Raw genomic sequence first — 115,343 nt, 5'->3', positions numbered from 1 at the left:
TCATGATGCGGGCCTGATTGTCCGCGCTCAAGTATTCGTCCATCGCTTGTTTGGCCGCTTCCAGATTTTTGGACTTGGCGTTCACGACCATGCCTTCGTCGGCGCTCGTGGGAAGAACCGTCTTCTCGCCCGGCGCGTTCAGAGGCAGCGCGAAAAATCCGATCTGGGCATCCGGGTTCGCGCTTTGGACCGCGCTGAGCTGCCAGGTGCCCGTCACCATCATCGCCGCTTTGCCGGTCGCGAGCAGCTGGCTGGCGACATTGACGTCCGTGCCGAGGAAGTTGTCGGTGAAGTAGCCTTTGTCGGCCCATTCGAGCTGGACGTTCAGCACCTTCTCGACGTCGGCCTTGATGTCCGCATACTTCAGCTCGCCGGTGGCGAGCTTCTCCTTGGCCGTCGGATCCTTCGTGTTGATATATTGGCCGAACGCGATGAACGGAATGATCTGCGTCGTCCACGCGTCCTTGAAGCCTGCGGCCATCGGAGCGATGCCGGCCGCCTTCAGCTTGTCGCAAGCGGCGACGAACTCGTCGATGTTCGTCGGGATCGCGATTCCGTTATCCGAGAAAATCTTTTTGTTGTACAGCACGCCCAGCGCATTGGTTGAGACCGGAACATAGTACAGCTTTCCTTCCTTGTTGTTTTTGCGGCTCTCGATGACGGAAGGAATGAAGTCCTGCACGGAAGGCAGATCGGACAAGTCCGCGAGCTGGTCCGGCTGCGCCGTCATCTTCTCGACGAAATTCAGATTTTTGTCGATGCCGTGCGTCATGAACAGGTCCGGCAGATCGTCCGAGGCAAACTTCGTCTTCAGCATCGTCGCATAAGGTTCGGACGGCACGTTCTGCATGTCGATCGTAATTTTGAACTTGTCTTTCAAATCCTTGATCCAGGCGTCCGTCGACGCCGTGCGGTCCGAATACGTCCACGTCAAGTATTTGAGCGTCGCCGGCGAGCCCGAGGACGAAGCGGCCGGCGTGCCGGCGGAAGCGTCGGCGGATGTGCTCGCTTGTGAGCCGCTATCGCTGTTGCCGCCGTTCGAACCGCACGCCGCAAGCAGCGATGCCGTCAGCGCCATTGCCAGCGCCGCCCCTGATGCGGACGCTTTCTTTCTTCCTTTCATGTTGATCCCCTCCCAGTTTGTTGGCTGCTGTTTCATTATAGAGAACGGCCGGGACACGCACACTCCAATCGTTTTACCGTTTTCCCTCTACTTTTTTGACATTCGATCCGGGCTCGTTATACAAAAATAGCCGATCACCGCGGAGAACGATGATCGGCCGGGAGTCAGCGGAAGTGCCGGTTGCGGTACTCCGACGGCGTGCAACCGTAGAAATCCTTGAATTTCTTGAGAAAATAGTTGGCGTTCTCATACCCGACGAGCGAGGCGATGTCGCTTACTTTGAGCTGCTCGTTACGCAAGAGCTCCACCGTGGCATCCAGCCGAACGCGGCTCAAGTAGTCGTTGAACGTCTGTCCCGTCTCGCTCTTGAACAGCCGGGACAAGTAAGCCGGATTCAGATGGAACCGCTCCGAGACGGCGTGCAGGGAGATCTCTTCCGCATAATGCCGCTGCAGGTATTGCACGATGTCTTCAATCGCTTTCCTGGCTCCCACCTTCCGGGAAGCGGACATATAGTCGGAGACGCGTTCGATCGTGCGAACGAGCCGTTGCCGCATCCGTTCGAACGAACGGTATTCCGCTCCATCCGCGTCGTACGCCGCCTCTCCCGTCACCTGCTCCAGCGCGACGCCGTGCTTTTTGAGCATTTTGCGAATGCCGACCTTCAGTTCGTCCATCGTCTCGCGAATGCTGCCGGGATGAATCGTCTCGCTGCCCGTCCACTCGCGGAACAGCTCGTCGATCATGTCCAGCGCCTGCTCCTTGTAGCCGTTCTCCAAACAGTGGAGCAGCATCTTCTCTTTGTCGACCGGATATCGATAATATTCGTTGCGCCCGCTCACTTCATCCGAATGCACGATCGGACCGCGATGAACGATGCCCGCGTTGCGGACCGCTTCATTCGCTTCCGCGTAAGATCCGGACGCTCCCCGCAACGAGGCGAATTCCCGGCCGACGCCGGCATAAAGGCGAAAGCCGGTCAGCTCCGTCAGCCTGGCGAGCATTCCCTCCAGCTTGCCGAAGAAGCCGTCGAATTCGGATTCGTCTTCCTCCGCCGGAATCGCGCGCAGCCAGACGAACTCGTTCTGCCGGCCGAAGCGCCGGAAGAAGACGCCCCGCCCGAACGGCTGAAGCAGTTCCTCCAGCACGTTCAACAGCGCGAAGCTGGCAAGCCCCTCGTCCCCGCCGTATTTCCGGGTCGCGACATCAGCAAAGTTGGCCGCCTCGAACGCAAGCGCCTGTCGTCTTCCTTCCGGTTCCTCAGCGAAGCCGCCTTTGCGAAGCGCCTGACGCCGAGCTTCTTCGCCGAGCCCGGGCTCCGTCACCAAACGCGTCAAAGCCCGCTCCTTGGTCAGCGGACCGCTCTCGTTGATCCGGATCTTCATCTCGACGAGCTCGTTCTTCCGGTTGTCCTCCTCGTTCAAGCGCTCCGCCGCTCTTCTCAGCGTCGCAGCGAGCTGCTCCTCGTCGATCGGCTTCAGGATATAGTCGAACACGCCATACACGATCGCTTTCTTCGCGTATTCGAATTCGGAGTAGCCGCTCAGCACGATCGGAACGATGCCGGGGAACTCCTGATGCACCTGTTCAAGCAGCGCCATGCCGTCCATGACCGGCATCCGGATGTCGGTCAGCAGAATGTCGGGCGGGCTCTGCCGAATCCCTTCGAGCGCCGCCCGGCCGTTTCGCGCCTCGCCCGCAACCTCCATGCCGAGGGCGGCCCAGTCGATCTGCTCTCTGATGCTGATGCGCGTCCATTCCTCGTCGTCGACGATCCATACTTTCCTCACGCCGTCTCGCCTCCTTCCTGAGCCGGAATCCGAATGACGACGCGCGTCCACTCGTTTTTGGCGCTATCGATCGCCAGGCCGTATTCCGGTCCGTAAATCATTTGGATCCGATGGTGAATGTTGCGCAGGCCGACGGAGTGCCCGCTTCCGGCGCTTCTCCCGTCTGCCGGCGGCCTGTCGGGGCCCGCTTCGGAGGACACGATCGACGCCATGAGGCTCTTCGTCTCTTCCGGCGTCATGCCGACTCCGTTGTCGTAAACCTCGAACCGAAGATGGCCGTCGTCCAGCCTGCCCGAAATTCGCACCCTTCCCCCCTGCTCTTTGCCTTCGAGCCCGTACGTCACCGAGTTTTCCACGATCGGCTGAAGGATGAGCTTCACGATGGTGTATCGGTACGCCTCTTCGTCGATGTCCAGATCGTAGTCGAAAAAACCGCGAAAACGAAGCTTTTGGATGTCCATGTAGCAGATGACGTTCTCGATCTCGTCGCGAATCGGCACCGTGCTCGTCTGCATGTTAATGCTGTACCGCAGCATCTTCGCCAGGCTTTTGGACACGGTGCCGATATCGGGCACTTTGTGCACCGCCGCCATGCCGCTGACAATCTGCAGCGTGTTAAAGATGAAATGCGGGTTGATCTGCGACTGGAGATATTTGAACTCCGCGTTTTTGCGGGCGAGCTGCTCTTCGTAATTTTCCACGATCAGTTTTCGGATGGTATCGACCATGACATTGAAGCTGAATACGAGCTGCCCGAGCTCGTCCTGAGACCTCTGTTCCAGCTGCACGTCGAAATTGCCCTGCTTGACCTGCACGATCCCTTTCTTCAGATGCTGAATCGGACGGAAGATCTTCTTGGAGAACAAGAAGGAGATGAATACGGTCAGTGCGAGCCCGGCCAGGCCCAGCAGGAGATAGACGGACAGCAGCCGGTTGCCCGCCTGATTGATCTCCGTATACGGCGTGAGCGTCGCCGATTTCCATCCGGTTACCGTCAACGTGCTGTAGGAGAGCAGGTACCGCTTCCCGGCGATGACCGCGCTGAACGACCCGTTCGGGGACCCGGACATTCGGCTAATCAGGGAAGGAGGCAGTTCGTCCAGTTCCGAATCGCTCGAATAAATCGTCCGGCCCGATTCGTTCAACAGCACGACGCCGGTTGTCTCGCCGAGCTTCGCCTTCTTGACGATATTCGTCAGCGCGTCCATCGACAGATCGATCAGGATGACGCCGTCATTCTCGTTCCCGTTCGACGAGAACCCTTTGAGCACGCGGGAAAACGAGATCACCTTCTTGTCGTAGCTCAGCTGGAACGGCAGGTGCGGAGCGGAAATGACGGTACGGCCGGCCGCAGCCTCCGTGCTGCGGTACCAATCTTCCCCGGTCGGATCGTACGGCCACTTCGCCCTTCCGTAAACCGAATACGAAAACTGCTTGTCCGGCGCGACGTAGATGTAAACGCTGTTAAAATCGCTCCTCAGATTGAGCAGCCGTTGAAAGAAGCTCTGCATCGCCAGATTGGCCGCGTATTGCTCGGGCAAGCTTCGGAACGGTTCCGGCGACAGCACCTCGCGCAAGCTGGTCTCCGAGTTGTTGTTCTCCGCGTCCGAATACATCGACATGATGATTCGATCGACCTGGTCCAGATTGTCCTCGAATCCCTGGTTGATGTTGTCGACCAGCCGGGCCGCTCCGGCGGCCGCCTGCTTCTCGAAGATGCCTCGGGTGTAGAGGTAGGATGCGGCGCTGGACAAAAGCAGGACGGAGAGCACGATCAGAATCGTTCCGTAAAAAAATTTGTAAAACAGGCTCATCTGGGAGAAGGAACGCCTCCACCAGCCCGACAATCGATATCCGTTCGCTGACGCCATCATACCCCTCCCGCGCCGCGGCCTCAACAAAAGCCGAAGAAATATTCTTATTTTAGCAGATGGCGGCAGCTTTAGGCAGACCGCCCCCCGAAAACGCGAAAAACCCGATCCGCAATGGATCGGGCGATGGACTTTCGCGCAGGAAGCTCTTGTCGAAGGCGCCGGGCGGGAATCCCGTCCGGCGCCTCCGCTTCTATCAGTACCCGTACGCCTTCCAAGACTCGACGTTCGTTCCTATCGGATCGGGGCTTCTCTTGTTCTTCTTCCGTTCGGACGGATCTTCGTCTCGAACCGTCTCGATCCGCTCCCTTTGCTTAACCGGCCGTAATGCTGGCTCCTTGAATCTCCTCGTTAAAGCTCTTCTCCATGATGCCGAGCGCCTTCTGCGGATCCAGTTCTCCCCGCAGCACGGACTGCACCGCCTGCTCCATGATGTCGTCCAGCTTCGGCGAGACGTAAGGCACGTCGGGGTCGGCCATGATCTTGCCCTTGGTCAACGAATCGAGCAGCGTCTGATACATCGGGAACTGCTGCTGAAGCTCGGGCCTCATGTAGTTGGACGTGCGGGTCGGGTCCATCTTGTCTTGAATCTTCAGCACTTCCATGTCTTTGGAAGTGACGTATTCGATGAACTTATAGGTCAAGTCCGCGTTTTTGGTGGAGGAGGTCATGGCGATCGACCAGCCGCCCATCGTCGGCGCTCCTCCCGGCGTTACCGCGTAGCCGACTTTCCCCTTCACCTTGGAGCCGTCCGCTTCGACCGTCTGCATCAGTCCCGGCCACTGCTCCATCATGGCCGCCTCGCCGTTCGCGAACAGCGTATTGGCCTCGTCCCAGCCGAGCGTCAGCAGTTCTTTGGGCGCATACTGCGTCAGCTGCTTCGCGAACTGGAGCGCCTTGAGCCCCGCTTCGTTATTGAACGCCGGCTTGAAATCTTTGTCCACGTCTTTGCCGCCGAACGCGGCGAGCCGGTTCGTCCAGATCCACCGGCTGGACGTGTTGTCCGCCATCGTGCTGTAGCCGTAGGTGACAGGCGAATCCGGGTTGAGGCTCTTGGTGAAGAATGCGGCCGCCTCGGCCATCTCGTCCGGCGTTTCCGGCACTTTCAGATCGTGGCCCGTCTTCGCTTTGAAGCTCGCCTGAAGCTTGGGATCCTCGAACAGATCTTTCCGGTAGAAGAAAATTTGCGCGTCGGGCTTGTACGGAAGCGCGACCAGCTTGGATTTGTAATTGCCGTAGATGTCGAGCAAGCTCGGGATGAAGTCGTCCAGGTCCAGATTCGGGCTGACGAGGTCCTTGTTGTCGATGTACGGCTTCAGGTCTTGAACCAGCCCGCCTTCCGCGTATCCGTGGATCAGCGCGACCGGCATGACGACGGAGTCGAAGGAATGGTTCGTCTGCAGATCCAGCTGGATCTTCTCCATGTAGGATTCCGCCGGGAAGCTCTGCACCTCGACCGTCGCGCCCGAAACCTTCTCGAAATAAGGAGCGGCGTCCTTGAGCGCTTTCTCCGTATCTCCGGCCATCGTGGCGACGACGATTTTCTGGCCCTTGTACTGCCCTTTCAGCGTGCCGCCGGCGTCCATATCCTGCAGCTTGATGCCGTATACCGTCGGCCCGTCCACTTGGACCGCGCTTCCCGTGCCCGAAGGAGATGCCGACGCGGAGCCCGAGGCTCCGGCCGAAGCCGCATTATCGTTGTTGTTCCCGCCCGAACATCCCGACAGTACGAGAACGGCGGCAAAGCCCATGCCCAGCACGGCGCGCGTTTTCTTTTGATTGGCGTTCAACATGGTTTCGTTATACCCCCTAATGGAATCCTAAACTTTTCTTGCCGCTGCCACAACCGCCTCCGCCAAGGTGCGTCCCGGCCGTCACCCCCTCTCCTTCCCGGCTTCATCCTTTCACCGCTCCGGCCGTAAAGCCGTCGACGATATATTTCTGGGTCGTCAGAGACAGCGCGATCGCCGGAAGCATCGCGAGCGTTCCCGCCGCGGCCAGCGTGCCGAGGGGCGTGTCCTTCTGCGTCTGGACCAGGCTGCTGATGGCCAGCGGCAGCAGCTTTTTGTCGTCCGAGAAGGTCAATATGAGGGAAAGCGAAAACTCGTTCCACGCTCCCATAAAGACGAGAATGGAGGTGACGACGATGCCCGGGACGACGAGCGGCAGCGCGATCCGCAGGAAGGTGCCATACTCCGAGCAGCCGTCGATGCGGGCCGATTCGAAGATCTCCGCCGGCATCTCGTTGTAGAAGCCGATGAACAGGTAGATCGCCAGCGGGATGGCGGCGGTGACGTAGACGATGACCAGCCCGGTCAGCGAGTCGAGCAGGCCGGCTTTTTGGAACATCAAGTAATAAGGAATGATCAGCAGCAGGCCCGGAATCATCCGCACGACGATCGTCGTATAGATCCACAGGTTGCGCCCGCTAAAGCGGAACCGCGAGAAGCCGTAGCCGCCGAGCGCGGTGACGAGCACCGTGACGGCGGTCGTGGCCGAAGCGACCAGGAGGCTGTTCAGGAACACCCGGCCGATGTGGTTCTGGGAGAACACCTCCGCATAGTTCGACCACGTAAAGCGGTGAGGGAACCATTCCGGCGGCAGCTTGATGATCGACCCCTTCGGTTTGATCGAAGTCGTAAGCGTCCAATAGATCGGGAACAAAAAGTAGAGGGCGAAAAGCCCGAGCAAGATGGAGACGACCGTTTTTTCCGTATTCTTTTTCATCGCGATGAACCTCCGTTAGCTCCGGTCCGGCTTGCGCTGCAGGAAGACGAAGGCAAGCAGGGAGAAGACGACGATAAACAGGAAATAAAGAATGGAACCCGCCGAGCCCGCGCCGATATCCGCATAGCGGAACGCCGTTTTGTACGTGACGGTGGCGAGCGTCTCGGTCGACTCTCCCGGCGCCCCGTTCGTCAGGGCGACGACGCTGTCGAACACGCGAAGCGCGTCCATGATTCGAATGGAGACGACGAGCGCCAGAAAATGGCGGATCTGCGGCAGCGTCACTTTGAAAAAACTGCCGAATCGCCCGGCTCCGTCGATGGCCGCCGCCTCGGTCAATTCCTTCGGCACCGTCTTGAGAGCGGCCAGCAGGATCAGCATGCAGAACGGCGCCGACTGCCAGATGTCGACCAGAATGATCGACAGCTTCGCCGGCAGCGGCTCCCCGCTCCAACTGACCCGGCCTGCACCGAGCGAGGAGAGAACGTAATTGATCGGGCCGTAGATGACCTGGAACAGCAGCGACCAGATCTTCGCGGAGACGATCGGCGCAAGCATGAGCGGCATGATGAACAAGCTCTTGAACACCGCCGTCCGGTTGCCGAACGCCGTGCTGCTCAGCGTCAAGGCCATGATCATCCCGAGCGTCACTTCGACCGCGACCGCGATGACGGAGAAGACGAACGTCCACTCCGTCGCTCTCAGGAAACTCGCGTTGTGCAGCATGTAACGGTAATTGTCGAGGCCGGCAAAATGGATGCTCGCGGCCGGAAGCGTCAGCTTGTACTTCAGCAAGCTCAAGTAAATGGAATAAAAAAACGGGAACACCATCAGCGTTACGATAAAGAGCAACGTCGGAGCGGTGAAGACGATCGGCGCCCATCGGTCCAACCGGCCGCCTCGAACGCTCGGGTCTGCGCGCTTCATGCGGATCTTCCTTTCTGCCTTGCCATCCGGTTCGTTCATGTCCCCATCTTAGCATCGGGCCGCCGCCGCCATAATCCGACGCCGTTGCCGAATCGGGTGGAACTTTTTGCGCGCGGCGCAAAGAAGAACCCCTTCTCCCGGAACCGGCGGTTCGCGGAAGAAGGGGCTGGAGCAAGTCGGGAATTCGTCGGTTGGCAGGCGTCCGGCCGACGGCCTTCGAGAGGAGAGAGTGAGCGCTAACGAATCCCAGAGGGTAGGCGCAACGAAACCAAGAGAGCTTATTGGCCTGTAATGGGAAGGTTTGAAATTGTAACGAAACTCAGAGATGCTATTCCTTGAATTCAGGTGTCTTTTGCCTGCCAATGGGGCAAATAGCGTCTTTACGTTTCGTTAGACTCGCCGAAGCACCGATATCGGGGCGTTAAGATTTGTACGTTTCGTTAGCACGTGAGCCCGGAGCACACCCCGCCGTGCCGCAAAGTCAGCCGGGGGACCAATCCGAGACGGGTCCGGCCTAACGTCGACATTCGATGCGCTCCTAAGCTTGGCTGCGGTATTCCGACGGCGTGAGACCTACGTGCTTCTTGAACACTTTGAAAAAGTATTTCGTCTCCTTGTATCCGACCAGGAAGGCGATATCCTGAACGGGCATGGCGCTGCCGCGCAAATAATCCTTCGCCTTCTCCATCTTCAGTTCGGTCAGGAACACGTGGAAATTCGTCCCGAACTCGCTTTTGAACAGGCGGCAGATCTGGTAGATATTCATGCCGAACTTGGAAGAGAGCATGCCCAGCGTGATTTCCTCGGACGTGAAATGTCGGGCCACGTACTCCTTCAAATCGCGGATCAGCGCCCGCGGATCCGAATAGATCGGATTGCCCCGGCTCAGCAGCTTGGCCAGCTCCTCGAAAAGCCACCCGCGGATCTGCGGCAAATCGTCGAGCGTCCTTACCCGGAACCGTTCGAACAGGTAGGGAACGTCCCGCTCCAGCGCTGGGGAGCCTGTGCGAGCCGCATGGTCCGCGAGATCGAGCATTCTCGCGGCGAAGGCGTACACTTGCCCCCGGGTCGCTTCTTCCGCTTCCGGAGAACGCAGCGCCGCGTCGAGCAGGGCGGCGGCTTTCTTCGCGTCCCTCTGCCTGCAAGCGGATTGGAACAGCTCCTCGAACTCGGCGGTCGCCAGCCGAGGCTCCGGTCCGCGTTCCGCCGCTTCCGCAGGGACGATGAGCAGGCTGCCGGACCGGAACGTCGTCCGCTCCGCCGCCTCGCACGCTTCGGCATACGAGCGGTGGATGCCGTCCCATCCTTCGTGCGAACGGCCCAGCCCCAGGCTGATTCGGAATTTGCCGAAACGCTTGAAATTCTCCAGCAGCCCGGCGCACTCCGCTTGGAATTCCCCGAGATCCTGCCCGCTGCCGGTCCCCGCGCTCCCCTGCAACAGCGTAATCTGCTTTTTCAAGCCGAGCTGGCGGAAGACGACCGTATCCGCGCCGACGGATTCCTCGCAGATGTTGACGGCGGTGAACAGCAGCGCCTCCTCGTCTCCCGCGTAGACGCCTTCGGCCAATTCTCCGTAGTTGTCGATACGCAGAACCGCGGCGGCATACCGGTCGTACGCGATTTCCTGCAAGTACGGATCCGGCATCGATTCGCGCAGCGGGGACAGATCCCCTTCCGTCAGCCGGCTAAGCAGAACATGATGAAGGACGCTTTCGCTTTTGCGCAGACGGGACGACGCCTCGATCTCGCGCCTCCGGGAGGTCTGAAGTTCGTCGAGCCTGGCCACCGCATTTTCCACGACCCGGATCAGCTCCTCCTCTTCCACCGGCTTCAGAAGATAGTCGAACAGACCGAGCTGCAGCGATTGACGGAAGTATTCGTAGTCCTTGTAGCCGCTGACGATGACGATCTTCGCGTCCGGGAGCAGCTTGACGGCTTGCTCTGCGAAGGCCAGCCCGTCCATCCCCGGCATCCGGACGTCGGCGAAGATCAGGTGCGGGCGAAGCAGCCGCGCGAGCGCCAGCCCGTCCGCCCCGTCCTTCGCCTCGCCGACGATCTCCAGCCCGAAGCTCTCCCATTCGATCGTTCGCTTGAACCCTTCCCGGATAATCTGTTCGTCCTCCACGATCAGAACGCGATACACGGCTCTCATCCTCCTTCGCTAAAGGTCTCGTTGCGGTTCTCGACCGGCAGCGTCAATTCAATCGCCGTTCCTTTGCCCTCCGCGCTCTCTAGCCGGAACGAAGCCTCTTCCCGATAAGCCAGCCATAGCCTCTCCTTTACATTTAACAGCCCGATGCCGCCCGAACCCGCCGATGATGAACGAGGCGCTTCCCCCGAGCTTTCCAGCTGCCATTGAAGCTCCATCAGCCGGTCGGTGGGAATGCCCACGCCGTCGTCCGCCACCGTCAGCCGAAGCTTGCCGTCTTCCAGGGAAGCGGTCACGCTCACTTGTCCGGGCTCCGTCTTCGGCTCGATTCCGTGCTGAACCGCGTTTTCCACGAGCGGCTGGAGAATCAGCTTCAACACTTTGCGCTCCAAGAGCGGCTCCGGCACGTCGATCCGGAATGTCATCCGGTCCCCGTACCGCACTTGAATGATGCGCAAATAATGCTCCACGCTGCGAATTTCGTACCGGAGCGGAACGATGTCCTCCTCTCCGGTGATGCTGTAGCGGAAAATGTGGGAGAGCGAAGCGGTCATCCGGCTGATGTCGCGAACGCCGTGAATTTTCGCCAGGCTGGAGATCGTCTCCAGCGTGTTGTACAGGAAATGGGGATTGATCTGCGCCTTCAGCGCCTTGATCTGCATCTCCTGTTGAACGACCTTCTCCCGGTACAGCTCGTTGATGACGTCGTTCAAGCGATCCACCATCCGGTCGTATGATGAGGTCAGCCGCTGAATCTCGTCCTTGCCCGTCGGTTCGAGATTCGTCAGTTGAAAATCGCCTTTCTCCAGGCTGCGCATCGAACGCATCAGCCGGTAAATGCCGCTGAAGATGCTGTTGAACACCAAGGCGGCGATATACGCCGACAGCAGCAGGAAGAAAGCGGCCGTGACGATCGTAAAGGTCAAAATTCTCCAGGTACTGTGCATCAAATAGGGATAAGGAACTTGGTTGACAACGGTCCAGCCGGTGCTTTTCATGCGGGTGAACGACATCAAATATTTCCGCCCGTCGTCGGACCGGTAATCGAAATGGGCGTTGTCGGCCGATTGCTTGGACAAGGCGACGGTCAGCTTCGGATCGGGAAGCGGCTCGCCCCATTGTCCTTCCTCTTCGCTGTAGATCACCACCCCGTTCTCGTCGAGAATGAACACCTTCCCTTGCTCCGACGCTCCGAGCGTGGACAGGATCGGGTGGAACGCGGCCGGCTTGACGGCAAGCGCGGCGATGCCGAAGTTCGTGCCCCGCCAACGGTCCTTGATCGGAACGGACAGCGTCAGCACCTTCTCTCCGGTCTGGAAGAAGCCCGCGACTTCGTTCAGATGGGGCGGCAGCCAGGTGAATCCCCCGTCCGCGCGGTTCAGCGTCTCCCGGTAAAGCCGCGTGCCGGCGTATGCCGGCGGCACCATCCGGTTGCCGACGAACATGCTGTATTGATTGTCGAGCAGCGCAACGGAGATGCCGGTCACCGCGAGATTGTTCATCATTTTCACGTTCAGCATCCGCTTGAGCTCGTCGTCCAGCCGGTATTGGCCCAGCTTGTCCAGCTCGGCCGCTCCCTTCAGGTCCGTCTGCACGACATCCTCGTTGACGACGGTCTGCAGCAGCGTCTCGTAATCGGAGACGACCGCGTCCGCGTTGATCTCGACCTGATGAATGATCTGCATCGAGAACGTTTCGATTTTCTGGGTCGCATCCCGGTAAGAATAGTAAAAAGACACCGTCGCCACGATGGCGAGCGGTGCGACGGAGATGATCAGGAACGTGAGGAACAGCCTTCGCTTGACCGTGAAGCGCCTCAGAATCCGGATTTGAGCTTGAAAAAAAGAGCGGATCAAAGCGCGAAGCATCGGCATTCCTCCCCGTTCGATCGGCAGGTTGAACATTGCTCATGCTGTCCGGCGAGACGGCGCGCGGTTCCGGCTTAGGCGAACGCCGCCCGGCGTTACAGATGCTCCACGAGCTCTCCCTCGTTGATGCGGCGGATGACGTCCAGCGGAATTTTCGGCTTGCGGTCCCATGTGAGCAAACCGCAAATTTCCGTCTCGGTGTCCGTCAGCTGCGTGTAGCAGTAGCCTTGAACGAGGCCGGAGACGACCATCGGATGGATGACGTCGACGACTTGCTTCAGGAACTGCTCCTCGTCTTCCGCGCAAGGCCTGACGACCGGCGACTCCTCGTGCCGCCGCAGGTTGGCGCCGCCGAACTCGGTCACCATGATCGGCTCGCCGTTATAGCGGTACCCCGGCGCATAAACGAATTTGCGGCCCGGCATGTCGTTCAGAATGCGTTCGAGATCGGCGTACCGTTCGAGCAGCGTGCCGCGATCTCTTGTGTAATCGTGTACGGTGCACAGATCGGACAGGCAGTGCTCCCAGCCGTCGTTGGACAGCACGAGCCGGGTCGAATCGACCGATTTGGTAAAATGGTACAGCGCCATCGCGTGGTTCCGCTGCTTCGGATCGATCAGCATGTCCGGCACGCCCCAGCTCTCGTTCAGCGGAACCCAGGCGACGATGCACGGGTGGTTGTAATCGCGTCGGATGATCTCTCCCCACTCCTTGGTCATCCGATAGGCATAGTCCTCGGAATACGCGTAGGCGTTGGCGGCTTCGCCCCACACGAGGACGCCCAGCTTATCGCACCAATACAAGTATCTCGGATCCGCGACCATCTGATGCTTGCGCATTCCGTTGAAGCCCATTTGCTTGCACAGCTCCACGTCGAGGCGGATCGCTTCGTCCGAAGGCGCGGTCAGGATACCGTCGTGGTAATAACCTTGATCGAGCACCAGCTTCATCGGATAAGGCTTGTTGTTCAAGCAGACTTTGCCGTTCTCTATAGAGATTTTACGCATTCCGAAGTAGCTTGTCACGCGGTCCGTCACCGTACCGTCCGCCGAAAGGACGAATTCGACGTCGTACAGGTTCGGCTTCTCCGGCGACCACCAGCGCCCGAAGCCGTGATCGTTGAAATCCTTCAGGTTCACGCGCCGCGTCTCCAGAGCGCCGGCCTCGATCCGTTCGCGGGCGATCGTCTTGCCGGCAAAGGAGATTTCGACGGCCAGCTCGGCGCGGGCTTCCTTGGCGAGTCCCTCGATGCGCGTCTCGATCTCGATCTCGTTCGTATCGAGGTGAGGCGTGAAGCGAACCCGGGAGAGGTGGACGGGAGCGGCGAACTCGAGCCATACCGTCTGCCAGATGCCGGTCATGTTGCGGAACCACATGACCTCGCCCTTTTCCTTCCAATACTGCTTGCCGCGGGGCAGCGCCAGGTCCTCGAAGTAATCTTGGGCGCGAACGACGATCGTATGCTCGTCCGTTCCTTCTTCGAGCGCATCGGTCACGTCCGCGGAGAAGGAGGCGTTGCCGCCCTCGTGGCTGCAAACCAGCCGTCCGTCGACCCATACTTCGGCGTCGTAATCGACCGCGCCGAAATGAAGAATCGCCCGCTTGCCCGCCGCTTCGCGGGGAAGCCGCACCGTCCGGCGGTACCAGACGACGTCATGGAATTCCGTCTCCCCGATGCCGCTCAGCGGGCTCTGGTAGCAGAACGGCACCTCGATCGTACGGTCGAACTCTCCGTTCTCGTACCACTTTTCGGCCAATCCCGCATTTTTATCGTCCATTCTAAATTCCCATGTTCCGTTTAAACTCATCCAAGCGTCCCTGACGAACTGAGGGCGCGGATATTCCGGTCTGCACGTCATGATCGTTCCCCTTTCCAGCGCATCATGCGAATGGAACTCATTGTACCACCCGCTCTCCCCGCGCTGAATCCGATTCGTTTGACCGGTTGGGTGTCATTTTTTGCGCAGGCCGAAGACCACGTGAGAGTATTACTTGATAACAATTACTTGATATCAAGTATTTATCTATTTATAATCAGTTACAAGGAAACAGGAGGGGGATTTATGGCCAAAAAACGCAAAGTGTCGAATCCGCTCGCCCTGGCCGCGCTGACCTATCTGCTGGCCAGGCCGATGCATCCCTATGAGCTGGGGCGGCTGCTTACCGAGCACGGGAAAGACCGCAACATCAAGTACAACCAAGGGTCCCTTTACATGGTGATGGAGCAGCTGCGCAAGTCGGGGTTCGTCGCCGAACAGGAAACGATTCGGGATACGCAGCGTCCGGAACGCACCATCTATGGGATAACCGAACTGGGGAGAACGGAATTATACGACTGGATGCGCGAGATCGTAACCGAACCGCGCAAGGAATTCCCGCACTTCGGCGTCGCCTTGTCGCTCATGATCATCCTCACGCCGGTCGAGTTGACGGAACTTCTGGGAAAGCGGCTGGAAGCATTGACCCGACAAGCCGAGGAGAGCCAGAACCTGATTCGCCAATCGACAGAGGACGGCGTGCAGTGGGTATTTCTGGCCGAAGAAGAGTACAGCCTCGCGTTGTTGAAAGCCGAGATCGGCTTCATCGCGAGACTCGTCGAATCGCTTCAAGATCCCGCCTATGACCGGGTACGGCAAGAGATCTGGGAGAAACAGTCTACTGAAGAGGGGTAATTAGAATGCCTCAACCGAATAAAAACACGTCGAGTGCCGTCTCCGGCTTTTCCCGCCGGGCCGCGCGGTTGTCGTTCGCGGTTACTCTCGCATTTGTCGCGATCCTTCTGGCGCTTCATGCGCTGGAGCCGGAATTCGCCCCTTCCTGGAGAATGATTAGCGAATATGAGCTTGGCGACTTCGGCTGGCTGATGCAGCTTGCGTTTTTTTGCTTGGGGCTCGGATGCCTGAGCTTGATAGCGGCAATGGAGCCGAGCCTTCGATCGATCGGCGGGTATATCGGGCTTTTCTTCCTGTTGATCGCCGCGGCGGGACTCGTGATGGCCGGCACGTTTCAGACGGATCCGATAACGGTCAGCCGCGATCAATGGTCGGCGCATGGCGAACTTCATGGCTGGGGATCCTTGATGGTGATTCCCGTTGCCCCGATCGCTTCTTCATTGATCACTTGGTCGTTTGGCCGCCGCGCGCAATTCGGCGCACAGGCTCGACGACTGCTTTGGACGGCAACGGCGGTCATTTGGCTTAGTCTGATCGCTTTTATCGCGGGAGGCGGAACCCAATTCGAAGGAACCCGAGGCCCGGGCGATTGGACGGGCTGGGCGAACCGGGTTTTTATCGTGGGGTTCAGTCTTTGGATGATGATCGTTGCTTGGAATCTGATGAAAGCTTATAAGGCAAAGTCCGGCCATTTCAATCTTCAAGCTTAAAAGTTTCAGCTATAAAAAAATCCCGTCTTGCCGGGAGGCGAGACGGGAAGGTGGGAGAATGAGGTCAGACGACGCCGATAAACGCCAGATCGAAGTTCGTGCCGGTGCAATCGGGACGGTTGCCGTGCACGACCTCCAGTTCGAATTCATGCCGGCCCGGCGGCAGGCCGTCGGCAATCGTCTCCAGCCTCAGCCAGCCGCTCGCGCCGCACCAGTCCGGCCGTTCGCGGTTGGACGTTGTCCATTCGCCGCCGTCGATGCGGTAGCGGAACTCGGCCGAGCTTTTGCCGAAGTCGAACGCCAGCGCCAGCACCGTTCCTTCGAAAGAGAACGCCAGCTTGGCTCCGACCGCGAACGTCGACAAGGCGCGGTCGATCCAGTGCAGCGTCACCCAGCGGCGGACCGTCCAAGGTCCCTCGGCGCGCACGTCCTCGAACGGCACGAAGCGGACGTTCTGCCAGTTGCCGGCATAGAGCGCTGAGGGAAGCGCGGCGGATGAAGCCTCAGCCGAAGCACCTTGCACTTCGATTCCAGACAAAGCTTCCTGCAGTAAAGCGATGACGCTCTCCCCGTAGCTCAGGCTGCCCCGCTGCGTCGGATGGAGGCCGTCCGGCAGCCATTCCTCCCAACGCAGCCGGCCGAGCTTCACCTCTTCGAGCGCGTGCTTGCCCATCCAGACCGAGCCGATACCGTAATGCTCCGCCAGCGCCTCAAACTCCGCGATGCTGTCCGGCAGGCGGCCGTCCATCATCGGCTCGTACATGTCCTGGCAATACGTATACGCCAGCACCACATCCCGCTTGCCGTCCGCCAGAAGCTGGCGCAGCAAGCCTTCTCTCGTCTTGTTCCGCCGTTCCGTCGGCTCGCCGTTATCGTTGACGGCGAACTCCACGAACACGAGATCGCAGCCCGTATCGATCAGATCCCGCTTCGCCCGGAACGCGGCCAGGTCGCTGCCCGTCGCCCCGATCCCCGCATTCTCTACGGCGATGCGGACGTCCGGATACGTCTCCGCCAGCCAGCGCGCGACCGGCTCCGGCCAATTGTGGCCCGGACGCCCGTCCGTGATCGAGCCTCCGATAAAACCGACGGTGAGCGAGCCTTCCTTCAATTTGGCCGCGGTGTTTCTCAAAGGTCCGCGAACTCTCACGATTTCCGATAGATTCAACATGTGTGGTAAGCCTCCGCTTTGGCAGTCCGTTTAACGGACAGATGCCGTATTCTTCCTTTCTCATCTTCCCGAATAGACTTCTGCCTGTCAATCGGGGAATCGTTTTTTCGCTTCCCCCGCCGAGGACGGATAATGCTGCCGCTCAATTCGTCCAGTAATTCACGTTAAAATCGCCATCCACATGAACTGAACAGATTCAACATGAAGGATATGACTTCATACAATGATCTCAAACCGGACGGCGCAAAGTCGACGATCGTATATCAAAAAGTCGGCCATTATAAACACTTACTGGGGGTGGAATCCAGCTATGATGAGAAAGAGAGTATTTAGTGACGGATCAGATAGTTCAGATTGCGATGATAAAAGAGATGGAAGCAATAAAATATTTTGCATTGGTTGCAATAAAACGGGAACGTCTTCCTTGAAAAAAACATTCGAAGATTTGGGCTACACCACCGGCGATCAACGTCGTGCCGAGCAGTTAATGAAAGATTATTTGTCTGGCAATTATCAAGCCATCATTCATTATTGCCAGTCAGCCGAAGTATTTCAGGATTTCCCATTTAGCATGCCTGGTACATTCAAACACCTTGATATGGCGTATCCAAATAGTAAATTTATTCTAAGTTTACGTGATGATCCTAAACAGTGGTATCGTTCACTCACAAAATTCCATAGCGCAGTATTTAATAATGGGAAAATAATGACCAAAGAGGATTTATTGAACAGTAATTATATATACAAGGGATGGTTATGGGAATACAATCGTTGTTTGTATGATATCCCCGAAAATGATCCTTATAACAAAAAAGCTTTAATCCGTCACTATCAAAAGTATAATCAAGAAATCATAGAATACTTTAAAGACCGGCCGAATGATTTACTAATTATTAATCTGTCCCAATTCGGTTCATTTCAAAAATTTTGCTCTTTTCTTGGTATAGAGAATCCCCCCTATAATGATTTTCCATGGTTAAATAAAACGGTCGACATTATCGAAAGAATGAAAGGCAACACTTAGTCGTGCTCAAAAGGTAAGGATGAATAATTTCTCCCGGGGTATGGGGAGAAGCCGAAGATCACTTCAAACGCTTTTAGTCGCCGCTGATTCGTTTTGGAGTGACAGCAGCGACTCGTTCATAGCGGACAGATGCATGCCGAGATACTCGAATTCGCCGTTCGTGTCGTTGGCCCGCCCGTTGTGTCGATCTATAACCGCTCGCCCCCACGATGCCGGCGAGACAGCGGAACCCGGCTTAATAGAACGCCCGGCGAGACGTCAACGGGAAAAGCTCCTTTCAGTCAGCCTCTCAGTGTCCTACTCCTCATCCAAACGGGAAAAGCTCCCCTTATTCCGCTCATTTCGCCCGTTTCGGGGATCTGTCGGCGGATATAGGGAGCTTTTCCGGTATATGGACCAAAAAAACGTTATCGCGTGAGCATATGTGGAGAATTTCCTGTTCAGGCGATGCGTCCTCCGGCCGCTAAAGTACCAAGAGTCCTTGATCGGGAGAGACGAACAAGCCGTCCGTGCCCATCGACTCCGTTTGGACGAGGCCAAGCGGCCGATCTCCTTCCGTCTTGTTGTCAGAAATGACAACCTCGCTGCAGGCCGTCAGAACGAACCTCGTCTTGGCTGCTTCCGAATCTTCCCCGGCATCCCGCACGGCCATCCGATTATGGCGAAAGATGAGCGTGCGGACGCTTCGGGCATGAAGCACGGCATTGTCCCGCATGAGGAAGCGATTGTTCTCGATGACGATGTTTTGATGGACGGGCGCGGTCGGGTCCGCCACCGCATTCTCCGGAACGACGGCGATCGCCGGGTGACCGAGCCAACCGCATTCGATCATTTCGTTGCCGCGGACGGCGAGGTCCCTGACCGGACCGGATTCGTACCAGCTCCGCGCGTCGTCGGCCACGAGAACGGCGCTCATGGGCATTCTTTCGAACCGGTTGTTCTCGATAACCGCCTTGCGGCGCGTTGTAACCAATACTCCCCTTGTCGGGATTCGCGCGAAAGTGTTGCCGACGATCGACACCTCGGGCGTCCATGTGACGTTGTCGACCGCATCCCCGGCCTTGACGCCGTCCGGCAGCGCCTCTTCAAGCGTAAGCCGGATTTCGCGCGGGCCGAGCCGTTCCGCCGTCTTGACAGCCCCGGCGCCATAGGCGACCAACGAGTCGCGGTCGACGAATTCGATCGCATCCCCCGGGAAAAAAGCTTCGAACCCGTAGCTCTGCGGATGCATGAACCGCACCGTCATCCGATTCGGCGGGGCGACGCCGACGATCCGCAGATGGGTGCCGTGCACGTTGACGCCGTCGTCGTGCAGCCCTTCGAACCGGCAGCCTTCGATGCGGATGCGCCCCCGGCAGCCGGACAGGTGGATGCCGTCGGCGAAGCCGGCGACGGTCCGCCCGGTCTCGGGCCGGGGCGCGATCGTCACGTCTTCGAAGCTCAGCTCCTCGCTGAACTGGCCCACGATGCCCAAACCATGCATGAAGTGCATGCCGACGCGCCGCCAGCGGATATTTCGGCTTCGATGGAGGAACGCGCCGACCTGGTCGCGAATGCCGTCGCGGGCTTGCAGCACATGGCCGGGGGCTACGTCCGGAGCGGGGCCGGCGAAACGCAGCCGCAGCCGCCCGACCCCCTGTTCCTCGACCCGGCTCGCCTGCACGACCCCATTGTCGATCCGCCAGGTCGTCCCCCGCTCAGGATCGTACTGCTGCATCGGACCGTCGCGGAAACGCCAGCCGTCGCCGAGCCAGACCAGCTTGCCGTCCTCGATGACATATCCGGCGTCGGGGTGCACGGCAAGGTCGAGCCAATTCTCGCCCCTTCCCGCTACGGTCATCTCCACGACCGTGGGCCGCTCATAGTCCATATGAACATCGCGGATTTCGATGTCCTCGCAGTCTTCCATCGCGAACATCGTCATTTTGCCGTGGAACACGAACAAGGAACCGTCACCGGCCAGGGTGAAGCCGCTCATCCGTTGCAGCCAAAGCGCGACCGTCTTGATCGTATCCGGGCACTCCTCTTCGCTGGCCGTATTGGAGATATACAGGGGAACACGCACCGCATCGCCGGGATAAAAGTCGTAGCGGCCGCGCGGGCACTGCAGCACGACCGGTCCGTCCACATCGGCCGCCGCCGACAGAGCACGCCTCATCGCAGGCAAAGCGTCCTCGCCCGAATCGGGCCTTGCGCCGAAGTCGGTCAGAAGGATGACAGTCGGTTCCGGATTGAATTCTCGCATCATCGCCAACCTTTCTCGTTTTTATTCCCGCTCGATAGAAACGCCCGCCGGCCCGGCAACATCGTCGGGGCACGGCGGGCCATAAGTCAAGCTAATTCTTTCTTTTCCAGAATCACCGGAACGCGGGGCTCCAGCCGAATCCGAACCGATTCGGCGCCGGCCGGGTATTCCCGCAGCCGCTTCTTGCCGTCGCCGGACATCCGATAAGCGGCGAATTCACAGGCTTGCCACTCTTCGGGAAGCGCCCATTCGCGGTCGCTTCCTTGACGGCTGTACAGATAGACCCGATCCCCGAGCGGAATGAAGCGATCCTCGTTGTCGGCGATCGTCAGCCGTCCCCAACGGACGTCGAGCCGCTCCGTCGCCTTCCCGATGTTCACCGTCGCCCCGTCCGCGTAACGGATATAGACGCGCTCCTCGTCTTCCCGCCACTCGACCATTTCTCTGGATAGATAGAACTGATAGAGCAAGGAGCCCAGATAGAGGATGTCGACGATCTGCTCCCACTTGGATTCGAAGTCGTTCGCCAGGAACTGTTCCCCAAGCAGCCGGGTCGGTTCTCCCCGGTAAAGAATGTCGGAATCGAAGGACGCCCCTTTTCCCCAGACGACCGCGTTCAGATCGACGCTGCCGCCTCCGACGATTTTCCCGTGGTACATCAAGGAAGGCGAATAATGCCAGTAAGCGCTGAACAGGCCGGCGTCCTCGATCGGCATGCCGTTCTGCCCTTCCGTCGACACGTCGATGCCTCGCTCGCGGAAGTACGCCAGGATCGGCTTCATCCCGCAGACCAGCTCCTCCAACGGACCGATATAGCCGCCGTCCGGCTCCCAGCTGGCGTTCGTATTGCGCAGCGCGTCCACCTGAACGGTGCGCGATACGGGCACAGCTTGCAGGAACTCGTCGATTCGCCGGAACACCTGGCCGCTCTCGACATCCTTGGTATGGTTGAGGTGATAGGCCCGCTGCTTGGGGGTATCGAGCCAAAGCCGCGGCGAGCCGTCGGGATCGCGGCTCAGCAGCGCCGGATCCCAGTCGGGCGAGTCGACGTACGCATCGTCCAGATTGATATGATAGCTGACGATGCAGTTGTATTCGTCCCGCGCGCGGCGGACGAGCTCCTCCAGCTCCTCCCGCGCGCGCTCCGGCTGCTCGGCGAGCTTCGGATTGATGCGGTTCAGCGAAGGGTAACCCGTATCGTGACCGTCGAACTGCCAGCCGATCAGATAGGCGATCTGGGGAACGCCTCCCGTGACGTTATGGATTTGACGGATGATTTCGAGCGTCTCCTTGAAGGTGGTCAGCACGCCCCGCTCCTTCTCCGCGTTGAACACCTGGTACCAGACCGCTTCCTTGTACAACGGATCGGCATCCGGGAACTGCCGGTTCATCCACAGGTGGTAATCGCACTCGTCCGCCGCCCCGTCGCCGTTGAGGTCTTCCAGGAACACCGTTCTCAGCCGCAGCGGCTCCATCGTCCGGTTGCGAACCCGGTATTGGTACGTTCCCGGCGAGATGGCGAATCCGCCCGACCGGCCGCGGTAGCGCCGATCCTCGGTCAACCGGCTGAGCAGCGGAAGCACCGGGTAATTCGTCTGCACGAAGCAGCACAGCTTCCCGTCGAACGCGCAGGCGTGCATGGTCGGGACGTCCGCCAGGTCCGGAACGGCGTCGCCGATCTTGTCGACGACCCGTTTGCGGTCGTACAAGCCTCTTCCGCCGCCCGGGATCAGCTTCCAGCTTTTCTGCCGAATCTCCGTCCGTTCAAAGCGGAATTCCGGATTCTCGCACGAGAGCAGCGGCTGATCGATCCAATCCAACCGGTTCAAGGGGGCGGAACGGTCGTCGATTACCGTGACCGTCAGTTCGACCGCTGCCCGCTCCAGCCGGTAATCCATGGCGATTTGCAGCCCCGTGCGCCTCAGACTCAGCCCGTAATTCGCAGCCGTCCGGTCGGGGGACATCGCAAATTCGATGTCCCACTCGCTCCAATCCGTCGTTGTCCCGTCTACGGCCAGCCTGCCGTCCGGTCCGGAACCCTGCATCTTCGTATCCGTCGGTGTGTGCGTATAATCTTGAACGCCCGGCCATTCGCGCAAGCGAACGGCCAGCGATTCATTTTCCAGCATGTACATGCGTTCTCCTCCAACCCTCAGCGCCGCTTACGGATTGCCGAGCTTCTGCTTCAATTCCGCGTACTGCCGCGTATATTCCGCCTCCAGCTTGGCGACTCCGAGCTGATCGGCCATCTTCTCGAAGCTGTTGAACGTCGACTCGAAGTTGGCGTCGGAGCTTGCGAACACCAGCTTGGTCACGTAATCTTCCTTCAACGATTTGAGCTTCGCGTCGATCACGCCGAGGTCGCTCGCGCTGTCGATCTTGAAGTTGAACTCGGGGAAGAACTTCATCTTGGGCGCCATCAGCTTGTCGTAAGCGGCCCGCTTCTCGTCCGACGGATTCCACTGCACCGTGTTGGCGATGGCCCAGTTGTCGATCAGCATGATGTGCTCTCCGAAATCGACCTGGTTCCACGTTCCGTTCCAATCCTTGTTTAGCGCGTCGCCGAAATTTTTCGTATACGTCGGCTTGCCTTCCGGGAAGTAGTCGTTCGGCACCGACGAGTCGTAGTAGAAGTGCGGGCCGTCGGCCAAGCTTTGGAAGTCGTCCGCGCTCTTCCCTTGAACGCCGAGAAAGAAGTCGGTCTGGCCTTCCTTGGAAGCCGCGTATTCGAGCAGCTTCATCGTGCGCTCCGGATTTTTGTTGCTCTTCGGAATGACGAGCGCCATCCAGCCGGTCGGAACCGTCGGATACATGTACGATTCGAACGGCTGCAGCATCTCGAACTTCGTATTCGGATTGTCTCTCGGCGGCGCGGCGTCCTCCGCCGTCGAGTTGTACGCCCAGACGATCGAATCGCCGGCCGCGACCTTCTGGGCCGTCACGTCGTTCGTGTTGACGAACGATTCCTTCGTCAGCAGTCCCTTGCCGGCCATCTCGTAGCCGAATTTGAGCATTTCCTTCCACTTCGGATCGTGGATGGTGTTCTTGACTTCGTTCCCGTCCAAGTAATAGGGTTCGATGCCGAACTGGGGAGCGAACCAGCTCAAATCTCCCGTATGCTGGCTTTTGTCTCCCAGGTAAGGAATTTTGTCGGGATGGTTTTTGGCCATTTGTTCAAGCGCGTCCAAGAACTTCTCGGGCGTGGAGGTGTCCGGCCGGCCGATCTCGTCGTAATAATCCTTGCGGACGACGAGCTGCGGCAGCCATACCGGTGCGAGCCCGGCATACTTCTTCGCCTCGTCCAAATATTTCTCCGTCTGGTAGCCGGAGATCAGCTTGTACGTCTTGCCGTCCTTCTCCTTGAAGTTCGTCAGCAGCTCCGGCCCGTATTGCTCGTTTAGAATGCTGCGGAGGTCGGGCGCGTACTTGTCGATCAATTCATCCATGGAGTACAAGTAATTGCCGTCGATCAATTGCTGAAGCATCTTGTTGTTCGCGTCGACCACCATCACGTCCGGCAGGCTGTTGCTCGCGATCATCAGCGCGATGTCCTTGCCGTCGCTGTCGTCCTGAACCGGCTTTTTGACGGTAAAGGAGACGCCCGTCTTCTGCTCGATCCGCTTGGCGCCCGGTCCCGTCCAGTCGCTATACCAAGCTCTGTCCGAATAAAGGCTCAGCGTCACCGGCGAGTTGTCGCCGCCCGCCGTCTCCGCCGGCGACGATGCCGCCGCCGATCCGGCCGGCTGCGACGCGCTGCCGGCGCTGCCTGCCGCATCGTTCCCCTTGCCCGAGCACCCCGCGAGCAAGGCTGCCCCTGCGCAGACCGTCAACAAGACGGACAAGCTCTTCGTCTTTTTCCCCATTGCTTCGTTTCCTCCCCTTTATCCCTTTCAAAGTATATATCAAAAGGCCCGCGAGCCTCCGATACCGTTCCCGGGCGCTACGCCTTGATCGCGCCGACCATCATGCCCTGCACGAAATATCTCTGAATGAACGGGTAGACGATCGTGATCGGCAGAATCGTGACGATCAAGGTGGCGTATTTGATCGCCTGGAGCGTGGACAGCGGGTCCATCCGCATGCCCGGGGACATATTCTTCATGTTGTCCATAATCGAGTTGTCCGAGAGCATCCGCACGATGATCGTCGGCATCGTCCACAGATTCTGGTTCGATACGTAATAGGCCGAGGAGAACCAGTCGTTCCAGTGGTTGACGGCCACGAACAGGGCGACGGTCGCCAGCACCGGCTTGGAGAGGGGCAGGATGATCCGGGCGAAAATATAGAAATCTCCCGCGCCGTCCACCTTGGCCGACTCCTCCAGCTCGGCCGGCATCTGCCGGAAGAAAGCCATGAACAGCAAGGCGTTGTAAATGCTGAACAGCGCCGGGATAATGTACACCCAGAACGTATTGAGCAGCTGCAGCTTCTGATAGAGCAAGTAATTCGGAATGAGGCCGCCGCTGAAATACATCGTGATCAGGCCGATGATCGAGTAAGCTTTGCGGAATCGCAGACGCTCCTTCGACAGCGCGTATGCCGCGGTTGCGGTGAACAGCACGCCGGCGGCCGTACCGAGCAAAGTGCGGGCAACGGTGACGAGAAACGAATGAAGCAGCTGATCGCTCTTGAACACGTAGCCGAAGTTTTCCAAAGTGAACTTTCGCGGGTACCAGTACAGTCCGCCGCCCGCCGCGTCGATCGGATCGTTGAGCGAGTAGATGAGCAGATAGTAAATCGGATAAAAGGTGGCCAGCAGCGCCAGGACGGACACGATCATCACAATCGCGTTTACGGCCTTGTCCTCCGCCGTCAGCCTGATGCGAGCGTGCATCAAACAATCCCTCCGTTCGGCTTGAATTAAAATAGGCGGTTGCCGGACGCCTTGCCGGAGAACCAGTTCGCGATCAGAACCAGCAGAACGGCCATGACCGATTGGAAAAAGCTGACCGCGGTCGCATAGGAATAGCGGGTAAGCTCCAGCCCCATCTGCAGGGAGTAGTATTCGATCACGTACGACGTCTCCTTGTTGAAGGAGTTGCCGAGCAGCACCGACTGGTCCAGGTTGCCGCTGAACAGTGTCCCGATGTTCAGAATGAACAGAATCGAGAACAGCGGGATCAGATTCGGCAGCGTAATGTGGACGATTCGTTTGATTCGTCCCGCCCCGTCCATCTTGGCCGCTTCGTACAGGTCCGGATTAATGCCGGAGATCGCCGCCAGGTAGATGATCGCCCCCCAGCCGACTCCCTTCCAGATGCCGATCACGACGGACAACGGCCGGAACAGCCCCGGCTCCGTCCAGAATTCGATCGGATGCTTGACCAGGTGCAGCAGAAGCAGCGACTGATTCACCATTCCCTTCGGATCCAGCAGGAAAATCCACATCGAGGCGACCATCGCGAACGAGATGAAATTCGGCAGGTAGCTGCTCGTCTGCACCAGCTTCTTGAACCGCAGGAACGGAATTTCGTTGATAATCAGCGCGAACAGCAGCGGCGCCGGAAAGACGATCAGCATGTTCAGCAGGCTGAGAATAACCGTATTTTTCATCGCCATATAGAAGCTTGGATCCGCGAACATCTCCGAGAAATTCGCCAAACCGATGAACCGGCTGTGGAAAAAACCGGCCGACAGATTGAACTCTTGAAAGGCGATCACGTTCCCGGCGATCGGAACATAGGCGAAAATCAGCAGAAACAGCATGCATGGCAAAATCATCAGTTGAAGCGCCATTTGCGACTTGAACGTTTGCATCGTCCCTTCCCTCCCCGCAAACCAGCATAGCATCCGGTCCGCCGGCCCAGATACGAGACAAGTCTAAGGTTTACTGTTACGAATCTAATCCTTTGCCTTCTTGCGCGCGCAGCGAAAAAACGGCCTCCGCGGCGGAGACCGTTTTTCCGTAAAAGCTTGAAGAAGATTCGGCGTCTATTCCTCCGTCGCCGTCCATTCCGCCGAAAGGACCGGATGGCGCAGCACGATCGTCGTTCCTCTGCCTCGCTCACTGATCGCTTCAAGCCCGTAAGGCTCGCCGAAGTAATGCCGCAGCCGCTCATGGACATTGAGCAGCCCGAGCCCGCCCTCCCGTTCGCGCCGGTACGCCGCATCCGGGTCCAGCAGGCGCTCCCGGATGTCTTCGGGGATGCCGGGCCCGTTGTCGGTAATGCGGAAGACGATCTTCCCCTCCTCGAGGCCGCCTTGAACGAGAATTATGCCTTCGTCTCCTTTGACCGCGATCCCGTGCCGGATCGCGTTCTCGACCAGCGGCTGCAGAATGAGGCGCATAAGCGGCAGGTCCAGCATCTCCTCCTCCACCCGGAACGTGACCGGGATCGGCGCATCCTGACGCGCCTTCTCGATGCTCAGATAAGACTTCAGCAGCTCCAGCTCCCGGCGGACCGTCGTCATCTCCTTGCCCCGGTTCAGCGTCAGCCGGAACAGCGCGGCCAGCGAGCTGGCGATCTCCCCGATGTCTCCGGCGCCGCGCGCTTCCGCTTTCCAGCGAATCGTCTCCAGCGTGTTGTACAGGAAGTGAGGGTTGATCTGGTAGTTCAGCACTTCGAATTCGAGCTGCTTCTTGCGCTTCTCGGATTCCTTGGTCTCCTTCAGCAGCCGCTGAATCTCCCCGATCATGTTGTACATGCCCCGGTACAGCCAGCCGATCTCGTCGCGCCTGGACGCGAAGCGCGATTCGGTGACGGCCGCTTCGCTGAAGCTGTGGCGGACGAGAGCCCTCATCTCCCGGACGAGGGAGGAGATCGGGTTCGTGTACTTCACCGTTAGATAGACGGCCAGGGATATCGACAGCAAAAAGTAGAACAGCAGAAACGTATAGTTCAGCCGGCTCAAGACGGAGACGGGATTGTCCAGATCGCTGACCGGCGTAAGGCTGACGAGCTTCAGCTCGCCTTCGAGCAGGGACGTGACGTTGAGCAGCGATTTTTGTCCGCCATAGATCAAAGTCGTCGAACTCGCGGGATGCTCGAGCGCCCGGAGGAGTCCTCCTTCCAGCACCGAATCGTCGTACTTGCCGCTGGCCGAATAGACGAGCCGGTTGTCCTTGGTAAGCAGGAGAAGGTTCTGATGGGGAAACTGTTTGACCGGGTAGATGAAGTCGGCGAGGACGGAGGGCCGGATGTCCATGACCACCACGCCGAGCGGTTCGAACGTTTTGAGGCTGTGCAGTCTCTTGACGCTGCTCAGCGTCGGTTCCAGGATGACGCCCGGCAGCTCCGCAGGCTCGAACACCTTCCAGTACGACCGTCCGGTGGATACGATGTCCCGGTACCACGCCTGGGCGCCCACGTTCGTCATGCCGTACACGGACCCCAAGTACGTCGGCATGACGGTCGGATCGAGCGGAAGCACGCGGATTTTGAACAATTGGTTGGAGTAGTTGACGCCGTCGATATAGGAGAGCAGCTCGTCCGTGAAGGCGACGTCGTCCGTCTGCAGCTGTTTGGCGCGGCTCATGAGCCGCTGCATGTCTTCGCCGGCCATCAGCTTGTCCTGCTCGTTCTGAACGTAGTGGAAGTAGTAGTTCAGATTTTTCCCGGTCAGGACGACGGCGTCCAGGTTCGTCTGGCGGATCGTCTTCTCCGATTTGGACAGCGCGATATAACCGACCATCAGGAACGGAACGACGATCAGCACGAATAGAACGAACATGACCCAGAAGCGCATGGACCGCAAATTCCAGCGGAACCTCTCACTCATCCGTCCGAATCCCCTTCTGATTGCGGTACTCCTTCGGCGTCATTCCCGCATGCTTCCGGAACAGCCTGGAGAAATAGACCGTGTCCCGGTACCCGACCCTTCCTCCGATCTGGTAGATTTTGAGACCGACGTCCTGCAACAGCTCTTTGGCCTTCTCCATGCGCAGCCGGGTGATGTAATCGAGCACGGTCGAATCGTGGTGTTTCTTGAACAAAGTGCTGAGCCACTCCGGCGTCACGTAGGCGTGATCGGCAATCGCCTGGACGGTGAGCGGCTCCGTATAATGGTCCTGAATGTACCTCTCCGCCGCCTGCAGCACCTGATTCCGCGGCATCTCCCGCCATTCTTCGCCCACTTGGAGCAGCTGAGTTTCCACGAAGCTCTGCAGCGCCTCCACCGTGTCGAAGGCCTGAATCTTTTCCCAGAGCCGCAGCGGATCCCTTCTCCAATGGTCCTGCTTCCAGCCCGCTTTATGGGCCGCTTCGAAAATTTCAAGCAGCCACTCGAAAGCATGGCGATGCAGCTCCCCTCGCTTCGTTACGTTCCATTCCCGCACGAGCAGGGGAAATTGCGCCGCCGCCTCCGAGATGTCGCCCGGGCTTCCGTGCCGCAGCAAATCGACCAGCGCGGGAGCGCCCGACCGCAGATCGACTTCCCGGAACGTTTCCCCCGCTTCCCCTTCCTCGCCGTCCTCCGCGGAACCGTACAGGCGGATTCGCTCCAGCTTCTCCAGCGCCTCCTTATAGAGCGCGCCCGGCGACGCATCCGCTCCGCCCGCGACGAAGGCGATGCCGACATCGACTTTGACGTATTTGCTCATTCTCGCCTGTATCGATGATTCCCATTCGATCAGCTGCGCGCGGACGCCTTCCTTGTTTTCCGCGGGCTCCCCGAAGATGACGATCCACTTGTCGTGCCGGGAAGAGCGGAACCTCACGTACGGCCCGGCTTTTCCGACATATTCGTACAACGAATATTCCACCACGTTGCCGATGGCGAAAAAGACGAGGTCCCGATCGGCCGCGCTCTCTCCGGAGGCGGATGCCCGGAGATTGTTCGCTTCGAGAACCATGATGACGAGCGTATCTGACGCCAGCCAGGTCAAGCCGTACGAAGCCAGCTCCGTCCTCAAGCCCGGCAGCGCCCCGGCGTTCTCCGGCTCTTCGACCAGCCGCTGCAGCAGTTCCTCCTTCAGCTTCGGCATGGCGCTCTCCATGATGCGCAGGCTCTCGAGCTGCCGGCTCTCTTTCTCCAGCTGGACCAGCGCTCTGCCCGCCACCCGCGCCAGTTCGGCCATGTCGACCGGCTTGAGCAAATAATCCACGACGCCGTATTTCATGGCCGTTCGTGCGTATTGGAAATCGTCGTAACCGCTCAGAATGATCACTTTGCCTTGAAAATCAACCGTCTCGTACAGCTCCCGAATGAACTCGAGGCCCGACATCTTCTTCATGCGAATGTCGGTCAGCACGAGGCGAATCCCCGGTTCTTCGCGGACTCGCTCCAACGCGGACAAGCCGTCGTCCGCTTCCAGTACGCGGCCGGCTCCGAGTTCCTTCCAGACCGAATGCCGCGCGAGTCCGTTGCGGATACTCGGCTCGTCTTCGACGATCAGGATCGTATGCAAGGGCCATGCCCTCCTCTCGCAAGTCCGATTGGCCGTTACGGCCGTTCCTTATTGTTCTCCATGCGCAGGCGGAAGTCAAACGTTCCGAAGCGCGCGCCTGCGCTGTCTCCCCAGCATAGCACCGCGGGAAATCGGGACCTATGGGACAATTCTAAGGTTTGCTGGTACAAAAGCGAAGCAGGAGCGCCGAAAAACGTCCGCCATCATCGTGATCTTGAACGCCGCCGCGCTGCCTGAGCGCAATGTCTACCCGGATGCCGCCGGTTTTATGATATATTCATTATGATTTACGAACTAGTCGACCGACCTAAATAATGATATATTTAATATATGTATATTTTACCTTTATCAAAAAGGAGACTGCTCATGAACGATGTCCTGCGTCCTCCCGCCGTCCCCCTCGTCGCCGTCGATCCTTATTTCAGCGTTTGGTCGATGGCCGATCGGCTGACCGACGATTTCACCCGTCATTGGACGGGCAGACGGCATGCGATGACCGGTCTGATCCGGATCGACGGCAACGTCCGACGTTTCGCGGGCCGAGTCGAACCCGACGCCGAGCTTTATTATACCGAGCCGTCTCCGATGCGCCAGCTCGATGTCCGGGTCTCTCCGCTCACGACCCGCTACGAGTTCGAGGCGGACGGCGTCGCGCTGACCGTTCGCTTCACGACGCCGCTCCTGCCGGACGACCTGGACCTGCTCTCCCGCCCCGCTTCCTACGTCGCGTTCGATGTCCGGTCCGTCGACGGGCGGTCCCACGACGTGCAGCTTTACTTCGACGCAACGGGCGAATGGTGCGTCGATAGCGCGGATCAGCGCGTCGTCTGGGGCGAACGAAGAGAGAGCGGCTTGCGCCTGCTCCATATGGAGCACGAGCATCAACAGCCGCTCACCCGCTCCGGCGACGATCTGCGGATCGAATGGGGCCGTTTCTATCTGGCCGTTCCGGAAACCGCCGGCGCCGAGACGTTCATCGGCCCGGCTTCGATGCGCAAAAGCTTCGCGCGCGGAGAGGAGCCGGCCATCCGCGACGGCTTCGCCATGCCCCGCGCGGCTCGCGATGGCAGTCCGGTCCTGGCCGCTACCTTCGATCTGGGCGCGATCGGTTCTTCCCCGGCGTCCCGGCTGCTCGTTCTCGCCTACGACGACGTGCTGGCGATCGAATATTTCGGCGATCCCCGGCCCGCTTACTGGAAGCGCGAGGGCTTGTCCGCGGAAGCGATGATCGCCGCCGCGTTCGCGGAATACGAGTCTCTGCGCGAGCGCTGCGACGCGTTCGACCGGCAGCTGCTGGCGGACGCCGGGCGAGCCGGCGGCCCGCGCTACGCGGACCTGCTGGCGCTGACGTATCGCCAGGCGATCGCCGCGCACAAGCTGGTGACCGATTCCGGCGGGAACCTGCTGTTCATGTCCAAGGAATGCTACAGCAACGGCTGCATCGCCACCGTAGACGTCAGCTACCCGTCCATTCCGCTGTTCTTGCTTTATAACCCCGAGCTGGTGCGCGCCATGATGAGGCCGGTGTTCCGGTTCGCCGCCGGCGACGGCTGGGTGTTCGAATTCGCCCCGCACGACGTCGGCCAGTACCCGCTCGCGAACGGGCAGGTGTACGCGCACAATCTGGACGGCCAAATGCCCGTCGAGGAGTGCGGCAACATGCTGATCATGACCGCGGCGGCAACGCTGGCCGACGGGCAGATCGCGTTCGCGCTGGAGCAATGGGACGTTCTCGGAACGTGGGCCGACTACTTGGCCGAGCACGGCCTCGATCCCGAGAACCAGTTGTGCACCGACGACTTCGCCGGCCACCTCGCGCGCAACGCGAATTTGTCGGTCAAAGCGGTCATGGGCGTCGCCGCCTATTCCCTGCTATGCGGGCTTGCGGGCCATGAAGAGGAAGGCGCCCGCTACATGGCGAAGGCGCGCGAGATGGCGTCCGCCTGGGAGAAGCTGGCGGAGGACGAGGGGCATGCGAAGCTGGCCTTCGGCCAAGACGGCACCTGGAGCTTGAAATACAATCTGATCTGGGACGTCTTGTTCGGTACCGAACTGTTCAGCCCGAGCGTGCGGGAAAAGGAAGTCGGCTGGTATTCGCGGATGAGCCAGCGCTACGGCACGCCGCTCGACAGCCGGGAGAACTACACGAAGTCCGACTGGCTCGTCTGGGCCGCCGCGCTCGCGGACGACGATGCCGATTTCCGCGCCCTTGTCGAGCCGCTCTGGACGTACGCCGACGAGACGCCGGACCGCGTGCCGTATTCGGATTGGCACCGCACCGACAACGCGCGGCAGATGAACTTCCAGCACCGCAGCGTCGTCGGCGGCCTGTTCATTAAGTTGCTGAAGGACCGGCGGCTGCTCGTTTCCGGTTGATCCGGAGATTCCCGTTGTCTGCTGACGGCAGAGTTCGAGGGCAGTTTCCTCCATTCGCCGCCTATCCTCTACATTCCGAGTCAAAACTGCAAATCTGCAGTTTTTTCACCCGTCTACGTCTACACTCGGAGCCGAAACTGCAAATCTGCAGTTTTTGAGGTCGGAGCCGGTTTAACGGAGCCAAATGAGAGAAATGCCTGCACATTTGCAGGCATTTCTGCGTGAAGCCGCACAATCGGCTGAAAAGCCTGCACAGTTGCAGGTTTTCCGTTTGATTTAAAACGGTCCACGCAGACTAATTGGAAAAGGGTGAACGCTCTGCCCGATGCGCTGATGCCGCGACAGTACGCCCTGTCCGATGCGGAGAGGACGTTCATCAGGCAAGCCCGTTCGCTGCTGCACGGTCGATTGGCATCCTGTAAGCTTGCGGTACGGGGCTGAAGCTCCCCCGACGGTTACTCGGCCAGCTCATGCATATCCGAATGGGCGCTGTCGGAGAGCAGTTTCGCCCTCTTGACCATATGCCGCTCGATCAAGTTTGCGATTCGCGCCAATGCCATGCAGAGCGCCACCGCGAAGATGACGAGCGCGTAGAACCCCGCCCCGATGCCAATGCCAACGCCTCCGACGAACAAGATCATCGCGGCCGACGTCAGCCCTTTCACTTGCAAGCCGTCCTTCAGGATCACACCGGCTCCGAGGAAACCGAGCCCGGACACGATCTGTGCGGCCAGCCGCATCGGATCCATCATCGTATGCTCGAACAGGGAACTGAACCGTCCGGCGCTGTAAATGGACACCAGCGTAATGAGCGCGCTCGCGACGCAAACGTACATGTACGTTTTCAACCCGGCGGGTTTGCTCTTGGATTGGCGATCCCAACCGATAATGAATCCTAGAAAGGCGCTTAAACTTACTCGGACATAGATTTCGTAATGCTGGGAAAAATGCTCCGCCATCGTTTTAGAACCTCCTTCACCTTCTGCAGCTTTACGTCACGCCGTAAAAAAATCCTTCATTCCGTTCGGCCGGGCGGCCGCCTTGGCGCAGCCGCCCGCCCGCATAAACGAATGAAGGAAGTGCTCCGAACTTTAATTCTCGTCGGTAAGGACAAGCAGCGAGGAAAAGACGTCTCGCGGTACTCCCGGCGTATCGACTCCGTCCACTTTATTGATCGGCGTATTCCGAATCTCGTATTCGCCCGTGCCTTCGTTCAGCGTCACCGCCGTGGAAGAGCCGCCCCCATCCATGTTGAGCGCTTGATAGGCGCCGAGCTCTTTCATATAGAGCCCCAGTTCCTCGATATAAAAACCGGTGGAGCCGTTGGCGCCGCGCCCGTCGACGACGACGAAGAACACGTTGCCGTCGCTGCGGATGCCGACAGCGGTCCGCGGATGCCGGTCGGCATGGCGGTAATACGTCTGCTCGTCGTAATTCGGATCCGACGGATCGGAGATGACCAACCCGTTGAAGTCTTGCGCGACGCCGTTTTTCACCATCCAATACTGTCCGCCGGAAGCTTCGTACAGATCGTCCTTGTTGTTTTCCCAGTCGGCCGCGTAATTGCCGATCATCGCCGTCCCGTCGTCCTTGATGCCGAAAAATCCGTGGAACGGGTAATCCTTGCCGTCGGCTCCGGGAACGCGGACTCCGTTGATGATCGAGGATCCGTCTTTGATCATATACCCCTCCGGCCCTTGCTCCGTATAAAACTCGCCATTAACGCCCGCAACGACCTTCTCCCCCGGGATAACGGTCGTAGCCGCCTGCACGGCGACGTTCCCCTTAATGACGTCATGGCCTTCGGCATCGACCGTGCGGATGTAATCGCCGTTCGCGTCCGTCGGCGGAATTTGGTTGTCCTTCACTCCGACGATAATATGGTTTTGCGGCAGACTGATGTCGACATCGATGATATTGGCCTTCTGGACAAAACCGTTCGCATCGACGAAATCCATTTGTCTATGATCGACGCCGGTCGAGAGCAACTCCGTCTCGTCCCGCAGCACCCGGAAAATGATCGGATTATGCTCCGGTTCGGGAACGGCGCCGAAATATTGCAGCACCGGACGTTCCGTTGCGGCATCCATCTCCCATACCTGTTCGAAATTCCAGCCAAGCGTCGTTTCGTACGTGGACTGAAGGGCGAGCGCCGCATCGGTGACGGACAGCCCTTTGTTGTTGGTGGCGGTGCCGCCGGTCACAACCGCCCCCTGAACAAGCGCGTTCGACGAGGCGATATTGTTCAGGAACGTCGGCGTGCCGTTCACCCTTCCCGTGATTCGGGAAATCGTGCCGCCGCTTTCATTGTCGATAGTGCCGGCCAGCAGCGCGTTGTTCTTGATGACGGCGCCCGTATAGGCGTAAGCCGAGATGCCGCCCGTATTGTTCACTTCGGAGTAGACGTTCGGCTTCGCATAGGACGATTCCAGCGTCGAGCCGCTTTCCGATACCGCCACCAGCGATCCGCTCTCCACTTTCGCTTTGACGATGATGTCGGTGTAGCTGTTTTTGACGATGCCGAAATTATCGGCGGCGATACCGCCGCTACGATAGCCGCCGGTGACGACGCCGGTGACGAAGCTTTCCCGAATCGTGCCGTGATTTTCGGCAGCGATGCCGGCCGCCCAATGATCGGAAGCGCCGCTGTCGCCGACGACGGCCGCATCGACGAGCCCGAGCCTTTTGACAATGCCGTTATTGACCGCGATGAACGCCGCTTTCGGATGAGTCGAATCGGCCGTGACGGTCAATCCGTTAATCGTGTGCCCGTCTCCATCCAGCGTACCGCTGAAGGAGGCAATCGGCGTAAACTTGCCGGTCAGCTCGATATCGTCGGCCAGCTTGTAATCCCCGGCCGGATTGCTCCGGATCAGGTTCAGATCGGCCGCCGTCGCGATTTCGGTCGGCGCGCTCTCCTCCGCGCGCAGAATCGGCCGTCCCAAGGCGGCGCTCATTTCCCATACGGAGTAAAAATCCCAGCCCAGCGTCGTTTCATAGGTCGTTTCCGAACGAAGCGACGCGTCGGTAACGGACAAACCTTGGTTATTGCTTGCAGTGCCGCCGGACACGGCTGCGCCCTGGACGAGTGCATTCGATGAGGCGATGTTATTCTGGAACGTCGGGCTGCCGTTAAGCCGTCCCGTGATGCGGCCGATATTGCTGCCGCTGCCGTTGTCAATCGAGCCGGCCAGAAGCGCGTTGTTCCGAATGACCGCGCCCGTATAAGCATAAGCGCTGATGCCGCCCGTATTGTTCGTGTCGGAATGAACGTCCGGGACCGCATAGGAGGACTCCAGCGTCGAGCCGCTTTCGGACACCGCCACCAGCCCGCCGCTTTCCACCAGGGCGTCGACGGAAGCGACGGCGTAGACGTTTCGGACGATATGGCGGTTCGTAATCGCGATGCCCGCGCTGCGGTAGCCGCCGGAGATCGTGCCGGTCACGAAGCTTTCCTCGATCGTCCCGTTGTTCGTCCCGACGATGCCGCTCGCCCAGTAAGTCGAGTTCGTATCGAGACTGCTAATATCCACGTCGACGAAGCCGATTCCTTTGATCAACCCTTCGTTATCGACGATGAAGGCGGCTTTGGTCTGGCTTGCGTTCCCAGTAATGGTCAGGTCGGAAATGAGATGCCCGTTCCCGTCCAGCGTCCCGCTGAACGAGGCGATCGGCGTGAACGGTCCGGACATCTCGATATCAGCCGTCAACCGGAAGTCGCCGTCCGGATTGCTGCGGATCAATTCCAGGTCCGCCTGGCTGTCGATGGAGACGACGGCATCGGCGGAAGCTTTGTGTGGAAGCGGGCTAAACGAGATTAGGGATAGCATCAGTATGAGGGACAAGAGCCAAAGCGCCAATTTTCGTATCTGTTTCATTACTATTCCTCCCGGTTTTCTCAATTTGATACCGACAAACGGCCCGCAGTTCCGACACTGTCTCTCTTCCGTGCAGGGCCGCTTTCGTTTATTTCGACTCCAGCCACACCGGCGCCGTCGCCGCAAACTCGCCGTCCTCCTGATAAACCTTCGCCAATAGGTAGCGCTGTCCGCCCGGCAGCCGCACGAAGCATTCCAGCGTCTTGCCGTCATGCCGGATCGTATGCAGCACTTCTCCGCGCTCCCCGATCAGTTCCGCTTTGACGATTCGGTTGCCCGTATCGACGCCAAACAAAGCCTTGATCTCGATATCGAGACTGTCGGCCTGCGGGATACGCGATCCCATCACGGCGCCGTTCACCTTGAACCATACTTTGAGATGAAGCGCCGAAGTGAAGTAGACCCGCTGATGCCTGACGGCGTCGTAGAAATGCTCTCTCGTCAGCTCTTCGACGAGGATCGCCGTGCGCAGCGTGTTTTCCGTCCCCCACTGGCCATGATGGTTGTCCTGGCTGCCTACCGGCGCGACATGCCAGCCGTTGTCCAGCGCCTTGATATAATAATAGAGGCCGCCGAGCTCCTTCGATTCGATCGTGTTGATCTCGAGCATATGCAGCACCTCGTCCAGTTCCGCGTCGTAGGGAGCAAAGCCGTCCAGATGGCGGTCGCCGCAGGACCAAGGATGGTTCCACTGCTGGATCGAATCGGGATACTGCTTCACCGTCTCGTAATAGGTCGGAATATCGTTGTATTGCGTCTCGTAGGCATTGATAAAAAAGTCCATGTTGTACGTGTTCATATGTCCGAACTGGTTGTACCACGTCGTCTCTGCGCCGAACAGCGCGAGGAAGGCGCCGTTCTCCGTCTTGCGGTCGGCCGTCCGCCGGATGTCGGCCCATTTGCGGCTTTTCTCCCAGTCCAAATAATGATCGTACAAATTGCTATGTTCCGTAATCGCCAGAAAGTCGAGTCCGGCCGTATACCGCGCATAATCATATGCGTATTCCGGAACGCCAATGCCGTCCGAAAATCCGGTATGACTGTGCAGATTGCCGAAGAAAATCTGGTATTGGCCGTTCGCTGGAGCGGGCAGCGCAGCCGGGCGCGGCCGTGGCGACGGCAGAGGCGCTCTCTTTACAAAAGCCAACCAGTGAATCATCAGTTGCTGACCCGGAGAGGCCTCCGTGACGACCAGGCAGATGTCATGAACACCCGTGAGCATTCGCGGATCGTCATGCTCCAGCCGACCGGCCAAAATGGACCAACGCTTCCACTGCTTAAACAACACGAGCTCGCCGATACGTTCGCCGTCCGGCCCGCCTGCACGCACTTCCAGCGTCACCCTCTTCGATTTGTCGAGATCGGCGAAGCCGAATTGTCCGCGCAGCTGATTGACGCCGACTTCGGTAAAATCGACGCCGCGATAGATCAGATAGCTGCCGGCCTCGCCGCCCGCAAGCACACGGTCCCGCTGCCCCGGCTCGATATCGTCGACCACCGTCTCCTCGAAGCCGGACGATTCGTCAAAGTCCAGCGCGAAGAACTTGGAGGGCGTTATTTTAGGCTGCACGCCTTGCGCCCCTTGAGGTGAAGCGCTTTCCATACCGGTCCCGATCTTCCCTTTCGAATCCTCTTCCGCCCGTCCCGCTCCGCGCGGCCGCCCGTACGCTTCAAAGCGGCGGATTCGGGCAACTTCCCCCGAAGAGCAGTAAGTAACGGTCACCCGCACATACCGGGCCGCGAAGGAATCGTCGTACCGATCCCCCCCTTCCGGAGAGACCATCCCGTCCGCTTTCTCGACAACGGTTTCCCAGTTCAGATCGTCCGGACTGCATTCGATATAATAATGCGAGTAGCCGTCCGCCCCCGCTGTCGTGCCGATGACGATCCGTTCGATGTCGCAGATTCGGCCCAGGTCGAGCTTCCACCACTTGTAATAAGGCGCTCCCGCCCAGCAGGTATCGGTGCGCCCGTCGATCGCCTTCCCGGCCTCGCAGCCTTCGAGCTCGTGCTCGGCGGTGGCGGTTTTGCCGGCGCTGAGCAGAAGCGCTTCTTGTCCTGAATTGTCCTTCGGATAAACCTCTTTCATCGCAATTCACCCACTCAGCAATTTTGTCTTAGCCCTTAACGGCTCCCATCATCACGCCTTTGACGAAATGCCTTTGAACCAGCGGATAAAGCAGCAGCATCGGAAGGCTCGATACGACGATAACGGCGTATTTCATTCCTTCGACAAGCAGTTGCTGCTCGACAAGGCTCTCGCCTTCGCCCCCGGTCATGGAGCCCATGTCCTCCCGAATCAGAATGCTCCGGATGACCATCTGCAGCGGCTGCCGCCAATCGTCGTCCAAATAAATAAGCGCCGTAAAGTACGAATTCCAGTGCGCGACGCCGTAATACATCGTCATCACGGCGATGATCGGCATCGACAGGGGGAGCACGACGCTCGTCAGCGTGCGGACGTTGCTGCAGCCGTCGATGAACGCCGCCTCTTGCAGCTCGTACGGGATGGACGTCTGGAAGTAAGTCCGCATGATAATCAGATTCCAGACGCTGACGGCGCTCGGAATGACCATCACCCACAGATTGTTGTACAGGCCGAGCATATTTTTGTACACCAGATAGGTCGGAACGAGACCGCCGTTGAACAGCAGCGTAAACGTAAAAATCAGGACGAGTACGTAGCGGCCTCGCAAATCTTTCCGGGACAGCGCATAAGCGCCCATCGTTGTCATCATGATGTTGATGGCCGTACCGACGGCCAAATAGACTAAGGAATTCCGATAACCGATCAAGATGTCGCGATTTTGGAACACCTTCTCGTAAGCGCCTAGCGTCACATGCTTCGGCAGCAGCCACAGCTCTCCCTTGACGATAGAGAGCGGATCGCTGAAGGAGGCGCTGACGATATACAGCAGCGGGTATAGCGTTCCGAGCATGATGACCGTCAGAATCGCATAGATGACGAAATCGTAGAGACGATCTCCCCGGCTTGACGTTCTTCCGGCATGATCCATCGCTTTATCCTCCCTCCGTCACCATAAGCTGGTGCCGCCGGCTCTCTTGGCCAATTGATTGACGATAAGAATCAGTCCCAAATTGATAACCGAGTTGAACAGCCCGACCGCGGCGGAGAAGCTGAACTGCGATCCGAGCAGTCCCATCTCGTACACGTAGGTCGAAATGACGCTCGACGACGCGCGGTTCAAATCGTTCTGCATTAAATAAATTTTCTCGAAGCCGATATCCATGATCGTCCCGAACTGAAAAATAAACATGATCACCGCCGTCGGCACGAGGCAAGGAATCGCGATATGGACGAGCCGCTTCAGCTTGCTGGCGCCGTCTATCATCGCCGCCTCGTACAGATGCTTGTCGATGCCGGCCAGCACGGCGATATAGAGGACGGAGCTGAAGCCCATATTCTGCCATACGTCCGACAACACATAGATTGATTTGAACATCGCCGGCTCCGTCATAAAATAGACCGGCTCGCCGCCGAACAGGCGAATCACATGGTTTACGAGACCCGTCGACGGCGATAGAAATGCCATGACCATGCCGACCAACACGACGGTGGACAGAAAGTGCGGCATAAAAGCGATCGACTGCACGCTTTTCTTGAACCATCTGCCGCGAACCTCGTTGACGAGCAGGGCGAACAGAATCGGTATCGGAAATCCTACGAGAATTTGGAAGCCGCTGATTTCCACCGTGTTCCGGATCAGCGTCCAGAACTGGTAATTGTGGAAGAAGCGAATGAAATGCTTCATGCCCACCCAATCGCTGCCCCAAATGCCCTTCGAAGCGGAGAAATCCTTGAACGCGATCTGAATGCCGTACATCGGCAAATATTTAAGCAGGATAAAATAGACGACGACGGGCAATACGAGCAAATACAAATCCCAATTTTTGCGTATCGAACGAGGCAGCACGACTTTCCGATCTCCTCCTTCCGAGCCTAATGTCATGTCGGCGCTTTTCAATCCGTCAGCTCGCCCTGTAACGGTCGTATGCGGCTTTGTAAATCTTCTGCAGATCGCCCAACCCCATCTTCTTCAACTGGTCCACGTATTTGTCGAAGTCGTCGAGCGATGCTTTGCCCTGGACGAATTCCGCGGTGCGCTGCTTTACCAGCCCGTAAATATCCGATTCCAACGTCTGCTTGTCCGCCGCTTCCTCCGCCGTGAAGCTGAACGGCGCCCACAACTCTTCCGGCAGGAACGGTCTCAGATGCTCCGCCGCCGCCTTGGCCGAAGGTTCGGTCTCGCCGCCCTTGAAGTAATCCTCATAAATCAGCGTAGGCAAGGAACCGCCCGCATACGGAACGTATTTGGAGACGACCTGGTCGAAGGAAGAGCCCTCCGGAATCGTGCCGACGATTTCCGGCAGGAAGTCGTACTTGCCGTCCGCGTTTTTCTGATACGTCTTGCCTTCCAGCCCCAAGTACAGCATCCGGATGCCCTCATCGCCGTAGAAATAATCGATCCAGCGCATCGTCGCTTCGGGATAAGGATTCGTCTTGCTGATCATAAATGCGCCTCGCGAGCCGATATGGCCGCGCGCGCTTGTGAACAACCGGTCGCCGTTCGGACCGGCGAGCGCTGCGTCAAGACCGGCATAGTCGCCGGCATTCGCGTTGGCGCGGGCGATAACGTTGCTGAACGAGAAGCTTCCGACTTGATTCTGATCGTTCTTGGCCAGCACTTTCGTTCCGTCGTTGGTGAAAATTTCTTTGTCGATCAGGTTTTCCGAATACAGCTTGTGGAGGTAGGTCAGAAAATCCTTGTAGCTTTCGCTTGCGGGGAAGTAGCGCAGCTCGCCGGAAGCGGGATCGACATCCCAATTGCCGTTGCCCGTCCCTTTATTGCCGAGGCCGAAGGCGCCTTGCAGCACAAGCATGATGTCGTCGAGCGAATCGGCCGTCATCGGCACTTCATCCTGCTTGCCGTTTCCGTTCGGATCGCCGTCGCGGAAAGCCTTCAGCACGTCGTACAGCTCGTCCGTCGTCGTCGGCATCTTTTTGCCCGTCTTCTGCAGCCAGCTGTTGTTAACGAACAGCTTCTTCGTAATTTCGATGCTCGGCGAATCGGTCAGGCTCGGCAGAGCGTAGATGCTGCCGTCGGCGGTCGCGATTCCTTTCTTGACGTCCGGATATTTCTCCATGACCGCCTTGAAGTTCGGCGCGTATTTGTCGATGAGATCGTTCAATTTGAGGAAGGAACCGTCGGCGCCATACTTGTCGACATCGCTGTCGGGCATTTTCGTCCGGTAGAAAATATCCGGCAGTTGGTCGCTGGCGAGCGCAAGATTTCGTTTCTCCGTAATGTCCGCCGCCGTGTTCTCGTCCCAGTCGATATGAATGCCGGTCATCTTCTCGTATTCCTGCCATACAAGGATGTCGTTCCAATCCGTCGGCTGCGCCGGGCTGAGCAGCACCATCGCGGACAGCGAAATCGGCTCCTTGACGATCGGGAACCCGGTTTCGTTCACCGGACCTGCCGCTGTGCCGGCATTGCCGGCGCCCGAATTCGCCCCCGGATCGGAGGATGGAGCACTCGTGGCCGAGCCTGTACTGGCGTTAACGCTGCCGGTCGAAGTCGAATCGTTGTTGCTGCATGCGGTCAGGCAGACTGCAGACAAAAGCAGAATCGCCGTGACGCCGGAAAAAACCTTTTTCAAGCAAATACCTCCCAAAAAATTGGCTTTTTCATTTCGATCATGATTCTTTTCTTTTAGTTGTCATAATTTTCTGAAATTAGTTCCGCTTCCAATCGCGAATTTTGAAATTTGCGCCAAAAACACCTCCCCGGTCCAATGGTTATTTGGAAAAATCCGGTCGTTCTTCAGAACGACCTGGATTTGTTCTTTTCCCGCGCGTCCTGTTACTTCCCGTCCATGCGGTCCGCATAAGCGTCGTCGTAAAAAGCTTTCTTCCGCAGCGTCTGCTTGTACTTGTATTTGTACTTCTCGCTGCGGATGTAGCTTTCACAATATTCGACGCATCGGTTCTGGGCCGTCGTCACCCGCGTCAGGTGGAGAACGGCCGAGTTTTTTTTGAGCTGAAGCTGGGCGGCAATATCGGCAGGACAATTGACGGCCTCCGCCTCCACCTCGGCCTCCTCTGCCATTAACCCGGAGCAGCGGAAAATCGTGAAGTACAGCCCTTCCTTCTGCAGCTGTTCTTCGTCCGCTCCTTCCATAAGGGAACATGGCGTGTACGCTCGTTCCCAGGCAAACGGCTCGCTGCCGATCGACCGAAGACGCGTAATTTCGTACAGGCTGTCGGTAGCGGATAAGGCGAATACAGCCTTCAATTGTTGGGTTGGGCTGCATTTCCTGAAGCTGATCAGCTGGAAGTCGGACGACAGTCCTTCCTTCTCGATTTCCTGGGACAAGCTGTACGTGCTCGACAGTTCGTTGACGAATTTGGGCAACGAGACGAAGGTGCCCTTGCCCTGCTTGCGGACCAGGTAACCTTCCTGCACCAGTTCCTTGAGCGCTTCCCGCACGGTTATGCGGCTGACTCCGTATTCGTCGCACAGCTCCCGCTCGCTTGGAATTTGGGAGCCCGGAGACCAGAACCGGCTCTCAATCTTCTCCAACAGCTTGCTGCGCAGCTGATACTGCAGCGTCATCGGCAAATTGTCGTCCAGCAATAGCATTCCTCCATCGACATGATATCCGGACAGTATGTGTCCAATGGGCCTTAACTGGTTATAACATTATAACATCGAAATGGAGCTGTCAATCTCTTTCATGTTAAAAAATGTTATCGCTGCGTAAAAAAAAGCCGCATTTCGGCTGTCCGAAACGCGGCTTTTGTTTGATTCAATCGCAGATTTGGAAAAGTCAGCTTGCAGAGACGCGGATTCGGACGCCGTCCGGCCGGTGCTCATAGCGCAGAAGCAGCGTCCCCGTCTCCTCGTCCCATTCGAACGGGACCGGCTCGCTCGCGCGATCCCCTTCGGGGACAGAGGCCGAAGCCGGCCGAAACGGACAGCGGATGCGCGCGACCGCCGCAAGCTCCAAAGGCCCCTTGGCGGTAAAGGAAATGCCGTCGGCGTTCGCCTCGAACCGCTCGATTCGCGACGAGGCGGCGACGATCTCCCCGCCGCCGGCGTCCTCGGCATCCAGGTCGTAGAGCAGTCCCTGCTCGCCCGGACGCACCTCGAACTCCCGAACGATCGGCAGCGCGCGGTCGAGAAGATTGACGTAGCGCCCCTCCAGCCGAACAGGCCGGTCATGGACCGATTCTTCCATGACGGACACGATGACGTACGGCCCTCGTTGAAGCCGGAACGCGTTGTTCGGCTCCCATTCTCCGCCGGCGAACGCCAGCAGCTCGGCGGCAGACCGCCTGAGCCGTTCCGCCCCGTCGCGGCTGCCGGCCAAGCGGCTCGGCGCCTCGCGCAGGAACAGAACCGCGCCGTCTCCCACCCGCGTCAAGCCTTCGGGCGAGTCCCCCGACAAGCCGAGGCATTCGAACAAATGCTCCCGCGGATTCTCGTACTTGCGGCGTCCGGCGTTCCACCACTCGCGGACGCGATGGTACGGATCGCGGTCGTCGCCGACATAGAGCAGCGTTCCTCCTTCGCGCACCCATTGGGCCAACGTGGCGTGCAGATCCGGGTGCTCGGGCTTCATGAACTCGTAGCTGAGAACGAGCAGGCGATAGTCGTCCAGATAGCCGGGGAAGCGCCGGACGTTGTCCAGCTGCACCGGCCTCACGGGCAAGCCGTGCTTGACGAGCGGCAGCGTCAATCCGTAAAAGTCGGAAAAGTCGAGCAGCTCCGTCGCGGTCGCGTTCTTTTCCGCGATCCCGCCCTCGTTCGTACCGTCGTACTTGAGCAGGAAACCCGCCGTTTCCTTCCCGATCCGCATCCGCTGGAACATCGCCGAATCGGCCAGCAGCACGCCCGCGCGCGCCCCGCCGCCGACTTCGCCGCCGTTGCCGCCGCTCCCGTCCGAGAGCGGCTGGTCCGCCATGTTGCCCAGCGCGTGCATCAACGTCAGCAGAATCGTAGCGTAGTCGCCGGGAATGCCCGTCTTGACGCCGTCGTCTCCGGCGTACCGGCCCTCGAAAATCCGCCTCGGCCACGGAGCCACTTCGTAATGGGACACGCCCGGATGCAGCAGCGAAGCGATCAGCGTCTTGACGTAGTTCGTCCGATAATCGGTCCACGTCCGCTTCGGATCGTCCTCGATCGGGTCGTGCAGGAACCACATCCGCCGGCCCGTGCCTCGCGTCAGCTCCTGCATGATCCCGTACTCCAGGAACGCCGTCTCGAACGTCCGCTCGGCGCGCCGCCCCTCGTATACGTTCGCCGTCCGGGAAGTGCCGGTCCACACCTGCGCGATATATCCATCCACCGAAGGAAGCTCCAGCAGGCGCGACTCCGGGCTGACGATTCTCCATTGCGTATAGTTGATCAAGCTGTGCGTCGGAACGAAAAAGCGCAGCGGCCTGCCGTACCGCACGAGCGAATATTCCTTCAGCGCCGAGCAGATCCGGTCCAGGCATCTCGTATAAAGGAACGATTTCAGCTTCGAGGCGCGGTACTGCGCGTCCACGGAACCGTGCGGCGGCTGCCACTCCTCCCCGTAATAGATCCGCCACTCCCGCTTGAACGCCTCCGAGTAGCCGTCCTCGACCCAGATCTCCGGCTCCTCGAGATGGATCGCTTCCACGCCCGCGTCGACGGCGGGGCGAATGCTCTCCACGAGGAAGTCCGCATAGGACAGCGTCGGGATCATGTACGGAATATGCGCCGACGTGCCGTGGATGATGCGCTCGCCGTTTTTGTCCGTCTGGGCTTCGTCCCAGTGGGAGCGGCCGTCGAACCGGCCGTCCAAATAATCGACGTAGTTGCCCCAGGAGACGCCGGTCATCAGGTGAACGACGTACCCTGCCTCCTTCCAACGGCGGACCCGCTCCGGCATCGACTCCCCGATTCCGTACGCCATGACGAAGTCGGTCTGCAAATCGTAAGCGCCCCCGAAGGGTCTTCCTTCCTGAAAACCCGTCCGTTCTTCCTCGCGGCTTCTGGCCGTCATCCGCTTCTCCTCCTTCACTCAGTGAAAAGTAAAGTTCCGGGGTTCATTCATGCGCACGCGAATCGTCTTGATCTCGAACGGCCGGAACGAGAGCCGAATGCAGCCGCCCGCCAAGGGAAGCGGGGCGATCGCCTCTTCCATCAGGTTCGTCTCCTCCGCGTCGAGACACGGCAACCCGAAGGCGATCGTTCCTTCCGCGGAGGCGCCCGCGCTCTCGTACAGACGGACGATCAACCGGTCGTCGTCCTCCGCCTTCTTCACCGCTTCGACGATCAGATGCGGGTGATCGACCGCAATCCAAGCCAGCCCTTGCCGTCCTTCGACGCCGGCCTCCCCGGCCGCATGCTCGCCGGCCGCGATCCCGGCCGCTCCCGCGGCTGCCGGGCCGGACACGATCGCGGCGCGATCCGCCTTGCCGCCTACCGCCATAACGAGCGGCACGTTCATCTCGTAGCCTTTGCGCGCGACGCCTGCTTGGATAAAGTCTCCTTCGTGCGGCAGCAGCGCGTAACGGAACCGGTGCGTCGCCCGGTCTGCGTTCGGGTCGGGGCTGGAGGAGCTGCGAAGCAGGTTCAGGTCCAGCTCGCCGTCCGCCGCCCGATGCCCGTATTTGCAGTCGTTCAAGAGCGCGACGCCGAAGTCCGGCTGCGACAGGTCGATATAGCGGTGCGCGCAGATTTCGTCCTTCGCCATCTCCGTCAGCGAATTGCGCGTCGTCGGACGTTTGAGATAGCCGAACTGGATTTCGCAGGCCGCCGTGTCCGACGCGACGGCCGTGGCGAACGACGTGCGTAGCATTTTGCCCGATTCGCGCCAGTCGGCCTCGGTGTCGAACTCGACCGCGGCGCCGTTCTCCGTCACGAAGACCCGCTGGGTCAGCGTCGACTCGCCGAAGCGGTAGCGGTGCTCGGCCACCGCCCGGTGCCCGTCGACGAAATAGGCCGCCGCCTCCAGCCGCATCCGGCCGGCCGGCATGTCCCGGTAGTCGCGCGGGAAATCCCAGGCGTCCCCGTCGTCGTGGTAGACGGCGAGCACGTTGCCCGGTCCGCCGGGGCGCAGTGCCTCCCGGCCGGTCTTCCGATCGACGACCGACGCCAAGCTTCCGTCCGGCGCGAACGTCACCTGAAGGCGGGCGTTGGCGATCACGCCCTCTTCGGCGCGCAACCCGCTCAGCTCCGGCTGCCGAACCGCTTCATCCAGCGGAATGCCGCCCATCGCCGGAACGCGGACCGGATGCCAAGCGCCGTCCCATTCCACCCACTCCTCCCGCTCCCAAGGCAAGGAGTTGAATACGACGGCGCGTCCGGACCATCCCAGGCGGGCCGCCGCTTCCGCATATGCCGCATCGCGCAGCGCGCTTGTCTCCGCCAGCATGATGGCATAACGGTCCAGAGACTCGTCATAGACGCGGCCGATCGACGAGCCGGGCAGGATATCGTGGAATTGATAGAGCAGCGCTTCCTTCCAGATCCGCTCGATCCGCTGCGCCGGATAGCCGCTTCCGCCCAAGGCGAGCGCGAGCGAAGACGCGAACTCCAGCTCCCTCAGCTCCGTCTCCAGCTTGCGGTTATACCGCTTGTTGCGCGCCTGCGACGTCAGCGTGCCCTGGTGCCTCTCCAGATAAAGCTCGCCCCGGTAGCGCGCGAAGGCGGAAGCCTCCTTTTCCAGCCGTTCGAAAAACGCCAGGGACTTCTCCTGCACGACCGGAGGAAGTCCGGACAAGTTCTTCTCGCGCGCCAGCCGCTCCAGATGCTCTTCGCCCGGGCCGCCGCCTCCGTCCCCGATGCCGAACAGCATCAGCGCATTCCCGGACACGCTCTTGTCCAGGTACTCCCGCTCGATCTTCGCCAGCGACCGAGGCGCCGCCGGACTGTTGTATGTATCCTCCGGAGGCAGATGCGTCAGGACGCCGGTGCCGTCGATGCCTTCCCAGACGAAGCTGTGATGCTGAAATTTGTTGTACACGCTCCAGCTCAGCTTCTGCGTCATCATGTACGAGACGCCGGAGCCGGCCAGCAGCTGCGGCAGGCTGGCGGTGTAGCCGAACACGTCGGGCAGCCAGAGCGTCTTCACGTCTTCCCCGAATTCGTCCCGGAAAAACCGCTTGCCGTACAAAATCTGGCGAACGAGCGCTTCGCCGCCGGACACGTTCGTGTCGGGCTCCACCCACATCGCCCCCTGCAGTTCCCAGCGGCCTTCCCGAACCTTCTTCTTGATCTGCTCGTACAGCTTCGGATAGTGCTCCTTCATCCACTCGTACAGCTGCGGCTGGCTCGCGCCGAAAACGTAATCGGGGTACTTCTCCATATTGCGCAGGACGGTGGAGAACGTCCGGGCTCCTTTGCGGATCGTCTCCCGGATCGGCCACAGCCATGCCAGGTCGATATGGGCGTGTCCGATGGCGCTGACGCGAAGCTCCGCATCCCCGCCCCGGCGCTTAAGCTCCGGCGCCAGCAGCTCCGCCGCCCGGCGGACGGATTCCGGCGTCACTTCCGCGAGCGCGTTCGCCGCCTCGTAGAGCTTGCGCTCGATTCGGGCCCGGCGCGAGCTTCGTTCCGGCACATGGGCGCACAGCTCCAGCAGCACCTCGACGTCGTAGTAGAGCCGGCGGACGTCCTCGTCGCAGACGGCAATGTCCGCTTCCTTCAGCGTTCCGCTCCGGTAGCGGCCGAACAGGTCGTTGCAGCCCGCGTCGGCCCACAGCTCGAGGCGCTCGCCGCCCGCCGCTCTCCCGCTTACGTCGACCACCCGTTTACCGGGAAGGCCGAGCTCGAAGTCGAACTCCGAATTGACGTTGGTCAGCCCTTGACGCGGAACGCCATCTTCGTCGACGAGGCACAGTTCGCCGTTCACGTCGATAAGCAGCACGACCTTGAGCCCGGCCGCCGTCTCCGGGACAACGCCCTCGAAACGGAACCAGGCGCAGTCCCACAGCTTGCCCCACCGGTCGCCGGGCTCCAGCCGAAGATGCTTGCCCTGCATTCTGTCCGCGAACGGCATCGGTTCGTCCGTCACCCACGCTTCCGCCGACAGCGAGCCGACCGGCCGGTAGATCGCCTCTCGCAGCTTCGCCAGCATTTTCTCGGCCTTGCCTTTCATCACTTTGCTTATTTCGTACGGCATTCCGTTCACTCCCATCGTGTCGTCCCATGTCTAAGCGGCCTCGATCCGATCCGGTTCGAGCCCGGCCGTCCATCGGGGCCGGGGCCGAACCGGACAATCCAATCCCGTCCCCGCATCGCGTCGCCGACAACGGAGGAAGAGGGCTGGCACGGTCGGCCCTCCCTCCTCTTTCCAAGCGCAGGTGCAGCCGTCTCCGCAATGACTTCAGATTTGCTTCCGCCTTCGCCTGCGCGTCGTTCAGCAAGCTTCGTCGATCATTTGTTGGTGGAAATAGCCGAGTAAGTCGGGTTGATCGGCTGTCCGGGCATCCATGTGCCGGTGCGGACTCGCTCGGCTACGCGTTCGAAGGTGAGCTCTCCCCGTTCGACGGGTTCCCGCCGGACGGGCAGGAGGTCAAGCTCCGTACGGCCGCGAGCGGGGCAGCCGCCCGGAACGCATTCATATTGATCATTGGAATAGCCCTCCTTTAGAGGTTCGATCATCCTCATCAACACATTATCATACATAATATACATATTCAATATGTCAAATTAATTTGTGCACGAGAAAATAAAAACCCGCCGGAATTTCTCCCGCGGGTCCCGCCTGCATTCCGATTTTGCGAACGCGCCGATTACGAAAGTGGGCCGGTCGATCGGCGTACGATCAATTGCGGCTCCATAATGATTTTGCCGTATCCCCCCGCTCCCGCTTCGGCCGGCCTCTCCCCTTCCAGCATGCCGATCAGCATCCGGGCGGCCTGCTCTCCCATCTTTCCTTCCGACTGCGAAATATGGGAATAGACTCCTTCTTCGCCGAGCCCGGAAGCCGGATCGTCGAACGTGAGAATGGAGACCTCTTCCGGAACCCGAATCCCGAGTTGGCGGCAGATCGAGGAAATGTGAACGCCCAGCCGTCCGTTCAGCGTGATGTAGGCTGTGGCCATGCGGTTCTTGACGAAGCGGAAAAGCGGGTGTTCTTCGTCGCGGCGACGATAGTCCACGTTGAAATCCGTCAGGATCAGAGCGGGGTTGATGAGCGCCCCTCTCCGTTTGAGCCCTTCCATGTAGCCGTTGATCCGGTCTTCGACCGTGATGGTGGGCAGAACCGAATCGGAGCAGATCGCGATGTCCCGGTGGCCGAGCTCCCATAGGTAATCGACGGCTGTTTGTCCGCCCACGAACCCGTCGCTCCGGACGACGTTCGTCTCGATGCCGGGCAAGTACCGGTCGACGAGCACGAACGGATATCCCGCCGCTTTGAGGGACAGGATCTCTTCATTGTACGTTTCCGCGTCGCACGGGAAGATCAGCAGCCCGTCCGCGCCGGCGCGGATCATGTGCTGAATGGCTTCCTTCTCGCGGCGGATCGAGTTGCCGGTCACGATAATATGAAGCCGGTAGCCCTCGGCCTCGAGCACGGAATTGATGCCTTGTACGAGCCGCAGCGCGAAATGGTCGACGAGATCGGGCATGAGCAGCCCGATCGTGCGCGCGCCGGCCGCGAATCCGGCGCTTGCAGGCTGCGCGCCTTGCGGCCGGTTGCCCGGCGCGCGCGGTTCGCGGTCGCCCGCTTCCGGCTTCTCCGACAGAAGCGTCTCGATATCCGAGCTGACGAAGCTTCCCCGGCCCGGAATCCGGTATATCCAGCCTTCCTTGGCCAATTGGACGAGCGCGTTGGCGACCGTGATCCGGCTGACGTCGAACTGCTCCATCAACTCTTTTTCCGAAGGGATCTTGTCATTGCCCTTCAGCTTCTCCTGCGCGATCAAATCTTTGAAATAGCGCTTTATTTGCATATACAAAGGTTGCCGTTCCGTTGCCATCATCAGATCTCCCATGAACAATAGTTACTCATAAGATATATCATTTATGTCATTTCGTCAATCTCCGCCCTCTCATCGCTATTCCAGCATGCCTTTGCGCTGAATCTCGGCTTTCACCTGAACGTCGAACGTCTGCTCCGGGAACAGCCGCCGCAGCCACTCGTCCTTGTCGAGATGGCCGCCGTGCGCCAGCCGATACCTCTCCCCGAGGCCGATGGGATCGGCATGCAGGCGCTGCAGCTCCGCCAGAAGCTTCTCGATTTCTCCCTTCGCCTTCTCGTTCAGCTTCGCCTCCGCGTCGGCCAGGCGGTTCGCTTTCATCTCTCCGGCGGACGTCTGGTCCAAGTCCAGCTTCAGCTCCAGCCTGACCTTGAACCGGCCGTTCCGCCATGCGATCTTCGAATTTTCGTTCAACAGCACGAAGGAGATTTGCTCCTCGGGCAGCGTAAACGTCGTCGGCAGCACTTTCGAATTCCGGAGCAGGGACACGTATTTGACGTCCTCCGCCGGAATCGTTCCGAGAAGCTTGTCGCTGCCGAAGACCGCCATCTCCTTCGCCGTCAGCGTCTGTTCGTCCGGAAGCGGCTCGATCACCGCAGCGTAAGGAGTCGTGCCCGGCTCGAACATATAGTCGTAAAATTGGTACAGCATGATCGGAATGATCTCCGCCGTGTCCGATCCGGCTTGGGAGAAGATGTCGACCAGCCAGTCTCCGACCGCTTCCGGCGTCGCGGTCCGCATCTTCATGACGGGCACGGGGCTTCCCTTGGTTATCGCGATCCATAAGATCGACTGCAATTCTTCGCGCCGCATCAGGAAATCCATCTGGTTCGCCAAGCCTTGGCGGGCAAGCTCGTCCGAGAACAGAACGACCTTCGTATGGCCGAATTGGATGTCTCTCGCCGATTTGCGCTTGAGCTTGTATAGCGCGTCCGAGAGATCGGCACCTTCCGCCGAGAGGATGTAGTCCGGAGCGGAGGAAACCCCGGATGAGGCTCCGTCCGGAGACAAGGAGCCGTACTTGGCCGGAATCGCCGCCAACGCGTGGACGCGTACGCCCCCATCGGCACCGGGTTCCACGCCAAGCACCGTGACGAAGCTGATCCGGTTCACCTGCTTGACGCCCATGCACCCGGCGGGCATGACGGTGAGGACCGCCGCCAGCAGCAAAACCGGCCATTTTTTCGCCGTTCTCGGTCCGGAGCCCGTCATGGCTTGCGCCCCCGCGCCAGCATCCAGCCGTAGAGCAGAAGCGGATACGCGGCCAACATCAACATGCTGTAGCAGCCTACCCATATCGTGAAAGCGAGGAAAAATTGGGGCCTTGCCGCCTGACGAAGCAGCACGATCAGAATGGCGGCGAAAATCATCAGATGGTAGTGCTTCAGGCGTACGGACAGCATCTGCGCGAAGCAGAAAACGGCGCATCGGACCATGAACGCCGATGTCAGCACGCACATATATTCCCACATCAGCATGGCCAGAAACATGATGCGCTCGAACACGAAGTTTTCGATCCGGATCGTTCCGTACGTGCCGTGCGCCATAAAGGCGATCCTCTTTGTGACCGCCAGTCCTTGCGTGGCGATGCCCATCGCGTACATATAGCTGGCGAACAGCGCGACGGCCAGCATCAGAACCGTCAGGGAGCGGAACGATCGCTTGTCCTTCATTCTCGTCATCAGCAACGTGCTGGCGCCGAGCGGAATAAACATCGTCATGATCGCCGCCGTCCCGGCTACCGGATCGTGCCAGTCGGGCGGATCGACGACCGGGTACAAGTACGACCACTGTGCCGTCTTGAGCGGCAGAAGCGAGACGAACAGGAACAGCGGCAAGATGAAGAGCGTCATCAGATGGGCGTTGCGCGCGATCGACTCGATATTGAACGTGGCCGCCAGGCAGATCAGTATCGCCCCTAGCGTGATGAGCAGCTTCGAATCGCCGTAAAGCAGGGTGCGGGAGAAAAAATCGCCGCTCAGCAGCAGCATATAAGCGGATCCTCCCGCGAACAGAAGGCTGTACAGCAAATAAGACACGGGAGGCCACCATCTTGAACCCAAAGCGGCCCCCGCCGACATGAGGGAACCGGCTTGCGACCGCCGGACGATTCGCATTCCCAGCCACGTTCCGAACAGCACCAGCGCGACGCACGGAGCGAACAGCCATATTCCGTTGCGGCCGACGGAGATCGCCAGGCTGTTCTGAACGCCCCGCGTAATCGACAGGCAGATCGTCGAGATGAACAGCAGGATCGGGTAGTGAACCTCTCGTTCTCGCATCGGCAGCTTCATAGGCGATTCTCCCCTTCCTTCGGGTCGAAACGCCTGACCGCTCTCGATTTCTGCCGATACGTCGCCGGCAGCTTCTTGCGCTTCTGGATCGGCGCCCGGAAGAGGGCGTCGCGGAACAAATCCCCGTAGCGGAACGTATCGAACGGGGACAGGTAAGAGACGCCGAACGATTTGAGCTGGCACAGATAGAGGAACAGCACCGCCGTCCCCAGCACCATGCCGTACAGGCCGAACGGGACCGAGAGAATGATCAGCAGATAGCTCCACATCCGAAGGGCGATCCCGACCATGTAATTGGGCGTGGTGAAGCTCCCGATCGCGGTGGCGGCGGTGACGACGATCATGATGTTGCTGATCAGGTGTGCCTGCGCCGCGGCGGTTCCGATAATGAGGCCGCCGACGATGGTGGCCGTGCCGCCGATCACCCGGGGCAGCCGGACGCTCGCTTCGTTGATCAGCTCCAGCAGGATGGCCATCATGCTGACTTCGATGTAGGCCGGATACGGGACGCCTTCCCGGCTGGCGGCGACGGCGAGCATGAATTGAATGCGCAGCACGTCCTGGTTCAGGGTCGTGATGGAGACATAGAGGGCGGGCAAATAAAGCGTCATGATCAAGCCGATCATGCGGATAAAGCGGAGAAACGAGCCCGATAAGAACGGAAAATAGTAATCGTCCGCCGTCTGGTACAGCGCGGTCAGCGTAATCGGGAGAACGAGCCCGGTCGGCGAATTGCTCATCAGCAGAACGAACCGGCCTTCGAGAATGGCCGCCACCGCTTTGTCCGGCCGCTCCGTCGTCTGGATGATCGGGAAGGGAGACGTCCACTTCGTCTTCTCCAGCAGCAGCTGCCCGATCTGGCTCGTGTCGGTGACCCCGTCGATCTTCATTCGGTTCAGCCCGCTCTCGACTTTCTCCAATACTTGCCGCTCGGCTATTTCCGCAAGATAGAGAAGAATGACCTCCGTCCGCGTGCGGGTTCCGACGACGAAAGACTTCACGATGAGCTTCTCGTCCCGGAGCCTCGTCCGAATGAGCGACAGATTGATCTGCAGGTCTTCCACGAAAGCGTCGCGCGGGCCGATCAGCGAGCTTTCCGTCTCGGGCGGCGTAATCGCCCGATTCTGGCGGGCGGGAATGCAGACGGCGATCGCTTCGGATTCGCCGTCCAGCAGGAACAGGCAATGCCCCGTGTACAGCTTGGCGGCCAGCTCTTCCGAACGGAGCTCCACCCTGCTGCCGATCGCGGACAACAGGCGTATTCCCGCCTCGTACCCTTCCTGCGGATCTGCTCCTTCCGCCGTGCGAAGCACGTCCAGCAGAATCCGCTCGAGCAGCTCCCGATCGACCAGGCTCGTAAAGTAAAGAATGCTGCCCGCCGGCTCCTCCGTCCCCGGGATCGGGAAGCTCTTGCGCCGAAAGTCGGATGGGTTGTTCAACGTACGAACGAATGGATCGATGGAGAACATGTCCGTTTCACCTCGTTTTCCAATCTTTCAACGTAGGATAAACCCGGACTTGGCTCTCTATTCATTTTTTACTTTATGTGGTAAAAGTTTAAGAGGATGGAAGAGATGTCTCGTCATCATTTCCTTTGACGCTCTCTCCGTTAACCGGCCGGGAATTCGCCCGCTTTTGGCTCCAACGGACCAAACGTACAACGTCGTCCGCCCATGCGCCCCACAGAAGAAGCAGCGTCCCGACGGTCATGAACAGAATCGCAAACCGGGTGGGTGCCTCTCCAACCGTATTCTGCAAAGCCGTGCCGAATCGTCCCGGTGGCGTCGTCCACCCACCCAATGTCAGCGAGTAATCGGCGGCTCGCAGGTGCACCGGCAAATAAAGCGCGATGCCGCCCAGCAGCAAAACGGCGCCCGCAATGATTTTCTTCAAGCCGTTCAACCCCTTCCACTCCAAACAAGCAGCTTCCTTTATCAGAATACCATGAATGGAAAATTCCGCCATATCGATAGACATTATTGATCACCTATATAAAAATCATAAGATTTTCATTATCGATCGAATTTGATATGTTGATCTTAATCGACTCAATCGACAGACGGGAGGCGCCGAAAATGGCAAAAGTAACGGGTTTGGAAGGCGTGGTGGCGGCGGAGACGGACATCGGGCTGGTCGACGGAGCGCAGGGACGGCTCGTGTACCGGGGATACGCGGCCCGGGAATTGGCCATTCGGTACGGTTTCGAAGAAGCCGCTTACTTGCTATGGTACGGAGAACTGCCGGAGCGAAAGCAGCTGGAGGAGCTGCGGGAAAAGCTGGCCGCAGGCCGCGTGCTGACGCCGGATCTGCGCCGGCTGCTCGACGCGATGCCGCCAAACACGCCGCTCATGAACGTGCTGGAAGCGGCCGTGGCGGCGCTGACGGACGAGACGACGGCATGGCCGCCGACGGTGGAGCAGGCGATTCGGCTGACGGGACTCCTCCCCGTCATCATCGCCTATCGGCACCATCAGTCGAACGGAACGGCATGGCCGGAAGAGACGCAGGAGAAAGAACATGCGGCCCACTACCTTTATCTGCTGACCGGCCGTCCGGCGCAGCCTGCCCATGTTCGCGCGCTGAGCGCTTATTTGGTACTGGCGATGGAGCACGGCCTGAACGCCTCGACTTTCGCGGCCCGGGTCGTCGCTTCGACCGAATCGGACCTTCATTCGGCGGTCGCCGCCGCCATCGGCGCCATGAAAGGGCCGCTGCACGGCGGAGCGCCAGCGGGCGTCGTTCGACTGCTTGAGGAGATCGGGACCAAGGAGCGCGCGGAGACGGCGCTGCGGGAGAAGCTGGAGCGCGGCGAGCGGCTGATGGGGTTCGGCCATCGCGTCTACAAGACATTGGATCCGCGAGCGGAAGCGCTTCGTGCCGTCGCCGCCGAATTGGCCGGTGACGACCCTTGGCTCGATCTCGCCCGGCATGCGGAGCTTGTCGCCGTCCGGCTGTTGGAGGAATACAAGCCGGGCCGCAAGCTGCGCACGAACGTGGAATTTTACGCGGCGGCCGTCATGCGCGCCGTGCGGATGCCGGCGGAGCTGTTCACGCCCACCTTCACCGCGGCCCGCGTCGTCGGCTGGACCGCCCACGTGCTGGAGCAGGCGGGCCATAACCGGATTTTCCGGCCCCAGTCGGTTTACACCGGGCCGATGCCCGCGGAGGCGGACGCCGGAGAATAAGGCGCCCGCCCCTTTTCCGCTTCTATCTCCGGCACACTCGAATTTAGGAACCTGTGGCGATTCTATGGCCCTCATCCTGCCTCAAAGGTCAGGGGCTCGCTTCTCATGCCATAAGCATTTTCAGCAAAGACTTTGACGGTACAGCCCCGCGGAGCGTTGACTGCGAGGGTGACGGAGTCATAAGTCGGATAAGTCCAGTAATTATTTACCTGATAAACATGATCGATTTCATTCCCGTTCTCGTCAAAAACGATGGCTCTGTAAAGGAAGATGATATCGCCATCGGTACTTTTGGCTGCAGGAACGGTGATATAACGCCTGCTGCCCAGATCCGGGAAAACCGGTGCCGAAGAGGCAGCTTCCTGCTTATCGGGAGTAAACTGCCTGTTGGCGGCGTTTGCGGGCTCTTTTATGACATATTCGCACAGCTGGACCTCACTGTAAACATCATAGCCGCGCAAACGCACTTCATTCTGGGCGCTGACTTCGACAATCCAGGTTTGACCTGTTTTTTCGTAATGATCCGGATGGACACCTTTTTTACCGTCAACGGTAAACTCCATATATTTTATAGCACCGGTGCCAACCGCAGTGAAGCTTCCCTGCCATATGGATCTGGGGTCGTTCAGGGGATAATGGGAGTGACCGGAAAAGTGGATGATCTGAGGATACTCCTCAAAGACTGATTTCAGGTGATCTATTCCCCACTCCTTATCGCCGCTGCCATAGACGGTGTCGAGCACATGTTCATGATGGGTAACGAAAATCGGCTTCTCCGGGTCATCTGCAACAGCCTTGTCCAACTGCTCCTTAACCCAGCTTATCTGCTCGGGGTCATAGCGGTAATCGCTGTCGGCCGAAGCGGAAATTCCGATAAAATGGTAACCGTTGATAACATCATGCCAGTCGGTGTGAAGCCCTGTGAGAGATGAAAAATAGGAAAGAGCCCCTCTGCCCATCGATCCCCAGCAGTCGTGATTACTGGCAAGGATGGCAAGCAGCTTTGTCTCCTCCTTTAACGCTGAATCGACGGTGCTCTTGAATGCGATATACTGAGACATATCGCCTTTGTCGGTAATATCGCCGCAGAACATAACGGCATCCAGCGACTTGTAAACGGAATCACTTTGGGCATCGCTGTAACCGAGGGATATCGCCTTTTGGATACGGCTGCATCCGACATCTGCGAAGGTCTCAATGTGAGAGTCGCTCATGACAAGGAAGCGCACCACAGGCACAAAATCGCTCTTATCATCCGGATCGCCGAAAGTGTTGCGCGGGGCGATCATTGTCATAAAAGTGGCGAGATCCGATACAGGGAGCGATGTATTTAGTTTCATCGTAGGATAACCTGCTTTCCGTTTCATAAATTTCAACGCTTTTGACGAAACTCTGTAATTCCCCATTCTAAGGGAGATGAAGCTCTTGATCTATCCTTTCTCCGGTGTCCATACGGATCCAGGTCTCAAACGCGCGGCTGCCTTCGGTGAGCTTAATCAATCTCGCTCCCCGGTGCTCTCCGTTATAAGGACGGTTGTTAAAGGTGTTGTAGCCGGTCACCTTTCCGTACGCAAGCCGGATACCGTAAAGATCGCCCCAGTAATCGTTTTCGTGATCGTGGCCAACGAACGTGCCGATGATATCTCCCCGTTCCAGCATAGCGGCGAACAGGCCCGAATTGACGGAAGGGCAGCAAACATTTTCATTTTTCGTTCCATAGCAGGGAAAATGACTCCACACCGTCTCGTATTCCGGAAGCGGGATATGAAAAAAAGCCAGAGAGGGAACAGTCCGGCCACAAGCTTTCTCAAGCTCCTTGGAACGTTCCCTATACCAATGAACCTGCTCCGGCCTGATCCAATCATAGCCCTTATACGGCAAAAGCGCGTCCACCAGCTCCCCCAGCGAGTCGATCATATAAAGTGCGGCGGCACATTCCGTGCCGTCCGATCCGGCAACGGTCAGCATATAATTGCCTAAGCCCGGCAAATATTCGGGGCCCCGCTCGGTTAAACAGAGCGGGAAGCTCTGTTGCACCCGCATCAGCTCCTCGCGGGTCACCCTATACTCGGCATCGTGATTGCCGTAAACGGCCGCCCAGGGAATGCCATGCTCCTCGCTTACTCGCCCCACATCGGCAAAAGCTTCTAGGGCCCTGCCTTCGCACCGCCCGCTTTGGATGATGTCGCCCGTCAGAACGACCAAATCCGGTTTTTCCTCCAACAAGACAGCTTCCATCAAGTCCCGTGTCCGCCTATCCATTTCGTCTCCTGTTTTCCAATGAAGATCGGTGAACTGTACGATCGTAAAGCTATGGTCACCTCGAAACTGCAGTCTCTTCTTCACACATGCCACCTCTTAATCCCGCATTAAATTTCATATGTCGCTTGCCAAATATGCCGCTGGAAACCCCTTCTTCACTCTTTAACCGATCCGAGCATCGTTCCCGTAACGAAATACTTCTGCAGCCATGGATAGACGATTACGATCGGGACGATGGAAAAGATGATGCTTGCTGCCTTCAAACTTTCCGGGAGAATAGGATTCTCCAGCTGCGACAACCGTTCCGCCGCATCCTGACCGACCAACATGCTGTTCATGACGATCTGATACAATTTCAATTGCAGCGGATAAAGCTTCGGATCCGTAATGTAATACAGCGAGTCCGAGAATCCGTTCCATCGGCCGACCGCATAAAACAAACTTAACGTCACGAGTACGGGAACCGACAGCGGAAGAATAATCCGCATAAGAATGCCATTGAAGGAAGCGCCATCAATTTCCGCCGCTTCTTCCAGCCCCTGAGGGATTGAACGGAAGAACGACATCATGATGATCATATAGAACGGACTGATAAGTCCAGGCAGAATGAGCGCCCACATCGAATTGAGCAGATGCAGCCCTTTGGTCAGCATGTAGTCGGGTATGACACCGCCGCCAAAATACATCGTCAGCACGATGAAGTACAGGATGAACTTCCTTCCCTTCAAGCCCTTCTTGGTCAACGGATATGCGGCCAAAATCGTCATGAGCATGCACAGGACGGTGAACGTAACCGTCAGCACGACGGTAAACAGAAGCGACCGAAACATGCTGACGTCCTGCAGCATCTGCTGATAAGATTCGATATTGAACCCTCGCGGAAAGATGGTTACGCGTCCTGACGTTATTTCCGTGCCCGAGCTGAGCGACAGGGAGACGATATGCAGCAGAGGCGCCAGACATAGCACAGCCAATATAAACAGAAGCGTAATATTGAGCGATTCGAACAATCGCCCCGCATTCTTCTGCTTCATGGTCCAGTCTCCTTTCGAATGCAGGTCAAACGATGCTTTGATCTGCAAATTTTCTGGTAATCGTATTAGCGCCGAGCAAGAAGACCAGCGCGATGACGGACTGAAACAGACCTACCGCGGTCGCGATGGAGAACTCTCCGGTCTGCAGACCGATTTTGTATACGAAGGTGCTGAGCACCTCGGAGAAATCGCTTACCATTGAATTTCCGAGAACAAACGGCCGCTCGAAGCCGATCCTCGGCATCTCGCCAATCGCCAGAATGAGCAGCATGAGAATAGTGGGCCGAATGCCCGGCAGCGTGATGTGCCACATTCTCTTCATCCTTCCGGCGCCGTCCGTCTCGGCCGCTTCGTAAAGCTCCTTGTTGATGCCGGTTAATGCAGCCAAATAAATGATCGTTCCCCAACCGACGCTCTGCCACACCCCGGCGACCAGGTAAGTGGCCAACCACCAGTATTTGTTCGACAGGAACGGGATCGACTGGAATCCGGCATGGTTCAGCATCTGGTTGATGATTCCGCTGTTGGTCGCAAAAATTTGTAAGAATAACCCTCCGATGATAACCCAAGAGATGAAATGCGGAAAGTACATCACCGTCTGGAATACTCTCTTGACCCGCATCTGACGAACCTCGTTCAGCATGAGCGCCAGGATGATCGGCGCCGGAAACGAAACGGCGAGATCCAGAAAGTTCAGCAGGAACGTGTTTCGGAGCGCCGTCTTGAAGGTTTGCATATCGAAAATCTCTCGAAACGTTTCGGTCCCGTTCCACGGGCTTTGCCATATCCCCTGGAAGATGTTGTAATCTTTGAACGCGATCGTCACACCGTACATGGGGCCGTATTTGAACAAGGCAAAAAAGCTAACCGGAAGAAGCAGCATTGCGTACAATTGCCAAAACCTTCTGATGTATGAGCCGGTGCTCATTCGCCATTCCTCCTTTCACGCCGACGGTCCGCGAAATATTCCGCGGACCGTGCGGCTTTCAGTCATGTGAAATTAAGGCTTCATCGCCTTATAAGCTGCTTCTCTTTCTTTCTGGATCTCTGAACCGCCGCTTGCCATGTACTGTTTAAACAGATCATCATAGGTTTTATCGAAATCGGCCGGCTTGGCCATGATCGATTTGACCAGAAGTTCCTCGTATTTCCCCTTCAGCACTTGGGCGTACTTCGATTCGGCATCGATCGGCTTCGGGAAATAGTGAATCGGCTGCGCATCCGTTATGGACAGTTTGAAGGCCGCATCCGCCCTGGCGGTATAGGAAGGATCATAGCTTTGTTCGAGATATTTGATATTCAAATCTGTCGATCCGAGTTCGAGACCGTTGCTGATTATGGTCATATCCGAACTGTTGAATACATTATTCTCGGGCTTAATATCCGACTGCTTGATCTGGACCGGAATGCCGTCTTGCATTTGATACCCTGTTCCTTCCGGACCATTAAATTTATAGTAGAACAGGTTGTTCGACTGAACCAGCCAGTCCAGATATTGCACCGCTTGTGCCGCGGCCTTGCTCGTCTTCGGTATCATCAAGTACGCGCCTGTCGGAGGATTGAGTTCCTTCACGTGCTTGCCTGCATCGTTCGTGAACGGATCGACCGGAGTAACCGTTCCGCCGGGAACATTCTTCGCCAGCGTGGCCTGTTCCCCGGAATCGCCTCCTTCAAAGCTTTGAGAGGCTTGCTCGCTATACATGCCGACTTTTCCGGTCGAGACGCCCTCCTTTCGTACCTTCTGATCTTTGTCCAGACCGAAATCCGGGCTGATCAGACCTTCATTGTACCATTGGTTTAATGTTCGGATAGCGTCCTTGTGTCCATCGAACAGAATCGGATATTCGTGCACGCCGAGTCTTTGCATTTTGGTATAGTAATCTTCTTCCGTCGGGCTCTCCTTGATCAACCCCATAACCAGCGGAATGTATTCGTCTTCGTGCAGCGCAAGGCCGAGCGGAATCGTTCCCTGACCGCCGAGCTGCTTGTCTTTAAACCCTTTCAATGCTTGATAAGTCTCCTCCGTCGTTGCAGGAACGGCAAGCCCCAACTTGTCGAGCCAGTCTTGACGGATCATATACGATGTCATTCCCGTAAACGCCCGCTTGGCCGGAATGGAGAGTTGCTTGTTATCCCACAGGCCATATGCCAGCGTGTCGGCGCCAAGATAGGACTTGAGATTCGGGCCATACTGATCGATCAAGCTGCCAACATCCGTAAGCCCGCCTTGCTGCATATACTTATGAGCGACTCCCTCGTCATACGTGAAGACGATATCCGGGGCATTGCCGCTGGCCATTAACACATTCAGCTTATCGACTTCCTGACTTCGAGGGACTGGAACGAATTCCAATTTAATGTTGTTCGGATCTCCAAAGTTTTTCTGGGCATACCGGGTCCCGGCGTTGTCAGTCACTGTCAAACCAGCCGGAGCATTACCCCTATCGAAAACCTCCACCTTAAGAGTGACCTTCTCTTTCGATGCAGTGGATGCAGGGGCGCTAGCAGAAGCACTGGCCGTGGCGCCGGCATCGGAGCTGGCTTGGCTCGATTGCTCTGCATTCTCATCGCTTGAACACCCCGCGCTAACTGCGACTGTCGCCATGACCGCTGCAAGTGCAAGCGCCTGTAACCCTTTTCCTTTCCGCTTCAACATCATCTACCCTTTCTGAAGGTAATAGCACGGCGGCCGCCAGATAGCCGGTTGCGGTTACTCGCGGCGATGTTCCGGACTGTGCTTTAGTTATAAACTCGCCAATGGCAGCCGAGCAATCTACAAGATTCAGGCACCCAACCTTCATCAGAACGAGGCGACAGAAAGTACACAACCGGATTCAGTGACCCAACATTTCGGCAGATCCCGTTAGCGGCGCATGATTTTCCAGTTATTCTGCGGATTCTTCAATATCCGGATTGCGCATATATTTGCGATAATCGCTTGGCGTAACGCCAGTCGCCCGCTTGAAGGCGCGCCCGAATGAAATCGGATGGAGATAGCCGACTTTCAGCGCAATATCGTTTATCGAATCCTCGGTGTCGAGCAACATCCGTTTGGCATGGTCCATCCGCAGATTGATCAGAAAATCAACAAACGTCATGCCGAATTGCTGCTTAAAGAGTTGACTGGAATATTTCCCGTTGATACGAAATTTGTCCCCTATGTGATCCAGAGACAAATCCGGAGAATCGTAATGGTCCTCGATGTAATTCCGGATCTCGGAGAGAAGCTGGCGATTCGCATTCGCCTGGCGATAATCGATAGAGAACTTGAGCATCCGCTTCAAACTGGACGATAGAGGCGGCAGCATCGCCTCGAGCGTCTCAAGCTCCATAAGCTCGGTTAAATTCACTTGCGCAGACTGCCAATACTCCCGGATCTCCTCGGGCATGGTGTCGATCATGCGTTGAAATGAGCGAAGCATAAAGACGAACAAATGCCGGATCTCTTCTTTATTGAATAAGTCGGTTTCCAAATGGCGGAACAATTCGTCAAGTTGCGCTTCCCAATCGGATTTAAACATGCGAAACTCGTCAATGATGGAGCCGATTCTGGCGTAATATCGCGATAAATCGCCGCTTTGCCGCGCGCTCAGTTCCTCATGCCGGATCAACCGATTCATTCCTAGCGAGCATTTGTAATGAAGCGCCATTGCCGCTTGAGCAAAGGAGGCTGGAATTTCCCGCCACGAATTCGCTTGGCCTCCGATTCCGAGCGTGACGGAAAACCTCAAGTGAACGGCGACCCATGTGCGGAATTTCTCCCAGATCTCCTGATCCGCCTGGTCAGGGGAATGGCTCACGAGCAGCACCGTAAGCCGGTTAGCTTCTATCCACTCCGGCCAGAGAGTGTAATGATGACGATCGAAAAACTCATGCAGTACGTTCGTCAGCGAGAATCGCAGCAAATTTTGATCCTTCGTGTTATATTTGGCCTGAAAGTCCAGGTAACCGTCCATTTCCACAATTGCGGAGCGAATAGGGAGAGTTTCGGCTGATTCCTTCGACAAGCTGATATTGAACTTCGACAGATTGGCTCGCAATGCCGATTCCGTAAGAGACGGGTCGCCGGCGATCAGATCCATGAAGAACTGCTTCCGGCGTACGGGAAGATCCTGACGGCTCTGTTTTTCATAGGACAGATTCTGATCGATGACATTTTCCAGCACGGTGCTGATAAAAGCGAATTCGTCGTCTTCGGTTCCTTTCGACTCATTCTTACCGACCCAAGTCTGTATCTGTCCCAAGATTTGCTCGATGGGACGGTAGTTTCTTCTCGTGATATAAACGAGAGACATGAGGCTGAACAGAATGGCGGCAACGCCAAGGGCAACCCAGCCTCGAGAGATCACATGCATCCATTTGAAGAACCAGCCTCCCGTGATCCCGCTCTCGAATTGCATACTTGCATAGGGCGAATCGATTCGGGTCAGAATATCCCGTTGGTTTGGAAGGCTCTTACGGGATGGGTACATCATCGTTTGATCGCCGCTGTGTATAACCATGAACATAATGTCCGGGTTGATCATGTCGTTGGCGACGGACAGGAGCGAATCGAGCGAAACATTGATGACGACAACGCCCTGACTGCCAAGCGGAATCGGTGCTTTTTTCACAATGGAAATCACTTTCTTATCTTTTCCCCCGTTTAGATACTCCGGATAAAACCGCGCTTCGGACCAATGATCCTCCGGCGCCGACCGAATCGATTGCGACATGAACTCGTGGTCCGAAAAGAACGGCAGCTGTTGATACCGATCCTGCGTCAGGACGGAATTGTCGCTCGCCCTGTAAAGACAGATGGAGTAAATAACAGGAACATCCTTCATGATTTGCCGTATTTCGCTGGATGCTTCATAGTTGATCAAACGAGAATTCGATGAGGAGGAAGGCTCGAAAAAATCTTGAAAAGCTTGGTTGTCCTCAAGTTGCACCAGCACAACCCGTTCGGCTTCTTTAAGAGATTGCTCGATGGAATCGGAGACATAGGAGGCGGAGACGCGGTTTGCCTTTTCGGTTCCCCGGAACGAAACCTCGCTGATGACGAAACAGGATAGCAAGAGAATAATGGAAATTGTTGTGTATAACGCCTTCGCATAGGAAAAAAGCATTCTTTTGTACCAACTTTTCTTCAAACCGCATCTCTCCCGTTTCGAGCATTATTGAAAGCGAATACAATTATATTTATTTTATATCATACGATTATTCTCGCAAAATTAAGAAGTATTCTACTAAGCATTTGCCTCTGAATAAATAGATTTCTTTCTATATTTATTCGAAGCATGGTTCTTGATCTTATGGGGTTCTGGATATTTCGTGGGGCTGCTGTCAAACTTGGGGCTACGCATTTATTGTACCAAAATAACTCCGAATCGGCAGAGAGACTCTCAGCTCTCCAGACATGCAGAAAACCCGACCTCATTCGGTCGGGGGTGAAAAACGATCTTATCGGACGCTAATTAGAATGTCTCTCCTTATTGGGAATCCGGCCATATCAGACAGGCCGTAAGCGCGGCCGTCCAATGATAGTCCCGAATCGAATCGTATTTGTTCCGTATATCGTACGGCAATCGCCGAGGGCCCTTGCGATCGCAAGCAACCGGGGGAAGCTCGTCTTTAGAATCGTAATATTCGAACGTGACGCCGTATTGTTCATAATAGTTTTGGACCAGTTCCACCGTGCGCTCCTGCAGGATGTGAGCTTCTCCATGACGCTGATGCTTTCTAAGGCCGAGAATAATCAAATAATTCAAATTGATCCATACCGGACCTCTCCACATATCGGTCGACCACGTCGAATCCGAGATCGCGATACTGGGTAAAGGATATTTCGTAAGAAAATGCCTCTTGTCCTTCATCATGTCGACCAGTCGATCTATTTGCTCCTCGCGAATGCCATCAAGCAGCAAGGGAAGAAAACCACTGACAGCCTTTACCTTGGAAAAAGTCCGATCGAATTTGCGGTCGTAGAAAAAGCCGTCTTCTTTATCCCAAAGGTTTTCTAAGATTTGGCTTTCCATTGTTTGAGCCGACCTTTCCCAGAATAGGGTCTTGTCCGCAATTCCCAACTCTCGGCAGATTGCCGCTGTACAAGCCATGTCCTGTGCCATAAACACGTTAAAATCGACAGCGTCCAGCTTGCACGCCTCGTCGAATCGGCTGGAATTGTCCATCCCCGATTCGCCGGAACGACAATTTACATCTCCTTCGATCTCCCACTCCAAAAGCCCATTCCCGTTCGAGTCGCGATGATTCAAATTCCATTGCAAGTACGCTTCCAACCGCGGCAATGCTTGTTCCAACAGAACTTTTTGCTTATGGTATTGATAGTTTTGCCAAACTCCCCATGCCATAATAGGAGGCTGAGTAAGGGAAGAACGACTGCCATGCACTGAAATCTGATGAGGCAGCATCCCATCATCCAACTGTGACTCCAGCATGCTTGCCAAGCACTCCCATGAAAGGAAAGGGGAAAGTTTATTCATGGCAAGGGAGTGAAATACGGTGTCCCAGAGCCACATATCTTTATGCGGTACTCGATCCGGCGTGGACCAAAAGCGCTTTCTTGCTCCTTCTGGCGCCATCGTATTGACCTTCATGACACTGACACATTTATTCAGCAGCTCTGTGCGCCGAGTCGATGCCAATTGCGGTACGAGAGAGTAAATTTGCAATCGGCTCCCGATTGCAGAATCGATGTCGGACCGAATCCCCTCGCGCGCGCGATAACAGGCTTCTTCAGCCGAGTTTCCAAAAGCTAAAGCGAATCGATTGTTCGCCTGGAGCAGGACGACAACATCCCCTTTCACTTGATCGTACGAGATCTGAAAGCCGTCCTTGCGCATGACGCTGTCTTCAAGGCCGCCTTCCTCGAAAAGCCCGGTCTCTTCCGCCGCTGAACTTTCGCCGATGATTGTATGCCATGCGGTAAACACAAGCTTTGTCTCGCTTACCCCGTCTTCGAAAACACAAACATCGCCGGTGACAAATCGGAGCTTGGCCTCTTCCCGCAAAGGGACAATTAGCTTCCTGCGCAATGGGGTGTGAACCAGCAAGGATAAGCGCTCTTTCCCCCATGTTCCAACGAACTCCGCGCGTGCACAAGTCTCTCCGTCCCAGCCGGAATAAGCAAAAATGCCTCCTTCCCCAAGCACCTGAGGCAATGATTTGCGATCTACTGCAATCATCGCAACCCCCTCCTTTGTTTCTCATTTTGATTTCCCATATATCGATCTGTCATAAGACCACTTGCAAATCCTGTATACTCATCAAGGAACCATTCGGCTGCTTTCGTCATCAACCCAGTAGCCTTCAGCAGCTATTTGCCCTCTCCTCAATAATAAGAACCCATGCATACATAATTGTTCCCTGTCGATTCTCTCAAGAAAGTTAAGAATCGCCGAAGAAGGAATACCTACACTTTCAGGGGATAAAGCCGGCAAAAACACCTCACCTGAATTCATCATTTAAGCAATCTCCTTCCTTCGGCTCCATTCGTCGCATACCTTCACGTAGATGTAATCCGTTCGATACGCCCTTCCACGCCGCCGAAATGCTCGGTTTGTTCCATGCCGTTGACCGAGAGATGCCCTTCCCACGGCATGTGAAGGCTGCCATACTTCCGGTCTGCAATGGATACCTCGTAGGGCGAGAAGACCTTCCGTTCCATGGCGCATACATCATTCATAAATTGCTCAAAGGAGCCGCTCTCCCATCGATCCGACGCCCGCAAAAGCCATACGTTATCGTATCCTTCCGAGCGCAGCTCCCGGCCCCTGTCGGGACCAGTTTGCATAAGCTCACTTCCGTTCTGTGCGTATACGGCAATATAAGCGCCGTTTTTCTCGGCGAAATGCCATCCTCCTGCCTGCTCGGTTCGGTCGAACTCCGCAACCGGAAAATAGGCGTGAGTAAAATCGACGCTATGCTTAGGATCAATTCGGTACATCAGTATGCTTAACCCTTTGTATTGGGCCACTTTAGGCAGGTACCCGTTTCCGGCCCAAAAGCTTGGACGACCTGTTCCGAAGCAATTGCGCTCGCCGGGATGATTGACCCATACCTGCGCTTCCGGCGTAAAGAAGGCTTCAACGACATGTTCTTGATAACCCGGGAGCCCGGGTCGGAAATTATAAATAGAGGACATCGCATATCCGGCTCTTTTATACATGTACAGCTTGGCGTATCCATCTTTGCCTTGCTCATTTTTAAAGATGAGTTCTTCATTTACGTCCACTTTTAAGTAGGACTCGTACGTCTTAGGCGGCGCATAATCGGTTAGGCACAAAATAACGTTGCTTGTTGCGTAACTGTTCACATTGCCAACTCCATAGCCGATCCAGCATAGGGAAGTCGTTCCGACGATATAATGCCCTTTGATTTCTTTCTCGTTTGACCGTCCGAAGGTGGAGGCGACAAATCCTTGATGAGAGTTGATTGCAATATAGCCATAGAGCAAATCCATCGCTTGCTTCGCCATAGCCCGAAGCTTTTCGGATTCGGCCAAATCGTAAATATGCAATAGCCCGACGACGTCGATCGGAATATAAGTGCTAGAATTCCATTCCGTCAATCCTTCGGCAAAGAAGCGCTCGAACCATTGGGCCAACCGTTCTTCGCCCTTTTGTCGATGAATCAAGCCGCTCTCGCCGCTGTTTGTAAAGGTTTCCTCAGAAAACAGCTGGCCACCGAGTAATTCGCATGCATGGAACAACAGGGAGTGATTTTCGCTGAAAAACCACATGACATCGTCTCCGGGCTCGTCAATCCAATAGCGGAAATTCAGGACGCAGCTTTTGAGCTCCTCCCAGAAGTCAGGCTCGAACAGCTCCGTATGACGGTATTCCTTCCATAGCTTGAACAAGCCGATCAAATAGAAATCACTGCAGTCTCTGCGCTCGTTGATTCCCCGGATACCCTGCCTGATCATCGCTTTAGCTGCTCTAACATCGCGTCCAGTTTTGAGTTGCGCGATCGCTGTATGAATGCTCGGTCCTCCATGATCGGCTATGCAGGATAAAGCTAGCTGTTTACGCTCTTCGATCGTATTCGCCTGAATTTCCCCGTATGCCTGTGGAAACAGCTGCAACGCAGCGAGCTTCGAAATGTTGACTGAACCGACCTTCGTTTGGAAGCCCAAAACCGTAAAACCCATTTCGTAGCCCGATACTTTCCCCAGATTTATTTCGGCAGCACCTTGTCCTAGCATCACTACCTTTCTCACATTGCCATCAAACGATCTGCCATGTATGATGTTGAAGCTAAGCCGTTCCTTCAGAGGATTTGCCACCATCAACTTCACATCGCCTGAAGTTACAACATCCTTGGGAAAATAGGCATCTTCCAGTGCCCGCTCCACCGCTTTTACGTCTTCCGCCGAGGTGCCCAGGTCCAACGGAACCCGGATTCGTATGGCTTCCGGCCCTTCGTATTCGATATTGAAATAATACTGTGTGTCCCGCTCCGCCAGGTCCTCGCAGCATATGACCAATTCATTCAAGCCTTTCTGCAGCTCAACCGTCAGCTCTGTCTCCTGCTCGACGTTGCGTGTAAACGGAGCAAAATCGGTCACCAAACTGCCGTTCAGCCATAACGTCAATCCTCCGCACGTTCTCAAAATCAGTTTGGCCTGATGTGCGGACGAAGCGACGACGCCGGTGACGGCATAAGTGCACAAATGTGTAGGAACGAACCAGAACCCCGACCACTCTACACGCGGATTCCCCCAAGGGAAGTATACCTCCCACGGCTTCTCCTCGCCTCGCAGCGCCAGAGTGGAGCCCGGAAGCGCCCGTTCGATATCGATCTTGTCCGGCACATGGCTTCTGCGGTTCGTTACGAACTCCTTCCGGCAAGGATTTTCATGAATAGAGAACCCTTTGATAAGCCAGTCGTTGATATTGCCTTCCATCGTCATAGGAACGAACTTCATCTTCGTTTCGAAGATGCCGCTGGTGAGCCAGCGGTTAATGACGGTTCTCTTCAATTGCATAGGCTCGTATTGCAATCCGCTTGTCATGTCCTCTTGTCCTTTCATTGACGAATTTACGAAGTAAGTCCCCGGACGATTGCATTGTCCCGAACTGTACTTTTGTTATAAACTCGTCGACGGCAGGGGAGCAACCAACAAGATTCAGGCACCCATACTTCCTTCAGAGCGGGACGTCAGAAAGCATACAACCGGATTCAGCGCCCAAACATTTTGGAAGATTATAGCCGATATTTGGAACTTGAATCACAACCTTAATCCGCAGCAGTCCGCCAGCGAATCGCTTGCTGCTCGAGCAAGCACTTCCAATCCGCCGGAGGGGGCTGATCGCATACGACGCAGGCAATGTCCCGCAGTTCGCCGATTTTATACGAGAAGCGCACCCCCAGCTTGGAAGCGTCCGCAATGACGACCGGCTCTGCTGCATGCGCGATAGCTTTGCGGGAAAGCTCCGCCTTCCCGTCGTTCATGCTCGTAAGTCCCGAGTCCGGATCAAGTCCGTCGATCGAGATAAAAGCCTTGTCGACATAATGGCGATCCATCCATTCCACTGTCATCACCCCCGTACAACGGGCGTGCTTGGCGTGAATTTCCCCGCCTAGAAATACGACACGCCCGTCGAATCGTCCTTGATTGAGCCGATCGATCAGCAGCGAAGCCGCAGGGAACGAGTTCGTCAGTATAGTAAGTCCGCGCTGCTGCAAATACGGAATCATGCATAGCGGCGTCGTGCCCTCATCCAGAAATATCACCTCGCCGTCCCGGACGAGCTCCGCAGCTCGCCGGGCGACCCGGTCCTTCTCTTCCCGATGCAGCTCCATCCGTTCCAGGTGAGGCGGCTCCTCGCGGGTACCCTCGGGCTTGATTGCGCCGCCGTATACTTTCTTCAGCTTCCCTTCGCTCTCCAACTCGTCCATATATCGGCGCACCGACTCCTTGGACACGTCCAGCTGGCGAACCAGTTCCGCCGTCGTGACGTTCCCTTTGCTGTTCAGCAGCTCGAGAATCATTTTCTTCCGTTCTTCGCCGATGAGAGACACGATGTTTTCCCCTCCGAATTTTCACTGGCCTAATTACTTATAGCAATAGTGTAGCGGACCGGTTGCAGATTTTCAAGAAAATCCCAATAAATGTTTGTGTTATTAATTGATTTATGTTGTTTTATGTTGACAATCACCTTTATAGAGGAATAAGATTGGGAATGCTTGGAGCTAATGCCTGCGGTAAAGAATCTGTCTGCTTAACCAGACAGTTACCCGCACGGGGAAATTCGCGAGAAATGGCGGACACCGATTCGCGTAAATCAGGAGAGGATGCACGGAAACATGGGAGCGATTATCCGCTGGCTAAGACGATTTTCTGGGGCTGTACCGGCCCCGGGGTCAAGCCCGGAGCGACAATGCAATGCGGCATGAATCATCGACACGGCGGCTGTCGTTGTTCACGTGCTAGGATTGCCCGTACCCGGTACGTGGGAAGCCAAGCTGCCGGACGGTTTGTTTGCGAACTAATAAGAATCAGTCATGGGAAGAGACGGGCGACCGGCTATAACGTTTTCAGGCGGGAAGGCTTTCCCATGGAGTGCGTAGCATTCGGATGTTCGAAGGAGAACGTGAATTTGAGACCCGGGTAAGATTCGATGACGGCTCCCGGAATCTGATCCTTCGTCGCACTCGATTCACATTCTGAATAGGAGGAGATGGGGTTGTTATCCATTTCGTTGGTGCTTGTCCTATGTTCCGGCCTAGCCCATGCTATATGGAACTTTCTTGCCAAAAAAAATGAAGATAAAGCGGCATTTTTATGGATCATTCTAGTTCCGAGCAACGCAGTTCTCCTCGTTTATGCTTGTCTGGAAATCTCGCGGGTGGGGCTCCCGTGGAAGGGAATCGTACTTGCAATATTATCTATGGGGATACAAGCATTGTATGCCATCCTCTTGACCCAAACATACAAACAAGGCGATCTATCTCAGGTGTACCCGATCATGAGAGGCACGTCGACAGTGCTCACCCCGGTGCTGGGCGTAATCTTTCTCTCGGAGTCTCTACATGCAATGGGATGGCTGGGGATCATCTCCATGATATTCGGATTTATCGTCATGAGCGGGTGGTTCCCTGGCGTTCAGTCTGCAGGGCTTAGGTTTAAACCGGTTTTCCTGGCGATATCGGTAGGGCTGTGTACGACGGGGTATACGCTGATCGATAAGCTGTTTTTGCATTACCTCTCGCCGCTATCTCTGCTTGGCATTGCAAACATCGGATTTATGCTTGGCATTACGCGCTCCGTTATGCCCTTTGAGCGAATTCGGAGATCTTGGCAGAAATACCGGACAGTCCTTCTTATCGGCGCTATCCTTTCGCCTGGATCCTATCTTTTGTTTTTGTACGCCATGAATCAGGCTCCTGTCTCAAACATTGCCCCAATGCGCGAGGTCGGCATTGTTTTCGGCACCATTCTCGGTTTAACATTGTTAAAGGAGCGGCACGTTGGCAGAAGACTCGTCGCATCCATATTCATCGTATGCGGGATTTGGGTTATCGCTGCCTTTGGTTCGGGTTAGTTCGCTCGGCTTCGTGCTTGTCCGCGTTCAGAAAAGCCGAATATTCGGCTCCGAACGGACCTTCTCTTCCCTCATCGTCTCGCTCCTCTACCTGTCTTCATTTTCAACCCTCTAAATGGACTCCTATTCATTTCCATGCTATCAAAAGATCCGGTTTTTTAAAGCATGGAGTTGCTGTAGAATATATACATAATTTCATTCGGAGGAGTTTGGGAACGATGGCAAGCGATTGGAGCTTCGAGCCGGCGGCGGTCTCGAACGTTTTTTGGCAGCGGAAAAAGGAGTTCGAGCTGGCCTGCGACACGTACGGGGAGTGGGTGCTGTTCGCCGTGACCGACGGAGAGTTCCGCTATCGGATCGGGCAATCGGAAGGAGAGGCAGGGTTCGGGGATCTCGTGTTCTGCCCGCCGGAGACGGAGTTCCGACGGGAAGTCGTCCGCCCGCTGACGTTCCATTTCTACCGGTTCCGTTGGGTTCCGGTTCCCTGGACGCCGGAGCGGCAGGCCGAGGCGGATCCGGCATGGTCGCCTCCCCGCCCGTGCGGAGCCGTCGCCGTTCGGGATCATGCGCGGCTGTCTTCCGCTTACGCCTACCTGCAGCGCTTCGAGAACGCCGAAGAGCCCCGGCGGCTCGCCGTGGCGCAAGCGATGTTCCGGGACTTGTGGCAGCTCGTCTGCATCGAGGGGCTCGTGGAGCGAAGCGACGAACCGCAAGCGGACGCGCTCATGGCGGAAGCGGAGCAGTGGATTCGCCGCCATGCGTTCGAATCGCTGCGGCTGCGCGATTTCAGCGACCGCCACGGGCTCAGCGCCGTGCAGTTCACTCGCCGGTTCCAGGCGGCCTGGGGCCAGAGCCCGATCGACTTCGCCACCTCGCTGCGGCTGACCAAAGCGCGCTCGCTGCTGCTCGAGACCCGGCTGACGCTCGACGAGATCGCCAGGCAGTGCGGCTACGAGAACGGCTTTTATTTCAGCCGCATTTTCACCCGGAAGATGAACGTCAATCCTTCGCGCTTTCGGAAGATGAATCGGCTGTAGCGAGGCGATCACCGGGCGCTGCGATCGGCAACGAATCTGAGCGACGCTATTCGGACAAAATCATCGATTTGCAAAATGTAACGAATCCAGAAAACCTTATGGAGCGGATGATTGCCGTTTTTTCGACGATTTCGGGCCGATAAGAGCTTTCTGTTTCGTTAAAACGGACAACCGCTGCATTTTCGGGAAATAAGAATGTACAGATTCGTTAGCAGCTTCGAAATCCCCTTCCGTCAGGAAAAACGTCAAGCCGGATCTCCTGAGTTGCGGGGATAACGGGCCAAGAAACAGCCCTGCCGCACGAAGTGCAATCCCAGACTGGCATGACGGCCGCGCGAAGTTACTTCGCGGTCAGCCGGTATGTTCGTCCCGGCTGCGTCGGGAACGATAACGAACCGGTCGCCGATCGCTCCGCCGCAATCGATCGGTCCTCCTCGTCCGCAACGTCCAACTCGGCATCGGTCCGCAGGCGGCACAAGCCTCCAAGCGCGGAAATGATCTCCCCGCCAAGCAGCTTGCCGGCCGACCAGATCAGGCTAACCGTGAAGCCGCCCCGGGCGCGCAGGCCGCGCAGGCTGCCGTTCGGCCACGAGGACGGCAGCGCGGGCAGAAGCTCCAGTTCTCCGGCGTGCGATTGCAGCAGCATTTCGGCGATGGCCGCGGTAATGCCGAAATTGCCGTCGATCTGGAACGGCGGATGCGCGTCGAAGAGGTTCGGGTACACGCCGCCTCCGACGAAGTTATAGCCGCCATCGTCCTCCGCTGGCGTCAGCAGCCGGCCGATCAGCCGCAGGGCTCGATCCCCGTCGCGCAGCCGGGCCCAGAGCGCCGTTTTCCACGCCAGGCTCCAACCGGTGCCGACATCGCCCCGGCGTTCCAATGCGACGCAGGCCGCCTGTATCATCTCAGAAGAGTCGTCCTCCGTCTTCCATTCATTTCCCGGGAAAACTCCGTACAAATGAGACACATGGCGGTGGTGAACGTCTTCGTCCTCGTAATCTTCCAACCACTCCTGCAGCTGTCCATGCCTGCCGATCCGCACCGGCGGCAGCTTGCCGAGCGCCTCCCGCATCCGCTGTTCGAATGCCGACTCCTGCCCCAGCAGCTCCGCCGCCTCCAAACAATGGCCGAACAGCTCGCGTATGAGCAATAAATCCATCGTCGATGCCGTGCTGAGCGCGTTGGCCCGGCCGTCCGGCGTCACGAACCGATGCTCCGGGGAGGTCGAGGGGGACGTGATCAGGCGGCCGTCGCCGTCTTCGATCAGCCAATCCAGACAGAACAGCGCCGCTTCCCGCATGACCGGGTAGGCAACCTCCCACAAATAGCCCTCGTCCCCTCCGAAGGCGTAATGCTCCCATAGATGCTGACACAGCCATACGCCGCCCATCGGCCAGTTCGCCCACAGCGGATTGCCGTGTCCGTAATCTCCCGGCGGCGCGGACTGCCGCCACAGATCGGAATTGTGATGCGCCGTCCAGCCCCGGCAGCCGTAATTCACGGCTGCGGTCGCAGCTCCGTTCTCGGCCAGCTCGCCGATGAACCGAAGCAGCGGCTCGTGGCATTCGCCCAGGTTGCACGTCTCCGCCGGCCAGTAATTCATCTGGGCATTGATGTTCAAGGTATAGTTGCAGCTCCACACCGGCCGGACCTCATGGCTCCAGATGCCTTGAAGGTTCAACGGCTGCGTGCCCGGCCGCGATCCGGCGATCATCAGGTAGCGGCCGTACTGGAACAGCAGCTCGATCAGGCGCGGATCGCTTCCTCCGCGCTCGGCAATGAGCCGGTCCGTCGGCAGATCGGCGCCGCCGGGAGCGGCTGCCGAATCCGTCTCCTCCGGTCCGGACCTTCCGCTTGAAGCACCACCTTCAGCCCCGTTCCCGAGCAAGCGGAAGTCGACCCGGCCGAACAGCGCGCCGTGATCCTCCCGGTGCCGAAGGAGCAGTCGCCCGTACGGGATGTCCGCGGCGCGGTCCAGGCATTCGGCCGCCGCCAAGCCCGGGTCGCGGCCCTCCGTCCGCGGATCCGGCTCGCGGTCGAACCCGTTAAAGCTCGAAGCGGCGGACAGCAGCAGCACCGCCTCCGTCGCCCTTTCCACTCGCAGGCCGTCCGCGTCGTACGAGACGGCCGCTCCGGCATCCGCACGAACGCGCAGCCTCGCTTCGAATCGGATTGCTTTGCTCGTTTCCTCGTCCCCGTACTGTACCGGCTCGTCTGTCGCGTAATAGTTGGGTGCGACATTTTCCGGGCAGCGGCCTCTCAGCACCAGTGCGGCATCCTCGGCCTCGAGCCGGGAGCGCAGCGGACTGCTCAGCGCCGCTTTGAAGCTCAGCATTCCCGGACGGCTCGCCGCGAGGCGGACGACGAGCACCTGATCCGGGTACGAAACGAACGTCTCGCGAACGTATTCCGCCGATCCGATCCGGTAGCTCACCCGAGCGATCCCTTCGGCCAGATCGAGCTCCCGCCGGTATGCCTCCGTCCGGTTGCCGTGATAAAAGTTCAGCCACAAGTCGCCCAGCGGCATGTACGTTTGGGTATACGGCCCCATCATCGCTTCCCGGCTGAGCCGCTCGGCTTCCTCGTGCTCGCCGGCATCGATGAGCCGGCGAATGCGCGGGAGCGCCTCCTTCGCCAATGGATTGTTCCAATCCCGAGGAAATCCGGACCAGAGCGAATCCTCGTTCAACGCGAGCCGTTCCCGGTCCACGCCTCCAAACGCCATGGCGCCGATCCGCCCATTGCCGAGCGGCAGCGCCTCGGTCCACAGACGGGCGGGCTTGTCGTACCAGAGCTTCATCGGCTCGGCTCCAGGTATTCGTCGAGGACGTCCTGGATGCGGACGATGCGTCCGCCTTCGCGGATGCTGCGCTCCATCGCCACCATTACGGCCAGCGTGCGAATCGCCTCGTTCGCGTCCGGCAGCGGCGTGCGGCCCTCGTCCAAGCATTCGGCGAAATGCTCGATGTAGTTCTGATACTCGCCGGCATGATGGCTTTTGCCCTCGAAGCGGAAGAAGTAGTCGTGCAGGTGCTCCATCTCCGCCGTTGCCGGCTGTTCGCCCGCAAAGTGGGTATGGTAGACCAGGTTCGAATATTCTCCGCGCGTCGTGCCCGCCGAGCCGCGGATGACGCAGCCGATCGACGGTTCCACGCTTTGGCCGAGCGTCGGCAGCGTGTACGAGCCGGACACCTGGCCGATGCGACCGTCGCCGTCCCGCAGCAGGAACCGCATCGTGTCCCACGAATCGACGCCGTAGCCGCGGTTCGCCTCGCTGTTCAGGCCGAACCCCATGACTTCCGTCACTTCGGGCAAATACCAGCGCACCAGATCGACCGCATGGATCATGAAGCCGTACATCCAGCTGAATCCTTTTTGACGGCTCCAATCCTTCTCGAGGAACCAGCGACCGTCCGTAATGTAGTGCGCCTCCACCGTATGGATGTCGCCGTGCTTGCCCGCCTCGAAGTCCTGCCGCTGCCGCTTCATCGGCTCGAAATATCGGGTGCTCTGACCGACGAACACATGCTTCCCGCTCCGCTTCTGCGCCTCCAGCAGCTCGGCCGCCCCGTCCAGCGACGGCAGCAGCGGCTTCGTGCAGATGACGTGCTTGCCCGCCTCCAGCGCCATCTTGACATGCTTCAGGTGAAGCTGGTCCGGCGTGTAAATGGCGATCGCTTCGATCTCCGGATCGTTCAGCAGCTCGTCGTAGCTCGTCGTCCAGGCGGTGAAGCCGAACTCCTTCTCCCGCGAGCGGCACAGCTCCTCGTTCAGGTCGCACACCTTGCGCAGCTCCCACCGCTCGCTGGCCAGCGCCGCCGACATGATGCTGCGGCCTTCTCCCAATCCGACGACTCCCAGCTTGTAGGCTCGTTTCGTCATGATGTTCATCCTCCCTTGGCGTTCCCTTGATTCGAAGTATAGCGGTTCGACCGCCGGGAAACTTCTCCGGGACGCGGGAGGAATTTGCGATTTTGTCCGCTCCGTCGGCAAGCCTCCGGATCACTTGCCGCCGGTCACGCGGATCGCCTCTCCGTGGATGTTGCCGTTGGCCGCGGAGCCCAGAAAAACAACCAGGCTCGCGATATCGGAAGGAACGCTGTGTTTGCGGGTGGGAACCTGGAGCCGCTCCTGCTCGATCATGTCCGGCGGGAAAGCCGCGAGCGCCTTGTCGGTCATCGTCCAGCCGGGCATGACTACGTTCACGAGGATGCCTTCCGGCCCCAATTCCTTGGACAGCGAAGCGGTCAGTCCGTGCAGCCCCGCTTTGGCCGCGGTATACGTTCCGCCTCCCGGCATGCCGTCCTCCGCGAGCTCCGATGAAAGGTTGACGATCCTCCCCGCTCCCGACTTCCGCATATAGGGCAGCACCTTTTGAATCGTAAAATAATAACCTTCCAGGTTCGCGCGAAGCTCTTGCCGCCAAGCCTCCGGGGGAACGTCTTCGAACGGGAGCTGCCTTCGCTCCGGCCAGCGGACGGCATTGTTGACCAGCACGTCGATCGCCCCCCACCGGCTGCCGACCGCCTCGACCGCTTCGGACATGGACCGGTCGTCGCCCAGATCGTATCGGACGGCCAGCGCCTCCGTGCCCGTCGCTTCGATGTCTCGAGCGATTCGTTCAGCCGCGTCCGCATGGTTCGCATAGGTGAGCGCCACCTTCGCTCCCTCCGCCCCGAATTGTCTGGCAATGGCTTCGCCGATGCCGGAGGAGCCTCCGGTGACGAGGACGACCTTGTTTTCCAACCCTAAATTCATGCTTCTCCACTCTCCCTTTCTCCCCAATCTTAATTAGCCATTCATAATTTTAGGTAAACTAAATAAATGCCGAAAAAAAGCCGCTCCTTTCACTCCTCCTCTCGAAACACGCGCTCGACTTTTTTGAGCCACATCAGCATCATGGCCGTCTCTTCGGGAGCCAGGTCCTTCCGCGTACGCCGTTCGATCTCCGCGAGAATGTCCGCGCACACGCTCTCCTGGGCTTTGCCGGAATCGGTCAAATAAATCCGCTTGACCCGGGCGTCCTGCGCATCCTGCCTGCGGACGACCCAGCCGCCGGCGACGAGCAGGTCGAGCACGTTCGTCAGCGACGCCGGCCGGATGCGCAGCTTCTCGTGAAGCTCCTTCTGCGTAAGGCCGTCTCCGGAATTCCAGAGGATGGCAAGCACGCCGACCTGTGACGTCGACAACCCGTACTTGGCCAGCTTCTGATTGTACAGCTGCCCGGTCTCCTGATAGATTCGCTTGATCCAGTAGCTGATGCTGTCCTGCAATGAGAATTCCATTTATTTAGTCTCCCTAATAAATATAAAAAAACGTCCGGCGATTGTCAACGCGCCGTTCACCTTGATTTTATCCCTGTCCCTCCGCCCGATCAAGCGGCAGCGCCGCCAAATCAAATAGCCCCCGTCCCGGAAAGGAACGGAGGCCCTGCGCTTCCCGCGCTTATTTGAGAAAAAGCTCGATCACCGGAACCGCCGCGTTCGGTTTTTTCACGGGCAGTTGAAGCGTCAGCGTGCCGGACGGACGGCCTTCGTCGAAGGCGCCCGCCTCCATCGTCATCGTCTGCTCCCCGTCGACGAAGCGGATCTCCGACGCGTCGTTCAGCAGCTGCGCGTATTCGATTCGGCCCGCGAAGCCGGACAAGTGAAGCTGCTTGAACGGCCAGGCGAACAGATGAAGGTAAAGCCGATTCATCTCCGGGTTGAACGTGAACCGGCAGTCCGGCGGGCATTCGAACGAGTCGGGAGCGGCGGTGCAGCCGTAGATGGCGCGGTTGTGGCGTCTCATCCATTCCCCGATCCCTTTCAGCCGCTCGACGGCGCGCTCGTCGAACTCGCCGCGGCCGGTTGGCCCGACGTTAAGCAGCAGGTTGCCGCCCTTGGCGACCGTGTCGATCAGCATCCGCACGAGCATATCGACGCTTTTCCACGACTCCTCGTCGCGGTAGTAGCCCCACGAGCCGCTGAACGTATGGCACGCTTCCCAGACGACGCGCCGGCCGTCCACCTGAATCCACTCGCGCGGCTGATACTGCTCCGGCGTCGTGATGTCGCCCGGAATGCCCATCCGGTCGTTCATCAGAACGCCGGGCTGAAGCTCGCGAATCAGCTTCGCGAGCCTCTCGCTCTGCCACTCGTTTTTCCCTTTGCCCGCGAACCCTTCCTCGGCCGCGATCGAGAAGTCGTAGAACAGCAGATCGATCGGGCCGTAGCCGGTCAGCAGCTCTCTCGTTTGCCCGAACATATAATCGACATAACGCTGAAAATCCCGTTGCTTGCTGCTCTCGACGAACGCCGGATCATACCGCTGCGGGTGCTTGACGTCCGCCGTATAATGCGGATGGTGCCAATCCAGCAGCGAGTAGTACAATCCGGTCCGGATGTCCCGCTCGCGGAACGCCTCCAGCATCGGCCGCAGGACATCTCTCCCGGCCGGCGAGTTCGGCGCCTTGTAGCCGGTCAGCTGCGAATCCCACAGGCAGAACCCTTCGTGATGCTTCGCCGTGACGACCATATACTTCATCCCCGCTTCGTCCGCGAGCTGCGCCCACAGCTTCGGGTCGTACAGATCGGGATCGAAGCGGCGGAAATATTTCTCGTACTGCCCGTTGCTCAAAAATTCCCGCGACCGCATCCATTCGTGCCGCGCCCCAAGGGAATAGAGGCCCCAGTGAATGAACAGGCCGAACCGGGCCTGCGTGTACCATCGCGTCCTGTCTTCCGTCAATTCCGTTCTCTCCTTCCGTCCGGCCGGCTACATCGCTCTTCTGACCCGGTTGCGGTACTCGCGCGGCGAGATGTCCCGATACTGCTTGAAATGTTTGTTGAAATAAGGGATCGAGCTGTACCCGCACTCGAACGCGATGTCCGTAATCGACAGCTCGGTCGTCTTCAGCAGGTGCATCGCCACCTGCATGCGCAGCCGGTGGATGAACCGGTTCGGCGTCACCCCGACCGCCTGGCGAAAACGCGAATAGAAGCACGTCTTGCCTTTGCCGTACAGCGCGATCAGCTCCCGGACGTCGATGTCCTCGGTCAGATGCTTCAGGATGTGTTCCACCGCCGCCACCACGCCGGCGTCGACCGCAGGTTCGCTCTCCCCGGCGCTCTCGGCCTGCTCCAAGGAATAGCGGTACAAGTTGACGAGAATGTCGGTAAAATGCATGAACTGCTTCGACTCCCACCCGGGCAGCTGCTCCTCCTGCTCTTCGTACGCCGCCATCGCCGCCTCCCTAATCCGCGCCGCATAGGGCGAAGCGGCCGGCAGATGCGGGCAAACCTCCTGCGAATAGAACGGATAGAGCAGCCGGTACCCGCCGGGGATGAGCCGCACGACCGAGGCCGAGAACAGCACCAGAATCCAGCGGATCGGGCGCCGCGGGTCGGCGGCCAGATTGTAGTGCGGCTCGTAGGGCCGGAACAAGAACACGTCTCCCGCCGCTCCCCGGTATTCCCGGTCCAGCAGCTTGAACTTCGCCTCGTTTTCCAGAAGAACGCTGATCTCCAGCAGATCGTGGCGGTGCAGCTCGTGCTCTGCGTCGGCATCGATGCGGCATTCCAGCTTCAATTCCCGCTCCGGCTTCAAGTCGTGGTAAAAGATGCGAATCCCCTCCTGGCGCCTACCCTTTGACCGAGCCGGACGTCATGCCCGAGATGATGTACTTCTGTCCGAGCAGATAGATGACGATAACCGGCAGCGTCGTCAGCACGATGTCCGCCGACACGAGGTTCCAGTTGACCTGGAACCGTCCGAAAAAGTTGTACACCGCCAGCGTCATCGGCCATTTGTCCGAGCTGTTGAGGTAATAGAGCGGCAGCACGAAGTCGTTCCAGCCGCCCATGAAGTTCAGGATCGCGACCGTAACCAGCACCGGCGCGAGCAGCGGCAGCACGACCGCGAAAAACAGCTTGAGCGGCGAGCAGCCGTCGACGATGCCCGCTTCGTCCAGCTCCCGCGGCACCGAACCGACGAATCCGTAGATCAGGAACACGCTGAACGGAATCGAGATGACCGCGAGCAGCACGATGATGCCGAGCTGCGTGTTCATCAGATGCGTCAGCTGCATCACCTTGGTCGTCGTGACGAAGTTGATCGGCATGGCGATGCCGAGAATGACGAACAGGTACATGGCCCGGTTCAGCCTCGTCCGGTTGCGGGCGAACACGTAGGCCGCGATCGAGGCCAGCAGCAAGCCGAGCACGGTGGAGACGCTGGCGTAGAACAAGCTGTTGAAGAAGGAGGAAATAAGCTTGCCTTCCTTGATGACGACGGAGTAATTGCTCCACTCCAGCTTCCGGGGCAGCGCCATGCTCATGGTGTTCGCGTGAATTTTGTCCTTCAGCGAATTGAGGACGATAAGCAGCAGCGGGATGAACATGAGCAGGCTGAGCACCCAGGCGAAAACGTTGCGGAGCAGACCGAGACTTCGTTTGCGCAGCATCAATGGTCCGCCTCCTCTCGGGCCATCAGGCGAACGACGAAATAACCGACGATCGTCATCACGAGGAACAGCAGCGACGACAGGGCGGTTCCGACGCCGTACCGGCCCATCGAGAACTCCTTGAAAATCGCCGTATACAAAACGTCCGTCGCATAGCCCGGTCCGCCGTTGGTCAGCACGTACACCGCCTCGAACACTTTCAGCCCGTACAGCAGATTGAGCACCGTCGTCACGACGAGCGCAGGCGTCAGCAGCGGAACGGTGACCGCCCGGAACTTCTGCCAGGCGCCCGCGCCGTCGATCTCCGCCGCCTCGTAATACGTGCGGGAGATCGACTGCAGGCCGGCCAGCAGAATGATCATGATATAGCCGACGCCCTTCCACGTATCGACGCCGATGATCGATTTGAACGCCCAATGCACGTCGACGAGCCACTTCTGCGCCAGGAAGTCCAGCCCGACCGACCGCAAGCTCTCGTTCAGCAGCCCTGTGGCCGGGTTCAGCACCGATTTGAAAATCAGGCCGACGACGAGCATCGGAATGATCGACGGCATGAAGATCATGACGCGATGGAACCCTTTGAACTTGATGCCCTCGTTCAGCGCGAGAGCGAATAGAAGGCCGAACCCCGTTTTGAGCACGACGGTCGCGACCGTGAATTTCAACGTGTTCACGATGTAGCTCACGTAGTTCTCCCCGGAGGAGAACAGCGTCTTGAAGTTGTCGAGACCGATGAAGTTGATTTGATCCGAGTAGCTGTTCCAGTCGGTCAGGGCGTAATAGAAGCCGATCAATCCAGGTACGACGAAAAAGACGGCATAGAGCAGAAGCGTCGGCCACGTAAAGTAAAAAGGATACGTCTTGTTTCTCAGCATGAAGCCTCATCTCCACTCGCGATTTTTCCGCGTTAGAACGTTCGGTGGAACCGACGGTTCCCGACGAACGCGGTTATTCCGCGTTCGTCGGGAGCACGCCGCTGCGTTGGCGTCCGGTTAACTGTTCCAGGCCGGGTCTTTGGCGACCTTGGCCATGTCGGTGCGGCGCTTGTCAATGCTTTTCAGCACGTCGTCCACGTTCATCGCGCCTCCGAACATGGCGACGATGTCTTTGCCGATGTCCATCCATTGCGGGTTCACGTAGTTGACGTAGTCCTGGATGTCGGTTCCTTGCTCCGGATACATCTCGTGCAGCTTCTTCTGCTCGTCGGTGTATTTGTCTTTGAGGCCGGAGAAGTTGAGGTTGGAGACGGTCGGGTCGTTATCCAGCATGTATTGCAGGTTTTCCGGCTTGGCGAGGTAGGCGAGATACTCCTTGGCTTCCTCGATGTGCTTGCCGCCGGAATAAACGAACTTGCTCGGACCGCCCGGATTGATATAGTAGATTTGGTTGTCGGCGATCGGGGCGACGAAGAAGCCGAAATCGGTCGCCTTCATGTCCGGGTTCGCCTTCTCGATGTCGGTCACGAGGCTTTGGTTCGCGAGCGACATCGCGTACTGGCCGCTGGCCATCTTGTTGGCCGATTCGGCGCCCGTGTCGGACAACGCGTTGTCGCCGAAGAAGCCGAGATCGTACATCTCCTTGATCTGGGTCAAGGCCGTCTTCAGCGGACCGCTGGCCGCGAAATTCGTCTTGTTGGCGTTCAGATCGTCGTACAGGTTCGGCTGCAGCTTGTCATACTGCGGACCCGGCTCCGCGAACCAGAGCGTATGGTGCCAGCCGTCGGCGATCGGTTCGTACAGCGGAATGATGCCGGCTTTTTGCAGCTTCAGGCAGAGGTCCTTGAATTCCGCGTACGTCTTCGGCACGGTCAAACCTTGGTCGGCGAAAATCTTCTTGTTGTACACGACGACGAAGCTGCTCGACGTGTCCCAGATCGTCTGCGCGTACACTTTGCCGTTCAGAGACAGCTGATCCAGGGACAGCGGGTCTTCGCGCTTCGTCCACTCCTGGTCGGTCAGATCGACGGCGTTCTTCTCGACGTTGTAGTTGAGGCTGATCTCGCTTTTCCCGCTCTGTCCGCCGAACAGGTCCGGTCCTTCGCCCGCGTTCAGCTTCGTCTTCAGTACGTTGAAGTACTGGTCGGCCGGGATGATCTGATAGTCGATATGGATGCCGGTCTCTTCCTCGAACTTCTTGGCCAGCTGCATCTCCGCGTCCTTGATCCACCCTTGGCTGGCGATATAGGTCAAGGTGACGTCCTTCTTGCCGCCCGCGGAAGCGGAGCTGGAAGCCGCGGCCGAAGAAGCCGGAGCCGAAGCGGACGAACCGCCGTTGTCGCTGCTGCCGCCGTTGCCTCCGTTGCTGCCGTTGTTGCCGTCGTTTCCGCCGCCGCATCCTGCCAGCAGCCCGCCCGCCATCGCTAACGCGACGGAAGCCGATAACCATTTTTTCACGCGATCACTCCCCCTGCAGAATGAACCTTCGTTTTTGGGTTGAATCCGCTTGCACAATCCGATTATAAAAGGTCGGCGCCGCCGCCTCCATGGAGAAAACGGTTACATTTCATGTCTTTATTTAACCGAATCTTTTTTTTGCTTTTGACAAACGTTCGGGCAGCAAGCACAATAAATGCTGTAAGCGATCTCATTCGCCCGGAGGAGCCGTATGCCGAGCAAGCTTCGCAACATTCGGACGATTCTGTTCTCGACCTACTCGCTCATCATTATCGTCGTTTTCTCCATCCTTGTCGTCTGGTTTTATTGGTGGACTTCCGATCTGCTCAAGAAGAACGCGACCGCCTCGCTGGAGAGCATCGGCCAGTCGATCCAGGACCAGACCGATTCGGAGCTTCGCAAGATGAACGACGTCTCCTTGAACGTCATGTACTCCAATCTGGTGAAGGATCATTTCAAGAAGTATTTGGCCGATTCGGAGAACCATCGGACCGCCGTGCAGGATGCTCCGGCCAACGTGCCCGGAGACAGCAGCATCCAGAGCGCCAAGGAGCTGTCCGACATTCTGACCGCCGCCATCGGGCCTTCCCGGCCGGTCGAGCAGCTGTACTTGTACGACTTTCAGGGCCGGGTGTACGGCAACGGCTTCGACAACGGAGAACGCGCCTACGATCCGGCAGCCAAGCCGTGGTATGAAGCCGTGCGGAACGCCGCGGGCAAATATATCGACCTCCCCGTAGCGGATGCGGAAATGTCGAAGTATATTTCGTCCAGCGAGGAGCAGTATTCGGTCTCTTTATTTCGCCTGTTCTACGACAATTACAACGTCCCGATCGGCATCGTCGAGGTGAAGCAGTATGCGAACAAGATTTTCCAGGGCATTCTGAATTTCGCCAAAAAAAACGGCTACGACGAAAACGTCCTCGTCTTCGACGGCGCAGGCCGCATCGTCTATCCTTACAGCGCGGACGCCAAGCGCTACGAGCCGTACATCCAATTCGGGAACGAGCGCTTCGGCGCCGGCCTCGCGTCGTTCACCTCTTCGTTCCGCAACCCGGGAACGGGCGAGAGAGAGCTGCTGTCGTATCATCGCTCCGACTTTACCGGGTGGAATACGGTCATGATCGTCGGCGAACGGAAGCTGCTGAAGCCGCTGACCGCCTTTACAAGAACAATGGCATTCGTCGCGGTCGCCATCCTGCTGCTGGCCATCTTCCTGTCGTTCGCCGCCGCGAAGCGGATCACGCGTCCGATACTGAAGATTCACCGCACGATCCGAGGCATCCGCCTCGACGATCTCGGCTCCGGCCTGGTCACGGCCAAAGAGCTGAACAGCGGCTTGAACGAGCTCGATCAGCTTCACTCTTCGTTCGTGCAGATGAGCTCGCGGCTCAAGCAATCGATGGACCAGCTGCTGCTGTCGCAGGCGCAGGAGCTTCAATCCAAGATGGTCGCTCTGCAAGCGCAGATGAACCCGCATTTCCTGTACAACACGCTCGCGACGATCGGGGCGATGGCCGAGGAGAACATGAACGAGCAGATCGTCGCCATGGTAGGCAACTTGTCCGACATTCTGCGCTACATTACGTCCGACGAATCGACCGCCGACCTGGAGACCGAGCTCGAGCATACGAGTCGTTACTTGGAGGTAAACCGCATTCGGCACGGCGCCAAGCTGCAGTGCGAATTCGACGTCGACGAACGGCTGCTCCCCATCCGCGTTCCGAAGCTGATCGTCCAGCCGCTCGTCGAGAACGCGCTCAAGTTCGCGACGACCCGCGAGCCGCCCTGGGCCATCCGGGTCGCCGGCACCATGCAAGAGGAAGAATGGCGGATCGAAGTGACCGACAACGGCCCGGGATTCAGCGAGGAAGCGCTGGCCCGGCTGAAGGAGCGAATTGCCGAAGCCGAGCGGACGGGCGTTTTTCCGACCTTGAAGCTGGACGGCATGGGACTGATCAACGTGTACATCCGGATGAAGCTGGGCTATGGCGAGCGATTCCGCTTTGAAGCGTCGAACCGCCCGGGAGGCGGGGCCGCTGTCGTTATCGGAGGATCCGCAAGAATGGGAGGCTGAGAAATGATGGATGCGAAGCTGCCGATTCGAATCGTCGTCGCGGAGGACGAGGAATTGATCCGCAACAATCTGGTCAAAAAAATCGAGGCGACGGGCCCCGACTTTGCCATCGTCTGCACGGCGCAGGACGGTCGGGGCGCGCTCGAATTCGTGAGGAAAGAGCCGGTCGATCTCGTCGTCACCGACATCCGGATGCCGGTCATGGACGGTCTTGCGCTGATCAAGTCTCTCCATCTCCATTTCCCGCGCATCCGCAAGATCATCGCGACCGGCTACGCCGATTTCGAATACGCCCGCCAAGCGCTGCGCTACGACGTCAGCGAATACTTGCTGAAGCCGATCAAGCCGGCCGAGCTGAAGAAGGCGCTCGCCCATGCGCAGACGTCGATCGAGAACGAGCAGCGGCGCACGGGCAAAAACCTCGAAGGCGCCGCCGGCCGCGCCGACAAACCGGAGGCGATCGTCGAGCTCGTCCGGCACTATTTGCGCGAGAATTTCGCCCGAGATCTGAGCCTCGAGGAAATCTCGCGCAGCTTCAACTTCGCGCCGTCTTATCTGAGCAAAATCTTCCTCAAGCACACGGGGGAGCTACCGTCCAAATACTTGATCTCCCTTCGCATCCAGGAAGCGAAGTATTTGCTCTCCCGCCATCCGGAGCTGACCGTCAAGGAAGTCGCCGAGCGCGTCGGATATCCGGACCCGTTCTACTTCAGCCGCTTGTTCAAGCAAGTGACCGGCGTCGCTCCGAAGGAGTTCCATCTATAGGCGAGGCCGCGGGAGCGGAATGCAAGCCGGCGTCGCTCCCGCGGATTACTGCGGAAGAACTTTCTCGAGGTATGCCTTGAACTGCTCGAGATCCGTAAACATCTCATCCGGCTCCAGCTCTCTCAGACGCTCCGGCTCCGCCGTTTCGGCCCATGCGGCGGCGGCAATGGGCACCCCCGCTTCTCTCGAGGACACGATATCGCTTGGCGTGTCTCCTATGTACAAGCTCTCCTCGGGCGCGATTTCAAGGCTCTTCAGAACGTTCCCGATTCCCTGCACTTTCCGCGGTCCGTCCGGCGAGCCCGTCTCGACGATCTCGAAAAACTCGCGGATGCCGAATACGTCCAGCGTAATCACTGCGCTGCGAGCCCCCTTGCCGGTCACCATGGCCAGCCGCGCTCCCCGGCTTCGCGCCAGCTCCAGAATCTCCTTCATCCCGTCGAAGGGAGCCTCGCACATCGCGTGCAAGCCCCGGTAATGCGCCAAATAATCCTCGACTCCCCGTTCCTCGTGTTCGGGGATCAACGCCCGGATCGTTCCTTCCTCGGAGGGTCCGAACGTGTCGATGATCTCCTGATCGCTTACGCTTCGACCGGCCAGAGGCTCGATCGATTTCCGAAAAGCGGCGATGCACAGCGGCAGCGTATTGCCGATCGTTCCGTCCAAGTCGAAGATGAGACATTTCAGCATGCGGTTTCTCCCTTCCTCTCCCCGGCCGACCGTTCTCCTGGGATCCTTGTCGGCCTATTATTCGCTCTCTTATCGTACCATGCTTTTGCATCCGGCGAATCCCCCGGCATTCCTCTATTTGTTTCTTATCTTCGAAATCCCCGTCGCTCAGGACATCCTTTTTTTTCTCAACCTCGAATTCCCCTTCGCTCAGAACACTTTCTTTTTTCCCTTTACTTCGAAATCCCCGTCGCTCAGGAAGCCTTCTATTTTCCCTTTTCTTTCGAAATCCCCTTTGCTCAGGATTCCTTCAAAGGATTGGCTGTGCGAGAAAAAAGCCTCATACCGACCGCATCCTCATGGGACGGATCAATAGAAGCTTCCGAATAAATCGCAATATCTCCGAGGGCTAGGCGATCATTGCCGACTCCTGAGCCGATGGGATTTCGAAGCAAATGCGCAGGAGAGCAGCATGCCCCCTCCTGAGCCGACGGGATTTCGAAGTAAAGGCGCAGGAGAGCGGCAGGTTCCCTCCTGAGCCAGCGGGATTTCGACGCAAAGGCTCAGGAGAGCGGCATACCCTCTCCTGAGCCGACGGGATTTCGACTCAAAGGCGCAGAAGAGAGGCATTCTCCTTCCTGAGCCAGCGGGATTTCGGCGCAAAGGCGCAGAAGAGAGGCATTCACCTTCCTGAGCCAGCGGGATTTCGACGCAAAGGCGCTGAAGAGGGGGAAATGCTCCCTCCTGAGCCGACGGGATTTCGGCCATAAGTCGGTGCGAACGATTCCCGTCGCGCTCCGAGGGATTCGGCCATGAGTCGAACGGATTATCCTAGCACCGTACGCATAAACGATTCCGTCAACACCTGCTGTAATTCCGACTGGCGGGCGGCGTATTCCGGCTGATCGAAGCGATTGTCGAACTCGTTCGGGTCCCTATCCAGATCCAGCAGTTCGGCGAAGCGCTCGCCGGGCTTGTTTACTTGAACGTATTTGAGAACGCCGTCGCTGACGGCGGCGAATCCTTCGCCTTCGCAATGCACGTACCGGTGACCGCCCGCGGCGGCAACCTCGAGGAAATCCGCGCCGTCAACCGCCGGCCCCGCCAATCCCGCCGCCTTCCGAAAGGTCGGCATGATGTCGGTCAGCATCACTTTCGATTTCTCTTCCACTCCCGTTGGTCCGTTCGGATATTTGACAAGCAGCGGCACGTTCCACACATCCTCGTAGGCGCAGTTGTGCTTTCCCCAGATGCCGTGGTGACCCAGCATTTCGCCGTGATCCGCGGTAAAAACGATCAGCGTGTCCTCGCCCAATCGGGACTTGACCGCGGATGAGATGAGGCCGATTTGTTCGTCGATCTGCGAGACGTTCGCATAGTAGCTTCGCGTCAGTCGCTCCCAGTAGTCGTCGCCGTAATTTTTGCACGCCCGGCCGGGCGCGGATCCGGCGCCGTCAATTTTTCCGGGCCCGTGGTAGCTGGCGTGATGAATGCGGCCGGGATCGTCCAGTTCCCCCGCTTTCATCCGCCGCGGGCTCGCTCGGCTCAAGTCGACGCGGCCGTAATAGTCGGCCGGGGCGTCGAACGGGTAATGCGGCCCGCTGAACGAGATCCAAGCGAACAGCGGCTCTTCCCGGTCGTACGAGGCGATGTACGATTCCGCCTTGCGTCCGGTCCAGCTGTCCGGATGCCACTCCTTGGGCAGCGGATACGGATAGACCTTCTGCGCCGATTTGTCCCAGGCGGCCGCCCGATACGTCTCCAGCAAGCCGTTCGCGTCCAGCTCCTTGCTGAAATCGTCGTAATGCCATGCCGACACGAGCTTACCGTCCTGCAGCGCCAGGTCGTCGATGCCCAGCCCAAGATAATAATCGCGATGCCGATCATACGGCAGCGTCCGGTCCGGCCGCGCTTCGCCGTAGTTCACCGGGAGGAAATGGCATTTCCCGAACATCGCCGTCCGGTAGCCGGCCCGCTTCAGCTCGGAGAACAGCGTCGGCGTCCCCGTACCGATCCGGCATTCGCGGAAATTGCTGTAGGCGCCATTGCGTTGGGGCAGCTGTCCCGTCAAGATGGCGCAGCGGGAAGGCATGCACCACGGGCTGGCCGTGTAGGCACGTTCGAAGCGCAGCGATTCGGAAGCCAGCGCATCCAGATTCGGCGTCCGGATCGCCTCGTTGCCGTAGCAGCTCAGACTGTCCTTGCGCAGCTCATCCATCGTTATCAATACGATATGCGGCCGTTTCATCGCTTCCGTCGTCACTCCTTTTGGGGCGGAAAGCCGTAATTGCGCGGATATTTCAGCACCGGATACTCGGCGCTGTCCGGCTGCGACTCGTCCTGCGTCCGCATCATCCACGCGCCGAGCTCGGCCAGCAAGTCGCGTTCGAGCTCGCGGTATTCGTCCCGACCGGACAAATCGGCAAGCTCGAGCGGATCGGCCTCGATATCGTACAGCTCGCGCTTGCCTCGCATATCCAGGTTCAGCTTCCACTTTCCTTTGCGAATCGTGCGCAGCCGGCCGGATTGCGTATACCGGCTCAATTCGTTGAACGACGAGACGCCGTCCCGGACCGAGCCGACGCCGCCGTAGTCGAACGGCTTGCGGTCGGTATGATATTCGCCGCCGTAACCGTGCTCGGCATAAGCGCTGGCGAATTCCCGCTCCGGGTACGCCTCGCCGGCAAGCAGCGGCCACAGGCTCCGTCCCTGAACGCCGCGCGGAATCGGAAGCTCCATCGCCTCGCACAGCGTCGGCATGATATCCGCGAGAGACACATGGGCCGGGTGCGGACCGGAATGGGGCCTGACCCCGGCGCCGCTGAACTGCATCGGAATGCGGGTCAGCAGTTCCGGCGCCTCCGGCCCCTTTTTCAACAGCTGGTATTCCCCGTGAAAATCGCCATGATCGGACAGGAAGACGAGCAACGTATTTTCCAGCAAACCGCTCTGTTCCAGGAAGGTCACGAATCTGCGGATCTGATCGTCGATCAGCCGGAGCATGCCCAAATAGTTCGCGCGGGCTTGCGGGATGCGCTCGCGGAAGTCGGGCAAGTAATGCGCCGTCTGTCCGCCATAGAACGCCCATTTGTCGCCTTTCGCGTCCCTGTCCTTCTCCGTCGCCCGAAGCGGCGGAAGCGACCCCGCCGGAAACATCGAGTAGTACGGCTCCGGCGCTTGGTACGGGTTATGCGGTTCCGCAAAGCTGAGCCACAGCAGAAAAGGCTTCCCTTCCAGCGTGCCGACCCAATCCTGCGCGGCCGATACGACGCGATAGGGCAGCTGGCATTCGAGCGGGAACGGCGCCGGCCCCGTGCTTGTCTGCGACAGGGTTTTCAGCCAATCGTCGAACGCCTTCTCCTCGGCGCTCCGCCCTTCGCCTCCTCCCCCCCAATGCCCGATCTCGTAGCAGTAATCGAGCTTGGCCCGGGCATCGATGTGCGAGTGGTTCTTGCCCGAGAGCGCCGTGGCGTAACCGCCCTCGCGGGCGACGTCGAACAAATCTTTCTCGTATCGGGCCAGCTTCAACTGCCCGTTCGTCTGAACGCCGTGCGCGGACGGGTACCGGCCGGTCAGCAAGCTCACGCGCGCGGCGCAGCAGATCGGCATGGTGGTGTAGGCCTTGTCGAACCAGGTTCCTTCCCGGGCCAACCGGTCCAGAAACGGCGTGGCGTCCAACGGGTAGCCCTCCAACGCCCGCAAATCGGCGCGCTGCTGGTCCGTCATGATGACGACGATGTTTTTCCGATCTATCATTCCATTCTACCTCCCAGTTGTGCCGGCTGCGCCCGGATCGCGCTCTTCCGGCCGAAGCCGCGGATGCGGTACCGTTCGGACGTTCTGCGCTGGAAAAGCATCAATGCCCAGCTCCTTCCGGATCTCCCGCTGATCGCGAAGCGCCCGCAGGCTGACCTCGTCCGGATCGCATACGGACCGAAGCCGCCTGTCGCCTTCCGCCGCCGCCTCCCGCGCCGCGGGCGAATTCCGAAGCGCCGGATCCTCCAGCATGTTGACCGTCTCCGCCGGATCGGCGGCCAGGTCGAACAGCTGCGCTCCATATCCGCTATAGATGACATATTTCCAGCGGTCCCAGCGAACCATGTACATCCCGGAAGGCACGCCGTGCGCGTGATATTCGCTAAAGGCGAAGTCGGCACGCTCCGCATCGCATTGTCCCCGGGCCAATGGCAGCAGCGACCGGCCCGGCAATCCGTCCGGAACCGGAACGCCGGCGGCGTCGCATACGGTCGGCAGCAGGTCGATCAGCGATACCGGCGCCTTCACCGCCGTTCCGCCGCGGATGCCCGGGCCGCGCATGAGCAGCGGAACGCGCGCCGACTCCTCGTACATGCAGCACTTCCACCACAGACCGTGATGGCCGAGCTGCTCGCCGTGATCGCTCGTATAGATCACCAGCGTATTTTCCTCGAATCCGCATTCGCGAAGCGTATCCAGCAGCAGGCCGACGCTGTCGTCCAGCCTTGAAGTCATCGCATAGTAGCCGACATGGGCCCGGCGCACCGTCTCCGCATCCGCTTCCTCGCCCCGAAAATGTCTCCGCAGAAGACGAAGCGGCTCGTTCAATTCCCCGAACGGCGGCCGGGCGACATCCGGAACGTCCGTTACGATGGCATTATAGCGCTTCCACCTCTCTTCGTCGACATAAAATGGAAAGTGCGGGTCGAGAAAGCCGGCGTACAGGATCCACGGCTCCTCGCTTCCCCGCTTGCTTCGAAGCCATTCGACCGCCCCCTGCAGCACCTTGTCGTCCCGGGGAGGACGGTCCGAGATCCCCATCTGCCGGAACCTCTGCGCCGAGTCGATCGGAATATCCTGTCCGCGGAAGAAGCTCTCGTATTGAGGATTGGTTCGCTGGAGCGGCAGATGCGCGTCCAGTCCCTCATATTCGCCGTCGGGATGAAAGTCCAGCTTGCCGAACGCCGTCAGCCGCTTGCCGTGCCCGGCCAGAACTTGCGACAGTCCCGGAACCGAGCCGTCGTAAGGGATCGCATTGTCCCACGTCCCTAACTGATGAACATATTTTCCCGTAAAAAAACCGGCTCTTGCCGGCGTACATACCGGACACGGCGTATAAGCATTCTCGAACATCGCGCCTTCGGCGGCCAGCCGGTCCATATTCGGCGTCCGAACGACCGGATGTCCCGCGCAGCCCATCGCCTGATGGGAATGCTCGTCGGACATGACGAGTAAAATATTCATCCGTTCCCCTCCGCTAGCCTTTGATCGCGCCGATCATGACGCCCTGCACGAAGTACCGCTGCACGAACGGATACAGCAGCAGAACGGGAATGCTCGCCACGACGATCAGCGCGTACTTGATGCTCTCCGCCATCATGATCCGGTCGGCGAAGTTCGGATCGTTCAGATCCGCGGTGGCTTGGTTCTGAATGAGAATCTCCCTAAGAATCAGCTGAAGCGGGTATTTGTCATGATCGTTCAGATAGATGAGCGCGTTGAAGAACGAGTTCCAGTGCGCTACGCCGTAATAGAGAAGCATAACCGCAAGAATGGGCTTGGACAGCGGCAGGACGACCGAGAGCAGGAGCCGCCCGTTCGTACAGCCGTCCATCGAGGCGGACTCCTGCAGTTCGACCGGGATGGTCTGGAAGAACGTCCGCATGATAATCAGATTGAACGTCGCGATCGCCGTCGGAACAATAAGCGCCCACATCGTATTGACCAAGCCGAGATCCCGCACGACCAAATAAGTGGGAATGAGCCCGCCGCTGAAAAACATCGTGAATACATAGCCGAACATAAAGACGTTCCGTCCCGGCAAATCCTGACGGGATAGCGGATAGGCCGCCAGCACCGTCATGACCAGATTGACGCAAACGCCGACGACGGCGTAGACGATCGTATTCAGGTACCCCCTCCAGACATCCCCGTTCTCGAAGACGAGCTTATAGGATTGAACGCTCCAGCCTTTGGGCCACAACCACATATGCCCGGCCACCACTTCCCCGGGATCGCTGAACGAGGCGCTGACGATGAAAACAAGCGGATACAGCACGATCGCGAGAATGACAGACGCGATGATGTAAATAGCGGTATCGAACGCTTTTTCGCCGGCGGCCCGGTTCGGCGCGCTCTTCTCCACGCGAATTCCTCCTCTCACCACAGGCTTGCGCCGCCCCTTCGCCTTGCCGCCCAGTTGACGGCGATCAGCAGAATGAAATTGATGACCGCGTTGAACAGGCCGACCGCCGCCGTATAGCTGTACTGCGCCTGCTGAATGCCGACGCGGTAGACGAAGGTGGCGATGACGTCGCTGGATTCCATGTTCAACTGGTTTTGCATGAGCAGGATTTTCTCGAAGCCGACGTTCATCAGATGCCCGATCTCCAGAATGAACAGAATCGTCATCGTCGGCAGGATGCCGGGAAGGGAGACGTGACGAACGCGCTGCAGGCGGCTCGCTCCGTCGATCATGGCCGCTTCGTATTGGGCGGGATCGATCCCGCTCAGCGCGGCGATGTAGATAATCGACGAGAAGCCCATCGTCTGCCAGATGTTCGACAGGATCAAGATCGGCTTGAACCATCCGGGACTTTGCAGGAAGGAGACGGCCGGCAGGCCGGCCTCCTTCAGCAACTGGTTGACGAAGCCGTGGTCGCCGTCCAGGAAGATGCCGAGCATGCCGACGACCACCACAAGCGAAATGAAGTGCGGAATATAGGTGACATTCTGCACCCACCGCTTGAAGCGCGAGCTGCCGATCTCGTTGATCAGCAGCGCCAGCAGAATCGGAACCGGGAAAGCGAAGATGAGCGAGAAGACGCTGATCGACAGCGTATTCCGAATCAAGCGCCAGAAATAGTAGGAGTCGAAAAACTGCGTGAACTGGTCCAGCCCGACCCACGGACTGCCGCCGATTCCCTTCGCCGCGATAAAATTTTTGAACGCGATCTGCATCCCGTACATCGGCGCGTATTGGAAGATCAAATAGTAAGCGGTCGGTAGCAGCAGCATCAAGTACAAGTCGTACCGGGTCGACATTCGTCTCCAAAGCGCGCTCCCGGACGATCTCGCGACGGCCGTCTCCGTTCGTTTCGCGTATCTCATAGGCGGTCTCCGTAACGTAAGTTATTTATACAGCTTGTCGAACGCCTGCTGATAGATTTGCTCCACTTCGTCCAGATGCATCTTTTTAAGCGTATTTACGTATTCGTCCCACTTGTCGAAGCTGAGATTGCCGACGATGAACTTGGCTTGGGACTCGTCCGCGTAAGTGTCGATATCGCGGCGCAAATTGTCCAGCCTATCGTTGGAGGAAGCATCCAGCAGCGGCGCGGCGTATACCTTCTTCGGCAAATAGGGCTGAAGCCTCTCGGTGGCCGCGATGCCTTCCGGCGAATTGATGCCGCTGGAGTTCTTGTCGTTGATCCATTCCGGCGAGCCTCCGCCCGGATACGGCGTAATTTGTCCTTCGGCGTTGCCGGCGCCGCGCGGATCGTTCAGGATGTCGTCGTTGAAATACGGGAGACCGTCGTCGCCGATATGATACGTCTTGCCCTCTACTCCGAAGCGGAAGAAAATCGAGCCCTCGTCCCCATAGAAATAATCCAGCCATTTCATCGTTTCGTCGGGGTACTTGTTAACCGAACTGATGGCGAACGCGCCGAAGGAACGGGCGATCGGGGCGACGCTTCCGACCATCTGGTCGCCGTTCGGCCCTTTGACCGGAATGGTGCCGATGTACTGGTCCTTCAATTTCTCGAACGCGGCGCCTTCCTGAATGTAGAACATGCCGACCTTGCCGGAATTCAGCTTGCTGAGCCAGGTCGGCTGATCCTGGGAGATGATCTCGTTGTCCAGCAGCTTCTCCTGATACAGCTGGTGCAGGTACATCAGCATCTGCTTGTAACGGTCGTCGGCCAGCCATACCTTGACCTTGCCTTCGTCATCGACATTGATGTGATACCCCATTTGGTTCTGCAAGCCGAACGATCCGCTGATCCCGCCCACCAGCGAACCGAGATCGGCCGCCAGAATGGGGATTTCGTCTTTCTGGCCATTGCCGTTCGGGTCGTTGTCCCGGAATGCCCGAAGCACATTGAGCAGCTCGTCGGTCGTCGTCGGCTCCTTCAAGCCGAGCTTCTGCAGCCATTGCCGGTTGATCCACGGCTTGAGCCCGATTCTCGCATTGTCGAGCGTCACGATATCGGACAGCGCATAGATATGGCCGTCCGGCGCCGTCAGCGCCTTCAAGACCTCCGGATATTGCTCGAACAGCTTCGAGATGTTGGGCGCGTCCTTGGCAATCAGATCCTCCAGCGGCATCAGCATGCCGGAAGTGCCGTATTTGATCGCCTCCGTCGGCGTGATGCCCGCTTTAAAGAACGCGTCCGGCAGTTCGTTGGAGGCGAACACCAGGTTTTTCTTCTCTGCGAACCCCGATGCCGGCACGTCGGTCCACTCGACATGAATGTTCGTCTTCTTCTCGTATTCCTGGAAGACGAGCATATCCTTGTACGGGCCGTTCTGGCCCGAACGCTGCGCCAGCATCGTCAGCGTGATCGGCTGTTTGCTTCCCGCCGCCTCTCCCGAACTTCCGGAAGAGGCGGACGCCGGTCCGGCGGACGAGCCGTTATCGGAATTGCTATTGTTGCCGCCGCCTCCGGCGCAGCCGGTCAAGGAAGCGGCCACCAGCAGCGCCGCGCCCAGTATGGCAATTTTCGGTGACACCTGCATTCGGTTCATCCCCTTTGGGTATCTTGTAAGCGATTGCGGACCGCTTGCCTCGATTATAAAGCAGCGCTTTTTTGGGAAAATTGCAAATTCTTTCGATTCGACTCCAAATTTTTTCGGCCGCTATCCGTTTTGTTCCAGCCTTCGCTTCAAATAAACGGAAGGGGTGACGCCCTCGTACTGCTTGAACACCTTGAAGAAGTAATTGTAGCTGGCGAACCCCGCCTTGCCGTAAATATCCTTGATCCGGCTCTCGCCGTCTTCGATCAGCCGCTTGCTTCGGCCGACCCGCAGCCGGTTCAAATATTCCGTAAAGGAGGTGCCGGTCTCTTCCTTGAACAGATGGCTCAGATACGCCGGCGTCACGCCGATGCGGCGCGCCGTCAGCTCCAGCGAGATGTCGTCCGGATAATTTTCGCGGACGTACAGAACCGCTTCCTTGATGACCGCCGAATGGATCGGCCGGTCCGAATCGGGAACGAGCCGCTCGATCAGCCTCCGGTACCGTTCCTTCAGCCACTGCAGCAAATCGTCCAAATGAAAGAGGCGGGTCAATTCCCCTCTCGACGCCCAATCGTCGGGCTCCGGCCCGCAGCCGCGCTCCGGGCGATGCTGCCAGAACTTGTCGGCGATCGCGAGCAATTCGGACAAGACCCCCTGGATCGATCGCGCGCTTGCCGGGCCCTCCCGCAAGGAGCGGACAATGCCGTCCAGCGCTTCGCCGACCGCATGGACATCCCTCGCCTCCACCGCATTCCGGATCGCTTTCTCCTGGCCTAGGGTCAAACTCGCCGGCTTCTCCCCGTCGGTTCGCGCCCCCGCACCTGATGGGCCCGCATGCAGCTGCCGCATTCGCTCCTCGGCGTTGCCCGCGGCCTTCCGAAAGCTGTCGCGAACGCCGCCGGCCTGACGAACAGGCGGGCCGATTCCGAAGACCGCCTTCATGCCGAGATATAGATCGATGGAATATTCGATTCGCCCGAGCCGCTCTTCCGCGTCCCGGACAACCGCCCGTTCGTCGCTTCCGTCGCAGTAGAAAAGCAGGGCGATGTCCCCGCGCGCCAGCGGAACCGGTATCATCAACGACGGATCGCCGGTTCCGCTCTGCTCGCAGAGATCGACAATCGAACGGACCAGCCCCGTTCTCTCCCCGTCCGGCAGCGTTTCCGTCAGCAGCCGGAAATTCGCGATCTGCATCACCGCCGCGAAGCCGTTCCGCGCGCGCTCGCGGCTCCAACGGCGTTCCAGCCAGCCGCGCACCGAGTCTCCGCAGGCGTCCAGCCCCTGCAGCCACTCCGCCACCGCCAGCAGCGACGGCGCCGGCTCCCGCTCCGAAGCGTCGCTTGCCGGCCCGGCGCCCGCGGCTGCAGCCGCGGAACCGATGTCGCTCCGGGCTTTTTCCAACACTTGCAGCAGGCTCTCTTCGTCCAACCGATGCTTGAGCAGATAGTCGACGGCGCCGTTCTTCAGCGTCTCCCGCACGTACTCGTACTTGTCGTAGCTGCTCAGAACGATCACTTTCATATCCGGATGATATTCGTGCAGGTAGCGGCACAAGGCGACGCCGTCCATGACCGGCATATTCATGTCGATGACGGCGATGTGGGGGCGATTCCGGTCGATGGCCCGCATCGCTTCGATTCCCCCTTCCGCCTCTCCGACGATGACGAAGCCGTGCCGCTCCCAGTCGATCAGCGAGCACACGTAATGGCGCGCCAACCGTTCGTCATCCACCAACAGCACGCGCAGCATCGCAAGCCCCCTCTCCCTCCGCCAACGGCAAACGCAGCTTGACCGTCGTGAATTCGCCTTGCACGCTGGAGATCTGCAGCTGACTCTCCGGCCCGCACGTCATGCGGATCCGTTCCCGGACGTTGGCGATGCCGATCCCGCTGAAGCTTGAGCGTCCGGAGCCCTCCGTTCCGCCTTTCCGCAGCAGGCGCTCGATCTGATCGCCGCTCATGCCGACGCCGTCGTCGGTCACGCTCACGACGAGGAAGCCGCCGTCCCTGAACCCTTCGATGGCGAGGGTCCCCCCCTGTCGGAGCGGCGCCAGTCCGTGGATCATCGCGTTCTCCACGATCGGCTGCACGATCATCTTCGGCAGAACGCAGCCGTACAGCTCCGGGTCGATCCGGATGCGCGCCTCGATCCGGTTGTTGAACCTGAGCTTCTGAATGTTGAGATAAGCCTGCACATAATCCAACTCCTCCCGAAGTGTGACGAATTCCTTCGTATTTCCCAGCACCGCCCGCAGCAGATCGATCAGCGACGCGACCGTCTCCTCGATGTTCGAGGCGTGACGCAGCCGCGCCAAATATTTGATCGAGTTCAGCGTGTTGTACAGGAAGTGGGGGCCGACCTGCGCCTGCAGAGCCTGTAATTCCGCTTCCCGCTTCTGCCGCTCGCCGCGCTTGATGTCGTTCATCAGGACTTTTAATTGCTCGACCATCCCGGAAAAGGCGCGATACAGGTGCCCGACTTCGTCCTTCGTTCGGATGGATGCCCGCACGGTCATTCGTCCCTGCTTGACATGCTGAATGTCTTGGTACAGACGGCGCAAATTCCGGGTAATGCCCGCGGCGACGCCCATCGATACGATCAATACGGCGAGAAAAACGGCAGCCGCGGTTTCCGCCATCTGCAGCCGCAATTGCTGGTACCGGGGCAGCAGCGTTCGGACCGGGATCGCGCTCTGCGCCGTCCATCCGGCATAAGGCATGGCGGAGCTGACGGTTATATACCGCTCGCCGTTTATTACGATGCGGCTTGACGCTTTGGGGACCGCCGGCGGTTCGGCCGCCAACGTATGCAGCGCCGCATCCGCCGGCAGCTGCGGATTGCCGCTCACGATGATGCGGCCGTCCTGCGCCACGACATCGTTGGCGACGCCGGGCGTCAACCCGGCCTGATAAATCCTCTCGATCTGCCGGTAATCGAGCTCGGTAATCACCGCTCCGATCGGCCGGTTGTTATAATGAATCGGCCGCCCGACCATCAGCGCTTCGGGCTCGCCATCCGCGCCGCGCCGCAGAATATAGACATGCTTGCCGGCGCCTTCGGACACCTGCCGGATCGCGTCGTCCGTCAGCCTTTGCTTCTCCACCCATTCCGGCGTTCCGCTCGTGTACATCTTGCCGTTCAAGCCGACGACCGCAATGCTCGTGATCGGCGTCTTATAGGCAATCAGGTTGGTCAGCAGCGCCGTCACGCCCTGCTTTTCCCGAAACCATTCATAGGACGGGTCGAACGCGTCGCTGCGCAGCGCGGCGATAACGTCGACCGATCCGGAATCCGCCACGACGACGGTATTGATGCGATCGACATCCTCCAGGATCATCTGCATCACCTCGTTCGAGTGCCGGAGATTGTCTGAAGCGAAGCGGGTGGCGTTCCTCGTCGCTTCTCCGCTCATATGAATGTACAGCACGGCGGAAACGGCCATGAGCGAGAGCGCCGTCACGCAGCTGAAGGCGAGAAAGATCTTGGCGCGAATGCTCTGTCTGGCGAAGAAAAAAGAGCGCAGCATGGCGGAAGCCTCCCGATCGATCATTTGAAAGCGGATTCATATTTCCCGTCGCTTCCTGCTGGAAAAAGCCGAAAAGCCGGAGGGCGCTGTGTCCTCCGACTCTGCCGTTTCCGCTTCGGCCGCCTTACACCGGTTCCCGCGTCGCCGTTTTCACGATGGCGCGATCGTCGGCCCAGTGCTCCCGATACCACGTGCAAATCTCGAACGTGTCTCCGAGCTGCTCCATCCGCGCTTGCAGCATGGCGCGGTATTTGCGCACCGCCTCGAGATGCTCCGGGTCTTCGGCCAGGTTGCGCATCTCGTAAGGGTCCGCTTCGTGGTCGAACAAATATTCCGAACGGTCATGCCGCATTACGGCGTACGTATATCGTTTATCCCGAACCGCGCGCCATTCGTCCCCGTCCACCCACAGATGGGTATGCCCCATCCCTTGCAGGAACGCCGCCTCGGGCTCCGGCCCGTCCGAGCCGAGCGCCTGATCTTTTAATGACATCCCCTCGACCGATCCGGGGATCGGCAGGTTCATCAGCTCGAGCAGCGTCGGCATAATGTCCGGCGTGTCGAGGCAGGCGTCGGTCGCATGCCCCTCGGGCGTATGGCCCTTCCAGCGAATCAGGAACGGGATGCGGACCGCTTCCTCGTAAAATATCTTTTTGGCGATGCGCCCTTGCGCGCCGAACATCTCGCCGTGATCGGAAGTGAAGACCACGATGGTATCCTCGTCCAGCCCCATCTCCCCGATCGCGCGGCGCAGGCGGCCGAAATTCCAGTCGAGATTGGCGGTCATGGCGTAGTACACCTGCAGGAAGCGCTCCCGGTTCGGCTTCCAATTGTCCAGGAACCACTGCTCGTTCATCCCCCCGGGACGTCCCCAATACCGGTCTGCCGATCCGTCCTTGTAATTCGGCGGCTCCGGGAACCGGACGTCGCGGAACAGCCGATTGAACTCCTCGGGGCAGTTGTCCCAATCCCATGGGTCGTGCGGCGTTCCGTAATTCAGGAACAGGGCGAACGGCTTGGAACGGTCGGCGCCGCGCAGCCATTCGATCGCGAGATCGGTCTGAAAATCCGGCTCGTAGCCGGGCGTCTCCCGCCGCTCGTCGGTGTCGTTGTAGTAGAATCCTTTATAGTAGTGATGATTGAAGTTGTAGCCGGACCAATAGCCGTCGAAGCCGAGCCGATACGGCCCGGGCGGCACGAACTGCTGCGAATGGTCCGCGCCGTAAAGGTGCCACTTGCCGATGTATGAGGTCTCGTAGCCATGGCGCGTGACGACATGGCCGATGGCGTCCGAATCGGGCAGGCACCGCAATTCGTTGATGACCATGCCGGTGCTGCTCGGGTATTTTCCGGTAAACAGGCTGTTGCGGTGAGGACCGCAGACCGGATAGCCGGAGATGGCTTGCCGGAAGCTGACGGCCTGCGCGGCGAACTCGTCGATGTTCGGCGTATGGGCCTTCTCGTCGCCGGCATAGCCGCACGAGAAGTAACGCAATTGATCGGCCAGCACGTAAATCAGGTTGGGCTGCTTGCTCATTTTCTAGAAATCCCTCGCTTCCCTTGGATTGAAGCCTCATCTCGCCTTGAGTATAATTCAGGGCAAACGGCGTTTGAATAGGAATTACTGCAGAAAGGATGAGGTTTAGTGCCATATCCGCTCAATCCTAGCGCCAAACGCGGCGAGCTCTATACGGTTCCGTATCGCAACCGGCTGCCTTTGCAGGTGTCGATGGCGGGAATCAACGACTGCGATCCGGCCTACCGCAATTTGCGCGAGTGCGCAAGCATAACGGTGCTGGGCCATGTCATCGCCGGGCAAGGCACCGTCCGCGTCGGGTCGTCCGTCTGGCATCCGGCCGAAGGCGAGACGTTCGTTCTGCCGAAGTACGCCCTTCACGAGGTCTATGCCGAGCCGGACGACCCGGTTCATTGGGTTTATCTCTGGATGAACGTAGAGGACGATTCGGTTCTGGAACTGCTGCGGGCTTGCGGGTTCCATCAAGGCGCGACGATCGGCTGCGCCGAAGCGAGAAGCTTGTTCGAACAAGGGCTGAAGCTTGCTTCGGCGGGGACGGAAGACCCGGACGAGCTGCAGCGGAAATTTTCCTTGCTGCTGTACGAGATAGTCTACCGGCTGGGCTCGGCCGCGGTGCGGGCGCAGCGGACGTTGTCGGGAACGGTTCAGACCGTGAAGGATTACTTGGACGGGCATGTGGAATACCGGGTCACGATGGACGAACTCTCCAGGCAAACCGGTAAAACGACCCGGCAGATCAACGATGCGTTCAAACGCGAAATGGGAATGACGCCTTACCATTATGTTTTGCAGGAGAAGGTGACCCTGGCCAAGAAGCTGCTGGAGCAGACGGAGCTGTCCGTGCAGGAGGTAGCCGGGCGATTGGGTTTTGCCGATATGTATTACTTTTCGAACCTGTTCAAGCTAAAGGCGGGAATGGCCCCGGCTCATTACCGGAAGGCTCGCCGCTCTTCGGCGGCCCCTCCTTCGGACCTGAGGTAGAATTTTTCGGCTGCGGCAAAGAACCCGCCCGGTTCTGCGACCCGGCGGGTTCGTTTTTCGAACGTCGATTGTCACTCACATGCCGATTCGTTCGGCGAACCAATCCCAGTTCGCGCCCACCTGATCGGGACGATGGGAGTCGGAGCCGTAGACCAGCTCGATGCCGCGCTCCCGGCAAGAGTTCATGAACCATTCCGGCACATAAACCTCCTCGCACGTCGCCGCCCGGAGGCCGGCCACGTTCACGTCCACGCCGATGCCCGCCGCCTTCAACTTCGGGAGAAGCCCCTCCAGCCTGCGGCGAATGAACGCCTGATCCATCTCCGGCAGCTCCTTGCGGAACTTGCGGATCAGGTTCACATGGCCGATCCGCTTCCGCATCGGCAGCTGCGCCGCCCATTCGATCTCCATCTCCACGTGGTTGAAGTACTCCTCCACGACTTTGTCGATCGAGCCGTAATAACCGAGGAAGGCGTCCTTGAAGTCGTCCGCCGTGTAATCGATGCAGCGCATCGCGCCGCCCCGGCTCGGCAGATAATGCACGGATACGACCGCATCTTCCATCTGCGCCGCCCACTTGTCGACGATGCGGTCCGAAAAGTCCTCCTGCCGGTAGAGATAATCCATCTCCAGCCCGATGGCGACGTCGAGCCGTCCTTCATACCTTGCCTTCATTTCCTTCATATAGGCGAAATAGTCCGGCAGCTCCCGCTCGGGCATCGCCAGCTCCAGCATCAGCTGCGGGTTGTCCACCAGCTTGTCCGGAAGCGGCGGATGCTCGGTTACGCTGTATCTCTCGAAGCCCATCTCAATCGCCCGCTCCAGATACTCCTGCTGCTCGGCCGGATGACCGTGATAGCAGAACTTGCTGTGCGTATGCCCATCCCACTTCATGCTTCGCTCATCTCCCCATGAATTCGTTCTCCCTTTCCAACAGCCTGCTTATTTTCGTCTCCGTATCGAAATCCGGCAGCGGCATGTTGATCATCACCTGCAATCCGGGTACGTCGACGGATTCGAACGACAGATGCTCGAACGCCAGAGGTCCCGCCTCGGGATGATAAATCAGCTTTCGTCCTTCCGGAGCGTTCAGCACGTCGTGCTCCGCCCACCAGGCTCGAAACTCGAAGCTTTCTCGAGTCAATTCCTCGATCATCCCGGTTCTCCACGGATCGCCGGCAAACTGCGCATAACCGGCGCGGAACTGCGCGAGCCGCATTCTGGCGTGCGCTTCCCAACCTTCGCGTTTGAGCTCCCTCAACTCCGGCGAACGAAAAGCGCGCCATACGGAGTTGCGTTCGCGCTCGCTCATCCGGGCGTAATCGCCGAATACGGAGCAGGCCGACCGATTCCATGCCACGATCGTCAGCCGCGAATCCATCACGCAAGCCGGAGCGGCCCCCTGCCGATCCAAATAGCGCTGCAGCGTCGGGCTCCCGACGGGGGACGGTTCGGCGTGCGGCAGCAGCGGCTGCGGGCTGGCCAGGACCAGAAGATGGCGGCGTTCAATGGGATCGAGACGCAGCGCGTTGGATAAGCTTTCGAGCACTTGCAGCGAAACCTGGATCGGTCGGCCTTGCTCCAAGCGCGTGTACCAGTCCGTGCTGACGCCGACCAACTGGGCGACTTCCTCGCGGCGCAGCCCCGGAGTCCGTCTGCGGCGGCCGGACGGCAATCCGGCCCGCTCGGGCGTCAATCGATCGCGGCGGCCCCGCAGAAAATCGGCAAGCTCGCGTCGGCGGGCTTCATCGGCGCCCGCCCCCGGACGGACGTCTCTCGGATCGGCCGCAATTGCCGCAGGAGCGGCTGTCTCGAGTCTGTCAGGCGTTCGCGCGCGAACGGTCTCTTTTTCCGAATCCGCCGCTTCCGTTGGCGCCGCTGCGAACGGCTTCACTCGCAACTCCCCCTTATTCCATGCCGGACAGCGTTATCCTAAGACTTTTTGTCCCCGGATAAACTCGCTTCTCGTTGTCGTTTTTTTCTCATTATACACTAAGCGTGTCTCCGAATTCAGCGGAAGGAGGAGTACGAGTGGCAGGGGAAAAAAAGGAGGGTTACGATGAATGCAAGAATCGTTCTGTTGGCTGTCGCTTCCTTCGTGGTGGGAACGGTGGAATTGGTTATTGCCGGAATTTTGAATCTGATTGCCACGGATCTGAACGTTTCTTTGGGTGCCGCGGGGCAGCTGGTGTCGGTATATTCGCTCATCTTCGCATTGGGATCGCCGATCCTGCTCGCCTTGACCGCCCGCTGGGAAAGAAAAAAACTGCTTCTTGCCGCCATGTCTCTCTTTGTTGTCGGCTGCGTCGTTTCAATGCTGGCTCCAAACTTTACCGTGCTGCTGCTTTCTCGCGTGCTTCTGGCGGCCAGTTGCTCGGTCGTCGTGGTCCTGTCCGTCACGATGGCGGCTCATTTGGCAGCCCCCGAAACGAAAGGGAGAGCGATCGGGATCATCTTCATGGGCATCAGCGCCTCGCTCGTGTTAGGAGTACCGCTCGGAACCTTCGTCGGAGAGAGAGCCGGCTGGCGAATGACCTTCGCGCTGATTGCCGGTCTTACGTTAACCGTACTGCTCGTTCTGGCGAAGGCGCTCCCCAAGCTCGAGTCCGAATCGGCCGAGCCGCTGCGGCGGCAGCTTCGAACGCTGCGGACGCCCAAGATCTGGTCCGCCCATCTAATTTCAGTGTTGCAGATGACCGGGCAATTCGCTATTTATGCTTACATTTCCCCTTTTCTGAAAACAACAATGAATTTGTCGACGCAAACGATCAGTCTGGTGTTGCTGGTGTATGGGGCGGCCGGCGTTGCCGGCGGCTGGATCGGAGGCTGGGCATCGGATAGGCTGGGGGCCCGGCGCACCATTCTGATCGCCCTTATGCTCCATGCGGCCGCCATCTTCTTGCTGCCGGTCGCTTCTGCCTCGATGCCGAGCCTGCTCGCGGCCGTCATCCTGTGGTGCGCGTTCAACATGGCGCCGAGCCCGGCGATTCAGAGCTATCTGCTCGCATCGAGCCCGGGCTCGGCGGGGGTGCAGCTCAGCTTTAACACTTCGGCGCTGCATATCGGAGTGGCGCTCGGCTCCGCGATCGGCGGGCTGATCGTCAACCGTTATGCCGTTACTCTGAACGCCTGGGCCGGAGGAGGAATCGTGCTGCTCGCGATCGGCTCCGCATTATTTTCGATGTATGCTTCAAAAGAAACAAAATTCGAAGAGATCAACCGCGAACCGGCTTGATTCGGACCGCGAACGTCATCGGCTCGGCGGGAAGAAGGTACTTCCCCAACGTCGGCGCATAGCCGCAGCTATGGTTACCGAGGCCGCTGTGGGCGGCATCGAGCCGAATGACGGTTTCGTCTAGGCGCGTGAGCCGATGAACGTGAGTCGCGGTCGACAAGTCTTCCGTCGCGTAATGGCTCGCTCCGATACCGAACCAACGGCCGTTCACGGCTTCGAACCGCAGTCCGATGCCGGCGGCGTTCGTCACCTCCGCCCAGCGGATATCGGCTTTGCGGCCGTTTTCCTGCGGCTTGATGTAAGGAACGAACTGGTCCTGCACCGCCCCGCTGAATATGCCGAGCTTGCCGCTCTCCTTCCGGTCCGGGTAGCACTCGTGCGGTCCCCGACCGAACCAGGCGATCCGGTCGAAGCCCTCCGGCATTCGCAGTTCAAACCCAAAACGCGGCAGGGGAGGAAGCCCTTCGCGGGGCTCGAGCTTCGCCTCCAGCAGCCATGCTCCATCCGCCGACAAGGTGTAGCTCACCGCGCAACGGAAGGCGACGCCCTCGCCTCTCGCCCCGAGCGCCAAGTCCCCGCGAACCTGCACGCCTCCTCCGTCCAAGCGCTCGACCGTCGCTCCCCGGGGCAGCGCGACGAGGCGGTCGTAGCCGGCTTTTTTCCACTCCTTCGCCAGATGGATGTCGTTGTCGACCGGCGCCCGCCAGATGCCGATCTCGGGACCGAAGAGCAGCAGCGGCCTTCCCGCAAGCTTCCAGTCGGTTAACGCGCCGCTCTCCAGGCAAAAGGTCAGCGCATCGTCCTCTGGGCCTACCCGCAGCAACGGTTTGGTCCGTTCCCAATCAAGAGGCGGCATTACGGCCGGATGAGCCGGTTGCGAGGTGGCGTTCTCGTCCGCGACTTTCACCGGAAGATCCGCCCAAGCGGTCTCGTGCCCGGCCTCCGCCCAGAGCGTCGCCTCGCGCGTCGTCCAGCGCATTTGCAGCCAATATTCTCCCGCCGCTCCCAAGCGGTCCGTAGGCAGCGGCACTTTCACCGTCTCCGCATCGCCCGGAGGCGTCCGCAGCAGGGGCAGCTCCCCTTCGCATGCTTTCTCGCCGTCTCGCATAAGCGCCCATTCTCCGCGCAGATGGGCCAGCGTCCGAAAATCGTACCGATTTTCCAACGTCAACCGGCCGGTCAGGGGGTCCCAATCCCGAACTTTGACAGGTTCGATCGCCTTGGCCAGCTCCAGCATCGACGCCTTCGGCGTCCGGTCCGGAAACAGCAGGCCGTCCAGGCAGAACGGGCCGCTGTGCGGCTCCTCGCCGAAATCGCCGCCGTACGCATACACAAGCTCCCCATCGTCCGAGCGGCGCATCACGGCCAGATCGGTCCACTCCCAGACGAGACCTCCCAGAAGCCGCGGATACTCGTAAACGGCATCCCAATATTCCTGCAGATTGCCTGTCGAGTTGCCCATGGCATGGCCGTATTCGACCATCAGGTACGGGCGAGGGTCGATCTTGCGGCCTTCCGCGATCAGCATGTCTACGGACGGGTACATCGAGCTGACGATGTCTACGACCGGAGCTTCATAGGCCCGTTCGTAATGGATCGGCCGCGTGCCGTCGGCCTGCCGGATCCACTCGGCCATCGCGTCGTGGTTCGGCCCGTAGCCCGATTCGTTGCCGAGCGACCACATGATGACGGACGGATGGTTTTTGTCGCGTTCGACCATCCGGCGCGCCCGGTCCACGAACGCTTCCTTCCATTCCGGCCGGCCTGCCAGTTCCCCTTCGTTCCCGACAAAATGGAACCCGTGCGTCTCCAGGTCCGCTTCATCGATCGCGTACAGGCCGTAACGGTCGCACAAGTCGAGCCAGCGGGGATCGTTCGGGTAGTGGGACAAGCGGACGGCGTTGAGCCCCCAGCTTTTCATCAGGCGAATGTCCCGCTCCATGCTCTCGTACGGGATCGCCGCTCCCGTCAAAGGCTCGAACTCGTTCCGGTTGACTCCCTTGATCGTAATGGGCCGATCGTTGACCAGAAGATGTCCTTCCCGAACGGCCACGCTGCGGAAGCCGACCATCACCCGCTTGACCTCCAGCGTCTCTCCGTCCGGGCCGCCCAATTCGAGCAGGAGCTCGTACAGATCCGGCGTTTCCGCCGTCCAGAGCCGAGGCGAAGCGATCCGTGCCCGGCAGGCGACGGCCGTCTCTTCCCCCGGCGACGGCGCATTCGGCAGCTCGTGAAACTGCTCCAGAACGGCACGCCCCTCCCTGTCCAGGAGCTTGAGCCGCAAGCGTGCCGACGGGACCGGCGAAGCCCTCACGCCGCCAGCGATTCGGACGTCCGCGTCCAGCTCCGCCTCCGCCCCTCCGCGACCGATATGCGTGCGGACCGTTGCATCCCGGATGTAGACGGGGGGCAGGGCGAGCAAGTAAACGTCGCGAAAAATGCCGCTCAGCCGCCACTTGTCCTGGCTCTCCAGGTAGCTGCCGTCCGACCATTGGTACACCCGCACCGCCAGCGTGTTGCTCCCCGGCCTCAGCAGCACCGTAATATCGAATTCGCTCGTCAGATGGCTCCCTTGGCCGTAGCCGGCCGGCTCCCCGTTCACCCACACGTGAAAGGCCGAGTCCACCCCTTCGAACACGAGACGGACATTTCGGTCCCGCCAGCTCTCTTCATAATGGAATTGCGTCCGGAAGCAGCCCGTGGGATTGTCGAGAGGAACGAGCGGGGGATCGATCGGAAAAGGATACGGACAGCTGCTGTAATGAGGCCGCCCGTATCCGTGAAGCTGCCAATGTCCCGGCACCGGGAGCTCGTCCCAGTCCGCGTCCGGGTAGGACGGGGACTCGAAACCGTCCGGCGCGTCGGACGGGCGTTTCGCGTACCGGAACTTCCATCTCCCGTTCAGCAATCGGAAAAAAGGCGATTGTTCGCGAGGTTGGCTTAACGCGCTCTCCGCGTCCGCGTAAGGGATCAAGTCGGCATGGGCGGGCTCCAGGCTTCGGCCCAGAACCCGAACGTTCATCCAATCCGGCGCTTCCGCTTCATGGCCGAACCGTTGCATATTCATCCTCCGTTCCGCACGTTCTCAAAAAAGCTTTCGCCTCCGACCTGCCCGCCTTTGAGCGCCAGCTCCAGTCCGTCCATCGGCGAATCTTCGGCGAAGGTCCGAATCAGAGGAACGCCGGGCGCGAGCGAAGACACGCACTCCAAGGCGCCGACGCCAAGCTCGCGGACGACGTACCCCGACGTGTCGCCTCCCGCGACGAGCAGCCGGCTCAGCCCGGTGTCGGCGATCAGCGTCCGGCTGAGCCTTCCCAATTCGGCTCCGAGCAGCCGGCTGCTGTCCTCGGCCTTCATCCCGAGTTCGCTCAACGTTTCGCGAAGCTCGGCGATGCCGGGATCCTCCGGGCCGGAAGCGGAGTACAGGATCACGCTGCGTCCGGCGTTCAATTTCTCCCGCGCCTCGTTCAGCAGCTCCGCCCGGGCTTGCGCCGCCGTGTCCGGCCGCGCAAGCCTGCCGGCCGGTACGCGGATGGCGGCGAAGCCCGCGGCGGTCGCCTGCTCGATCTGCCGGCCGGTTGCCGGCGAACAGCTGCCGGACACGACCAGCAGCCGATCCACGGGAGATACTTGCGGCGCAGAGACCGGTTGTTCCTGTTTTCCTCGACCGCCTCTTCCCCAGCAGGCGGCCAACGCATCCTCCACGCCGGACGAGCCGACGACGAACAGGCCCTCTTCCGAGCGGAGCGCCTCCTCCCAGATGAGCCTGCCCGCCGCCTCAAGATTCGCCTCGTCCAACGCATCGAACAGCACCAGCTCCGGCCGCTCCGTTCGCAGAAGCTCCTCCAGCCGTTCCGCCGTCTCCTCCGGCGCTCCGGCCAGCGCCAATACGTCCATCAGCGCGGAGCTCATCTCCGTCTGCAAACGCAGATGCCTTCGCAAATCTGCTTCCGCCATCGGCGTCACCGGGTGCCGCGCCATCGTCGGATGGCGGTCCAGCCGGTGTACCGTTCCCCCTGCCGCCGCGAAATGCTGCCCGAACACGGTGTAGCGGCCCAAGTAAGGCGCGCCGGCCAGTACCGGAACGTAACGGCACGCGGCAAAAAGCTCTCTTCCGAGCTCCGCCGCCTTGCCGATGCTGCCGATCCGCGGGGACGAGTCGAACGTCGAGCAAGTTTTGTAATGGACGACGGCGGCGCCCAAGATCTTCATCGTCCGAAAAATCGGACGCAGCTCCCGCTCCATCTCTTCCGGCGTCAGCGATCGGCCGACGCCGGCCACGCCGAATGCGTCGAGTCCCGCGAAGCGCCCTTCCAGCAGCGCTTCCGTCGGCGGTTCCAGGAACAGCGCCGCCTTCAAGCCGGCGTGGAACAGCGCCTCCAGCACGTCGGTCGACCCGGTGAAGTCGTCGCCGTAATAGGCGAGCAGCCGCTCCCGTCCCTTCGGCCGAGGGATCGGAGCCGAATTTGCCGTCGCGGCGGATTTCCCGGTTTTTGCCGGTTCGCCGTTTGAGCGATTTTCCGGCTCCCTTCCCCAATCGTTCCTTTCGTTCATTCTCCTCTCAACCTTTCCCGTACTTCTCGACGGCTCTCCGCAGCGCCGGATGCCGCTGCGCTTGACGCTCCAACGGAACGCCGGCGACAGCCGCTTCCCAGGCGAGCTTCATGCTCTCGAAGCCGGCCGCCGGACCGTCCGGATGGGCCAGCATGCCCCCGCCCGCCAGGTGCATGACGTCGACGCCGCCGGCCGCTTCGTAAGTGGGGGCCGCCATGCCGGCCCACTGTCCCGAGGAGACGACCGGTAGCGTCCGGTAGCCGCCGAACAGCGGCTCGCCGCAGGCCCGGATCGAGCGTTCGACCGATTCGTTCGTCTCGTAAAACTTGCTGTTCAGCCCGTTGACGTGCAGGTGATCCGCCCCGGCCAGCCGGCACAGCTTCTGGAAAGCCCCGAATTCGACGCCGAGCAGCGGGCAGCGGGTCAGCATTCCCCATTGGTTGCGGTGGCCGTGAATCGGCACCTCGCTGTAGCCGTTCAGGTGCGCCAGCCCGGCCAGCCCCACGCTGAGCACGCTGACCATCACGCACGTCCCTCCGGCCTTCACGACCGAGTCGTGGCGGCTTCGCAGCTCGTCGATCTCGCCGGTAATATTGAAGGCGTACATCAGCTTCCGCCCGGTAACGTCCGCCGCCCGTTCCACCGCCTCCGTCACCGCCCGCAGCTTTTGCTCGAACGGCAGGTAGAGCGGGCTCGCGTTCAGCTCGTCGTCCTTGATGAAGTCCATTCCCGCCACCGCGAGATCGTAAACCAGCCGGCCGAGCTCCTCCGCGGACAGACCGACGCTCGGCTTGACGATCGTGCCGAGAATCGGGCGATCGTAGACGCCGGTCAGCCGGCGGGTGCCTTCCACGCCGAACTTCGGTCCCGGATAGCGGTCCGCGAACGCGGCCGGCAGCTCCAGATCGAGCAGCCGGAGGCCCGAGAGCTCCTGCAGCTCGTACAGATTGCCCGCCACCGCCGACAGCAGGTTCGGAATCGACGGCCCGAAGTTCAGCAGCGGATACGAGATCGTAACCCGTCCCCGCCGGAATTTCCCGTCGTGGCCGGACGGCAGCTTCGCCCCCGGCAGCGCCGGAGAGGACGCCTCCTCCAACGCTTCGATCGCTTCGATCCGCGCGCCGTGGCGCTCCTTGAGCGCCTCCGTCTCCCCGGGGACCGCCGTAAACGTTCCCGTCGACTGCTCGCCCGCGATCACCGCGGCCGCCCTCTCCAACGAGTAGGGCGTCTCTACCAAATAGACCGCCCGGACGCGGTCCGTGCTGCGGCTGGCGCCGGTGTCCTCATCCCGTCCGGCGTCCCGGACCGCGTCGTAATCGTTCGCGGCGGCGCCTCCGGAACCGGCGGCTGCGCCCTTTTTCGCCCAGGTATCCCGTTCACTCATGAAGGCTCTTTCCCTTCGCTCGACCGCTCGCGCTCCAGCCGCGCAAGCTCCGCCTTCACCTGGGCGACGCCGAAGCGCGGGCTCGACAGCACCGGCTTGCCGGTAGCGGCGACCAGCGCTTTCTCCATGCGGGCCATCGAGCCTTGGGCCAGCACCAGCGCGTCCGCTTCGGAGGCCGCATTCACCGCGGCCTCGAGAAGCAGCCGGTCGTGCTCCTCCGGACGGCCGCCGACCAGCGCATCGAACGCTCCCGCCGCCAATCCGCTGACGATCGTCACTTTTCGGCCAGCCGCCTCCGCCTGCCTGCCGACCAGCCGCATCGTCGGCTCGAGCGTCGACGGAAGCGTGGCGAGCACCGCGATGCGGTCATAGCGGGCCGCCGCTTCCGCGGCCATCGCCTCGTCGATCTTGACGATCGGCACGCCGATCAGCTTGCGCGCGTCATCGGCCACCTCGCCCACCGACGAGCAGGTGTTCAGAATGACGTCGGCCCCGAGCTCCTCCCCGTTGTGAAAATATTGCACCAGCCTTCTCGCCACGCCTGGCGGCACGTGCCCGGCTCTCACGACGTCGCCGATCAGGCTGTCGTCGATAATGTTGACGAGCCGCACATCCGGCAGCAGCTCCCGAAAAACTTCCTTCAACGGATCGGCCAACCCTTGGCCGGTATAAACGGCAACGACCGTTCTCATTGCGGTCCCTCCTCCATGAAATTCCCTTTTAGCCTTCCACTCCGCCATACGCAGACCATGAACTGCTCATTTCTCTTCCTTACGCCGCATTTCCATCAAAGAGGGTAACTAGATTCGTCTCTTTCGCCAACCGCGCCGCATTTCCGTCAAAGAGAGTAACCAGGTTTGTCTCTTTCACCAACCACGTTGCATTTCCGTCAAAGAGAGCAATCAGATTCATCTCTTTCACACCCCGAGTCGAATTTCCATCAAAGAGAGTAACCAGATTCGTCTCTTTCACCAACCACGTTGCATTTCCGTCAAAGAGAGTAACCAGGTTTGTCTCTTTCACCAACCACGCTGCATTTCCGCCAAAGAGAGCAACCAGATTCGTCTCTTGCCCGCATGCAGCCCATTCCCCACCTGCGAAGTCAACCGTCCGCCTTCCTGCGGAAGCGAGAACGGGCGGCCGCCCCCTAGCTAAATCCTCCTTACCACACCAGCTCGCGTTCCGGACGGCGGTAGTCGCCTTCGCGCATCGGCGCCTTGTCGTATACCTTCCGGCCGCTGTAGAACGGATGATTCTCGCCTTCCGGAGAGATGCCGACGACGTCGTCGCCCCGCCATTGCGTCACGAACGTCTGGCCGACCGCCGTCTCGACCGTGGTGCGCATCGACAGCGGGAACGTTACCGTGATCGTCTCTCCGGCACGCGCCGGACCCAGCAGCAGGAAGCACCCTTTGACGAACCGGCTCGGGTCCATGCCCCCGCCCTCCGATCGCTCCCCTTCATGCTCGCGGACGAAACGCACCTTCGTATAGCCGGCCCATTCGGGAATGCGAATCTGCAGCTCTTTCAAATCCTGATGCACATGCAGCGTCACCTTGCCTTCATGCGGCAAGTAGCTGTCCACGTCCAGCCATTTCGAGCCCCGGCTCAGCAGCAGGTTGACGCTGACCGTCCCGGCGCTCTCCGTTACCGTGTTGCTCCAGCCCATGAACAGCCCGCGCGTTCCCGAGCCGAGGCAGCACAGCTGCAGGTCGTTCACATGCCCGCGGCCGTGGTTGACGTTGCAGCAAAAATCGTTCGGCGCCGAGTAGCCGGCGAATGCGCCGCGCGAGCGTTCGGCGACGTTCGTGTACGTAATCCGCCCCGGAACGTTGCGCGAGCGGTCGTCCGTCTCCTTCACCCAGCTCAGGTCGAGAAGCTGCGATTCCGCCAGATGGTTGCGCAGGAACCGCTCCACCGTTCCCCAATACTGCGTGTAGCCGCTCTTCGCCAGCGTGATGCCGGTGGAGATCAGGTCCACCAGCGAGCACGTCTCGTGCTCGTAAGCCTGCTCCTTCAGGTCGCCCGGCGTCCAGCCGAATCCCGTGCTGATCGTCAGCGCCCATGCGTAGCTCTTCTCCACGAAAGCGATCAGCGACGCGTCTCCCGTGAAGACGCCGAACCGGGCCAGCGCGTCCAGCGTGCCGACTCTCGTATGGAAGTGGCCGCTCCGGTAGGCGAGCGCGTCGTTGAAGCTGCCGTCCTTGTTGAACACGCCGCTGCGTTCCACGATAAGCGCCGCAAAAAAACGGCACAGCTCCAAAGCGTCCTCGTTGCCCGTCACCTCATGGTACTTGAGCAGCGGCATGATGAGCCGCCCGCAGAACGCCGCCGGGTCCGGAGCCAGCCGCAGCTGCACCGCGTTGGCGGACGGCCAGCCGCCTTCCTTGTATTCGGAGGCCGGATAGTACCACACTTCCCGTTCCTTGACCGCGATCCGCTTCAACGCGGCCACGTGCCGGTCCGCCGCCTCCTTCGCTTTCGGGTCGCCCGTCGCCATAAACCACGTCGTCAGCGAGAGAATGACCGCGCGTTGGTCGATCAGGTTGGCGTTCGGCTCCCACTTGTAATTCGGATTGATCTGCCGGTAGCTCAGCCCGTCTTCCTTGAAGAACGACAGCAGATTTTCGCGGTACCTTCTCTCGACGTCTTCGCCTTCCGTCGAACCCGACATGTGGCGCGCCAAGATCATCCCGTCGACCATGCGCCCGTGGGAAGATCCGAAGTCCCAATCCCCGTGCGTCAGGTGAGCCGGTTCCACCATCAGATTGGCGGCAAAAAACGGAATGCCCCCGTAATCCTCGTCCGCCATTCCCTTCATCGCGTTCAACGCCAGCCCCGCGCGCTCCTCCAGCAGCAGCGTGTCCGGAATTTGTCTTTTGCTCATCGTTTGCGCTCCTCCGTTCCCGAGCCGATCCGGCTGCGGTATTCTCCGATCGTCCGGCCCGTCTTCCGTTTGAAAATTTGGCTGAAATAACGGTAATCCTCGTAGCCGACTTTTTGCGCGATTTCGTAGTTTTTGTAAGACGGCACCTTCATCAACTCCAGAGACTTGCGAATGCGGACTTCGGTCAGGTAATCGACGAAGTTGCGCCCCGTCGTCTTCTTGAACAGCCGGCTCAAATAGTCCGGATGGAGAAAACGCGTATCGGCGATCTGCTGCAGCGACATCGGTTGATCGTAATGGTTCTCGATCAGCCCGACGATCTCCCGGACGATGCGGGCTCCCGATCGGGCTCCGGCGCGTTCGCGCTCGGCCAGCACGCCGGGAAGAATATCCCGCTCGAACAGGTCGCGCACCGACGCCGCGTCTCCCCGCTGCCTAACCGATTCGGCCGACGCCTGCGGATGTTGGCCGCAGATCGCTTTAAGGCTCGTTCCCTGCGCCTGAAGCTCCTTCTCCAGCGAGTGGATCAGCAGATCCGCGCTCCCGTGAAGCTGGTCCACGGTCGACTCCGGAGTAGCGACCGCCGAGAACCACCGCCCGAACGCCTCAAGCGCCTCCTCGCGGCCAAGCTGCAGCGCGAGCAGCAGCTCCGCTTCCCGCTCGCGCGGATAAGGCGCCGGCTGCGCCGCAGCCTCCGACGGCCGCAGCAGCGCCCCGCCCTCGCCCAGCCTGCGCCCGCCGAGCGCCGCCTTCGCCTGCCGGAACGCTTCGCGCAGCCGGCACGCCTCCTCCCCATCCGCCTCGCAGACGCCGAGGCTGACACTGACGCCCTGCCGCGCCTGCCAGGCGGCTTGAAGCTCGGCCAGCGCCCGGTTCACGCCGGCTTCGTCCAGCCGCTCCGCGGCGATCGCCCCCGCGAAGTCGGCGCCGCCGTCCGGACAGGCGACGATCGACAGCTCTCCGTCGCCGCCGAAGTGAAACGCCCGGCTTCGCGCCCATCGCTCGCGAAGCTCCTCCAGGGCGGCCCCGGCATCCGCCTCGCCGCCCCGGTAAACGTCCGCGCGAGCAACGAACGCCGCGCGCCGCTTGCCTCGCCAGGCGGGCGGCACTTCCGCGCCGCCGCCGGCCGTATCCGCCGCTTCCCGCTCCAGCAGCAGTCGCCGCAGCCAATCGTTCCCGTCGCCGCCCGAGCCCGCCCCGCTCCGGTTCATCTCGTCCCGGCGGTCCAGCTCCGCCAGCGCTTTTTCCAGCACGGCCCCGAGTTCTTCCCGCTTCACCGGCTTGAGCAAATAATCGAACGCCTTCTGGCGGATCGCTTCCTTCGTGTATTCGAAATCCGAATAGCCGCTGACGACGACGGTCAGCAGCTCCGGCAGCTCGCTCCGCAGCATGCCGAGCAGCTCTTTGCCGTCCAGTCCGGGCATGCGCATGTCGAGAAAAAGCACGTCCGGCTTCCGTTCCTTGGCCATCTCGAAGGCGTCGCTTCCGTCGCCCGCCTCGCCGACCAGGCGCAAGCCCATGGCGTCCCACGGGATCAGTTGGATCAGGCCGCGCCGGATCCATTTCTCGTCGTCGACCACCATCACGGTCCGCATGCGATTCCCCTCCTCAAGCAAGCTCCGAACTTGCCGCGTTTTGCCCGGCCTCTCTCCAACTCCGCTTCATGCCCTTGCAGCCCGCTCAGCACTCTCTAAGGCCGCTCCAACTTCACTTCGTGCACTTGCAGACCGCTCAGCTCCCGCTAACGCCGCTCTTAGTTCATTCCGTGCACTTGCAGCCCGCTCAGCTCCCTCTTACGCCGCTGCAACTTCACTCCGTGCACTTACAGCCCGCCCAGCTCCCTCTTACGCCGCTCCAACTTCTCTCCGTGCACTTACAGCCCGCCCTGGATCGTCTACACTAAGTTGGACAGAAAAAATGAGGGGGAGTAGAATCGATGAAACGATAAGGAGCGGA

The 115,343-nt window shown here is 59.0% G+C and carries 80 protein-coding genes (1 of these 80 running past the window's edge); 11 read left to right on the top strand and 69 right to left on the bottom strand.

Going from position 1 to position 115,343, the window contains the following annotated elements:
* From H7C18_RS20540 to H7C18_RS20500, 9 genes are all read right to left on the bottom strand, one after another.
* Positions 1–1,123 carry the 5' portion of an ABC transporter substrate-binding protein gene (locus tag H7C18_RS20540; RefSeq protein ID WP_185130979.1) on the bottom strand. It extends 248 nt beyond the left edge of the window, so 1,123 of the gene's 1,371 nt are visible here — the first part of the coding sequence; the start codon lies at positions 1,121–1,123; its stop codon lies off the left edge, out of view.
* 164 nt (positions 1,124–1,287) lie between these two features.
* Positions 1,288–2,913 (bottom strand): response regulator, encoded by a 1,626-nt coding sequence (locus tag H7C18_RS35810; RefSeq protein ID WP_185130978.1) that lies wholly within the window; start codon positions 2,911–2,913, stop codon positions 1,288–1,290.
* Positions 2,910–4,784, bottom strand: a complete 1,875-nt coding sequence (locus tag H7C18_RS20530; protein ID WP_185130977.1) for a cache domain-containing sensor histidine kinase — start codon at positions 4,782–4,784, stop codon at positions 2,910–2,912. Before H7C18_RS20530 ends, H7C18_RS35810 begins: the two co-directional genes overlap by 4 nt.
* Positions 4,785–5,098: 314 nt before the next feature.
* Complete coding sequence (locus tag H7C18_RS20525) at positions 5,099–6,577, bottom strand: ABC transporter substrate-binding protein (protein ID WP_185130976.1); 1,479 nt, start codon at positions 6,575–6,577, stop codon at positions 5,099–5,101.
* Positions 6,578–6,680: 103 nt separating this feature from the next.
* The gene (locus H7C18_RS20520; RefSeq protein WP_185130975.1) at positions 6,681–7,511 is read right to left on the bottom strand and encodes a carbohydrate ABC transporter permease; all 831 of its coding nucleotides are present in this window, start codon (positions 7,509–7,511) and stop codon (positions 6,681–6,683) included.
* Between the two features lie 15 nt (positions 7,512–7,526).
* Positions 7,527–8,438, bottom strand: coding sequence for a carbohydrate ABC transporter permease (locus H7C18_RS20515; RefSeq protein ID WP_185130974.1), 912 nt, complete (start codon positions 8,436–8,438; stop codon positions 7,527–7,529).
* A gap of 538 nt (positions 8,439–8,976) precedes the next feature.
* On the bottom strand, positions 8,977–10,581 hold the full coding sequence (locus tag H7C18_RS20510; RefSeq protein ID WP_185130973.1) for a response regulator: 1,605 nt from the start codon (positions 10,579–10,581) through the stop codon (positions 8,977–8,979).
* A gap of 5 nt (positions 10,582–10,586) precedes the next feature.
* Positions 10,587–12,455 carry a cache domain-containing sensor histidine kinase gene (locus tag H7C18_RS20505; RefSeq protein ID WP_185130972.1) on the bottom strand — a complete coding sequence of 623 codons (1,869 nt, stop codon included), beginning with the start codon at positions 12,453–12,455 and terminating at the stop codon, positions 10,587–10,589.
* 95 nt (positions 12,456–12,550) lie between these two features.
* Positions 12,551–14,314, bottom strand: a complete 1,764-nt coding sequence (locus H7C18_RS20500; protein WP_185130971.1) for a glycoside hydrolase family 2 protein — start codon at positions 14,312–14,314, stop codon at positions 12,551–12,553.
* Between the two features lie 204 nt (positions 14,315–14,518).
* Between H7C18_RS20500 and H7C18_RS20495 the strand changes: the two genes are divergently transcribed.
* A complete protein-coding gene (locus H7C18_RS20495) occupies positions 14,519–15,127 on the top strand; it encodes a PadR family transcriptional regulator (protein ID WP_185130970.1) in 609 nt (202 codons plus the stop codon).
* A 5-nt stretch (positions 15,128–15,132) separates the two neighbouring features.
* A complete protein-coding gene (locus H7C18_RS20490; RefSeq protein ID WP_185130969.1) occupies positions 15,133–15,837 on the top strand; it encodes a DUF998 domain-containing protein in 705 nt (234 codons plus the stop codon).
* A 64-nt stretch (positions 15,838–15,901) separates the two neighbouring features.
* Here H7C18_RS20490 and H7C18_RS20485 read toward each other — a convergent pair whose 3' ends face one another.
* Positions 15,902–16,969, bottom strand: coding sequence for an SGNH/GDSL hydrolase family protein (locus H7C18_RS20485; protein WP_185130968.1), 1,068 nt, complete (start codon positions 16,967–16,969; stop codon positions 15,902–15,904).
* Between the two features lie 349 nt (positions 16,970–17,318).
* Between H7C18_RS20485 and H7C18_RS20480 the strand changes: the two genes are divergently transcribed.
* Complete coding sequence (locus H7C18_RS20480; protein WP_185130967.1) at positions 17,319–18,032, top strand: sulfotransferase; 714 nt, start codon at positions 17,319–17,321, stop codon at positions 18,030–18,032.
* A gap of 463 nt (positions 18,033–18,495) precedes the next feature.
* Here the strand turns inward: H7C18_RS20480 and H7C18_RS20475 are convergent, their stop codons facing one another.
* From H7C18_RS20475 to H7C18_RS20445, 7 genes are all read right to left on the bottom strand, one after another.
* Complete coding sequence (locus H7C18_RS20475) at positions 18,496–20,280, bottom strand: right-handed parallel beta-helix repeat-containing protein (RefSeq protein WP_185130966.1); 1,785 nt, start codon at positions 20,278–20,280, stop codon at positions 18,496–18,498.
* Between the two features lie 83 nt (positions 20,281–20,363).
* A complete protein-coding gene (locus tag H7C18_RS20470; protein WP_185130965.1) occupies positions 20,364–22,412 on the bottom strand; it encodes an endo-alpha-N-acetylgalactosaminidase family protein in 2,049 nt (682 codons plus the stop codon).
* Between the two features lie 27 nt (positions 22,413–22,439).
* Complete coding sequence (locus H7C18_RS20465) at positions 22,440–24,140, bottom strand: extracellular solute-binding protein (protein WP_185130964.1); 1,701 nt, start codon at positions 24,138–24,140, stop codon at positions 22,440–22,442.
* A gap of 77 nt (positions 24,141–24,217) precedes the next feature.
* Positions 24,218–25,111, bottom strand: a complete 894-nt coding sequence (locus H7C18_RS20460) for a carbohydrate ABC transporter permease (protein WP_185130963.1) — start codon at positions 25,109–25,111, stop codon at positions 24,218–24,220.
* 26 nt (positions 25,112–25,137) lie between these two features.
* On the bottom strand, positions 25,138–26,034 hold the full coding sequence (locus tag H7C18_RS20455) for an ABC transporter permease (protein ID WP_185130962.1): 897 nt from the start codon (positions 26,032–26,034) through the stop codon (positions 25,138–25,140).
* A 174-nt stretch (positions 26,035–26,208) separates the two neighbouring features.
* Complete coding sequence (locus tag H7C18_RS20450) at positions 26,209–27,996, bottom strand: cache domain-containing sensor histidine kinase (RefSeq protein ID WP_185130961.1); 1,788 nt, start codon at positions 27,994–27,996, stop codon at positions 26,209–26,211.
* Entirely contained in the window at positions 27,989–29,623 is a 1,635-nt protein-coding gene (locus H7C18_RS20445; RefSeq protein WP_185130960.1) for a response regulator, read from the bottom strand. Before H7C18_RS20445 ends, H7C18_RS20450 begins: the two co-directional genes overlap by 8 nt.
* A 366-nt stretch (positions 29,624–29,989) precedes the next feature.
* On the opposite strand from H7C18_RS20445, the gene H7C18_RS20440 reads away from it, so the two are divergent.
* The gene (locus H7C18_RS20440; RefSeq protein WP_185130959.1) at positions 29,990–31,999 is read left to right on the top strand and encodes a glutaminase family protein; all 2,010 of its coding nucleotides are present in this window, start codon (positions 29,990–29,992) and stop codon (positions 31,997–31,999) included.
* Between the two features lie 455 nt (positions 32,000–32,454).
* On the opposite strand, the gene H7C18_RS20435 is transcribed toward H7C18_RS20440, so the two are convergent.
* The 14 genes from H7C18_RS20435 to H7C18_RS20370 form a co-directional block, all read right to left on the bottom strand.
* The gene (locus tag H7C18_RS20435) at positions 32,455–32,958 is read right to left on the bottom strand and encodes an MgtC/SapB family protein (protein WP_185130958.1); all 504 of its coding nucleotides are present in this window, start codon (positions 32,956–32,958) and stop codon (positions 32,455–32,457) included.
* Between the two features lie 132 nt (positions 32,959–33,090).
* On the bottom strand, positions 33,091–35,877 hold the full coding sequence (locus H7C18_RS20430) for a phosphodiester glycosidase family protein (protein ID WP_185130957.1): 2,787 nt from the start codon (positions 35,875–35,877) through the stop codon (positions 33,091–33,093).
* Between the two features lie 88 nt (positions 35,878–35,965).
* Positions 35,966–37,966 carry a CehA/McbA family metallohydrolase gene (locus H7C18_RS20425; RefSeq protein WP_185130956.1) on the bottom strand — a complete coding sequence of 667 codons (2,001 nt, stop codon included), beginning with the start codon at positions 37,964–37,966 and terminating at the stop codon, positions 35,966–35,968.
* 28 nt (positions 37,967–37,994) lie between these two features.
* Positions 37,995–38,894 (bottom strand): carbohydrate ABC transporter permease, encoded by a 900-nt coding sequence (locus H7C18_RS20420; RefSeq protein WP_185130955.1) that lies wholly within the window; start codon positions 38,892–38,894, stop codon positions 37,995–37,997.
* 18 nt (positions 38,895–38,912) lie between these two features.
* The gene (locus H7C18_RS20415; protein ID WP_185131005.1) at positions 38,913–39,848 is read right to left on the bottom strand and encodes an ABC transporter permease; all 936 of its coding nucleotides are present in this window, start codon (positions 39,846–39,848) and stop codon (positions 38,913–38,915) included.
* Between the two features lie 19 nt (positions 39,849–39,867).
* Complete coding sequence (locus H7C18_RS20410) at positions 39,868–41,559, bottom strand: extracellular solute-binding protein (protein WP_185130954.1); 1,692 nt, start codon at positions 41,557–41,559, stop codon at positions 39,868–39,870.
* A 203-nt stretch (positions 41,560–41,762) separates the two neighbouring features.
* A complete protein-coding gene (locus H7C18_RS20405; RefSeq protein WP_185130953.1) occupies positions 41,763–42,536 on the bottom strand; it encodes a GntR family transcriptional regulator in 774 nt (257 codons plus the stop codon).
* A 193-nt stretch (positions 42,537–42,729) separates the two neighbouring features.
* Positions 42,730–44,934 carry a hypothetical protein gene (locus H7C18_RS20400; protein ID WP_185130952.1) on the bottom strand — a complete coding sequence of 735 codons (2,205 nt, stop codon included), beginning with the start codon at positions 44,932–44,934 and terminating at the stop codon, positions 42,730–42,732.
* An 18-nt stretch (positions 44,935–44,952) separates the two neighbouring features.
* The gene (locus H7C18_RS20395; RefSeq protein WP_185130951.1) at positions 44,953–48,057 is read right to left on the bottom strand and encodes an alpha-mannosidase; all 3,105 of its coding nucleotides are present in this window, start codon (positions 48,055–48,057) and stop codon (positions 44,953–44,955) included.
* A 613-nt stretch (positions 48,058–48,670) separates the two neighbouring features.
* Positions 48,671–49,861: a GntR family transcriptional regulator gene (locus H7C18_RS20390; protein WP_185130950.1), complete on the bottom strand. Its 1,191-nt coding sequence runs from the start codon at positions 49,859–49,861 to the stop codon at positions 48,671–48,673.
* A gap of 78 nt (positions 49,862–49,939) precedes the next feature.
* On the bottom strand, positions 49,940–51,073 hold the full coding sequence (locus H7C18_RS20385) for a Ger(x)C family spore germination protein (protein WP_185130949.1): 1,134 nt from the start codon (positions 51,071–51,073) through the stop codon (positions 49,940–49,942).
* Positions 51,070–52,155 (bottom strand): GerAB/ArcD/ProY family transporter, encoded by a 1,086-nt coding sequence (locus H7C18_RS20380; RefSeq protein WP_185130948.1) that lies wholly within the window; start codon positions 52,153–52,155, stop codon positions 51,070–51,072. Before H7C18_RS20380 ends, H7C18_RS20385 begins: the two co-directional genes overlap by 4 nt.
* Positions 52,152–53,624 (bottom strand): spore germination protein, encoded by a 1,473-nt coding sequence (locus H7C18_RS20375; protein WP_185130947.1) that lies wholly within the window; start codon positions 53,622–53,624, stop codon positions 52,152–52,154. The genes H7C18_RS20380 and H7C18_RS20375 overlap by 4 nt, the downstream gene beginning before the upstream one ends.
* 88 nt (positions 53,625–53,712) lie before the next feature.
* A complete protein-coding gene (locus H7C18_RS20370; RefSeq protein ID WP_185130946.1) occupies positions 53,713–54,048 on the bottom strand; it encodes a hypothetical protein in 336 nt (111 codons plus the stop codon).
* A gap of 182 nt (positions 54,049–54,230) precedes the next feature.
* On the opposite strand from H7C18_RS20370, the gene H7C18_RS20365 reads away from it, so the two are divergent.
* Positions 54,231–55,340 carry a citrate synthase/methylcitrate synthase gene (locus tag H7C18_RS20365; protein WP_185130945.1) on the top strand — a complete coding sequence of 370 codons (1,110 nt, stop codon included), beginning with the start codon at positions 54,231–54,233 and terminating at the stop codon, positions 55,338–55,340.
* A gap of 71 nt (positions 55,341–55,411) precedes the next feature.
* On the opposite strand, the gene H7C18_RS20360 is transcribed toward H7C18_RS20365, so the two are convergent.
* The 10 genes from H7C18_RS20360 to H7C18_RS20315 form a co-directional block, all read right to left on the bottom strand.
* Positions 55,412–56,680, bottom strand: coding sequence for a metallophosphoesterase family protein (locus tag H7C18_RS20360; protein ID WP_185130944.1), 1,269 nt, complete (start codon positions 56,678–56,680; stop codon positions 55,412–55,414).
* A 67-nt stretch (positions 56,681–56,747) separates the two neighbouring features.
* A complete protein-coding gene (locus tag H7C18_RS20355) occupies positions 56,748–57,686 on the bottom strand; it encodes a metallophosphoesterase (RefSeq protein ID WP_185130943.1) in 939 nt (312 codons plus the stop codon).
* Positions 57,687–57,757: 71 nt separating this feature from the next.
* Positions 57,758–58,636 carry a carbohydrate ABC transporter permease gene (locus H7C18_RS20350; RefSeq protein ID WP_185130942.1) on the bottom strand — a complete coding sequence of 293 codons (879 nt, stop codon included), beginning with the start codon at positions 58,634–58,636 and terminating at the stop codon, positions 57,758–57,760.
* A gap of 25 nt (positions 58,637–58,661) precedes the next feature.
* Positions 58,662–59,564, bottom strand: coding sequence for an ABC transporter permease (locus H7C18_RS20345; protein WP_185130941.1), 903 nt, complete (start codon positions 59,562–59,564; stop codon positions 58,662–58,664).
* A 72-nt stretch (positions 59,565–59,636) separates the two neighbouring features.
* Positions 59,637–61,292 carry an extracellular solute-binding protein gene (locus H7C18_RS20340; protein ID WP_185130940.1) on the bottom strand — a complete coding sequence of 552 codons (1,656 nt, stop codon included), beginning with the start codon at positions 61,290–61,292 and terminating at the stop codon, positions 59,637–59,639.
* Positions 61,293–61,521: 229 nt separating this feature from the next.
* Positions 61,522–63,768 (bottom strand): helix-turn-helix domain-containing protein, encoded by a 2,247-nt coding sequence (locus H7C18_RS20335; RefSeq protein WP_185130939.1) that lies wholly within the window; start codon positions 63,766–63,768, stop codon positions 61,522–61,524.
* Between the two features lie 339 nt (positions 63,769–64,107).
* Positions 64,108–65,820: an amylo-alpha-1,6-glucosidase gene (locus H7C18_RS20330; protein WP_185130938.1), complete on the bottom strand. Its 1,713-nt coding sequence runs from the start codon at positions 65,818–65,820 to the stop codon at positions 64,108–64,110.
* 81 nt (positions 65,821–65,901) lie between these two features.
* The gene (locus H7C18_RS20325; RefSeq protein WP_185130937.1) at positions 65,902–66,099 is read right to left on the bottom strand and encodes a hypothetical protein; all 198 of its coding nucleotides are present in this window, start codon (positions 66,097–66,099) and stop codon (positions 65,902–65,904) included.
* Positions 66,100–66,140: 41 nt separating this feature from the next.
* On the bottom strand, positions 66,141–68,651 hold the full coding sequence (locus tag H7C18_RS20320) for a hypothetical protein (RefSeq protein ID WP_185130936.1): 2,511 nt from the start codon (positions 68,649–68,651) through the stop codon (positions 66,141–66,143).
* A gap of 224 nt (positions 68,652–68,875) precedes the next feature.
* Entirely contained in the window at positions 68,876–69,661 is a 786-nt protein-coding gene (locus H7C18_RS20315; protein ID WP_185130935.1) for a DeoR family transcriptional regulator, read from the bottom strand.
* A gap of 665 nt (positions 69,662–70,326) precedes the next feature.
* On the opposite strand from H7C18_RS20315, the gene H7C18_RS20310 reads away from it, so the two are divergent.
* Together H7C18_RS20310 and H7C18_RS20305 are read left to right on the top strand one after the other, a co-directional pair.
* Positions 70,327–71,184, top strand: a complete 858-nt coding sequence (locus H7C18_RS20310) for a DMT family transporter (RefSeq protein ID WP_238357841.1) — start codon at positions 70,327–70,329, stop codon at positions 71,182–71,184.
* A gap of 218 nt (positions 71,185–71,402) precedes the next feature.
* On the top strand, positions 71,403–72,221 hold the full coding sequence (locus H7C18_RS20305) for an AraC family transcriptional regulator (protein ID WP_185130934.1): 819 nt from the start codon (positions 71,403–71,405) through the stop codon (positions 72,219–72,221).
* 340 nt (positions 72,222–72,561) lie between these two features.
* On the opposite strand, the gene H7C18_RS20300 is transcribed toward H7C18_RS20305, so the two are convergent.
* The 9 genes from H7C18_RS20300 to H7C18_RS20260 form a co-directional block, all read right to left on the bottom strand.
* Positions 72,562–75,021 carry a glycoside hydrolase family 95 protein gene (locus tag H7C18_RS20300; RefSeq protein ID WP_185130933.1) on the bottom strand — a complete coding sequence of 820 codons (2,460 nt, stop codon included), beginning with the start codon at positions 75,019–75,021 and terminating at the stop codon, positions 72,562–72,564.
* Entirely contained in the window at positions 75,018–76,103 is a 1,086-nt protein-coding gene (locus H7C18_RS20295; protein ID WP_185130932.1) for a Gfo/Idh/MocA family protein, read from the bottom strand. The genes H7C18_RS20300 and H7C18_RS20295 overlap by 4 nt, the downstream gene beginning before the upstream one ends.
* A 120-nt stretch (positions 76,104–76,223) precedes the next feature.
* Complete coding sequence (locus tag H7C18_RS20290; protein ID WP_185130931.1) at positions 76,224–76,979, bottom strand: SDR family NAD(P)-dependent oxidoreductase; 756 nt, start codon at positions 76,977–76,979, stop codon at positions 76,224–76,226.
* Positions 76,980–77,068: 89 nt separating this feature from the next.
* Complete coding sequence (locus H7C18_RS20285) at positions 77,069–77,506, bottom strand: MarR family winged helix-turn-helix transcriptional regulator (protein WP_185130930.1); 438 nt, start codon at positions 77,504–77,506, stop codon at positions 77,069–77,071.
* Between the two features lie 160 nt (positions 77,507–77,666).
* Entirely contained in the window at positions 77,667–78,950 is a 1,284-nt protein-coding gene (locus tag H7C18_RS20280; protein WP_185130929.1) for an alpha-L-fucosidase, read from the bottom strand.
* 27 nt (positions 78,951–78,977) lie between these two features.
* Positions 78,978–79,790, bottom strand: a complete 813-nt coding sequence (locus H7C18_RS20275) for a helix-turn-helix domain-containing protein (protein WP_185130928.1) — start codon at positions 79,788–79,790, stop codon at positions 78,978–78,980.
* Between the two features lie 52 nt (positions 79,791–79,842).
* Positions 79,843–80,664: a carbohydrate ABC transporter permease gene (locus tag H7C18_RS20270; RefSeq protein ID WP_202887195.1), complete on the bottom strand. Its 822-nt coding sequence runs from the start codon at positions 80,662–80,664 to the stop codon at positions 79,843–79,845.
* Positions 80,664–81,539, bottom strand: coding sequence for a carbohydrate ABC transporter permease (locus H7C18_RS20265; protein ID WP_185130926.1), 876 nt, complete (start codon positions 81,537–81,539; stop codon positions 80,664–80,666). Before H7C18_RS20265 ends, H7C18_RS20270 begins: the two co-directional genes overlap by 1 nt.
* Before the next feature lie 117 nt (positions 81,540–81,656).
* Positions 81,657–83,057 carry an extracellular solute-binding protein gene (locus H7C18_RS20260; RefSeq protein WP_185130925.1) on the bottom strand — a complete coding sequence of 467 codons (1,401 nt, stop codon included), beginning with the start codon at positions 83,055–83,057 and terminating at the stop codon, positions 81,657–81,659.
* Positions 83,058–83,268: 211 nt separating this feature from the next.
* On the opposite strand from H7C18_RS20260, the gene H7C18_RS20255 reads away from it, so the two are divergent.
* Entirely contained in the window at positions 83,269–85,134 is a 1,866-nt protein-coding gene (locus tag H7C18_RS20255) for a cache domain-containing sensor histidine kinase (protein WP_185130924.1), read from the top strand.
* A 3-nt stretch (positions 85,135–85,137) separates the two neighbouring features.
* The gene (locus H7C18_RS20250) at positions 85,138–85,899 is read left to right on the top strand and encodes a response regulator transcription factor (RefSeq protein WP_185130923.1); all 762 of its coding nucleotides are present in this window, start codon (positions 85,138–85,140) and stop codon (positions 85,897–85,899) included.
* A gap of 45 nt (positions 85,900–85,944) precedes the next feature.
* Here the strand turns inward: H7C18_RS20250 and H7C18_RS20245 are convergent, their stop codons facing one another.
* The 10 genes from H7C18_RS20245 to H7C18_RS20200 all read right to left on the bottom strand — a co-directional run bounded on the left by H7C18_RS20245 (position 85,945) and on the right by H7C18_RS20200 (position 100,346).
* Positions 85,945–86,589, bottom strand: coding sequence for an HAD family hydrolase (locus tag H7C18_RS20245; RefSeq protein ID WP_185130922.1), 645 nt, complete (start codon positions 86,587–86,589; stop codon positions 85,945–85,947).
* Between the two features lie 805 nt (positions 86,590–87,394).
* Complete coding sequence (locus H7C18_RS20240; RefSeq protein ID WP_185130921.1) at positions 87,395–88,816, bottom strand: sulfatase-like hydrolase/transferase; 1,422 nt, start codon at positions 88,814–88,816, stop codon at positions 87,395–87,397.
* A gap of 11 nt (positions 88,817–88,827) precedes the next feature.
* On the bottom strand, positions 88,828–90,324 hold the full coding sequence (locus tag H7C18_RS20235; RefSeq protein ID WP_185130920.1) for a sulfatase family protein: 1,497 nt from the start codon (positions 90,322–90,324) through the stop codon (positions 88,828–88,830).
* A gap of 6 nt (positions 90,325–90,330) precedes the next feature.
* On the bottom strand, positions 90,331–91,788 hold the full coding sequence (locus tag H7C18_RS20230) for a sulfatase family protein (protein ID WP_185130919.1): 1,458 nt from the start codon (positions 91,786–91,788) through the stop codon (positions 90,331–90,333).
* A gap of 13 nt (positions 91,789–91,801) precedes the next feature.
* Entirely contained in the window at positions 91,802–92,689 is an 888-nt protein-coding gene (locus tag H7C18_RS20225) for an ABC transporter permease subunit (protein WP_185130918.1), read from the bottom strand.
* Positions 92,690–92,703: 14 nt separating this feature from the next.
* Positions 92,704–93,654, bottom strand: a complete 951-nt coding sequence (locus H7C18_RS20220; protein ID WP_185130917.1) for an ABC transporter permease — start codon at positions 93,652–93,654, stop codon at positions 92,704–92,706.
* A gap of 21 nt (positions 93,655–93,675) precedes the next feature.
* Complete coding sequence (locus H7C18_RS20215) at positions 93,676–95,283, bottom strand: extracellular solute-binding protein (protein WP_185130916.1); 1,608 nt, start codon at positions 95,281–95,283, stop codon at positions 93,676–93,678.
* Between the two features lie 120 nt (positions 95,284–95,403).
* Entirely contained in the window at positions 95,404–97,032 is a 1,629-nt protein-coding gene (locus tag H7C18_RS20210; RefSeq protein WP_185130915.1) for a response regulator, read from the bottom strand.
* Positions 97,007–98,809 (bottom strand): cache domain-containing sensor histidine kinase, encoded by a 1,803-nt coding sequence (locus H7C18_RS20205; RefSeq protein ID WP_185130914.1) that lies wholly within the window; start codon positions 98,807–98,809, stop codon positions 97,007–97,009. Before H7C18_RS20205 ends, H7C18_RS20210 begins: the two co-directional genes overlap by 26 nt.
* 124 nt (positions 98,810–98,933) lie before the next feature.
* Complete coding sequence (locus tag H7C18_RS20200; protein WP_185130913.1) at positions 98,934–100,346, bottom strand: sulfatase family protein; 1,413 nt, start codon at positions 100,344–100,346, stop codon at positions 98,934–98,936.
* A gap of 108 nt (positions 100,347–100,454) precedes the next feature.
* Here H7C18_RS20200 and H7C18_RS20195 point away from each other — a divergent pair, with 108 nt between their 5' ends.
* A complete protein-coding gene (locus H7C18_RS20195; RefSeq protein ID WP_185130912.1) occupies positions 100,455–101,327 on the top strand; it encodes a helix-turn-helix domain-containing protein in 873 nt (290 codons plus the stop codon).
* A gap of 75 nt (positions 101,328–101,402) precedes the next feature.
* Here the strand turns inward: H7C18_RS20195 and hisJ are convergent, their stop codons facing one another.
* Both hisJ and H7C18_RS20185 read right to left on the bottom strand, forming a co-directional pair.
* Entirely contained in the window at positions 101,403–102,221 is an 819-nt protein-coding gene (gene hisJ, locus H7C18_RS20190; RefSeq protein WP_185130911.1) for a histidinol-phosphatase HisJ, read from the bottom strand.
* Between the two features lie 7 nt (positions 102,222–102,228).
* Positions 102,229–103,221 carry a helix-turn-helix transcriptional regulator gene (locus H7C18_RS20185; protein WP_337913798.1) on the bottom strand — a complete coding sequence of 331 codons (993 nt, stop codon included), beginning with the start codon at positions 103,219–103,221 and terminating at the stop codon, positions 102,229–102,231.
* Positions 103,222–103,386: 165 nt separating this feature from the next.
* Between H7C18_RS20185 and H7C18_RS20180 the strand changes: the two genes are divergently transcribed.
* Positions 103,387–104,562: an MFS transporter gene (locus H7C18_RS20180; protein ID WP_185130910.1), complete on the top strand. Its 1,176-nt coding sequence runs from the start codon at positions 103,387–103,389 to the stop codon at positions 104,560–104,562.
* Here the strand turns inward: H7C18_RS20180 and H7C18_RS20175 are convergent.
* From H7C18_RS20175 to H7C18_RS20145, 7 genes are all read right to left on the bottom strand, one after another.
* Positions 104,543–107,623, bottom strand: a complete 3,081-nt coding sequence (locus H7C18_RS20175) for a glycoside hydrolase family 2 TIM barrel-domain containing protein (protein WP_185130909.1) — start codon at positions 107,621–107,623, stop codon at positions 104,543–104,545. The two genes, H7C18_RS20180 and H7C18_RS20175, sit on opposite strands and share 20 nt — an antisense overlap.
* Positions 107,624–107,625: 2 nt before the next feature.
* Positions 107,626–109,116, bottom strand: coding sequence for a four-carbon acid sugar kinase family protein (locus H7C18_RS20170; protein WP_185130908.1), 1,491 nt, complete (start codon positions 109,114–109,116; stop codon positions 107,626–107,628).
* Positions 109,117–109,123: 7 nt separating this feature from the next.
* Positions 109,124–110,500: a ribulose-bisphosphate carboxylase large subunit family protein gene (locus H7C18_RS20165; protein ID WP_185130907.1), complete on the bottom strand. Its 1,377-nt coding sequence runs from the start codon at positions 110,498–110,500 to the stop codon at positions 109,124–109,126.
* Entirely contained in the window at positions 110,497–111,192 is a 696-nt protein-coding gene (locus H7C18_RS20160; protein WP_185130906.1) for an aspartate/glutamate racemase family protein, read from the bottom strand. Before H7C18_RS20160 ends, H7C18_RS20165 begins: the two co-directional genes overlap by 4 nt.
* A 79-nt stretch (positions 111,193–111,271) precedes the next feature.
* Positions 111,272–111,526, bottom strand: a complete 255-nt coding sequence (locus tag H7C18_RS20155; protein ID WP_185130905.1) for a hypothetical protein — start codon at positions 111,524–111,526, stop codon at positions 111,272–111,274.
* 136 nt (positions 111,527–111,662) lie between these two features.
* Complete coding sequence (locus H7C18_RS20150) at positions 111,663–113,387, bottom strand: glycoside hydrolase family 127 protein (RefSeq protein WP_185130904.1); 1,725 nt, start codon at positions 113,385–113,387, stop codon at positions 111,663–111,665.
* Complete coding sequence (locus H7C18_RS20145; protein ID WP_185130903.1) at positions 113,384–114,982, bottom strand: response regulator transcription factor; 1,599 nt, start codon at positions 114,980–114,982, stop codon at positions 113,384–113,386. The genes H7C18_RS20150 and H7C18_RS20145 overlap by 4 nt, the downstream gene beginning before the upstream one ends.
* Between the last annotated feature and the right edge of the window lie 361 nt (positions 114,983–115,343).

The organism is Cohnella zeiphila (genome assembly GCF_014212055.1).
Taxonomy (GTDB): domain Bacteria; phylum Bacillota; class Bacilli; order Paenibacillales; family Paenibacillaceae; genus Cohnella; species Cohnella zeiphila.
Note: the sequence above shows the minus strand (reverse complement) of the source record. Positions and strands in the feature narration are given on the sequence as shown.

Bases quoted from the DNA above. Each gene is read 5' to 3' on its own strand.
- H7C18_RS20360 (WP_185130944.1), bottom strand. From the start codon at position 56,680: ATGAAACTAAATACATCGCTCCCTGTATCGGATCTCGCCACTTTTATG.
- H7C18_RS20295 (WP_185130932.1), bottom strand. From the start codon at position 76,103: ATGACGAAACGAGCCTACAAGCTGGGAGTCGTCGGATTGGGAGAAGGC.
- H7C18_RS20240 (WP_185130921.1), bottom strand. From the start codon at position 88,816: ATGAAACGGCCGCATATCGTATTGATAACGATGGATGAGCTGCGCAAG.
- H7C18_RS20320 (WP_185130936.1), bottom strand. From the start codon at position 68,651: ATGACAAGCGGATTGCAATACGAGCCTATGCAATTGAAGAGAACCGTC.
- H7C18_RS20305 (WP_185130934.1), top strand. From the start codon at position 71,403: ATGGCAAGCGATTGGAGCTTCGAGCCGGCGGCGGTCTCGAACGTTTTT.
- H7C18_RS20530 (WP_185130977.1), bottom strand. From the start codon at position 4,784: ATGGCGTCAGCGAACGGATATCGATTGTCGGGCTGGTGGAGGCGTTCC.
- H7C18_RS20330 (WP_185130938.1), bottom strand. From the start codon at position 65,820: ATGATTGCAGTAGATCGCAAATCATTGCCTCAGGTGCTTGGGGAAGGA.
- H7C18_RS20385 (WP_185130949.1), bottom strand. From the start codon at position 51,073: ATGACGGGCTCCGGACCGAGAACGGCGAAAAAATGGCCGGTTTTGCTG.
- H7C18_RS20450 (WP_185130961.1), bottom strand. From the start codon at position 27,996: ATGAGTGAGAGGTTCCGCTGGAATTTGCGGTCCATGCGCTTCTGGGTC.
- H7C18_RS20205 (WP_185130914.1), bottom strand. From the start codon at position 98,809: ATGCTGCGCTCTTTTTTCTTCGCCAGACAGAGCATTCGCGCCAAGATC.
- H7C18_RS20500 (WP_185130971.1), bottom strand. From the start codon at position 14,314: ATGACGTGCAGACCGGAATATCCGCGCCCTCAGTTCGTCAGGGACGCT.
- H7C18_RS20265 (WP_185130926.1), bottom strand. From the start codon at position 81,539: ATGCTGAGAAACAAGACGTATCCTTTTTACTTTACGTGGCCGACGCTT.
- H7C18_RS20215 (WP_185130916.1), bottom strand. From the start codon at position 95,283: ATGCAGGTGTCACCGAAAATTGCCATACTGGGCGCGGCGCTGCTGGTG.
- H7C18_RS20165 (WP_185130907.1), bottom strand. From the start codon at position 110,500: ATGAGTGAACGGGATACCTGGGCGAAAAAGGGCGCAGCCGCCGGTTCC.
- H7C18_RS20505 (WP_185130972.1), bottom strand. From the start codon at position 12,455: ATGCTTCGCGCTTTGATCCGCTCTTTTTTTCAAGCTCAAATCCGGATT.
- H7C18_RS20180 (WP_185130910.1), top strand. From the start codon at position 103,387: ATGAATGCAAGAATCGTTCTGTTGGCTGTCGCTTCCTTCGTGGTGGGA.
- H7C18_RS20175 (WP_185130909.1), bottom strand. From the start codon at position 107,623: ATGCAACGGTTCGGCCATGAAGCGGAAGCGCCGGATTGGATGAACGTT.
- H7C18_RS20520 (WP_185130975.1), bottom strand. From the start codon at position 7,511: ATGAAAAAGAATACGGAAAAAACGGTCGTCTCCATCTTGCTCGGGCTT.
- H7C18_RS20435 (WP_185130958.1), bottom strand. From the start codon at position 32,958: ATGGCGGAGCATTTTTCCCAGCATTACGAAATCTATGTCCGAGTAAGT.
- H7C18_RS20150 (WP_185130904.1), bottom strand. From the start codon at position 113,387: ATGAGCAAAAGACAAATTCCGGACACGCTGCTGCTGGAGGAGCGCGCG.
- H7C18_RS20220 (WP_185130917.1), bottom strand. From the start codon at position 93,654: ATGAGATACGCGAAACGAACGGAGACGGCCGTCGCGAGATCGTCCGGG.
- H7C18_RS20440 (WP_185130959.1), top strand. From the start codon at position 29,990: ATGAACGATGTCCTGCGTCCTCCCGCCGTCCCCCTCGTCGCCGTCGAT.
- H7C18_RS20465 (WP_185130964.1), bottom strand. From the start codon at position 24,140: ATGGGGAAAAAGACGAAGAGCTTGTCCGTCTTGTTGACGGTCTGCGCA.
- H7C18_RS20475 (WP_185130966.1), bottom strand. From the start codon at position 20,280: ATGATGCGAGAATTCAATCCGGAACCGACTGTCATCCTTCTGACCGAC.
- H7C18_RS20345 (WP_185130941.1), bottom strand. From the start codon at position 59,564: ATGAGCACCGGCTCATACATCAGAAGGTTTTGGCAATTGTACGCAATG.
- H7C18_RS20285 (WP_185130930.1), bottom strand. From the start codon at position 77,506: ATGGAATTCTCATTGCAGGACAGCATCAGCTACTGGATCAAGCGAATC.
- H7C18_RS20375 (WP_185130947.1), bottom strand. From the start codon at position 53,624: ATGTTCTCCATCGATCCATTCGTTCGTACGTTGAACAACCCATCCGAC.
- H7C18_RS20415 (WP_185131005.1), bottom strand. From the start codon at position 39,848: ATGACATTAGGCTCGGAAGGAGGAGATCGGAAAGTCGTGCTGCCTCGT.
- H7C18_RS20480 (WP_185130967.1), top strand. From the start codon at position 17,319: ATGATGAGAAAGAGAGTATTTAGTGACGGATCAGATAGTTCAGATTGC.
- H7C18_RS20210 (WP_185130915.1), bottom strand. From the start codon at position 97,032: ATGCTGCGCGTGCTGTTGGTGGATGACGAACGGTTGGCGCGCCATTAC.
- H7C18_RS20235 (WP_185130920.1), bottom strand. From the start codon at position 90,324: ATGATAGATCGGAAAAACATCGTCGTCATCATGACGGACCAGCAGCGC.
- H7C18_RS20145 (WP_185130903.1), bottom strand. From the start codon at position 114,982: ATGCGGACCGTGATGGTGGTCGACGACGAGAAATGGATCCGGCGCGGC.
- H7C18_RS20395 (WP_185130951.1), bottom strand. From the start codon at position 48,057: ATGCCGTACGAAATAAGCAAAGTGATGAAAGGCAAGGCCGAGAAAATG.
- H7C18_RS20460 (WP_185130963.1), bottom strand. From the start codon at position 25,111: ATGCACGCTCGCATCAGGCTGACGGCGGAGGACAAGGCCGTAAACGCG.
- H7C18_RS20430 (WP_185130957.1), bottom strand. From the start codon at position 35,877: ATGAAACAGATACGAAAATTGGCGCTTTGGCTCTTGTCCCTCATACTG.
- H7C18_RS20525 (WP_185130976.1), bottom strand. From the start codon at position 6,577: ATGTTGAACGCCAATCAAAAGAAAACGCGCGCCGTGCTGGGCATGGGC.
- H7C18_RS20420 (WP_185130955.1), bottom strand. From the start codon at position 38,894: ATGGATCATGCCGGAAGAACGTCAAGCCGGGGAGATCGTCTCTACGAT.
- H7C18_RS20470 (WP_185130965.1), bottom strand. From the start codon at position 22,412: ATGTACATGCTGGAAAATGAATCGCTGGCCGTTCGCTTGCGCGAATGG.
- H7C18_RS20350 (WP_185130942.1), bottom strand. From the start codon at position 58,636: ATGAAGCAGAAGAATGCGGGGCGATTGTTCGAATCGCTCAATATTACG.
- H7C18_RS20455 (WP_185130962.1), bottom strand. From the start codon at position 26,034: ATGCAAACGTTCAAGTCGCAAATGGCGCTTCAACTGATGATTTTGCCA.
- H7C18_RS20365 (WP_185130945.1), top strand. From the start codon at position 54,231: ATGGCAAAAGTAACGGGTTTGGAAGGCGTGGTGGCGGCGGAGACGGAC.
- H7C18_RS20300 (WP_185130933.1), bottom strand. From the start codon at position 75,021: ATGAAGCTCTGGTACGACAAGCCCGCCCGTCTGTGGACCGAGGCGCTG.
- H7C18_RS20425 (WP_185130956.1), bottom strand. From the start codon at position 37,966: ATGAAAGAGGTTTATCCGAAGGACAATTCAGGACAAGAAGCGCTTCTG.
- H7C18_RS20230 (WP_185130919.1), bottom strand. From the start codon at position 91,788: ATGAATATTTTACTCGTCATGTCCGACGAGCATTCCCATCAGGCGATG.
- H7C18_RS20245 (WP_185130922.1), bottom strand. From the start codon at position 86,589: ATGCTGAAATGTCTCATCTTCGACTTGGACGGAACGATCGGCAATACG.
- H7C18_RS20490 (WP_185130969.1), top strand. From the start codon at position 15,133: ATGCCTCAACCGAATAAAAACACGTCGAGTGCCGTCTCCGGCTTTTCC.
- H7C18_RS20515 (WP_185130974.1), bottom strand. From the start codon at position 8,438: ATGAAGCGCGCAGACCCGAGCGTTCGAGGCGGCCGGTTGGACCGATGG.
- H7C18_RS20495 (WP_185130970.1), top strand. From the start codon at position 14,519: ATGGCCAAAAAACGCAAAGTGTCGAATCCGCTCGCCCTGGCCGCGCTG.
- H7C18_RS20270 (WP_202887195.1), bottom strand. From the start codon at position 80,664: ATGCTGCGCAAACGAAGTCTCGGTCTGCTCCGCAACGTTTTCGCCTGG.
- H7C18_RS20170 (WP_185130908.1), bottom strand. From the start codon at position 109,116: ATGAACGAAAGGAACGATTGGGGAAGGGAGCCGGAAAATCGCTCAAAC.
- H7C18_RS20340 (WP_185130940.1), bottom strand. From the start codon at position 61,292: ATGTTGAAGCGGAAAGGAAAAGGGTTACAGGCGCTTGCACTTGCAGCG.
- H7C18_RS20160 (WP_185130906.1), bottom strand. From the start codon at position 111,192: ATGAGAACGGTCGTTGCCGTTTATACCGGCCAAGGGTTGGCCGATCCG.
- H7C18_RS20250 (WP_185130923.1), top strand. From the start codon at position 85,138: ATGATGGATGCGAAGCTGCCGATTCGAATCGTCGTCGCGGAGGACGAG.
- H7C18_RS20325 (WP_185130937.1), bottom strand. From the start codon at position 66,099: ATGATGAATTCAGGTGAGGTGTTTTTGCCGGCTTTATCCCCTGAAAGT.
- H7C18_RS20290 (WP_185130931.1), bottom strand. From the start codon at position 76,979: ATGAATTTAGGGTTGGAAAACAAGGTCGTCCTCGTCACCGGAGGCTCC.
- H7C18_RS20390 (WP_185130950.1), bottom strand. From the start codon at position 49,861: ATGGCAACGGAACGGCAACCTTTGTATATGCAAATAAAGCGCTATTTC.
- hisJ (WP_185130911.1), bottom strand. From the start codon at position 102,221: ATGAAGTGGGATGGGCATACGCACAGCAAGTTCTGCTATCACGGTCAT.
- H7C18_RS20400 (WP_185130952.1), bottom strand. From the start codon at position 44,934: ATGACGGCCAGAAGCCGCGAGGAAGAACGGACGGGTTTTCAGGAAGGA.
- H7C18_RS20380 (WP_185130948.1), bottom strand. From the start codon at position 52,155: ATGAAGCTGCCGATGCGAGAACGAGAGGTTCACTACCCGATCCTGCTG.
- H7C18_RS20200 (WP_185130913.1), bottom strand. From the start codon at position 100,346: ATGAGCAAGCAGCCCAACCTGATTTACGTGCTGGCCGATCAATTGCGT.
- H7C18_RS20255 (WP_185130924.1), top strand. From the start codon at position 83,269: ATGCCGAGCAAGCTTCGCAACATTCGGACGATTCTGTTCTCGACCTAC.